This is a genomic window from Arthrobacter sp. D1-17, assembly GCF_054130535.1.
The window spans coordinates 1,425,540-1,540,882 of record NZ_CP096382.1 but is presented as its reverse complement, the minus strand read 5'-3'; the positions used below and the strand labels follow the sequence as shown (position 1 = coordinate 1,540,882).

Below are 115,343 nucleotides of genomic sequence, written 5' to 3'. Positions count from 1 at the left end.
GGACGTCCGGGAGGCGAGAATGGCGGAATAATCCGCGTCGTAGAGCACCGGACGGGCGTTGTCGCTCATGCCGCCGTCCACCGACACATAGCGCCGGGAATGCGTAACGTTTTCGCCGGCTGTTTCCGTTTCTCCCCCGGTTTCTGCGCCGCCGCCGGACGGGGCGTCAACGCGCACGGTCTTCCGCGTGCCCACCTCGTACAGGGTGAACGTGCTGCTGCCGACAATCGCCCGTCCCGGTTCGATCGAGATCCGCGGCGCGGATATGCCCAGCTCGGCGCACTGTGAACGCACGACGGCGGCCATCGCCTGCGCGATCTCGGCCGGCGGGCGGGGGGTGTCCACCGGAGTGTACGCGATGCCGTACCCGCCTCCGAGATCCAGCTCGGGAAGGCGGATGGAGTACTTCTTCTGCATCTCGGCCAGGAAGCCCAGAAGCTTCACAGCCGCGAGGGCGAAGCCGTCAGGTTCGAAGATCTGTGAGCCGATGTGGCAGTGCAGGCCCAGCAGTTCGATGCTGGCATAGCCCGTGGCGGCGGCGACAGCTTCCTCGGCGGCGGAAAGACCGGCCTGCTCGGTGGAGTCCCCGGCCATGGACAGTCCGAACTTCTGATCCTCATGGGCCGTGGCGATGAATTCATGCGTATGCGCATGGACGCCCGGCGTCAGGCGCAGCATCACCTTGGCTACATCGCCGCGCGCAGACGCAATTTTGGCCACACGCTCGAGCTCGTCCAGGCTGTCAACGACGATCCGGCCAAGCTTCATGTCGAGTGCGCGGCTGATCTCCGCGTCGGACTTGTTGTTGCCGTGCAGGCTGAGGTCAGCGCCGGCGATGCCCGCCCGGGCGGCCACCGCGAGTTCGCCGCCAGAACAGGTGTCCAAGCGCAGGCCCTCTTCGGCCACCCAGCGGGCCACGACTGTGCACAGGAAGGACTTGCCGGCGTAGTAGACGTCCACTCCCCCGCAGATGTCGGCGAAAGCCTCGTCGAAGGCGTTCTTGAAGGAGCGCGCCCGGGCCCGGAAGTCGGTCTCGCTCATGACAAACAGTGGTGTGCCGAACTGTTCCTTCAGCGTGCTGACGGGGATGCCGTCCAAGGCCAGCTCACCGCCGGAGTTTCTTGCAATGCCCACGGCCCACAGGGAATCGTGGAGCGCGTTCAGGTCCTCGGGTACGGCAAGCCATTCCGGCGCCAGCGGTGAAGCGGCTGTCATGGGAGCATCTGCGGTCATTTGGTTCACATCCGTTCCGGCGCCGATACGCCGAGCAGGTCCAGTCCGTTGGCAAGCACCTGGCTCGTGGCATCGTTGAGCCACAGGCGGGTGCGGTTGAGGTCGGTGACGGCTTCCTCGCCCAGCGGGGCGATGCGGCAGGCGTCATACCAGCGGTGGTACGCCCCGGCGATGACCTCAAGGTGGCGGGCCACCCGGTGGGGTTCCCTCAGCTCCGCTGCCTTGGCAACAATGGAGGGGTAGCTGCCCAGGTGGGACAGCAGCTCGTTCTCGGTAGCGTGGTGCAGCAGCGACGCGTCGAAGGCGCTGCGGTCCACACCGGCCGCCACGGCATTGCGTGCCGCACCGCGGGACCGGGCATGTGCGTACTGCACGTAAAACACGGGGTTTTCGTTGCTGTGCTTCTTAAGCAGCTCGGGATCCAGCGTGAGCGGGGAATCCGCCGGGAACCGCGCCAGTGAGTACCGTACGGCGTCCTTGCCAAGCCAGGAGATCAGGTCCTTGAGCTCAATGATGTTGCCGGCGCGCTTGGACAGCTTGGCGCCATTGACCGAGACGAGCTGGCCGATCAGTACCTCGATGTTGACCTCGGGATCGTCGCCGGCAGCGGCTGCGATGGCCTTGAGCCGGTGGATGTAGCCGTGGTGGTCGGCGCCGAGCAGGTAGATCTTCTCCGTGTAGCCCCGGTCCTTCTTGGACAGGTAGTAGGCAGCGTCGGCGGCGAAGTACGTGGGCTCGCCGTTCGCGCGGATCATGACGCGATCCTTGTCGTCGCCAAAATCGGTGGTCCGGAGCCAGACGGCGCCGCCGTCGTCGAACACGTGGCCCTGTTCGCGGAGGCGGGCGACAGCACTTTCGATGGCACCGGCGTCGTGCAGTTCCTGTTCGGAGAAGAAGACGTCGAAGGAAACGCCGAAGTCCGCAAGCGTATCCTTGATGTCCTTCATCTGCGCCTCGTACGCGGCAGCCCGGATGACGGGAAGCGCCGCTACATCAGTGAGCTCGCGGATGTCCGGGTGCTGGCTCAGCACCTCGTGGCCGAGGTCGCGGATGTACTCGCCCGGGTAGCCGCCTTCAGGCACGTCGCGTCCATGCAGCCGGGCCAGCACGGAGTGGGCAAACACGTTCATCTGCGAGCCGGCGTCATTGATGTAGTACTCCGCGGTGACGTCCGCGCCGGAGGCCCGCAGCACGCGCGCGATCGAATCCCCCAGTGCAGCCCACCGCGTGTGGCCGATGTGGAGCGGCCCGGTGGGGTTGGCCGACACAAATTCCATGTTGACCTTGTGGCCGGCGAGCGCCGAGTTGGTGCCGTATTCCGGCCCGGCTTCCACGATGGCTTTCGCGAGTGCACCTGCCGCGGCCGCATCCACCGTGATGTTCAGGAAGCCCGGGCCGGCAATCTCGACTCCCGCCACACCGTAAATCTCCTTCAGCCGGGCGCTGAGGATGGTGGCGAACTCCCGGGGGTTGGTACCGGCCTTCTTCGCCAGCTGCAAGGCGATATTCGTTGCCCAGTCGCCGTGCTCCCGGTTCTTAGGACGCTCGACCAGGACGGCCTCGGGGACGGCCGCCTCGGACAAGGCGATTTCGCCCGCGGCAACGGCATCTTTCAGGCAGGCGGATATGGCCAGGGAAAGTTCTTCGGGAGTCACATTCCTAGCCTACCGGGGGCCCTGCCCTGTCGCGGAATCTGAAAGAAGGCGCACGGGCCCCGACGGCGCATTCGACGTCACAGCAAAATTGTAGGGAAATTCACAGCTTGAACCTTTAATCTGTTTTAGACGTCGTCACACCCGGTAAGTGCCCGTACGAACGAAACGAGACACCCGTGAACCTTTCTCCCCGCAAAAGCCTGCTCCGTAAAAGTCTCTTCGCCGGCGTGACCGGACTTTCCCTGGCTGGAACGGTGGCTGGCTGTGCGCCCTCGGCCCAGCAGTCAGCAGCACAGGAGAACCAGCCTGCAGCGACCGGCTCAGCCTCCTCGTCTTCAGCTTCGAATCCAGGGTCCGGCGCCTACAAGGACGGCACCTACAGCGCGGACGGCAACTACAGGTCGCCCAACGGCACCGAGACCGTGGGTGTACAGCTGACGCTCAGCAACGGCACCGTCTCGGCTGTGGAGATCACCCAGCATCCGTCTAACCCGAACACCCGGAGGTTTCAGGGTGAATTCGCCGGCGGCATCGCAGCACAGGTGGTGGGCAAGAGCCTGGATGAGATCAAGGTCTCCAAGGTTGCCGGTTCATCCCTGACCAGCGGCGGCTTTAACCAGGCAGTCGAAGAGATTAAGGCGCAGGCAGCCTAGGCAGGCGCGGCATGGACACCACGGCGGACCGCCCGGCACAGCGCGGTAAGAGGAAGCCAAAGGAGGCCCCATGCCGCACCCCGGCTGGCACGACTTCCGTTTTGACGGGATAGGCACCGCGTGGGAAATCTCCACGCCCAGGCGGTTGGAAACCGCGCAGCGCCACAGCCTGCTCACCGAGGTGGAGCGGTACGACTCGGCGTGGTCGCGGTTCCGCCGCGATTCGGTGGTGAGCAGGATGTCGGAGCGCGCGGGCCAGTTCGAGCTGCCGGCCGAATCCGCGGCCCTCGCGGACCTCTACCGTGAGCTATACAGCCTCAGTGGCGGAGCCATGACACCCCTGATCGGCCGGAGCCTGGAGCAGCTCGGCTACGACGCCGGATACTCCCTCCGGCCCCGTGGCCCCGCAGCAGCGCCGCCGGCCTGGGACGATGTCCTGGTATGGAGGGGAACCTCCGCCAGCACCACAGCGCCCGTGGTGCTGGACGTGGGGGCCGCAGGCAAGGGCCAGCTCGTGGACCTGCTGGCCGACGTGCTGCACAGCCAGGGTGTCAGCGACTTCTTCATCGATGCCAGCGGTGACCTCCTGAACTATGGAGAGGATCCTGTGACGGTGGCATTGGAACATCCCTATGACCCCAGCCGGGCGATCGGAACGATCCCGCTGGGAGCAGGTGCGCTCTGTGCCTCAGCTTCGAACCGGCGGGCTTGGGGTGACGGACTGCACCACGTCCTGGACGGGACTACCGGCAGGCCGGTAACCACAGTGGTTGCGACGTGGGCTGCGGCGCACACGGCCATGGAGGCCGATGCCCTGGCCACCGCCCTGTTCGTCGTACCCGCAGAGCAGCTGGCGTCCAGCTTCCGGTTCTCCTGGCTCAAGGTTTTTTCCAACGGCAGTGCGGAATATTCCGCGGAATTCGAAGGGGCGCTGTTTAGATGAGTTCCACCACCACACAAGCGCGGATCCCGCCCGTCAGCGCGCTGGATACCTTTCTCGGACGGTTTACCATGTACCGGCTGGTGATCCTGGTCCTTGCCGCCCTCGCCGCCTACAGCCTGGTGCTCGACGTCCTGGGCTGGCTGACGTTCGGCCTTGGCAACCTGGCAGCCCACCTCGCACTGTGCCTCGGGCTGACCTACGCTTCAAACCGTGCATTCGCGGCAGTCTTTCATGTCAGGCCGCATTCCGAATCCTCACTCATTACCGGCCTCCTGCTGTACTTCCTGTTCTGGCCCCCAGAGCTCGGCCCGGTATTTGCACCGGCTGACCTCGCCGGAGTGGCCCTGGCGTGCATCCTTGCCTCCGCGTCCAAATACGTCCTGGCCTGGCGGGGCCGCCACGTCTTCAATCCGGCGGCCGCCGGAGCCTTCATCACCGGCCTGACCGGACTGAACATCGCCACATGGTGGGCCGGTATCCCCGCCATGCTGTTGCTGCTGGTTCCTGGGGTGCTGGCCGTGGTGTACCGGACCAGGAAAATGCTCATGGCCTTAGTGTTCACCGTGGTGGCCACGTCCATTGCCGCCGGCACCACGCTGCTGGAACCGGGAGCCGACTTGGGCACGGCCGTGTGGCAGCCGCTGGCGCAGAGCCCCGTGCTCTTCTTCGCCGGGTTCATGCTCACCGAACCGTTGACACTCCCGCCGCGGCGCCGGCAGCAGCTGGTGCTGGCCGCCGTCGTCGGAATCCTTTTTGCAACCCCCTTTAACTTCGGCTTTATGGCGAACTCGCCGGAGCTGGCCCTGCTGGCCGGCAACCTGCTGGCCTTCCTGGCCGGCCAGCGCGGCGGCGTGCGGCTCCGCTTCAGCCATTCGCGCAGGCTGAGCCCAACGGCCACGGAATTCGTTTTCCGGCCGCGCCGCCCCCTTCGGCATGAGCCCGGCCAGTACGTGGAGCTGGATCTGCCGCACGGGAAATCGGACGGGAAGGGCAGGCGCCGGGTGTTCAGCCTGACAAATTCCCCGGACGCGGAGCACGTGAAGATCGGAGTCGGCACCGCCGCTCCCGTCTCCGCCGCCAAACGCCAGCTCCTGGCCCTCAAACCCGGGGAGGAGCTTACGGCTACCACGGTGGCAGGTGACTTCGTCCTGCCCACAGGATCGAATGAGCCGGTTTTGCTTATCGCTGCCGGCATCGGGATCACGCCCTTCCTCGCGCACCTTTCCAGCGGGTTGGCGGACCAGCAAGACACGGTCCTGCTCTACCTGGCAAGGAACGCCGCGGAACTCGCATATGCGGATGAGCTGGAACATTCCGGCGCGCGGATCATCGCGCGGCTGGCCGACGGGTCCAGCCCGCCGGATTTCATGGAAGATGCGGCAGCCCGCTTAAAACCGGGCGCCCGTCTGGACGGCCATTCCCTGAAGCTCCTGGTCCCGGACATCGCCGGACGCACGGTGTTCATCTCCGGCTCCCCTGCCAGCGTGGGCTTGCTGAAGCGTGCTGCCCGGCAGGCTGGAGCACGGCGGATCCGGGTCGATTCGTTCGCGGGGTACTGAACCCGGATACCGTCTGGGGCACCGGGCCCGGTACTGGGCCGGTACTGGGCCGCTGATGCCAGGCAGGGGCGGACGCCGATTTTCCATTAGAGCCCACCTTCCTGCTAAGCTCTAGGACGTCCAGCCGGTAACGGCAGGATCCCTGGATGCCCTCGTAGCTCAGGGGATAGAGCGTCTGCCTCCGGAGCAGAAGGCCGTAGGTTCGAATCCTATCGAGGGCACAGAAGAACCCCGCCGTTTCAGCGAAACGGCGGGGTTTTCTGCTTGCCCTGGACGCTGCCGCGGGTTATGAGACAGTGGCCGCCGGCGAACGGACAGCGCCGCCGTGTGCCTGAGGAAGATTGTCGGCGGGCACTCGTAGGCTGATTTCCATGATCTGTTCCATCATCCCCCCGTACATGCTCAAACGACTGGCCGCACAGGACGCGCCCAGGTTCACCGCTGTCCGCAGGGCTGCAAAAGAGGCGCTGCTGCATGTGAAGACCGTGCAGGCGGCGAGGACGGCTCCTGCTCCCGAGGCGCCCCGGGGTTTGAGGCAACTGCAGCCTGCACCTGTGAACAGGTCGGTCTTCGATGCCAAGGGCGGCGAATCCCTTCCCGGCGTGCTCATACGGAAGGAAGGCGAGGCCCCAGTCGGCGACCCCGCCACCGACGAGGCCTACGACGGCCTGGGCCGCACTCACAGCCTGTACGCCGATGTCTTCGGCCGTAACTCCGTTGACGGACAGGGAATGCCCCTCAATGCCACCGTCCACTTCGGCAGACTGTATGACAACGCTTTCTGGGACGGCCAGCAGATGGTGTTCGGTGACGGTGACGGCGAGATCTTCGAACGGTTCACCCGGTCCCTCAGCGTGATCGGCCACGAACTGGCCCACGGTGTGACGCAGTATTCGGCCGGTCTGGCCTACCGGAACCAAGCCGGTGCCATCAACGAGTCGTTCTCGGATGTCTTCGGTGCCCTGGTGGAGCAGTATTACCGGAAGCAGTCCGCGGCTGAGGCCAGCTGGCTCATCGGCGAAGGTCTCTTCACTCCCCAGGTTCAAGGCTCGGCGCTCCGCTCCATGAAAGCCCCCGGAACTGCCTACGACGACGACGTGCTGGGCAAGGACCCGCAGCCTGACTCAATGGACAGCTACGTCCGTACCAGCACGGACAACGGCGGTGTCCACATCAATTCCGGCATTCCCAATCGGGCCTTCTGCCTGGCCGCCCTATCGGTCGGCGGCAATGCGTGGGAGGCACCAGGCCACATCTGGTACGAGACACTGACCGGAGGTTCCCTGCCGCCGACTGCCACTTTCAGCGTCTTCGCCAAGGCCACGGCAGCATCCGCAAAGGAACTGTTCGGGGCGGAGTCCGCAGAGCATGACGCCGTGCGCCAAGCGTGGGAAACTGTGAAGGTAAAGCTCTGACCTTCCGCCGGGGCGCGTTTTCTCCGCGCATCCGGCTGCCCAAGGACCACCGGGACCTGCCATGAAAATCACAGTTGAGCGCAGCGGCGGGCTTGCTGCGCTGACACGCACCTGGACAGTTCAGGCCACGACAGACACCGACAAGAGCCGCTGGCAGCCCATCGTGGAAGCCTGCCCGTGGGACGCTGTCTCCGACTCCCGGCGGGTGGCGGACGGACAGCCGGACCGGTTCATGTATTCCATCCGGGCGGGCCAGCACCGGGCCACCCTGCCCGAAAGAGCAGTGACCGGTCCGTGGCGCGTCCTCGTCGACAGGGCCCGGGCGGCCGCGGAGGAAGAGTCCCACGACGGCACCGGCCAGCCCTAGCTGGCAGGAGAAAGCTGGCCGCGGAATGCCCGGCGGTAGGACTGCGGGCTGGTATCCAGAACTTTCGCGAAGTGATGGCGCAGCAGCACGGGGTGGCCGAAGCCTGACTGGCGCGCGACTTCATCAATAGTCAGGTCAGTCGACTCCAGCAGCTCCTGGGCCCGCAGCACCCGCTGGGAGTTGAGCCATGCCGCCGGCGTGGCCCCCGTCTCGGCCCGGAAACGGCGGGCGAACGTTCTCGGTGACATATGCACTCTTGCGGCGAGCTCGTGGACAGGGTGCTCCTCATCCAGGCTCTGCACCATCCACTCAAGCAGGTCCTCCATGGGCTGTGAGCCGCACTCGGGCATGGGCCGGTCGATGAATTGTGCCTGGCCGCCGTCGCGGTGTGGAGGCACCACCATGTCCCGGGCTATGGCAGCTGCCACTGCCGCGCCGAACTCCACACGGACCAGATGCAGGCAGGCGTCTATGCCGGCCGCCGTACCGGCGCTGGAAATGATCCGGCCGTCCTGGACGTAAAGGACATTTTCATCCACCAGGACCTTGGGGTACTTCGCTGCCAGCTCGCCGGAGTAATGCCAATGCGTCGTGCAGCGGCGCCCGTCCAGGAGCCCTGCCCGGGCCAGCGCAAACGCGCCGGAGCAAATGGACATGACCCAGGCACCGCGCTCGTGCGCCGCCCGAAGGGCGTCAAGGACTTCCTCCGGGACGTCATCCTCCCGGCCGTAGGGCGCCATGATGACCAGGTCCGCATCGGCTGCCGCCTCCAGCCCAAGGCTTATCTTCATGCTCAGGCCTGACTTCAGGACGATGTCCCCCGGCACCGGCGCACAGACCCTGAAATCAAACTGAGGAACGCCGGTGCCGCGGTCGGACCGATCGATGCCGAACACCTCGAAAGCGGTACTGAACTCAAAGATCGAAAAGTTGGGAACCGCAATGACCGCCACTGATCTGAGCATGCATCCAGTATGGCAGAAATTTGTTCTTTATAGTCCTTTCTGCCACTTTTTTCCTTCCCGCGCCGGGAGAACCATGGAGCTATGGAAATCTTCGGAATCGCCCTTGTTGTCCTGATCCTCATCTCGGTTGCAGCCACTTTCACCGCCGTTGCCCGTGACGGGCGCGGCCACACACCCCCGGAATATTCGATCCGGGACTGGTCTGCACTCGAGCTGCCCAGCAGGAATCACACCACCCGCGCCCTCTAGGATGGGCGGCGAAAGCAAAGGACCCGGCGGAAGCCGGGTCCTTTGCTGTGGGGGTCAGCCGACGGCGATGTCGGACGGATGCAGCACCAGGGGCGTAACGTCGATTTCCATATAGGGGAACAGCGGCAGTCCCCACAGGATCTCGTGCAGACGTTCGTTGCCGGCGACATCGAAGATGCTGAAGTTGGCGTATTCGCCCACGCACCGCCAGATGTTCTGCCACTCCCCCTTGCGCTGCAGCTCCTGTGAGTAGGCCTTCGCCGCGGCAAGCAGCTCTGCCTTGGCTACCGGATCCATGTCCCGGGGGACGCTGACGTTCATGCACACTGCAAAAAGCACGGGTTTTGCTCCTTTGTTTCGTCGCCTGTTTCGTCGCCGGTGCCAGTTAGGCGCGGGCGGCGTCGAGGACGAAGTCGTACGTGACCTCGCTGCCGGAACCGTCGGTCCGCGGCGCCGGGCTCAGGACCAGCTCCGCCAGCGGGGTGACTCCGGCAGTTTCAGGAGTCAGCGGAAACAGGAAGACCAGGGGAAGTGCGCCGATCGGGAAAAGGCCGCGCCAGTCGGAACGCCGGCCGCCTCACCGAACGCGGAGCCCAGCACCATCGGCTCCAGATGGGCAAGGGCTGGCTGCATCTGGCCATGGACCGGGTGGAAGAGGCCAGGGCGGAATTGGCCGGGGCGGTCCCTACAGAGTTCGCGCACGGTTCGCAGCGCATCTCTCTCTGGGCACAGGCATGGCTGGCCAGGGCCGACTTCGCCCTTGGCTCCTGGGACGATGCGCTGCGGACCGTCCAGCCTGCCCTGGCGATGCAGGAGGAGTCGGGCATCGAACTGTTGCGGCCGCTGCTCCACTGGACCGGAGCCCAGATCCAGGCCCTTCGCGGGAACTGGCACGCGGCTGCCGACCATCTGGAACTGGGCGCTGCGTCGCACGACCTTACGGAACAGGAAAAGGCGGTGGCGGCCCTTGTTGCGTCAGGCCTGAGCAACAAGGAGGCGGCGGCTGAGCTGTACGTGTCGGTCAAGACCGTCCAGTACCACCTGACCCGGATCTACGCGAAGCTTGGCGTGACGTCCCGTTCGGGTCTCGCGGCCATCTACCCCGGCAGGTAACGACTGCCACCGGCAGTCGTGACTGCCCTGCCGCCACAGGCAGCAGCCAGAAGCAGCAGTAGACTGGATCCAGCCATGACTTTTCACATCTCCTACCCCGCCGAGCTGCCGGTATCCGAGCGCCGCGAGGACCTGATGGCCGCCATCGCTGCCAACCAGGTGACCATCATCGCCGGTGAGACCGGTTCCGGAAAGACCACGCAGATCCCTAAGATGTGTCTGGAACTGGGGCTCGGCGAGAACGGCCTGATCGGCCACACGCAGCCGCGGCGCCTGGCCGCAAGGACCGTGGCCGAACGCATCGCCTCCGAACTGGGCGTGGAGATCGGCCAGGAAGTAGGCTTCCAGGTCCGCTTCACCGGCGAAGTGAGCAAGTCCACCAAGGTCAAGCTCATGACGGACGGCATCCTGCTGGCAGAAATCCAGCGCGACAAGCTGCTCCGTAGGTACAACGCGATCATCATCGATGAGGCCCATGAACGCAGCCTCAACATCGACTTCATCCTCGGCTACCTCAAACGCATCCTGCCGCAGCGGCCGGACCTGAAGGTGATCATCACGTCCGCCACCATCGATCCCGAGCGCTTCGCGAAGCACTTTGGTGCGGAAGACGGGCCGTCTCCAATCGTTGAGGTGTCCGGCCGCACCTTCCCGGTGGAAATCCGGTACCGGCCGCTGTCCCAGCCAGCCGGCGGCGCGGCTGCCGGTGATGAAGAAGACAACTCCTCGGACGACGAACTCGAGGAAGACCGGGATCCGCTGGACGCGGTGTGCGACGCCGTCGACGAACTCGCCCAGGAGGCCCCGGGCGACATCCTCATCTTCTTCTCCGGCGAGCGGGAAATCCGCGACGCCGCCGAGGCCTTGAACGCCCGGATCCAGTCCAACCGGCGGCTGGCCGGCACCGAGGTCCTGCCGCTCTTTGCCCGGCTGAGCCTGCAGGAACAGCACCGCGTCTTCAACCCGGGCGGCAAACGGCGGATTGTGCTGGCCACCAACGTGGCCGAGACCTCCCTGACCGTGCCGGGCATCAAGTACGTCATCGACACCGGAACCGCGCGTATCTCGCGCTACTCACACCGCACGAAAGTCCAGCGGCTTCCGATCGAGCGGGTGTCCCAGGCCTCAGCCAACCAGCGTTCGGGCCGCTGCGGCCGTGTTTCCGACGGCATCGCCATCCGCCTCTACTCAGAAGAAGACTTCGAGTCCAGGCCGCTGTACACGGATCCGGAAATCCTGCGCACCAACCTTGCCGCGGTCATCCTGCAGATGACGGCCATGGGCGTGGCCCGCGGCCCCAAGGACATTGAGACCTTTCCGTTCGTGGAGCCGCCGGATTCACGGGCGATCAACGACGGCGTGGCCCTCCTCAGGGAGCTGGGCGCCTTGAGCACTCCGCAGGCCGCCAATACCGCCGGCAAGGGTGAGGGCCGCAACGGCGGCGGGCTCACTGCCGTCGGACAGAAGCTTGCCCAGCTGCCCGTGGATCCGCGGCTTGGGCGCATGATCGTGGAAGCCGGCAGGCGCGGCTGTGTCCGTGAGGTCATGATCCTGGCAGCGGCGCTAACCATCCAGGACCCGCGCGAACGCCCAACCGATAAACAGCAGCTGGCCGCGGAGAAGCACGCCCGCTTCCGGGACGAGAACTCCGACTTCACCGGCTACCTGAACCTCTGGAACTACATCCACGAGAAGCAGCAGGAGCTCTCCTCCACGCAGTTCCGCCGCCTGTGCCGGAACGAATTCATCAACTACCTGCGCGTCCGCGAGTGGCAGGACCTGTTCGCGCAGCTCCGGCAGCTGGCCCGCCCGCTGGGCATCAGTCTGGACAACAAGCGGCAGGCAGACCCCGTGGGAAACCATGAAGGCGTGCACATCAGCCTGCTCTCCGGGCTGCTGAGCCACATCGGCATCCTGGACGAGCGGAAGCGGGAATACGCCGGAGCCCGCGGGACCCGCTTCGCCATCTTCCCCGGGTCGGCCCTGTTCAAGAAGGCCCCGACGTTCGTCATGGCCGCCGAACTCGTGGAGACCAGCCGGCTTTGGGCGCGCGTGGCTGCCAGGTTCGAGCCGGCCTGGGCCGAACAGGTGGCGCCGCACCTGATCAAGCGCAGCTACAGTGAACCCCACTGGTCCAGCAAGATGGGCGCGGTCATGGCCTACGAAAAGGTCACCCTCTACGGCGTCCCGGTCATCGCCCAGCGCCGGATCAACTATGGCAAGGTCGATCCGGTCCTCGCCCGCGAAATGTTCATCCGGCATGCGCTGGTAGAGGGCGAATGGAAGACGCACCACAAGTTCTTCCACCGCAACCGTGCGCTGCTGGAGGAAGTTGAGGAGCTCGAAGCGAGGGTGCGCCGCCGCGGCCTGCTGGTGGACGATGAGACCCTTTTTGAGTTTTATGACGCCCGCGTGGGTAAGGACGTCGTCTCCGAGCGGCACTTCGACAAATGGTGGAAGGAAGCCCGGCAGCAGGAGCCGGCCCTGCTGGACTTTGACCAGTCACTGCTCCTGAGCGAAGACGCGGACTCGCTCGACGAGTCCGCGTATCCCAAGACGTGGCTGCACAAGGGTTTCGAGCTGCCGCTGACCTACGAATTCCATCCGGTGGCGCCCGGCTCGCCGCCCAACCCCTCCGACGGCGTTACCGCCGAAGTGCCGGTCCTGTTCCTGAACCAGCTTGAGGACACCCCTTTCCGCTGGCTGATTCCGGGCCAGCGGGTGGAACTTGTCACCGCGCTGATCAAGTCGCTGCCCAAACAGATCCGGAAAAACTTCGTGCCCGCACCCGACGTCGCCCGGCAGGCCGTGGCAGCGCTGGAGTCCGACTTCGACCCGGCCGAGGATGAGCTTGAGTCCTCCTTGGAACTCGTGCTGCGGCGTCTGCGCGGCCACATTATTCCACCGGGCTCCTGGAACTGGGAAGCTGTCCCGCAGCACCTGCGCATGAGCTTCAAAGTGGTGGACGGCAGGGGCAAAGTTCTGGATGAGGGCAAGGACCTCGAGGCGCTTCAGGAAAGGCTTGCTCCTGCCACCCGAAGGGCAATCGCGGAATCGCTGGGCGCGACGCCGGCCACTGCGGGGCCCCGCGCTGCCAAAAAGGGTGCAGGCTCCGCCGCCACGGCGACTCCTGAGGAGGGACGCCCCGCATCCCACGGATTCACCGAACGGTCGGGCCTGACCGAGTGGTCTTTTGGCACCGTCCAGCGTGAAGTCAGCGTTACGGTCAGGGGCCACACTGTTACCGGCTACCCGGGACTCGTGGACGAAGGAAAGTCAGTTGCGCTGCGGGTTTTCCAGACGGCGTCGGAACAGCAGGAAGCCATGCGCGGCGGCGTCATCCGCCTGCTGGCCCTCAGGGTGCCGTCCCCGGACCGCTACGTCCTGGAACACCTCAACAACACCGAGAAACTGACGTTCAGCCAGAACCCGCACGGATCAGTCTCCGCCTTGATAGCTGACTGCGCCCTTGCCGCGATCGACAAGCTCACTCCGGCGGAACTGCCGTGGGACCAGGCATCCTTCGACGCCCTTTATGAGCAGGTACGCGCGGATCTGATCGATACCGTCTTCAGCGTGACGGCAGTGGTGGAGCGCATTCTGGCCAGCACGCGGCGGATCGAGAAACAGCTGCAGGGCACTACGAGCCTTGCGCTCATCAGCGCGCTAAACGACATCAGGAGCCAGCTGGAGCAGCTGGTGTACCCGGGCTTTGTCGCCAAGACGGGCTACGCCCAGCTGAGCCAGCTGCCGCGGTACCTCGCGGCCATCGAAAAGCGCCTCGAGAAACTGCCGGGCAACGTGCAGCGGGACGCGCTCAGCATGGCGGCAGTGCAGCGGCTGGAGGATGAGTATGACGACGCCGTGTCCGCTCTCCTGCCGGGACGCCGGGCCGGTGCTGAACTCACCCAGGTGCGCTGGATGATAGAAGAGTTCAGGGTGAGCCTGTTCGCCGTCGAACTCGGAACCGCGTACAGCGTTTCCGAGAAGCGGATCCGGACTGCCCTGAACAAAGCCCTGGCAGGGTAGTCCAAGGGCCGCAGCGTACTCCAGGCCCTTGACTACCCGCTCAGCTTCAACTTTCCGGTTTCAGCTCTCCGGCACGAACTCCCCGTAACCGGCGTCGCGGAGCCCGGCGCGGAGCTTTTCCGCGTTCGCATCGAGCCTGGCCGGATCCGGGTTGTGGTCAGCCGTGGAAAAGTCGAACTCCGCCATGCTGTTGGAGGGCCACACGTGAACGTGCATGTGGTTGATCTCGTAGCCGGCCACGATAAGGCCGGCCCGCGCAGATCCGAACGTCTCCACCTGGACCGCGCCGATACGGCGGGCCACCTCCATCACCTTGGCCAGCGTCTCGGGCGAAGCATCAGTCCAGCGGTCCACCTCCTCGGTAGGAACGACGAGCGTGTGCCCGTCGGCCAACGGCCCCATGGTCAGGAACGCCGACACATCAGGCTCCCGCCAGACAAACCGGCCGGGTATCTCTCCATTGAGAATCTTGGTGAACAGCGTGCTCATGCGTCAGCCCTTTCCGACGGTGCCTGCAGTGTGGTGGTATCCAAGACAAAACGGTACTTCACATCACCTGCGACCATCCGGTCATAGGCCTCGTTGAGCTGCCCGGCTCCGACCAGTTCGATGTCCGAAACGACGCCATGCTCGGCACAAAATTCCAGCATTTCCTGGGTTTCAGCGATTCCGCCGATCAGGGAACCGGCGTAGGAAATCCGCCGCCTAATCAGCGCCCCGGGGTTGACGGGCGGCATTGCCTCGGAGGGCAGGCCCAGCTGGAAGAGTGCCCCGTCGCGGCGCAGAGTTTTGAAGTACGGATTGAGGTCATGCGGGGCAGCCACCGTATCGATGATCACGTCGATGCTGCGGTTCTCAGCGGCCATCGCCTCCCCATCCCGGGAGAGGACGACGGCGTCAGCCCCCAGTTCCAGCGCAGCTGAGACCTTCGATTCGGAGGTGGTGAAGACCTTGACCGTGGCGCCCATCGCCTTGGCCAGCTTGACGGCCATGTGGCCTAGGCCGCCGAGTCCTACGACACCCACCACGTCCCCTTCTTCGACGCCGAAATGGCGGAGCGGGGAAAAGGTGGTGATGCCGGCGCACAGCAGCGGTGCCACCGCAGCCGGGTCGAGGGTTTCCGGCACGTGCAGGACGTAGCGGCGGTCCACCACAACAGAGGACGCGTAGCCGCCCTGGGTGACGGCATCTGCGTTCCTGCGGTCCTTGGCGCCGTAGGTGCCCGTCATGCCCTGCTCGCAGTACTGCTCCAATCCCTCCAGACAGCTCCCACATTCCCGGCAGGAGTCGACGATGCAGCCGACTCCCACGAGGTCGCCCGGGGCGAAGTCATCTACATGAGCACCGACACGGCTGACCCGGCCAACGATTTCGTGACCGGGGACCAGCGGGTAGTTCTGCATGCCCCATTCCCCGCGCGTGGCATGCACGTCCGAATGGCACAGGCCGCAGAACTCGACGGAAATTTCCACGTCATCCGCCTTCGGCGCGCGACGCGCAATGGTCAACGGCACCAGACCGCTGGCGCTCGAGACGGCGCCGCGGGCGGCGGCGAGCAGTCCTTCCCCGGCCTGCCCGGGTGCCAGGTGCTGCGCTGTGTCTTGGGCTGGCGCACTGTCGTCAGCTGGCGGAATGCGGAGGGCAAGGGGCGGCGGCACGGGGCGTCCAGGAGTCATACTCCGACGCTACCTGCCGCAGACAGAACTGTGCCACCTCGACACCGCCGCCGTGGATCCGGACGGTTCGGTTCCCTACAATGCAGGGCCCTACAATGCAGGGCTCTACAGTGCAGGGCCCTACAGTGCAGGGTTCTGCAGCCCAGGGGTTAGGGTGCAGGTGCTCCATCCGGCGCAGGGCCTGTCGCGACGGGCCATGACGGGTCATTGGACCATTCTGAGAAGGACCCTGGAAAAAGGGATGCCGGGATTCCCGCTATTTCAAGTGCCGCGATCTGGTGGGCGGCTGTGACACCCGAACCGCAGTAGACCGCCGTCGGGGTTTCGGCATCCGCGCCCAAACGTGCGAAACGGCGCCGCAGCTCCTGCACGGGCAAAAAACGCCCATCGCGGTCGAGATTTTCGGTGGTGGGGGCGCTGACGGCACCGGGGATGTGGCCCGCGCGGGGGTCCACCGGTTCTATCTCGCCCCGGTAACGTTCTCCGGCACGCGCATCGAGCAGTACGCCGTGTTCTGCCCATTCGCCCGCTTCCGCCGCAGTGATGGTGCCCATGCCGTTGTCGGTGAAAACAACATCTCCAGGGGCCGCTTCCTCCGCGCCGGAGCGCAGCGGCAGCCCCGCCCGACGCCAGGCGGCCAGGCCGCCGTCGAGCAGGCAGACATTGCGGAAGCCGGCGTTCCGGAGCATCCACCAGACGCGGGCGGCAGAAGTACTGCCGGCGTCGTCATAGGCAACCACGGTGTCACCGACACAGATCCCCCAGCGGCGGGCGGCAGCCTGGAACGCGGGCAGGGCCGGCAAAGGGTGCCGGCCACGGCCCGGCTCCCCCGGAGCCGCCAGCTCCGTCGGCAAGTCAACGTACACTGCGCCCGGGACATGCGCCTCAAGGTAGTGCGCGCGGCCCTCGGGGTCGCCCAACGACCAGCGCACGTCCAGCAGCACAGTTCGCTGGCCGGACTCCATCCGGGCGTTGAGGGTGGGCACGTCCATGAGCGGATCCACTCGGTCTCCTTCGGCTGGGCTGGGACCGGCTCCTGGCGCCGGCCTTCAGACCAACTCTATCGATCGGCCGGATGCCTCTGCGGGTAGGCTAGGGCGGTGAATGGAGCAGGAAACCGTGACCGGACGTGGGCTGATGAAGCCATCCGCAAAATCGACGCGGAGAACAACAGATCGGCGGACACCCACCTGTATTCTGTACCGCTGCCCGAGCACTGGGGCGTCCAGCTGTACCTCAAGGACGAGTCCACCCACCGCTCCGGGAGCCTGAAGCACCGGCTGGCCCGGTCGCTCTTCCTGTTTGGACTGGTCAACGGCTGGATCAGGGAAGGCACCACGATTGTGGAGGCCTCCAGCGGCAGTACTGCAATTTCTGAAGCCTACTTTGCGCAGCTGCTGGGCCTGCCCTTCATCGCGGTCATGACCCGCACCACGAGCCCGGAAAAGATCGCCCTAATAGAACAGTTCGGCGGCGCCTGCCTCCTGGTGGACCACGCATCCGAGGTCTATGCGGCAGCAGCGGAGGTGGCCACCACCAGCAACGGCCACTACATGGACCAGTTCACCTATGCAGAGCGGGCAACTGACTGGCGGGGCAACAACAACATCGCCGAATCCATCTTCGGCCAGCTCGCCCAGGAGGATCACCCGATCCCCCGGTGGATCGTGGTTGGAGCGGGCACGGGCGGGACCAGCGCCACGATCGGCCGGTACCTCCGGTACCGCCGCCATAAAACCCAACTGACCGTCGTGGACCCCGAAAACTCGGCCTTCTATCCGGGCTGGCAGAGCGGCGCAGCCGGCTTCAACACCGGCCGCCCTTCCCGGATCGAGGGCATCGGACGGCCCCGCATGGAGCCTAGTTTCGTACCGTCAGTGATCGACCGCATGGTCCAGGTGCCGGACGCGGCGTCAGTTGCCGCCATGCGGCACCTGTACACTTTGGCGGGACTCCATGCAGGACCTTCCACCGGCACCAACCTGTGGGGCGTCTGGCAGTTGATCGCGGAGATGATTGCCCAAGGCCAGCGGGGAAGCGTGGTTTCGCTGATGTGCGACGGCGGCGACCGGTACGCGGGCAGCTATTACAGTGAGCCGTGGCTGGCAGCGCAGGGGCTGGATCCCCGCCGCCACGAGGACACCATCAGAGTGTTTTTCAATTCGGGCGCGTGGGAACCGTAGCTCAGAGGTCTACGGACTCCCGCGCTGCCAGGTGCTCGTACGCCGTACCGTACTTTGCGCCGAGGCGCCTGACATGGCCTTCCACCAGCTCAAGGCCGGCGCTGTTGAGCAGCGCGTCATGGATGGGGAACGCCCGGGGCGCGCGGACTCCAATGACGAAATCCACCACTTCGCTGACCTTGTTCCATGGTGCGTGCACGGGCACCAGCAGGGTTTGGACGCTGATGCCGTCCGGAATGATGAACGAGTCCCCGGGGTGGTACACGTTGCCGTCCACGAGATAGCCGATGTTGGCAACCAAGGGGATGTGCGGGTGGATCAGGGCGTGTTGCCCGCCGAAGCTTCTCACATCGAACCCGGCAGCCTCGAACGACGTTCCGGGCTCCACGGTGTGGATGCGCGACAAGGCATCGGCTGCTTCCCTGCGCATTGTGTCGGCCACTCCCAGCGGCGCGAACAGCTCCAGTTCACGGTTCTGAATAAGAGCGGACTTCACAGCCGCCACATCGACGTGGTCGTGGTGTTCGTGCGTCACCAGGACCGCCCGTGCACCGTCCAAAGCCTCGGCCGACTCCGAGAACGTTCCAGGATCAATCACAAGGGCGCCGCCGTGCTTTTCGCCGCCGTTCTTGTCGAGGCGGATGCAGGCGTGCGTGTACTTAGTCAGCTTCATCCGGCCAGCCTAGGCAAGGCGCCAATCAGTGTCCACGGCAGTTTTCACAGACGGCCGGCTGGTAATCTTGAACACTGCAAGTATCCATGAGCGAAGCGAGTCCATTCATGCCACACGGCGCCAGCGCTGACGGCAGGCCGCTGACCCCGCTGGTTGCGGCCGGCGGCAAAGAGCAACGGGTCACGAAGCAGCGGCTTGCGGTAAGTGCCGCGCTGGATGAGCTTCATGACTTCGTCAGCACGCAGGAACTGTACCGGATCCTGCAGAACCAGGGTGTCTCCGTTTCCCTGGCCACGGCCTACCGTATTCTGCAGTCCCTCGCCGATGAAGGCCTTGTGGATGTGCTGCGCAACGGCGACGGGGAAGCCGTCTACCGCCGCTGCGCCGTCACCGGCCATCACCATCATCTCCTCTGCCGCAGCTGCGGCAAGGCGGTGGAAGTCGAAGCCCCCGCCGTGGAAACGTGGGCGGCGCGGACGGCCCAGGAGCACGGTTTCACTGAGGTGGCGCACACTGTCGAGATTTACGGACTGTGCCCTGCCTGTGCGGCCCGGCAAGCCGGCACCGGGAAGTAGGCTACCTGCCGCCAGTTACTCCCCGTTGCCGGCGCCCAGCCGGCGGATGCCCTTGGCTTGGGTTGCGTCCCGGATCTCACCCACGAGCTGCTCGATGACATCTTCCAGGAACAGCACCCCGTCAGTTTGGCCGTCCGGTCCAATGACTCGAGCCAGGTGCGAGCCCGTGCGCTGCATGACGGACATGGCGTTCTCTATTTCAGCATTCCGCGGGAGATTCGCCAGCGACCGGATCCGGCTTTCGGCAATGGGATGCCCGTAGCCGGACTCTGGAATCGACAGCACATCCTTGATATGCAGGTAGCCGGCCAGCATGCCGTCGTCGTCTACCATCGGAAACCGGGAGAAACCCGTACGGCTCACCGCCTTTTCAAACTCCAGCGGTGTCGCCGAGGTTTTCAGCATGACCAGGCGCTCCAGCGGAACCATGACGTCCGCGGCGGTGTACTCAGAGAACTCGAGCGCGCCGGTGATAAGGCCGGCGTCGTCGTCTACGAGCCCGTGTCGGGTTGACTCCTGCACGATGGACTGCACTTCCTCGAGGGTGAAGGACGAATTCACTTCGTCCTTCGGCTCAATCCGCATCAGCTTGAGGATGTGGTTGGCAGACCAGTTCAGCGTGACAATCACCGGGTTCACGATGCGCGCCACGAACATGAGCGGCGGCGCCAGAACCAGGGCCGCCTTGTCAGCGACCGACACCGAGATGTTTTTAGGGACCATCTCTCCAAACGTCACATGCAAGAACGTCACGGCCATGAGCGCAATACCGAAAGCGCCAACGTCGGCAACCTCCTTGGGCACGCCGAGTGCTTCCAGCGGAACAGCAAGCAGGTGATGGATTGCCGGTTCGGCAACCAGCAGGATCAGCAGTGAGCAGACGGTGATGCCCAACTGGGCACATGCCAGCATCAGCGAGACGTTCTCCATGGCCCGCAGCGTGGTCTGGGCACGTCCGGAGCCAGCCTCAGCCAAGGGTTCAATCTGGCTGCGGCGCGCCGACATCACGGCGAACTCAGCCGCCACGAAAAAGGCGTTGCCCATCAGCAGCAGCACCAGCCACACAATTCCGGCCCAGTCACTCATGCCGCACCGCCTTCCGGGAGCCGGCATCTTCCGGCCCCACCGATCCGGCTTCCAGATTTTCCGGGCCGCCGTTCCTCTGCTTCGCCCTCGGCTTGGCGCCGTTTACCGGCTTTCCGTTTCCCGGCTTTCCGTTTCCCGGCTTTCCGTTTCCCGGCTTTCCGTTTCCGGGCTTATTGCTTCCCGTCTTGGCACTTCCGGTCTTGGCATTTCCGGCCCCAGTGGGAATGGAGCCATAAACCGCCTCCCCGCGGTCCGGCTTGTAGCAGATCCTGTCTACCCGGCGCCCGTCCATCCGGGTCACGGTCAGCGTTCCGCCCCCGACATCCACGGTGTCTCCCACCGCGGGGATGCGCCCAAGCTCACTCATGACGTAGCCGCCCACCGTTTCGTAGGCCGCCTCATCGGGAACGGTGAGGCCGGGTATCTGTTCAGAGAGTTCATCGGGCCGGAGGAGGCCAGGGAAATACCAGTCGCCGGAGGCGCTTTGCAGGAGTCCCGGGCGAACCCTGTCGTGCTCGTCGGCCACTTCTCCGACGATCTCCTCGACAAGGTCCTCCAGGGTGGCGATGCCGGCAGTTCCGCCGTACTCGTCAAGCACCACTGCCAGCTGCAGGTTGCCTTCCCTAAGCTCGGCCAGCAACGCGTCGAGGTGGATGGTTTCCGGGACGCGGAGAACATCGGTCATGATCGCCCCGGCCTCAAGGTTAGGCCGCCGCTCCCCTGGCACGGCAATCGCCTTCTTGACATGGACGAGCCCTCGGATGTCATCGGCAGAATCACCGATCACCGGAAAACGCGAATAGCCGGTGCGCCGGGCGGCGTCGAGAATGTCCGAAACGGGCTGGTCGGCGTCGATGGTCTCGACCCGGATGCGCGGAGTCATCACATCGGCAGCAGTCCTCCCCGAGAAGTTCAACGTCCGCGAGATGAAGTTTGCCGTGCCCGGATCCAGGGTGCCCATGGCGGCCGACCGCCGCACGAGGGAAGCGAGCTCCGCCGGGGTCCGTGCTCCGGATATCTCCTCTTTAGCTTCGAGGCCGAAGACGTTGAGCACCCTGTTCGAGAAGCCATTGAGAAGGATGATGGCGGGCTTGAAGATCGCCGTAAACATGAGCTGCGGACGCGCCAGCGCCCGGCCAATGCGGAAGGACAGGGCAATCGCCATGTTTTTCGGAACCAGTTCGCCGAGCAGCATCGACAGCAGCGTTGCCAGCACCATGGCGAGAATGAGCGAAACAGACTTCGCAACGGCCTCGGGAAGCCCGACGGCAGCCAGCGGCGCATGGATCAGCGCGCCGACCGATGGCTCCATCACGTAGCCGGTCAGCAGGGTTGTCATTGTGATGCCCAGCTGACAGCTGGACAACTGCGTGGACAACGACTTCAGGCATTTGAGCAGCGGGACCGCGGCTGTGTCGCCGTCGTCCACCGCGCGTTGCACTGTTGGTTGGTCAAGGGCAATCAGTGAAAACTCGACAGCTACGAAGAAACCGGTGCCGAGAATGAGCAGGAAACCTGCTCCGACAAGAAGCCACTCCATTCAGCAACCTGCCCTGAACCGCAGGAAGAAGCGGCTGGCGAGGTGGTCTCTGTTTGCTCCTGAAGAGCCCGGCGGAGGCTGGTCGGCAGCGGCTTGCGCTACCTCGCTTGAGGCCTGCGTGAAGGGAAGCGACAGACGTTGGGATCGTGCACGGGGTTTGCCGGCGCTGTGGTCAGGCTGTGCCGCGGTGCTGATTCTGCCCCGCTGACAGCCCCCAGGCCGGCACCTAGATTTACTGTCCATAAGAATTGCAGTTTACAGGAGTACCTCTGCCTCCCGCGTCAAGGCCGGGGCACAAAGCCCGGTGAGCTTGAACAGGTGCAGGGGCCCCGGCGGTTCCGCCCGCAGCTCTGGTCGGCAACTTTCACTCGGCCCGACGGTGTGCGAGGCATCCGGGCGACGGCGTGAGTCCGCCGGTTCCGAAGCACACGGAGGGTCCGGTTCTGCGCTCTTCGAACCAGATGTCTATGGGATTTTCGCCACAGTACGGCAGCTACATGATTTGGATCACCCTTATTGGCAGTTAACCCGTGAACGTCACTAGACTGGCAAAGGTCTGGGTTCATAGGACACAGAAACTGGTTCGATTGTTGTGCCGTGGCACCTTGGCGACCAGAGGGAAATCAAACTCATGGAAGAGGCGTATTTCAAGTGCCAGAGCAGCCTAGCCACCGTCTACCAGAGGAATTTGGCGGAAACGAGTGGCTCGTTGACGAACTGTACGAGCGTTACCAGCAGGACAAGAATACGGTTGATGCTAAATGGTGGCCACTGTTCGAGTCTTTTGACAGCGGCAACGGCCCATCTTCCAACGGTGCCCCGAGCACTGCAAACACGCAGGCTCACCCCCCTACGCGGGAGATGCCCCTCGTAGCTCCCCCGGCTCCTGCCAAAGCCCCCGCTTCGGCGGCCCAGGCACCGGCAGCCCCGCAGGCACCGTCGCCTGCCGTAGCTGCTCCCGCTGCCCCGGCCGAACCCGCGAAGAAGGCACCTGCAACCGTGGCCCGCGACGGAGCCAAAAAGACTGAGGCGGGCACCGGCGCCCAGCCCATCCCCGCGCAGCTCCCCAAGAATGTCAAGGCGCCCACAGCGCCCGAGGAGGATGTCGTTTCCGTCCTCCGCGGTCCGGCCAAAGCCATCGCGACCAACATGGTGACCAGCCTCGAGGTCCCCACGGCTACTTCCGTCCGTGCCATTCCGGCCAAGCTGCTGATCGACAACCGCGTCGTCATCAACTCCAACCTGGCCCGTGCACGCGGCGGCAAGGTCTCCTTCACCCACCTCATCGGTTACGCGGTCATCCGGGCGCTTTCCCAGTTCCCGTCGATGAACGTCTACTACGACGAGGTGGACGGCAAGCCGGTCGCCGTCCAGCCCGCCCACGTGAACTTCGGCATCGCCATCGATATGCCGAAGCCTGACGGCACCCGCCTGCTCATGGTGCCGAACATCAAGAAGGCCGAGACGCTCAACTTCTCGGAGTTCTGGCACACGTACGAGGACCTGATCAAGCGCGCCCGCAACGGCAAGCTGACAGCCGAGGACCACCAGGGCACCACTGTGTCCCTGACCAACCCCGGCGGCATCGGCACGGTCCACTCCGTTCCCCGCCTGTCCAAGGGCCAGGCCGCCATCATCGGCGTCGGTGCTTTGGACTACCCGGCGGAGTTCCAGGGTGCCAGCGAGAAGATCATCGCCCATAACGCCATCAGCAAGGTCCTCACCCTTACCTCCACCTACGACCACCGCGTCATCCAGGGTGCAGGCAGCGGCGAGTTCCTCAAGCTGGTGCACTCCCTCCTGCTCGGCGCGCAGAACTTCTACGACGAGATCTTCGAGTCCCTGCGCATTCCGTACGAGCCGGTGCGCTGGAGCGCTGACCTCCAGATAGATCCGTCCGACCAGATCAACAAGGTCGCACGGATCCAGCAGCTGATCCACTCCTACCGCGTCCGCGGCCACCTCATGGCGGACACTGATCCGCTGGAGTACGTGCAGCGCAAGCACCCGGACCTTGACGTCCTGACCTACGGCCTGACGCTGTGGGACCTGGACCGTGAATGGCCCACGGGCGGATTCGGCGGCAAGCCGCAGCTGAAATTCCGCGACATTCTCGGTGTACTCCGCGACGCCTACTGCCGCACCACCGGCATCGAGTACATGCACATCCAGGAGCCGGCTGAGCGCAAGTGGTTCCAGGACCAGCTGGAGCACCCGTACTCCAAGCCGAGCCGCGACGAGCAGCTGCGCATCGTCTCCAAGCTCAACGCGGCCGAGGCCTTCGAGACCTTCCTGCAGACCAAGTTCGTCGGCCAGAAGCGCTTCTCCCTGGAAGGCGGGGAATCCCTGATTCCGCTGCTGGACTCCATCATCTCCGACGCAGCCGACGACGGCCTGGACGAGGTCGCCATCGGCATGGCCCACCGCGGCCGCCTCAACGTGCTGACGAACATCGCCGGCAAGACCTACGCCCAGGTCTTCCGCGAGTTCGAAGGCACCCAGGACCCCCGCTCCGTGCAGGGCTCCGGTGACGTCAAGTACCACCTGGGCACCGAGGGCACGTTCACCTCGGACAACGGCAACGAGACCAAGGTCTACCTCGCCGCCAACCCCTCGCACCTCGAGGCTGTGGACCCCGTGCTTGAAGGCATCGTCCGCGCCAAGCAGGACCGCCTGGACCAGGGTGAGGCCTTCCCCGTGCTGCCGATCATGGTGCACGGCGACGCAGCCTTTGCCGGGCAGGGCGTCGTGGCGGAGACCCTCAACCTTTCCCAGCTTCGCGGTTACCGTACCGGCGGCACCATCCACGTCGTGGTCAACAACCAGGTGGGCTTCACCACGGCACCGTCCTCGTCACGGTCCAGCACCTACTCGACTGACGTCGCGAAGATGATTCAGGCGCCTGTGTTCCATGTGAACGGCGACGATCCCGAGGCCGTGGTCCGCGTTGGCCAGCTGGCCTACGAGTTCCGCCAAAAGTTCCACAAGGACGTCGTCATTGACATGGTCTGCTACCGGCGCCGGGGCCACAACGAGGGCGACGATCCCTCGATGACCCAGCCGCTCATGTACAACCTCATCGAAGCGAAGCGTTCGGTCCGCAAGCTTTACACCGAGTCCCTGATCGGCCGTGGTGACATCACTGAGGAAGAAGCAGAGCAGCTGCTGCGCGACTACCAGGAACGCCTGGAGCGTGTCTTCGCCGAGACGCACGCGGCGCAGACCTCGCCGATTCCGATCATTACCGCTGACTCCTCGGCAGTATCGGACCTCGAGAGGCCGCAGGCCCAGCAGTCGGACTCTGGCATTAACGCCCCCGTCTCCACGGCGATCTCCGCGGACACGCTGGCCCGCATCGGCAAAGCCCACCTGGAGATCCCGGATGGCTTCACCGTGCACGCCAAGCTCAAGCAACTGCTCGAGAAGCGTGAGCAGATGTCCCGCGAGGGCAGCATTGACTGGGGCTTCGGCGAAATCGCGGCGTTCGGCTCGCTCATCTTGGAAGGCGTACCCGTGCGCCTCGCCGGCCAGGACTCGCGCCGCGGTACTTTTGTGCAGCGCCACGCCGTGTTCCACGACCGTGCCAACGGCAACGAGTGGCTGCCTCTGGGCAACCTCTCCGACAGCCAGGCGAAGCTGTGGATCTACGACTCCCTGCTGTCCGAATACGCGGCCATGGGCTTCGAGTACGGCTACTCCGTGGAGCGTCCCGATGCCCTTGTGCTCTGGGAAGCCCAGTTCGGCGACTTCGTCAACGGCGCACAGACCATCATCGATGAGTTCATTTCCTCCGCCGAGCAGAAGTGGGGCCAGCGCTCGTCACTGGTGCTGATGCTGCCGCACGGCTACGAAGGACAGGGCCCGGACCACTCGTCCGCACGGATTGAGCGTTTCCTGCAGATGTGCGCCGAGGAAAACATGATCGTCGCCAACCCCACGACGGCCGCTTCGCACTTCCACCTGCTGCGCCGCCAGGCCTACAGCCGGCCGCGGAAGCCGCTCATCATCTTCACACCCAAGCAGCTGCTGCGCCTCAAGGCTGCCGCGTCCGCGGTGGAGGACTTCACCACGGGCGGATTCCGCCCCGTCATCGGTGAACACGAGCAGCTGCAGGCGGACGCCGTCGAACGCGTTCTGCTTGTCTCCGGGCGCCTTTACTACGACCTGCTGTCCACCCGGCAGAAGACAGGCGACAAGACGACGGCGATCATCCGCGTCGAGCAGCTTTACCCGCTGCCCGACGAGGAGATCGCAGCCGAGCTGGCGAAGTACCCGAACGCCGAAGTGGTCTGGGCGCAGGACGAACCTGCGAACCAGGGCCCGTGGCCGTACATGGGCTTGAACCTCCCGCAGGCGCTGGACCGTAAGATCCGGCTCGTGTCACGGCCGGCTTCGGCCTCCACTGCGGCAGGCTCCATGAAGCGCCACGCTGCCGAGCAGGATACGCTCCTGAAGCAGGCATTCGCGCGCAAGTAGCAGCACAGCTGCCCGGCCGGACGGTGAAATACCGCTTCCCGCCGGGCAGTTCTGTTTAATCGGCATGAGTTAATGGACAGAGCCAGGGACTCCTGGCTGCAGGATCCCAGTGGCACAACGTCTGCGGGGCTCTCCGGCAGCCAGGACACGTCGTCAATATAAGTGAAGAGGTAGTAGTGGAAGACAGGAAGCTGCGCATCGCAGCTGTTGGAGATGAACTGCTGGCCGGTCTCGGGGATCCGCGGGCACTGGGATGGTTGGGACGAGTCCTGGCCCGCACACCGCAGGACGGCATGGCAGTTGAGAGCTTCTCACTTCCCTGTCCCCAGGAAGGCACCGAGGGCCTTGCTGCCCGCTGGCAGGAGGAAGCCGGCCGCCGCTTCAGCGACCACCACGAAAACCGGCTGGTCATCGGGCTCTCGGGCCGCGACGTCGAATTCGGCCTCTCGACCGCCCGCAGCAGGCTGAACCTGGCCAACATCCTTGACTCCGCCACCCAAAAGAGGCTCGAGGTGTTTGTGGTAGGACCTCCACCAACGCTTGATCCTGCCCAGAACCGCCGGCTGGGCGAGCTGAACACCGCCTTCGCGGACGTCACCACGCGCCGCAAGCACTTCTACGTGGACACCTTCTCGCCACTGCTCAATCATGAGCAGTGGCGCCAGGACCTGGCGGCCAACGGCGGCACACCCGGCCAGGCCGGTTACGGTTTGATGGCGTGGCTGGTGCTGCACCGGGGCTGGTTCCAGTGGCTGGGAATGGACGCCCCTGAGTGATGGGTGTCCGGGGTCCCGCCCGCTTCCCCCGGTTTCGCTGCGCGTCCCCGGATGTGGGAGACTTGAGGGCAGCTCTTTCGAGTACCGATATTAAGGAGGCCAGCTATGAGCAAGCGTGCACGTAAGCGTCGTGACCGTAAGCGCGGCGGCGCTAACCACGGGAAGCGCCCCAACACCTAAGCCACGGCTTGAACCGATGCTTAAGCAAAGTGCCCCTGCGACCACTTGGTCGCGGGGGCACTTTGCTGTGGCGGGCGAATCAGGCGTCAACCGGCCGGATGTTGTGGATTCTGTCCAGGATCGCGTTCTTCAGGTTTTCGGGAGCCGACTCTGTGCAGGAGCGCTTAACGACCTTGCGGATAACGCACTCAAGGTCGTACTGCTCCGTGCATTCCGGGCACTCGTCCAGATGCTGCTTTATCTCGCTAATGTCACTGCGGGTCAATGCACCATCAAGATACTCGTAGATGCGTTGCATCCGGGCGTCGTCGCAATCGCCCAATCCCTGGCAGTCGCTCATTTCCTGTTCTCCTGTTTGTTGCCTTCTGCTGCCGTCTGGGGGTCGGCAGCTTTAAATCCCCGCTCAGCGGCGTAATCCGCCAGCATGTCCCGCAGCATTTTCCGGCCGCGGTGGAGCCGCGACATGACCGTGCCGATGGGGGTGTTCATGATGTCTGAAATTTCCTTGTACGCGAAGCCCTCGACGTCTGCGAAGTAAACAGCCAGCCGGAACTCCTCCGGTATCTCCTGCAGCGCCCGCTTGACGTCGGAATCCGGCAGGTGGTCCAGCGCCTCCGCCTCGGCCGAACGGAGTCCGCTCGACGTGTGCGATTCGGCCCGTGCGAGCTGCCAGTCCTCTATGGTGTCCGAGTTTGACTGCAGCGGCTCGCGCTGCCGCTTCCGGTAGAGGTTGATGTAAGTGTTCGTGAGGATGCGGTACAGCCAGGCCTTGAGGTTGGTCCCGGGCTTGTACTGGTGGAACGCCGAGAATGCCTTGGTGTAGGCCTCCTGCACAAGATCCTCCGCGTCCGACGGGTTGCGTGCCATGCGCATGGCAGCTGAATAGAGCTGGTCCACATACTGCATGGCGTCGCGCTCGAACCGAACCCGGCGCGCTTCCGGGCTTTCGGTGGCGACATCAATTGCCTCCGCCGGCTCCCCTGCCTGCGAGGTGCTGATGCCCTCGGTGCCGTCGCCGGCGTCCTGTTGCGAGGCCTCTAAGGCCGGATCCACGGTGCTCATTGTTTTCAAGTCTACTGTCACGACGGGAACAGCCCACGGGTTGGCAGGCGCCGGCTTTCCTGCAGCGCGACCGGATCCGGCACCATAGCCCGCGTGCGTTGACATCTCCGGCGTCACTTCAAACTGCCCCAGGGCCGCGACATCCACCGGTCCCCGTGCGTACATAGCGTCTTTTACCAACGTCAAAGCTCCATCTCCACTCCGTTTTCCGCACTGCCCCTGGTTCCGGCATTGCACCGGTTCCCGGCGCCGCCCTGGCGGGGCGTGACGGGGGGCTGCCCGAAGCGGCACGCCATGCTTGAATCAGGCGGCGGCCTGGGCCGCTGTCCCAGGGCGCTCCGGACCTGCAATGCACAACGGCGTGCGGCGGGCAAATATTCCGCAAAAGTGCAAGACTAGAACCGACTCCGCCGCAGTCACCGCGGCTCGTCCATCCAGGAGGAAATTCATGTCCTTTGTCCGTTTTCTCGCCCGGCCGATGCTGGCTTCAAGTTTCGTCCTCGCGGGCGTGGACAAGCTCAGGAATAGTGACGACACTGCGGAACAGTTGTCGCCCCTCCTGCGCCGCGCCGCCGATGCCCTTCCCTTCCAGACCAATGAGAAGGTCCTGGCCCGGGTCATCGGCGGAACCCAGGTAGGCGCCGGTATCCTTTTCGCTACCGGCAAGTTCGCCAGGCTGTCGGCCAGCCTTTTGGCTCTCATCTCAGCCCTGAATGCCTTCGTGGAGTACCGCAGCGCGGACATCAGCAGCAAGCAAGGCCGGGAAGCCCGCCGCAACCAGCTGCTCAAGAATGTCACCCTGACCGGCGGCGTACTCCTGGCCTCGGTCGACACGGCTGGCAAGCCGAGCCTGGCCTGGCGTGCCGAGCACCTGGCTGCGGACGCCCGGAAGACCGCCACACACCTGGCCACCGACGCGCGGAAGACTACCGGGAAGAAGCTGCACAAGGCCGACAAGGCAGTACGCAAGGCCGTAGACCATGCAGTGGGGGCATAAGCAGGAATGACCGGATCCATCACGGAAGCCTCAGCCGACCAGGCCGGGTCTGCTGCGCACTGGCCTGCCCCGTTCGCTGAGCAGCCCGTCGACGCGACAGTACGCGTCCCGGGTTCGAAGTCGCTGACCAACAGGTACCTCGTGCTCGCCGCGCTGGCTGACGGGCCATCCCGCCTCAGGGCACCGCTCCACTCGCGGGATTCGGCCCTGATGATCAGTGCACTGCGCCAGCTCGGCGCCGAGGTCCGGGAAGTACCCGGCGACGGAGCGTTCGGCCCCGACCTGGAAGTGGCGCCGATCCAGGCTGCCGCGGAAGCAACGGACACCGCCATCGACTGCGGCTTGGCCGGCACCGTCATGCGTTTCGTGCCGCCTCTGGCGGCGCTCCGTAACGGCGTGGCAGTGTTCGACGGCGATCCCCACGCCCGGGAGCGCCCGATGGGAACCATCATCGAGGCCCTCACTGGGCTCGGCGTCACCGTCCGCGGCGAGGACGACGGGACACCCTCCTCGCTGCCCTTCCGAGTGGAGGGCTCGGGCGAAGTCCAGGGCGGGCACCTGGTCATCGACGCAAGCGCATCATCGCAGTTTGTCTCTGCACTGCTGCTGGTGGGCGCACGCTTCACCGAAGGGCTGCATCTCGAACACGCAGGTCCCTCCGTGCCCAGCCTGGATCACATCAACATGACTGTGGCGGTCCTGCGCGGCGTCGGTGTGGACGTGGACGATTCCACCCCAAACCACTGGATTGTGAGCCCGGGACCCATCCGGGCCTTCGATGAACGGATTGAGCAGGACCTCTCCAACGCCGGCCCCTTCCTGGCGGCTGCCCTGGCCTCCGGCGGGACGGTGCGCATTCCGGACTGGCCGGAACACACTACGCAGGTGGGCGACCTCTGGCGGACTATCCTGGCGGACATGGGCGCCACCGTAACGCTCGACGGCGGCACCCTCACCGTCACAGGCGGCCCGGGGATCCAGGGGGCGGAGTTCGCTGAAACCAGCGAACTGGCACCAACAGTGGCAGCGCTCTGCGCTCTTGCCAACGGACCGTCCCGGCTCAGCGGCATCGCGCATCTTCGCGGCCACGAAACTGACCGGCTCGCAGCCCTGGTCACTGAAATCAACCGCCTCGGCGGGGATGCAGAAGAGACCGACGACGGCCTGATCATCCGCCCGGCCAAGCTCCACGGCGGCGTGGTTCACAGCTACGCGGACCACCGGATGGCCACTGCCGGGGCGATCCTGGGCCTGGCAGTCAGGGGCGTTCAGGTACAGGACATCGGCACCACCGCCAAGACCATGCCAGACTTCCCGCAGCTGTGGGCGGACATGCTGGCGCAGGGCAGTACCACAGACGCCGGCGCTACGGGGACCAGCGGTGGCACGGAAGACTGACTCCTGGGACGAATCCGACGTACGTATCCGGCCGAACAAGAAGGGGTCGCGTCCGCGCACCAAGGACCGGCCCAGCCACGACGATGCCGTGACCGGACGCATCATCACCGTTGACCGCGGCCGGTATACGGCCGTCGTCGGCGAGGACTCCGGAAACGAACGGACCGTCATCGCCGCCCGCGCCAGAGAGCTCCGCCGCTCCCCCGTTGTTGCCGGCGACTTCGTGTCCCTTGTGGGCGATGTGTCGGGAGCCCCGGACACCCTCGCCCGGCTCGTGAAGATCCAGGACCGGAAGACGCTGCTGCGCCGGAGCGCCGATGACACGGACCCGGTCGAGCGGGCAGTCGTGGCCAACGCGGACCAGCTCGTGGTGGTTGTTGCCGCGGCGAACCCCGAGCCACGCACCGGATTCATTGACCGTGCACTGGTGGCCGCTTACGACGCCGGCATCGAACCCCTCCTGCTCATCACCAAGGCGGACGTCAAAGACCCCTCGGATCTCCTGGACAACTACCGGCACCTGGATTTCCCGGTCATCATCAGCCGGACGGCCGACTCGGCGGCTTCGGGCATCGACGCCCGCTCGGACGACGGGCTGTCGGCCCGCCTCGACCTGGACGCCGTCTCGCAGATTCGGGCGCATCTGGACGGCAAGGTCACCGTCATGCTGGGACACTCGGGCGTCGGCAAGTCGACCATGGTGAACGCGCTGACCGGTGCCGAACGGGCAACCGGCGGCGTTAACGCCGTCACGGGGCGGGGCCGGCACACGTCGTCGTCCGCCCTTGCGCTGAAACTGGCGGACGCACCGCCCGGCAGCTGGATCATCGACACCCCCGGCATCCGGTCCTTCGGGCTGGCCCACGTGGATCCTGACCGAATCCTGCATTCTTTCCCCGACCTTGAGCCCGGCACTGAAAACTGCGAACGGGGCTGCAAGCACGATGCTGGTGCCGTCAACTGCGGCGTGGACGCCTGGGTCGAGGCCGGGCGGGCCGGACCGTCCGGCCCCGCCCGGCTGGCCTCCCTACGCCGGCTCCTGGGCACTGATCCGCGTGCGGAAGCACAGGAAACAAAGGAACTCGGCACCGTCGGCTGACCCTCTCCGGGTTCCGGCATGCTGACATCCCCGCCCCCGTGGTCCTTTGACGGTAGTTTGGAACCATGAGCCAACCCGCTTCGAACTACAACGATGATCTGCGCCTTGCCCATGTCCTGGCGGATTCCGTGGATGACCAAACCATGAGCCGGTTTAAGGCCCTTGACCTTCAGATCGAAACCAAGCCCGATCTGACCCCGGTCACGGACGCAGACAAAGCCGCAGAGGAGTCAATCCGCGGCCAGCTGTCCAGGTCCCGGCCGCGTGACGCCGTACTCGGCGAGGAGTTCGGCAGTTCCGGGCACGGCTCCCGGCGCTGGATTATCGACCCCATCGACGGGACCAAGAACTTCGTGCGGGGAGTGCCGGTGTGGGCCACCCTGATCGCCCTCGTTGATGAAGGTGAACCGGTAGTGGGCCTGGTCAGCGCGCCGGCACTCGGCAAACGCTGGTGGGCCGCCAAGGGCGCTGGAGCCTACATGGGCCGTTCCCTGGCAGCCGCCACCCGGCTCAGGGTTTCAAACGTCTCGAAGCTCTCGGACGCGTCGCTGTCCTACTCCAGCCTCGGCGGCTGGAAGGAGCGCGGAAACCTGGACGATTTCATCGCGCTCACCGAGGAGGTCTGGCGCACCCGTGCCTTCGGTGATTTCTGGTCCTACTGCATGGTCGCCGAAGGCTGTGTGGACATCGCGTGCGAGCCTGAACTGAATCTGTACGACATGGCCGCACTGGTTCCCATCGTCACCGAAGCCGGCGGCAGGTTCACCTCGCTGGAGGGAACCGACGGGCCCTTCGGCGGCAATGCGCTCGCCACCAACTCGATTCTTCATTCCGAAGTCCTCAGGCGCCTTAACCCGCAACTGGACGATCTGCTTTAGTTCGGCGATACAGCCACTTTTTGGAATATCACGACGGCGGATGCCCGCTCGGGTGGGCAGCCGCCGTCGCAAGTTCGGCTGATTGCGAAAAATAAGAACGCCGTAACAAACCGCTTAACATTCGCGCTGGTCTTTTTCGCCGGCCTGCCGGATGTTCTACGCTCTTTACAGGTCACGAGTGCCAGCGCAAAACCCCGGTTTGCTGGCCGGCAACCCTCCATTCGCGGTGGGGTGCCCCGGGTGACGACCAGGCCGATCCGGAACGGACACGGCAAGCGCGGATCCCCGTCACCAGGGGTCCTTTTCTTAGCGAGGTCCCATGACAACTGCAACCTTCCCTTCCACCGCCGCCGGCCTGATCAACGGTCGTTGTGCCGCTGCCGGACGGCCGCTGGCAGCAGTCACCGGCGCCGAGATCCAAGCCCCGCTGATCCAGGGCGGCCACGTGCGCTACGCCAATCTGGACTACGGAGCCTCCGCCCCGGCGCTGTCCGTGGTTTCCGCATACCTCAACGAGATCCTGCCGTTCTACGCCAGCGTGCACCGCGGTGCCGGATACGCATCGCAGATCAGCACGTCCGTGTACGAGAACGCCCGGAACATCGTCCGTGAGTTCGTCGGCGGCCGCTCCGACGACTCTGTTATCTTTACGCGCAACACTACGGATTCGCTGAATCTGCTGGCGGGCTGCCTGCCCGTGGAAGACCACCACCACACCGGCGAAGTCCTTTATCTGGACATCGAACACCATGCCAACCTGCTGCCGTGGCAGGGTGTTCCGCACCGCAGCGTCGTGGCCTCCGACTCCCTTGAGGACACCGTTGAAAGCCTGCGGGCCGAACTGCGGCACGGCCACGTCAGCCTCCTCGCCGTCACAGGTGCCTCGAACGTCACCGGGGAAATCCTTCCGATCCGCCGCCTTGCGGCGCTTGCCCACGAATTCGGCGCACGGATCGTGGTGGACGCCGCACAGCTCGCCCCGCACCGGCGTATCGACATTGCCGCTGACGACGTCGATTACCTCGCATTCTCAGGCCATAAGCTCTACGCGCCGTTCGGCTCCGGCGTACTCGTCGGACGCCCTGACTGGCTCGACGCCGGAACGCCCCACCTTGCCGGCGGCGGCGCCGTCAGCGAAGCGCGGATCGACGGCGTCAGCTGGACCACCGGTCCGGCACGCCACGAAGGCGGCTCACCCAACGTCCTGGGTGCAGCCACCCTTGCCCGCGCCACCCAAGTCATCGCTGCCCTGGACCAGGAGAGCTGGCACGCCCATGAGGCCGCCATCCGTTCCTTCCTGATGGAAGGCCTGCAGAGGATCGAGGGCGTCACGGTCCACCAGATCTTCGCCGACACCGACCCGGACGACACCATCGGCGTGGTCAACTTCTCGGTGGAAGGGTATGATGCCGGACTTGTGGCAGCCTACCTGTCCGCCGAGCACGGCGTCGGGCTGCGCGACGGCCGCTTCTGCGCCCACCCGCTGCTGAAGCGCCTCGGCTTGCCCTCAGGCTCGCTGCGGGCAAGCTTCGGCGTCGGTTCCCGGCTCGAGGATGCAGAACGCCTTCTCGCCGGCATCGAACAGCTGCGCCGCAGCGGCCTCGGCTGGGACTACGTGGTGGATTCCGGCCGCTGGGTCCCGGCCAACGACTCCCGCACCTACCCGCACTGGGCACCCAACACCCCCGGCACCGCCGGTGCGGCCCCCTGCAACCAGGATTAGCCCTCCGCGCCGGACCGCATACTTCCGCGACTGCTGCGTAGTGTGAGCTGATTGCGGTAGATTCGAAAGGTAAATTTTTCGGCCCTGCCCTAAGGAGACTGCGCGTGGCACGGGGTGGCCCCAAACTCGACCACGGGCGCCGGCAGGAACTTGGACTGAGCTTCCAGGACGGCGGCGAGCATTACCACCGTGTCCGCCCCGGTTATCCTGGTCAATCGGCCGACTGGCTCATCCCCGCCGGCGCCCGCACCGCGGCAGACATCGGAGCGGGAACCGGTAAGTACACGGCCCTGCTCGTGGAGCGCGGCCTGCGCGTCACTGCAGTGGACCCATCGGCCGATATGCTTGAGCAGCTGCGCAGCTCCTACCCTACGGTGGACACTCTGGAGGGAAAAGCTGAGGAAACGGGACTGCCCGGCTCGGCCTTCGATGTCGTCACCGTGGCGCAGGCCTGGCACTGGTGCGACCCGTTGCGGGCCAGCACCGAGATTGCCCGGATCCTGCGGCCCGGCGGCGTTCTTGGCCTGATCTGGAACCAGCTGGACACATCAGTGCCCTGGGTTCACCGGCTCTCACGCATCATGCACGCCGGCGACGTCCACAAGCCGCACTTCCGTCCGCCGCTGGGACCCGAATTCACCGGTCTGGAAAGCCACCTGACCCGGTGGGAGGACCCGGTGACCACGGCTGACATTGTCGAGCTCACCAAGTCGCGGAGCTACTATCTCAGAGCCAGCGCGACCACGCGGGCCAAGGTCACTGCAAACCTCGACTGGTATCTCCACGAACATCTGGGCCACACTGGGGGCGAGCTGCTGCACCTGCCGTACCTCACCCAGACATGGCGGGCCCTGAGGCCATCCGCGCACCGGGTAGGCTTGGATCCGTGAAGACCAGCACGCCATCCTCCTCCATCGAGGACTACGTCAAGGTCATCTACTCTTTCACGGAGTGGCAGGACAAGCCCATCACCTCCACGCAGCTCGCCCAGCGCCTTGGCGTGGCCAACTCCTCAGTCTCGGAGATGGTGCGCAAGCTCAAGGACCAGGGGCTGGTGCTGCACAAGCCGTACAGTGCCATCACGCTCACTCCTGAAGGAGTGCGCCTCGCACTTTCCATGGTCCGCAGGCACCGCCTCATCGAGACTTACCTGGTTCAAGACCTCGGCTATAGCTGGGACGAGGTGCATGATGAGGCCGAACTCCTCGAGCATGCCGTGTCCGATACCTTTATCGAGCGGATGGCAGCGAAGCTGGGCAATCCCACCCGCGATCCTCATGGGGACCCCATTCCATCCGCCGACGGCACCGTGCAGGTTCCGCTTGCGCACCGGATGAGCGAGCTGGATGACGGTCACACCGGCAGGATTACCCGGATCAGCGACGAGAACCCCGACCTGCTGCGGTACCTTGCCGCCGAGCAGATTGACCTGGACTCCGACGTCGAAATCGTGGGGCGCAGGCCCTTCGGCGGCGCACTAATGGTGCGCATCGGCCCTGCAGGGAACAGGCGCAGCTTCGACCTGGCCGACGAAGTCACGTCCGCGCTGTGGGTCCACAGCGACGCGGCTCATCCGGGCTGCCGCATGGCCAGCGCAGGATGAGCGCAGTCCGTCCGGACCACCTCCCGGGGCTGGTTCATCCCGGATGGCTGGTTCAGCCCGTATCTCTGGTTCACGCCTTGTGGCTGGTACATGCCCTATGGCTGGTTCATGCCTTATGAAAGCTCCGGCCTCATGAAGGCTGCGGAAACTGCCGCAGCAGCGGTGAAGGAGCCTGGCAGACGCACTTGGAAGGCCTGGGCAGCCGTTGCTGCGGGAGGACTGTTTGGGAGCGAACTGCGATACGGGCTCGGCGTGCTCTTTCCGGAGCAGGCAGGCAGCGTGCCATGGACAACGCTCACCATCAATGTGGCCGGAAGCTTCATCCTTGGCATGCTCACAACCGTCTGGATCGCTCGCCCGCGAACGGCCTTCTGGCTTCGGGCCGGCATTGGTCCCGGGCTGCTCGGTTCCTTCACGACGTTTTCGGCCCTGGTCGCCTCCGTCGACCAGTTGGCGCGTGGCGGATTCCACGCCGCGTGGATGTCCTACCTGTTCCTGTCAGTCCTGCTGGGACTCGGTGCGGCAGCCTTGGGGTGGAAGGCAGGCAAAGCGATCGCCGGCGAGGGGGGCACGCCGTGACCTCTCTGGTGGTTCCGCTGCTCGTGGGGCTGTTCGGCACTGTCGGGGCACTTCTGCGGTTTGCCGCAGACAGCTGGCTCGCGGGACGGCCCACGCCACGCAGCCATTGGCCGTGGGCCACCCTGACGGTCAATGCCGCAGGGTCCTTCATTATCGGACTTTCCATCGGCCTGAGCAGCACGCTCGGCGCCGAATGGCATGCCGCGCTCACGACCGGTCTCGCCGGCGGGCTCACAACCTTCAGTTCCTGGACCACCGCAACCGTGCGGCTGGTGAGCGAAGCCCGTTACGGCGCGGCGGCACTGAACATCGGCGTCAACCTGCTGGCCGGTCTCGCCGCCGCGGCAGCGGGGATCGCACTGAGCGGCGGTTGACTCCGCCAGCGGGCGCTCCCATACCCTGTTACCGTAAGGTGGACTGTGATGATAAGCAGACGTGATGCGGCTATTGCCCTCGATATACCACTGGAAATGGCACAGCGTCACGGGATTCCCAGCAGGATGACCGAGGCCGAGCTGGGCGAGATCCTGGACAATCCCCCGCAGTGGCTGCTGCAGTCCAGGGAAAACCGTACCGGGCAGAGGCCTGTCTGGGTACACCTGCGCTGTGAGGTCTGCGGTTACACCGAAGCCGCGCGGCCCAAGAAATGGTGGCCCGAGTTCACCTATGTCAGCTGCAGCCACCACAGCCCGGCCGATGTGCCTCCGCCCGCTCCGGGATTCATCCGCAGCGAATTCGACGGCGTTGGCAGCCGTTTCATCGGCATCTCGGACGTTCAGGGCTGACCAGCCGACATTCTGGACTCCCGCGGCCGGTTGCGCGGCGCGGGCATTACATTCCCGGTTGAACAGGCGTAATTTTACGTACGAGGGGCACACTCCTGCCCCTCGTACAAGGGAGTGCGCCATGCCTGACAAGTCACCACATACGCATCAGCAGAAAAAAGCGGGCAAGACCATCAAACAGAAACGCGCGGACAAAAAGGCCAAGGGGCCTCTCGAGGGCCCCGCGGACCCCGTGGCGCATCTGAAGAAGCGTCGGTAACCCACACTGCGCAACCAGGAACGGAGCCGGATTCCGGCTCCGTTTCTGGTGCCTGCCCTCTACCTTTTGCCTGGCCTACCCCAAGTCGTCCATCTCCGCGGGCACGGCCGTGAGCGCCAGCTCGCGGCCGTCCCGAAGGACCACGATGGTCATGGGAACGTCGACGGCATCGGCAAAGAGGAGCTTCTGAAGGCTTTCAGCGTTGCTCACCGGACGGGACCCCGCCCGCAGCAGTACGTCGTCCACCTTCACTCCTGCCGCCTCTGCGGGTGAACCCGCGAGGACTTCGACAACGCGCAGCCCCTCACGCTGCCCGGTGCGGATCACGGCACTGGGGCCGAGTCTGAAGGGTGTGCTGACCACGCCCAGGTAGGCGCGGCGAACCCGTCCGTCGGACAGGAGCGCCGAGATGATCCGCCGCGTGGTGCTGTTGATCGGCACAGCCAGCCCCAGCCCTGCACCTGCCACAGCTGTGTTGATTCCGACAATCCTGCTGCGGGCATCGGCCAGGGCACCGCCCGAGCTGCCCGCATTCAAGGCCGCGTCGGTCTGAATGACGTCCTCGATCACGCGCCGGTTGCGGCCGGCCCACACGGGAATGGCCCTGCCGAGGCCGCTGACCACGCCTGCCGTCACCGACCCATTGAGTCCGAGGGGGTTGCCCACCGCGATGACCAACTGTCCCACGCGGAGCGATTCGGCATCGCCAAACTCGGCGGGCGCCACATGGGGTGCGTGGCCGTGGACCACGGCCAGGTCGGACAGGGGATCAGCTCCCACCAGTTCCACATCGGTGGCGGAGCCGTCTGCAAAAACAGCCCGGCCCTTCTGCGTCCCGGCGACGACGTGGGCATTGGTCAACAGGTACCCGTCCTCGGTGAAAAGCACGGCCGAACCTGCACCGACCCGGAAACGGCCATTCCGCCGGTTGCCGGTCATTTCAATGGCTGCGACATGCGGAGTGACGGTACTCGCGACCCGCATAACGGTTTCGGAATAGGCGTCAAGGGCGTCGTCGCCCCTGTCGGGATCTGATGGCTGTGCCGGCGTCCTAGACATGGCGCGCCTCCCTTGGCGGTTCGATCTGGTGCACGTTGCGGTGCTTTATCAGGTCAACCCGCCCGGCCGCCGGCCTAGTCCCCAAAAGCCTACGCCGTTGGTGAACAGCACGGCTCCGCTCCCCTGCCGTCGCAATCGAAGACACGCTGGCTTAAACAGCAGCAGCCCGGACCTGGGTCCGGGCTGCTGCTTCAGGATTTATAACGTGGAGATGGGGGGAATTGAACCCCCGTCCGATGTCGTGTTGTCAGGGCTTCTCCGGGCGCAGTTTGCGTCGGATTTTCTCGGCCCCAGCCATGCTGCAAACAGCTGGCTGATCCGGGCCCAGTCATCTAAGAGTCCCGCTTACCCCGATGACGGGGGCAAACAGCAGTGGCTATCTAAATGACGCCAGGATCCGGGGCGATAGCAACCTCGGGCTGACGGACTGTCTTACTGCTTAGGCAGCAAGAGCGAAGTCAGTGCGCTTAGATTCGGCACTTATTGGTTTGCAGAAAGCGTTTACGAGATAATTCTGCATCCTCGGCCCGCTTCACCTGTCGCGACTAACATCGTCGAAACCGATCATCCCCATATTCTGTTACCAAACCGGCTGGAACCTGAACCCCTGCCGGACTATCAATCATAACGCATCCCCGCGTCGGAAAATTTCCTACCTGCGGTTGCGCTCCCGCATGGTGCGGAGCGCCTCACGCTTGTCCTGCTGTTCACGCAGGGTCTGGCGCTTGTCATACTCCTTTTTACCGCGGGCAATGCCGATCTCGACCTTGGCGCGTCCGTCCAGGAAGTACAGCTGCAGGGGCACCACGGTGAAGCCGGACTCCCTGATCTTGTGGGAAATCTTGATCAGCTCCTCGCGGTGCAGCAGGAGCTTACGGCGCCGCCGGGCTGCGTGATTGGTCCAGCTTCCCTGGTTGTATTCGGGGATGTGGATTCCCTCCATCCACAGCTCATCGTTGTAGAAGGTGCAGAACCCATCCACCATGGAGGCATGGCCCTCGCGGAGGGATTTCACCTCGGTGCCCATCAACGCTATCCCGGCCTCATAGGTGTCCAGGACATGGTAGTCATGCCGGGCCTTCCGGTTGGTGGCCACTACCTTACGGCCACTTTCTTTCGGCACGGTAGAACTCCTCAGATCTTGAAAACGTGCAGCCCGGGAATCTCCTGGGCACAGTCACTCCAGTCTACGGCAGGCACTCCGCTACAGGACTGCCACAGGTAAGGCCGGCCGCTAGAGCAGCCGCATCGGGTCCACCGCTTCACCGTTCAGCCACGTCTCAAAGTGGGAATGGCAGCCGGTGGAGTTGCCGGTAGTACCGGAGTAGGCAATCAGCTGCCCCTGGCTGACCTGCTGCCCGACCGACACCACGACGCTCGCGTTGTGATAGTAAATGGTGGTCAACGAGTTGCCCTGCACCACGCCATGGGAAATCTTGACGTTGTTGCCGCCGCCGTCGTCACCCCACCCGGCAGAGAAAACGGTGCCCGCGGTCGGTGCGTACACGGGCGTTCCGCAGCTTGCGCCAAAGTCGATGCCGGTGTGCATGTAGCCACCGGAGCCGTAGAAATCCACCGTTCCCGGCGGCGTTGCACGCCACCCGAAACCTGAGGTGATCGGGACGCCGTTGGAGAATGGGTGGCGGAGTCCAAACGACGACGGCGGGCCGGGTACCGGAGGCACGTACGGCTTCACAATCCGTGCCCGCGCGGCGGCCTCAGCGTCACCTCTTGCCCTGGCCTCGGCCTCGGCACGTGCACGGGCTGCCGCTGCGGCGGCCTCTGCAATGCGGCGCTGTTCGGCCAGCCAAGCCTCGCGCAGCTTACGGTCCCGCTCAACGATCTCGGCCGCCACAGCTTCCTGACGGGCCTTCACGGTCGCGAGTTTCTTCTGAATCCCGGGCTTCGCAGCTTCCAGTTGCTGGTTCAGGCGCGCCGTGTCCGCGATGAGCTTGTCCACCTTGGCCTTTTTGGCGGCTGCTTCGTCCCGCGCGGCCTTTTCCTTCGCGAGTGCCGCGTCGGCCTTGGCCTTAAGGTCCCGGATCTCAGCCTCCACGGCTTCCAGGCGGGCCTGGGAGTTCACGTTGGTGGCGTTCTGCTGGGTCAGCTTGTCCATCGCCGAGTTCTGGCTGCGCATGGCCTGGTCTGCCAGGTCAATCGTGTCGGTGAGGCTGCCGGTGTTGTTCGACCCGAAAAACAGGGTCAGGTTCGACGGCACCCCTCCCGATTTGTACGCTTGGGTGGCGATCTGGCCGATCAGCTTCTTCGTGCTGGCGATCTTCTGCTTGTCCGCGTCGAGCTGCTGGGTGATCTTCGCCTTGTTCTGTTGGGCAAGGTCGACGCGGGCGGCCAGTGCCTCCACTTCCTTCACTGCACTCGCTACCCGCCCCTGCGCCTCGAGCAGAGCCTGCTGGGCGCCGGGGAGCTGGCCACGGAACATGACGAGGTCCGCGGCCGCCTTGGAAATCTTGGCATCGACGAATTCGAGGGACTGCTGAACCCGGGACGCCTCCGCCTTCAGCGCTGCCTGCTGATCTTCGAGTTCACCGGCAAAAGCCGGAGCAGATGTACCCAGGCCGGCTGCGAGGACCACGGCCAGGGCAGCGCTGATGATCCTGAGCTGGCGCCCGGCTGGTGCGCAGGACCATGTGCGGCCGGGCTTCGCGGTCATAGGGATTCCTTCGATGGTCATGGCTTACACCCTCAAGTATCGGCGGAGAGTCAGCAGGGAAGAAGTGCCGGCCAGGACGACGCCCAGTCCAATCAGGGCCGGCGCCAGCAGCAATGTCTGGGCAGGGGAAATAAAGGCAGTGTCCGGGTATTGGTTGGACATGTACTCCCCCAGGAAGAAGTGCGCCACCGCCCAGAGCGTTCCGGAAGCCAGGGTTGCGCCAATGACCGCGGCAATCACGCCCTCGAGGATGAACGGCAGCTGGATCACCGTCTTCGAGGCGCCCACAAGCCGCATAATGCCCGTCTCGCGCCGGCGGCTGAAGGCCGAGAGCCTGATGGTGGTCGCGATGAGCAGGATGGCACAGACCGTCATGACGCCAGCGATGATCACCGCAACGAGCGACGCCGCGTTCATGACGGAAAAGAGCCGCTCCAGCACCTGGCGCTGGTCAATCACCGTTTCCACTCCCGGCTGGGAGGAGAAGGTCTCACTGATGATCTGGTATTTTTCCGGGTCCTTCATATTAATGCGGAAGGACGCGGGAAGCTGGTCCGGCGTCACTGAGTCCACAATCGGTGAATTCGAGAACTGTTCCTTGAAGTGCTTGTAGGCATCTTCCTTGGACTCGAACTGGAAATCGTTGATGTATTGGGACACGGCCGGTGATTCCAGAAGCGTCCGCAAATTATCTTGCTGCTCAGGCGTCGCGGACCCCGAAGCGCAACCGGCCGCCGTCGAGCCTTCACCGCAGAGGAAGATGGCCACCTGGACCTTGTCATACCAGTAGCCCTTCATCTGGTTGATCTGCAGCTGGAGCATTCCGGCCGCGCCAACGAAGGTGAGGGAGACGAAGGTGACGAGAATGACCGAGACCACCATGGACAGGTTCCGCCGGAGCCCGCTGCCGATTTCACCGAGGATGAACTGGAGCCTCACAGCCGGCCCTCCTCGGCGGCGGCGCCTTCGGCGCGCCCGCTTGCGTCCCGGAGCCTGCGGGACTGGCCCACCACCGGAATCATGGACGTGTACAGGGCGCGGGCTTCGTCGCGGATGACCCTTCCGTTCTTCAGTTCCACAACGCGCTTACGCATCTCGTTGACGATGTCGTCGTCGTGAGTGGCCATGACCACGGTGGTGCCGTTCTGGTTGATCTTGTCCAGGACGCCCATAATGCCCATGGAGGTGGTGGGGTCGAGGTTTCCCGTAGGTTCGTCCGCAAGCAGGATTCCGGGCCGGTTGACCACGGCGCGGGCGATGGCCACGCGCTGCTGTTCACCGCCCGAGAGCTCATGCGGCATCCGCTTCTCTTTGCCTTCCAGACCGACCGTCTTCAGCACTTCAGGGACAGTGTCCCGGATGACGCTGCGGCTTTTGCCGATCACCTGCATAGCAAAGGCCACATTCGCGAAAACGTTCTTTTGCGGCAGCAAACGGAAATCCTGGAACACGACGCCGATACCGCGGCGCAGCCTCGGCACGCGCCAGCTTGAAATCTTGGCGACGTTCTGTCCGGCAACGTAGACCGATCCGGACGTCGCACGGTCCTCCTTGAGCACCAGGCGCAGGAATGTGGACTTGCCGGACCCTGACGCGCCCACGAGGAAGGCGAATTCACCACGGTCTATTTCAAGGGTGACAGAGTCCAGCGCGGGCCGGGTCGTCTGGTCGTAGACCTTAGTGACATTTTCGAAACGGATCATGATCCTAGGAACCCTGCAGTAAGGGACGTGTGGCCCGGCCTGCAACCGGGGCGGGGGCTTTCGCTTGGGGGAAGTAGAGCTCCGGCTTCTCGACTATACCTATGGGGAAAGGCACTTCCCGGTGAGTGCCAAGGGCGTGTCGCCGAGGAGAATCCGGATGCGAATCTGCCAGCAGGCGGGGCAGTTGGGCAGTTGGCCCACATTCCTCCGGCTGCGCGGCCGGGCGACCGGCAAGCGTGCCGCCCGGCTGGGCAGCCGGTAGGCCTGCGCCCGGCCGAAACCTATTTCGCGGCGTTGCGGTTGTCCGTTCGCCACCGGATACCGGCCTCGATGAAATCATCGATGGCACCGTCAAACACAGCAGACGTGTTCCCGACTTCGTGTTCGGTCCGGAGATCCTTCACCATTTGGTACGGGTTCAGGACGTAGGAGCGCATCTGGTCTCCCCAGGAGGCTTTGACGTCGCCGGCCAGCGCCTTCTTTTCGGCGTCCTCTTGCTCCTTCTTGAGGAGCAGGAGGCGGGACTGGAGCACGCGCATCGCGGCGGCGCGGTTCTGCAGCTGCGACTTTTCGTTCTGCATGGACACCACAGTGCCGGTGGGGATATGAGTCAGCCGGACGGCGGAGTCCGTTGTATTGACGGACTGTCCGCCGGGACCTGAGGAACGGAAAACGTCGACGCGTATCTCGTTGTCAGGGATGTCGATGGAGTCGGTCTGCTCAATGAGCGGTATGACCTCCACGGCGGCGAAGGATGTCTGCCGGCGGCCCTGGTTGTCGAAGGGGCTGATGCGGACGAGTCGGTGAGTTCCGGCCTCGACGCTCAGGGTGCCGAAGGCGTACGGCGCTTTGACTTCGAACGTGGCCGATTTGAGCCCGGCTTCCTCGGCGTAGGACGTGTCCATGACTGTCGTGGGATAGCCATGTCGTTCGGCCCAGCGCAAGTACATCCGCATGAGCATCTCGGCAAAATCCGCAGCATCCACGCCGCCTGCGCCCGCCCGGATGGTCACCACAGCCTCGCGCTCGTCATACTCTCCGGAAAGGAGTGTGACGATTTCAAGCTCTTCCAGAGCTTTGCGAATCGACTCGAGCTCTGCTGCAGCTTCACCCATGGAGTCGGCGTCATCCTCGTCCTGGCCGAGTTCGACCAACACCTCAAGGTCGTCGATCCGGGAAGCGAGCTTGTTGAGCCTCTCCAGCTCGGACTGGCGATGGGAGAGGCGGGAGGTGATGACCTGCGCGGCCGCGGGATCGTCCCACAGGTTCGGTTCCCCGGCGCGCTCGCTCAGTTCTGCGATCTCTTCCTTCAACTCCTCGACGTTCGAGACGTTCTCGATGGAAGTGTAAGTGGCGCGCAGTGCGCGAATCTCTGCAGGAAAATCAATCTGAGCCATGGTTATTTAAGCCTACGCTATCCGCCTCCTCCGGCAGGACGATGATCGCAGGCCTGCCAGGCCTGACAGGCAGGGCGGACTCACCGCGCCAGCCTTGGTTCACCGAGTCAGCCTGGTTCACGTTAGTCAGCCTGGTTCGCGTTAGTCAGCCTTGACTCATCGCGTCAGCCTGGAACGCGCTGTCGAGACCGCCTCTACCTGTATGCCACCCGGCACGAGGAAGTTCACCACGGGAGGGTGGACAGCAGCACTGAGAACCACGACGGCGGTAGAACCGTCGGGCGTGCCTGTTGCCGGGGCGACGGTCAGGGCATCAAAGCGGCCAAACGCACCGTTCCTTGCAAGGTAGTCGCTGGCGACGTTCCTGATGCGGTCCCCGTTCAGAACAGCGGAGGGCGTTCCGCCTGCAGTTTCCACCTGGCCGAGGGTGTAGCTTCCTGCCGCCGCAACGGAGGCGCCATCAGCCAGTGAGAGGAGTTTCTTGTGCTCTATGTACAGGGTGGAGGCGCCCATCATCACTGTGCCCACCAAAAGCGCCAGCATGACGAAGCCGATGATGAGCACGGTCATCTGCCCGTCCTCGCTTCCACCGGCGCATCGTCGCGGGTGTTGCTTTGGCAGGTCTTGTGGTGCGGGGGTTTTCAACGGAACCTGCCTACGATCTGGGTAGCGGTGCCGCTGAGATGGCTGGCGTTCAGCCGGAACGCGTCGCTGAACGGCACGAAGGGCAGTGGCACGCTCAGATGTACCGTGACGGTGACTGCTGACCCTGCGGCCATGCAGTCCCCGCGGTCGCAGCTGATCTCCACGCGGGCGTCGTGGGCAGGGTGTCCGTAGTCGGCGATCGCCAGCACCGCGGCCTGCTCGGCTGCCTCCCGTCCCGATGCTTCATCCGATTGGGCCACAAAAACCTTGGCAGCCTGATCCGCTGCACCCACCACCGCAAATGAGCCGCCTTGGATCTGGCCGACGGTGATGACGAAGTAGACCACAGGCACCATGAGGAGCAGCCCCAGGAAGGTGAACTCGACCACCGCGCTCCCCCGCTGCCCCCGATCATCAGCCCTGAATCCGTGTACCGTATTGCACCCGGCACTGCACCGGCCGGTACTACACAGCCCGACGCAACCCCACGCCTGGCGGAGACGCCTCACGAACGTTCGCCCGGCAAGGCCCGCCCGCCCAAAGAGTTCACTTGTTGATTGCCGCATGCCCTTTCACTTCCAGTAGGTCGCGCGGGCCGATCAGACCCACCACCGGCATCGGCGCCCTGACCGTCACTTCGAGGGTCCGAAGCCCTCGAAACGTGACTTCGCGCGTCTCGATGTCTCGCGCGAAGCCTGCATTGAGGGCAGTGCCGATGAGTTCTTCCGTCCGCTGCCGCGCGTCAGCTGCACTGCGGTCCGCCAGCGTCCCGTATCGCGCACCTGAAGCCGCAGCGTCGATCAGCGTGTTCCGGACGTGCAACACGAGCGCAAGCTGGATGATGGCCAGGAAGAACATCGTCAGCAGCGCGCCCACGAGGACAAAATCAACAACTGCGGAGCCACGCTCACGCTCCAGGCAGTGCGGGGCAACCGGGATCATTGCCTACTTTCCGACCGTGTCCATCGCTTGGTTGAACATGGCTTCCAGGGCAGGTCCGGCAAGTGCCAGCAGCGCGGCGACGAGCACCGCGGACATGAGTGTGATCATGACCCAGCCGGGCACGTCTCCCCTTTCTGCATGCTCAGGGTTGGTACGTCCCCGGCTCCGCAACAGCCGGATGGAGGCGGCTGCCACCCCGAGGCTGCTGCCCAGAGCGGCCATGAGCGCGATTCCGTGCCGGATCATGTTTGTCATTGACTTCCCGTTTCTTTGAGTTGGCAATTGCTGGGTGGAGAGGCTGTTGAGTACGTCGAGCGGCTCAGGAGTCGAGCCGCTCAGGAGCAGACCACGGAATTACATATTCAGGCTCAGGGCGGCCAAACCTGGGAACACGGCAAAGACGACGGTCAACGGCAGCACTCCAAAAACGAGCGGAACCATCATGGCAATCTCTTTCTTTCCGGCTGATTCCATCAGGTCCCGTTTTGCTGTGTCCCTCACGTCCTGCGCCTGGGCCCGCAACACGTCAGCCAGCGGAGTTCCCCGCTCCACTGCCACGATGATCCCGTCAACGAACCGGATGAGCGGTCCGAGGTCCGTGCGGGAGGAAAACTCCTGCAGAGCCTCCACAAGGGGCTTGCCTGCCCGCGTTTCGGCAAGCACCTTCCCGAATTCCTTGGAGAGCTCTCCGCGGGCACTTCGGCAAACCCTGTCCAGAGCACCCGTAGCACTCTCACCGGCGCCCACTGCCAGGGCCATTAGCTCGGCGAGACTCGGAAACTCGGCCATCATCCTGGATTCCCTCTTCCTGATCTCCTGTCCGAGCCAGTAATCGCGGAAGAGGAACCCTCCTACTGCGCTTCCGGCCATCGCCACAACAGCCAGTACCGGGCTAAACCTTCCGGCCATAGCACCGAAGGCAATCATGCCGACGGCCACCAGAAAACCGCCGGTTGCCCAGAGCAGCTGTTCGGCACGGAAGTGCACAGGTGATTTGCTGATGCCGGCCTGCGCCAGTCGCCGGACCAGGGCGGAGGAACCTAGGTTAAACCGGCTGAGTTTGTCTATGCCGTCTTTGATCAGCGGGCGGACTATGCGCTCCAAAGGCCCGAAAGGCGTGAGGTTTTGCTCGGCCGGCCTCAGCAGCCTGGACTCCAGGTTTTGGGCCTTGAGCTGCGGCTCGATCCGTTCCACGAAACTGAGGGGGCGCATGAATGGAAGGCGGACGAGCAGCAGCCATAGACCCGCGCCCAAAAGCAAACCGCACAGGATGGAGGCCGCCGGTACCGTCATCATCGAAGGACTCGCTCCTCATCGGGAAGGGCACCAATCCGCAACATGATGGAGTAGCAGACCAGGGAGACCACCAAGCCTCCGAGCAGGACTGCCGCCCCCATGGGCGTGTTGTATGCCGCAACGGCTTCAGGGCGGCTTGCGAGCAGCGCGATGACGATCCATGGGGCCGCAACGGCAAGGCGGGCAGCATTGACCGTCCAGGACTGCCGGGCTTCAAGCTCACTCCTGGTCCTGGCACTTTCACGGAGGAATTCGGCCAGGGTTCCCAGCAGTTTGCCAAGGTCGGAGCCGCCCACTTCCCTCGTCAGTCTCAACGCCTCGATGATGCGGTCAGCGACCGGGTCGGCAAGCCGTTGCTTGAGTTTGTTCAGTGAGGCATCGAACTGGCCTCCCGCACGATAATCCGAGCCGAAGTCCCGGAAAACGGGGCGCAGCTCCTCTGGTCCCTTATCACCCAACTGGATGAGCGCCTCGGGCAGCGAAAGGCCGGCTCTGATGGCAGATCTGAGATGGTCCACCACGTCCGGCCAGAGCCGACGCATCATGGCAGTCCGCCGCCGGGCTCGCCACTTCACCGCAACGACGGGCAACCATGCTCCGAACAGCCCGAAGCACAAAGAGATCGGCCATGACATGCTGACGGCGAAGAAGACCAGCGTCACGAACAGCCCGAGCCCCAAGCAGCTGCCGATAAGACCGGCGCCGGTGACCCGCTCGACCCCGGCGGCCAGGAGCAGATCCTGCAACCGGCTGGTTCTGGGCGGACGCCTGGCTGTTTCCGGCTGCACCCAGGTGGACCACCAAATAAGAAAGAGCCCTGCACCAGCCAGCACTCCCAGCAGCGGGGCCGTCACGGTGCCTCCAGCAGAGCCGCAACATCGAAGCCTGCTGCGGCAAACTTTTCAGCCGACGGCATGGAACTGAGTTTGGGCTGCAGCTGGCCACCGACCAAGGTGAAGACCATGGAAGACTCGATGATGCCGTTCTCCACCCGTTTGCCCAGGGACAGGATTTCGGTGACCTGCCTGCGCCCGCTTATCTGACGGCTGCAGTGCACCACGAGATCGATGCACGAAGCCACGGTCGGCACAACGAAGGCACTGGATATGTTGTCTCCGGCGAGCAGCGGCAGGGTGCAGATCTTGGTTACGGCGTCACGGGCTGAATTTGCATGGACGGTACACATCCCGGGAAGGCCCGAATTAAGTGCGATGAGCATGTCGAGACTCTCCGCTTCGCGCACTTCTCCCACCACCAGGCGATCCGGGCGCATCCGGAGCGCCTCCTTGACGAGCCTGCGCAGCGGGATTTCTCCTTCACCTTCAAGGTTGGGCTGGCGGCACTGAAGTCCCACCACGTCGCGCAGTGGGAACTGAAGTTCAAAAATTTCCTCGACCGTGATGACCCGCTCACGGCTGCCGATGCTGGCAGCCAGGCAGTTCAGCATGGTGGTCTTCCCAGCCTGCGTGGCACCCGAGACCAGGATGTTCAGCCCGCTGGCCACAGCCGCGCCGAGGAACCGTGCGGACTGCGGCGTTAGGGTGCCCAGCTCGACCAGGTGCTCCAAACGGCTCGCCTTGACCACGAACTTGCGGATGTTGATGGCCCAGTGCCGCCTGGTGACATCGGGTATGACGACGTGGAGCCGGGAACCGTCCGGGAGGGCAGCGTCAACGAAAGGCGATGACATGTCCAAGCGCCTGCCGGAGCTTTTGAGCATGCGCTCCACAAGATCCCGCACCTGCTGGTCCGTGAGGCTGAGGGACGTCAGCTCGGATTCGCCGTTCCGGGCTACATAGACCTCTGTCGGTGCGTTCAGCCAAATTTCCTCAATGCTGGGATCATCCAGCAAAGGCTGCAACGGCCCGAAGCCGGCGACAGCGTCGAAGACAAATCTCCGCGCCGAGTCAAGAGGCCCAAGCGGCGGAAGCGGGCCCATGAGGGCCCGCTCGTCGTAGTCGCTTACTGCAGCGTCCACCAGCCGCCGGACCTCAACGGTCTGCCGCAAGGGGTCCAGACCGCGTCTGCGGATCAGTTCCCGGACCTCATCTTCGACTATCCGTACGGCATCCATGTGCTCCCCCAGGTGACTGCCGCCCCCAGCGGAGGCAGTCCACTTGGGTTAAAGCTATGGGATGGCGTGCCGTGGGGAAAGCAAAACCGGCAAAGTTGTGGATAAGCTCCGGCAAGAACGCCGCGGGTTACTCCTGCCCGGCGTAGCCGAATGGATTGGAGCTTTGCCAGCGCCAGTGGTCCTCGCACATCTGGGCGAGGTCACGGCGGGCAGACCAGCCCAGGTCGGCCAAGGCAGCGGAGGCATCGGCGTAGCTGACGGCTGCGTCTCCGGGACGGCGGGGCGCGAATTCGTAGGGGATGGGGTGGCCGGCTGCGGCGCTAAAGGCCTCAATGACCTCCAGAACTGACGAGCCCCGGCCGGTGCCCAGGTTCCAGCGGAAGGCGCCGGTCTTCGTTTCCAGGTAACGGAGAGCGGCGAGGTGGCCTGCCGCGAGGTCCATCACGTGGATGTAGTCCCGCACGCCCGTGCCGTCCGGCGTCGGGTAGTCGTTGCCGAACACCATGACCTTCTCCCGGCGGCCCACGGCCACCTGTGCCACAAACGGCAGCAGATTGTTGGGGATGCCCCGGGGGTCTTCCCCTATGCGGCCGGACTCGTGCGCGCCCACCGGGTTGAAATAGCGAAGCAGTGCCACGCTCCAGCGGGGGTCCGCGGTGCTGAGGTCCGAGAGGATGTCCTCAACCTGTTCCTTGGTCCGGCCGTACGGGTTGGTGGCGTCGAGCGGCGACTTCTCGATGAGTGGAACGTGTTCGGAAGCGCCGTACACCGTGGCGGATGAGCTGAACACCAGCCGGCGGACACCGGCCTTTTCCATGCTTTCCAGGAGGTTGAGAGTGCCTACGACGTTGTTCTTGTAGTACCACAGCGGCTTTTCGACCGACTCCCCCACGGCCTTCAGGCCGGCGAAGTGAATGACGGCGTTGAAACCGCCTTCCGCGAAAACTCTGTCGACGGCGGCCGCATCAAGCAGATCACCCTCGCGGAATTCAACCGGTTTGCCTGTCAGTTCCTCCACTCGGCGGACGGCTTCGACGCTGGAATTCATCAGATTGTCGAGCACCACCACCTCATGCCCGTCCTCGAGGAGACAAAGTGCGGTGTGCGATCCGATGTAGCCGGCGCCGCCGGTGACCAAAACCTTCATGGCCTCAAGTCTATGGCCGCGCTCGCTTCGCCCTGAAATTTCGAAGACCGCGAGGGTGGGGAGCAATGCCTTACCCAATGCAACACGCCTATCAACAGCATCATTGGCATCATGAGTAACAAAAGTGGTACAGTTGGCGCGCTAAGACCTACCCTTTGCGGCATTGATCGCCCTGTTCAGAACGGACGGTCGATGTCGCAACCCCTGATGGCGCATCAGACCAGACGCCAGAACCCCGGATTGGACAGATGAAACCAACAAAAGCTGCACGGCGAAGGGCCATCGGCGCCTTGGAAACCGGCGTGCTGGCACTTGCTGTTCTGACGGGGCTTGCGGCCGCACCGGCATTCGCTGTCGAACCAACACCGACGCCGACGGCGTCCGCCCCACCTGCCGCCACGGCGCTGCCTGCTGGCTCCGATTCCGACGGAATCGACAGCGCGGCGGACAAGGCAGCCATGCGGACTGCGGTCGGAGAGCACGGCGCCGAGATGGGCCAAGGAAGTCCGCAGAAGAGCGGGCCTGCGGCAGTTGCAGCGACAGAAGCGTCCTGGATTCCGTCATCCGGTGTGCCGGGGCAGGACGTCAGCAGTTACCAGGGAACAGTCGCCTGGCAGCAGCAATGGAACATGGGATCTCGGTTTGCCTACATCAAAGCCACCGAAGGAAACTACTACACCAACGGGGCGTTCTCGGCCCAGTACAAGGGTTCTCGCGACGCGGGCATGATCCGCGGTGCGTACCACTTCGCGATTCCCAATGCATCGTCCGGAGCCGACCAAGCCCGCTTCTTCGTGGCGAATGGCGGCGGATGGACGAGTGACGGGGTGACCCTTCCCCCCGTTCTGGACTTCGAATTCAATCCCTACGCCGGCCGGACAATCAACGGCTTCTACCATGGCAACACCTGCTACGACAAAACCCCGCAACAGCTCGCGTCATGGGTCCGGGATTTCGGCAACACGATGTTGAGCCTCACGGGCAGGCTGCCCGTCATCTACACCAATACCAGTTGGTGGAAGCAATGCACGGCCGATGCCCCGGGCTTCGGCGACTACCCGCTCTGGATTGCTTCCTACCCCTCAAGCCCGACAAACAGTCCCGGCCCCATCCCCTCAAGCTGGAGCACCTACAGCCTGTGGCAGTACAGCGACAGCGGCCCGTTTGCCGGGGATTCCAACGTCTGGAACGGCACCTACGCCCAGCTGCAGGCCTTTGCCCGCAGCAAAGCCAATTCCGGCGGTGCGATCGAACGAAAGTGGCTGGAGCTGGGCGGCGCCTCCGGCAGCCTCGGCGCCGCAATCTCCAAGGCAGACATCTGCACCCTTGTGGGCGGCGGCTGTTACAGGGCATATGCCGGCGGCAACATTTATTGGACCGCCGCGACGGGCGCGCACCCGGTCACCGGCAGCTACTGGGAGGCCTGGGGCGAGGCACGTTGGCAGAGCGGGATCGGCTACCCCATCAGCGACGTCACCTGCCCCCATGGTTCAGCAACATCATCCACGTGCCATCAGAGATTCCAGGGCGGTATCGTCTACGCCACGCCAGGCGTAGGGACGTTCGCCGTCACCAGCAGGTATATGTCCGCTTGGAAGGCGGCCGGTTGGCAGCAGGGCATCGGCTACCCGACCGCCACCGCCACGTGCGGTCTGTACGGCGGCGGCTGCTACCAGCCTTTCCAAAAAGCCAACGTCTACTACTCGGCAGGGAATGGCGCCCACGCCGTGACGCCGTCGTACTGGCAGGCCTGGAAAGAAGCTGGCTGGCAGCAGGGGCTCGGCTATCCCACCGGCCCTGCCACATGCGGATTGTACGGCGGCGGCTGTTATCAGGCCTTCCAGAAAGCGAACGTGTACTTCTCCACCGGCACCGGCGCACACGCGGTCTTTGCACCGTACTTCGCCTCCTGGCGGGCGGCAGGGTGGCAGGTCGGCGTCGGTTATCCGACAGGACCGGCAAAATGCGGCCTCTACGGTGGCGGCTGCTACCAGCCCTTCGAGCGGGCAAACAGCTACTACACCGCTGCGACGGGCGCCAACATGGTCGGGGAGCCCTACTGGTCCGCATGGCGGAAGGCCGGTTGGCAAACGGGAGGACTCGGGTACCCCCTGGCCGCGGCGGTCGAATATAACGGCTACCGGAATGTGCCGTTCCAGGGAGGCTCCATGACCTATTCTCCAACCGGAGTCACCGTCAGCCGCAACTGACAGTCCCGCGGAGGCTATCTATCCATCGGTCCGGCCTCGCACGGGCCGAAAGCCGCTGCCTATTTCTGCAGTAGTGCCGCGTCCCTGTCCTGAGGCAGGAGACGGTGCTTGAGCCATTTCCCAACCTTGTAGAGTGGCGCTCCACCACAAGGTAGTAGGCGTGGGCGATGACAAGCCAAAGAGCCATAGGTGTGCCGACACGTGGAGCCTCTGCATGGTTGGAGCTGCCATGGCGTACAGCATGCCGATGATCCAAGCAAGGAATTCGTACGATCCGTGGCTCATGCAGCCACCGGGGACGGCGATGGCGAACAGGAGAAGAGCAGCCGCGCAGGAAGAGACCCACGGGTGACCCCTTTTCTTGAGTACAGCACTGGTGATCAAATACCCGGACAGAACAAATAAGATCACCACAGCAAGGGCGATGCCGCCCTGCCCGCCTTACGGCCCGTGTCTACCGCGGAGGGCTAACTATCTTCACGCTGCGGGTGCCACTCATGATGATGCTTGCCGTGCCGGCCTGCCCGCCTTACGGCCCGTGTCTACCGCGGAGGGCTAACTGTCTCCAGGCTCTGGGTGCCACTCACGATGACGTTGACCCATCTGCTTTCTCCTCCGTTGGTGCCATAGTGCCAGTCCGGCGGCAGCCGCCACGGCCAGCACGCCGGCCGTGATGAGCCCGGTAATGATGTCACGGGGCAGCATCAAAAGCACCACGACATAGCCTGTGGCGGCCAGGCAGCACAGTGCGTAGGTGCGCATCGGCCATCCGCCTGCCGCCCTCCGTCGTGCTATCAGAAAGTAGACACCGCCCAAGAGCAAAAAGGAGCCGGCTGACGTCGCAGCCATGAGCACCAGGTTCCCGATGGAGGCCGGCCAGAGGGCGGCCAGGGCTGAAACGACCAGCACCGACGGCGTCACGACCGCCAGAATCCACGTCATCCTGTCGGCAAACAGCAGCGAGGAGGCGTTCAGGTACAGCAGGTACCCAAGGGCAATCAGGGGCATGATCTGGGCCACGGGAATGAGATCCTCCCGGCCCACGGCCATGACATGCGTAACAACGTTCGCTCCGCCACTCGCCACGATGACGATCGCAAGCCCGGCGAAACTGGCGGTTTTCATCACTGAACGCATGCGCTCAGGCCGTTCACCCGGCTTGGCCGACATGATCGCCGGGACCCAGGCGTTGTTCAAAGCCCCCAGCAAAGTCACCGTGCCCAGGACAAAGATCTGCACCTTGCCGTAGTCACCGGAGACGCCTTCGGCCGCCACTGCTGCCAGCAGGAAGGCCGCCCCCTGGGTCAGCAGCATCATGGACCCAGTGTGTGGCAGGACTGGAAGGCCGATGAGCAGCGCCTCTTTGGCGGCGCCGGGAACCGAGAACGGCGGCGCTGGCGGTGCCACAAACAGTGACGCGACGGCTGTCAAGAAGACTGCTGCCCCGAAGCCGACCATGAACACGCTTGCGGAAGCACCCACCAGAAGCATCGCAATCAGGCCCACGCCGTAGGCGGCCACGGATGAACCGAGGCTTAGCAGGACAAATGCCACCGGACGTCCCTGGGCACGCAACAGCGCTTGGGCGGCCAGTACCGTGGCCAGCAGGCCCATGGTCAGGAGTGCAACCGTGAAGCTGAATGAACCGTCGCTGCCGCGCGCCACACCCCAGTAGCCGGCGGCCGCCAGGACGCCTACCACCGCGCCGACCAGGCTAAGGAATCCGCTGATTGAGCGTGCTTTGGCTGCGCCGTTGTGGTCGAACCACGTCTTGGTGATCGCCAGCGGAAGCCCTGCGGCTCCTAGCACCACACCGACTTGGATGACCGAGACGGCCAGGAAGAGTTCCTGCCACTCGGCATCGTCGTTGAGCACACGGAGGGCGAACGGCTGAACCAGGAAGATGCCCAGCCCCTGCATAAGCGCACCGGCGAGATACAGGACGGAGTTCCTGCCAGTTCTTTCCATGGCGCTGCTGTTCCCGGGCTCGGCAACATCTGCCCGCCCGGCGCTACTCACCGCTGAGTTTGAGCCACTCGTGGACCCGTTCGATCACGCGGGACTGGTCGTCTTCCGTGAGATCGGTGGAGCACGGCAGCGAAAGACCCCGGGCGAAGAGGTCCTCGCCGGTGGCACCGTCGAGGGTCAGTTCGTGGCTCAGCGGCGGCTGCATATGCAGCGGACGCCACAGGGAGCGTGATTCGATGTTCACTTCCGCCAGGAAGTCCTGCAGTTCGTCCCTGGCCCCGGCGCCCCGCGATGCAGGAACGAGCACCGAGTACAGCCAGTAGGTCGATTCCTGCCCGGCAAGGCGGGGCGGGGTCTCGATCTCGGTGCCTTCAAAGGCATCCGCGTAGCGTGCGGCGATTTCACGTTTCTTCGCGACAAACCCGTCCAACCGTTCCAGCTGAGCCACTCCGAGAGCCGCAGCGATATTGGTCAGCCTGTAGTTGAAGCCGATTTCGTCATGCAGGTAGCCGCGGTCCGGAAGTCTTGCCTGCGTGGACAGGTGCTTCGCCTTCGCTGCCAGTTCGGGATCGTCGGTGGTGAACATGCCGCCACCGCCGGTTGTCATGATCTTGTTTCCGTTGAACGAGAAGGCACCCATGTGCCCGACAGTACCGACGTGCCGGCCTTCCAGCGGCCCCTCGGTCCACATGGCGCCGAGAGCCTCGGCGGCATCCTCGATCAGGATGATGCCGTATTCATCGGCAAGTTTCCGCGCTGCATGGGCGTCCGCGGGCTGACCCAGGATGTGTACGATCTCGATGGCCTTGGGCAGCTTCTCCCCCACCGCCGCCCTGCGCTCGATCTCCCGGCGCAGGCTTTCAACGTCCATGCACCAGGACTCGGCCAGCGAGTCCACCAGCAGCAGTTCGGCGAACTGGTAGGACGCCGCATTGGAACTTGCCATGAAGGTAAAGTCCGACACGGCAACCATGTCCCCCGGCTGAACGTCGGCCAGGCGCATCGCAATGTGCAGCGCCGCGGTTCCAGACGCGCATGCGACGGCGTGCTTGGCGCCGACATAATCAGCAAACTTCTGTTCGAATTCGGAGACGAACTGTCCCACGGAAGAGACAAACCCGCTCGCGACGGCTTCGTTCACGAGTTCGGCTTCACGCTCACCGATGTTGGGTACAGCTAGCGGGATACGGCTCGCCACAATTGACCTTTCTGGCAAAACTATCGGGAATATCGCGCGGCAGCGGAAAGGTCCACGCCGCGGGCCTTGATCCATTCGGCGGATTCGCGCAGACCCTCTTCGAGGCTGACCTGCGGCGCCCAGCCCAGTTCGGCCAGCGCCTGCGACGGGTCCGAAAGAAGGTGCATGACTTCGCTGGCTTCCGGGCGGACACGCTCGTCCTGGGTGATGATTTCCGCCGTCGAGCCCGTGACCTTGCGTGCCATGTCAACAAGTTCCCCGATGGAGACGTCGTAGCCGGTGCCGAGCTGGATGACCTGCCCCGCCAACGGGATGTCCGCACTGGCTGCCTTCACGAATCCCTCAGCTGTGTCTGTGACATAAGTGAAGTCACGGCGGGGGGTCAGCGAGCCGAGGTGGATCTTGTCGGCGCCGGCCACCATCTGCTGCAGCACTGTGGGGATGACCGCACGCGCAGACTGTCGGGGACCGTAGGTGTTGAACGGGCGCAGCACCACAACGGGAGTCTCGAAGGAGCTCGCCCATGCCTCGCACAGCTTGTCGGCGGCGATTTTCGTCGCGCTGTACGGGGACTGGCCCCGGAGCTCGTTTTCAATCGTGATCGGCACGGTCTTGGGGGTGCCGTAGACCTCGGACGTAGAGGTGTTTACCAGCCTCGGCACGTTGTGGCGGCGCACGCCCTCGAGGACATTCAGGGTTCCGACGACGTTCGTTTCCACATACGAGCGGGGCGCCTCGTAGGAGTAGGGAATCGCGATGAGGGCCGCGAGGTGGAGGACAACGTCGGACCCGGCAACCAGGTCAGAAACGTACTCGGCGTCACGGATGTCGCCGAGGCGCAGGTCCACCGAGTCACGCTCTTCGGGACGAAGGTCATCCAGCCATCCATACGAACCGTTGGAGTTGTAAACACAAAGGGCACGGACGTTGGCTCCCTGGGCGATCAGCCGCTGGGTGACATGGCTTCCGATGAAGCCGTCCGCACCCGTAACAACCACGGTCTTGCCCGTAAGGTTCTGCTGATTCAAGGTGATCACTGGCCTTTCGCTGTTGCTAGGTCTTTGGGGGTTCCGACGTCGATCCAGTCGGATTCGATCGGCCATGCGGCCACTGTCTTGGACTGCTCAATGCAGGCCTGGACGAGGTCCGGCATGGAAAAAGGTTCAAGGTATGGCACCAGCGGGAGCGCCTCCGGCGACACGGCGTAAATCCCCGTGCTGATTTCGAATTCAATGCTCGGTTTCTCGACCACAGCGGAGATGGAGCGGTTCTCGCCAATGTCAAGGACGCCAAAGGGCACCTGGTGGACATAGGGCCGGGCAGCAACTGTCACGCTGGCGTTCTTCGAAGCGTGGAAAGCGAGCAGCTCCGCAGCCGAGTAGCGCACCATGAGGTCCGCGTTGGTGACCAGCACCGGCTCGGTGATGTCGGGCCGTTCGTGGTAGAGCAGCCCCAGGGCACCGGCGGTGTTGAGGGGCTTGGCCGGGTCCTCGTGCAGATACTTGATCGTGCAGCCCAGCCGGGAGCCGTCGCCGAGGTGGTCCATGATTTTTTCCGCCAGGTACGCCACGGAGACATAGATGTTCGTGACGCCGGATTCCACCAGCCCCAGGATGATCCACTCGATGATGGTCCGGTCCGCGACGGTCATCAGCGGCTTCGGGGTGTCCTTGGTCAGCGCGCCAAGGCGCGTGCCCTTGCCACCGGCCATGATGACGGCGATATTACTCAGGGACGTCCGCCCCACAATGTCGTTCAGCGTGTGCAGTCCAACGAGCTTGCCGGAGTCGTCAACGACCGGAACTTCGCTGATACGCAGGCTGCGCATCAGGTCCAGCACCGAGGCGCGCGTTGCATCCGGCCCAACGACATGCGGTGCCCGGTTGGCGTACTCGTGAACGAGTCCGTCGAGTTCGGCCCCCTTCAGCAGGCCGCGGCGGATGTCGCCGTCGGTCAGCACTCCCTGGAGCTTGCCCGCCTCGTCGGTGACGAGTGCGATCGCGGACGCACCGCGGTCGATAGTCTCCAGCGCCTGCCTAACGGTGGCGTCCTGCCCGATGCAGACGTTGCCGAGGGGCCCGTCAATACTCATACGTGTCATTCTCCAGAGCCGATGTCAATGAAGGCCTTGGTCAGCGGCGTCCGTCCGCTGCCAACCACCACGCGTTCGATCCGTTCTGACGAATGCGAGTCCCCGTACGGATTGACCACCTGACGGGACAATTCCTGGAACTCCGCGCTCAAAGCCTTTTCAATACTAGCGTGGATCCCCGGGCGCTCGTCGCGGCAGTGAATGACGTTGGCGCCGCATTCGCGGCCCTTTTGCCGATTCCCGACGTTGACGACCGGCACCGAAAAGGTCGCAGCCTCAAGAATGCCTGAGGAGGAATTGCCCACCAGGGCATCGATGGTGGCCATGACGCGGGGATAGAGCGGCCCCAGGCTCTCGCGGACAATCGCGGTGCCGGCGGCGGAAATGTCCTCCAGTTCGGCGACGATTTCGTTGCGTCCGGCGTCAAAGCCCGGATATGTCAGGATCACCGTGCCCGCCGCGGCGATGGCTTCGTCGAAGACCTGCCGCGCCAAGGAACCGGCGTTCCCGGACATTTCGGCCGTGGGTGGGTGGTACGTGACCATCAGCAGCGGTCGGACCAGGGGCCGGCCAAACTCTGCGCGGAACTCTTCCTCGGTCAGGGGATCCGGCTTCCTGAAGCGGTCGAGCCCCGGGGCGCCTGTCTGGTGAATCCGATCTGGCGATTCGCCAAGCTGGGCCACGCGACGCGCGGCCCCCGCCGTGCTCACGCAGTGCTGGTCCGCCAGTTTAGTCACCGCGTGGCGGACGCGCTCATCGAGCGCCCCTTCCGTGACTTCCCCGCCATGGAGATGGACCAGCCTCACGCCGGAGATGACAACTGCCGGCACCACGTACAGGAGTTCCCACCGGTCGCCAAGAACAACGACGGCGTCCGGCCGGTTCTGCTGCAGCAGTTCAGCAATGCTCGCGGACAGTTCCGGACCCAGCGCGAGCTGGCCCAGCGCGGACGCGTCGTCCAGGTGGAGCCCCAGGTCATGGTGCACGAAGGCACCATCCTGCAGGCCTGCTTCCCGGAGCCGGCCCGCTGCTGTCCCGGCCGGGAACCCCACGGCCGTTGCCACGTGCAACTCCACGTCGGGATTTTCGGCCAGCTGAACAAGGACCGGGGCGAGTGGGAAGAGATCCGCCCGCGTCCCTACGAACCCCAGCACCCGCATGTCAGGCCAGATCCTCTGCGGTCATCGGCATTCCAGCCTTGACGTCACGGCCTGCGGAGCGGCCCACGACCTGGGCAGAAGGACGGAGCCCCCCCTCCGGACGGAGGATGGCGACATCCGCCTCTGTGATCACAGCGCCGGCCGCGATGTCCCGTACGGCGTGGAACGAGCGCCGCACCAGTCCGGCGTTGGCTTCCTCGCTGGGCATTCTGCGCTTGTTGCCGTCGCCAAGCGCCCGGTAGATGTCACGGACGGAGCGCACATAGTCCTCGAACTCGGCCCGCTCGAGTGAGGCGGAGTGATCTGGACCGTTGCGCGTCTTGTCAGTGGTGATGTGCTTTTCCAGCAGCGTCGAGCCCAGAGCCGTCGCAGCGATGGCCGTAAGTGAGCCCGGCGTGTGGTCCGACCAGCCGACCTCGACGCCGAATTCCTTCCGCATCGCGGGAATGGCGAGCAGGTTGGCCTCGTCCAAGGGCGCGGGGTAGGCAGAGACGCAGTGCAGCAGGACGGTCGCGGGCGCCTTCGCTGTCGCCTCGAGCGCCGCGGCGATCTCCTCCCTGGTCCCCATTCCCGTGGAGACGATCATCGGAATGCCAAATTCCGCAATGGCGGCGAGATAGGGAGTATTCGTCAGCTCTCCTGAACCGATCTTCAGCCCCGGAACGCCGATGTCCGCAAGCATCCGCGCGCTGTCGTAGTCGAAGGGTGTGGAGAGGAACGTGATTCCCCGCTCGGAGCAGTGGTCCCGCAGCTCAACCCAGGCAGTCTCTGGCAGCGTCAGGCGCCTCAGCATCTCGGACTGGGACTCCGCGAACCCGGCCTTCTTTTGGTAGGGCGTGGTATCTGCAGCTTCCGTGACAAGGGATTCAGGCTTGAACGTCTGGAACTTCACCGCGTTGGCACCCGTGTCGGCAGCCATGTCGATCAGTTCATGGGCAACTGCCACGTCACCGTCGTGGTTTACGCCGGCCTCGGCAATGATGAAGACTTCCTCGTCGGGGCCGATGCGGTGCGCACCGAACGTCACATGCTGGGCTTTGGATTCGATGGTCACAGGGTTGCGCCTTTCTTGGATGTCAGTTCCCGGGCCGGAACACCGATGTATGTTGCTCCCCCGGCGAGATCACGCGTCACGACGGCGCCCGCACCGATGACAGACAGTCCTCCCACAGTGCAGCCGGGAAGGACACGGGCGCCTGATCCAACAAATACTCTATTGCCCACGAACGAGGCCCCCAAAAGGACTGAACCGGGGGCCAGGTGCGTCCCGGATCCCACGCCGGCCTCGTGTTCGACAATTGCCCCGGTGTTGACAATGACGGCGGAGCCGATATCCGCCAACGGGCCCACGTGGGCGTGCTCACAGACCTGCGAAAGAGCCCCGAGGCGGGCGGTCGGATCAACGGTGGCACTTGCCGCGATCAGCGGAACGGTGAGATGAACCAGCTCCGAAGAAGCGATGACCGATTCCGCGACACGGTTCCGTACGCCGTTGTCCCCTATGCCGACAGCGATCGACAGGGACTTTTCGGCGGCGAACCTCAGCGCCTCGTCGTCGTCGAAAAACAGGGTCGGGGTGCGGCCGTCGGGCGCCGCGAACGGGCTGAGGCTCCGCTCCGGTGCTGCGGAGTCGCTGGCCGCTCCAGCCAGCCCGGCGTCAGAAACGGCGGCCACATAGTCTCCGCGGCCGTTCACGATCGAGGCAAGGCTGCGTGCGTGCCCGGAGGCCCCGAGGATCAGCCAGGCGCCCACGCCTAGAGCCGGCCCGACTCTTTGAGCCTGACGGCCTCGACGGCTACCGCCGGCGTGAGCTTCGGCAGCGGGGACGGCAGGTGCTTGAGCGGATGCCGGAGGAAATGGATCGGGGACAGGCTCGCTTCGCCGCTGTGGGCACCTTCGGGGCGTTTCCGCAACCCGAGGACAGCTTGGGCCTTTTCCAGGGGGCCGCTGGCCCAGTAATCCCAGAACGCGCCGAAGGAGGGGCTGTTCCAGCCGAGCAGGCTTTTCAGTTCCTCCGGCGACTTCATGTCCTGCACACCGAGTTCCAGGTCCGCTATGCGTTTGAGCTCAGCGTTGTCCGGTGATGGCTCATAAAATTCGGGCCACAGCTCACGCATCCGAAGGCCCGGATCGGTTTCTGCGTTCTGGCCGAGCTGGAAGTCCGGCCCGTAGATCTCCACGTCAGCGCCGGCCACCGAGGCATAGAGCAATGCTGTAGACATGCGGTTTGACACGACCTTCCGTGCAGACCCCACCATTCCCAAAATTCTTCCTAAGAACCGCGGATCACGCCTCTCTCCGGCGCTGATGATCTCGTGCCCGGCGTCAGTCCAGGCGCGGTAAATCTCTGGATGTTCGAGATCTTCAATGTGTAGACAGACAGCGGACGGCCCCTCCCTGCGGAGTACTTCCCGGGCGAATCCGCCATGGTCACCGCTCACTTTTACTAGCGCGGTGCCATGGACCGGAAGAACGATGGTGCCTGCAGTGCGTTCCGGCAGGGCATCCGCCGCACGGGCGGCGTTGAGGAGGTAGAGGAAAGGCGCCCCCACGGCAGTCACCATGCTCGACCCGTCAGGAAAGCGGTTTTCTGGAGCATCCACGTCAAACCCGCGGGAAGCTGAAGTCCATATCAGTCTCTTCCGGTTGGCGCCGCGGTCATTAAAGTCGGCAAACTGCGCCAGTACCGGGGATTTCACGGTCCATCCGTGTTGCAGCAGTCCAGGAATATGGCGGATTTTTGACAATCCGCAATGGTTGGCCAAGACCGAAGAATGACCGTAGTAGTGATTTTGGATGTCCATACGGAGTCGCGGCACCTCAGAGAAGAGTCGGGCAGATGATGTTCACATATTACGTGCAGCTCGAGCGTGGCAGGCGGTGGAGCACCATCAAGCCGTCAGCGCCACTCTTGACCGCCATCCCCGAAATCCGTTAGCCGGTAGGATGAAAAACGATCTAGACAGTACAGCAGGCTGTCCCATAGAACGACCTAGGTTAGAGACACCATGAATCCAGATTCCGTACGCCCTCGTGTTCTAGCGGTCGTTCCCGCACGCGGTGGCTCCAAAGGCCTACCCGGTAAGAATATCCGCCCCCTCATGGGTAAGCCCTTGCTGGCCCATGCCGTTGCGTTGGCCGAACAACTGGGCGACAACGTCAGGTGCATCGTTTCTACTGACGATGAACATATTGCCGAAGTCGCCCGCGAAGCGGGTGCCGACGTTCCTTTTATCCGGCCTGCCGAACTGGCTTCGGATCTTGCCTCGTCCAGTGCCGTGCTCCGTCATGCATTGAACATGGCAGAGAGCATCTACTCTGAGGTCTTTGACATGGTCCTGCTCCTTGAGCCGACCAGCCCGACCCGAACGCAGGACAAGGTTCAGGAGGCCATAGATCAATTGTCCAGCAACCCTGAACTGGACGGCGTCATCGCGGTTTCGGAGCCATTCTTTAACCCTCTGTGGGTAGGCGTCCGGCCCAGCACTGAAGGACCAGCTCTGGAGCGTTACTTCAAGGAAGGCGCTGGGATAGTCCGCCGACAGGACCTTCCCCCGTACCTGCGAATCAACGGCAATTTTTACGTGTGGCGTTCCGACTTTATCCGCAAACTGCAGCACAGCTGGTTCGATGAGGGCGTACATGGGTACGTTCAGATCCCTGAACTGCATGCCTTCAGCATCGACGACGAACACGAGTTTCATTTGGTGGAAGCGGTCGTCGCCGCCGGCCTGGCACCCTTGCCCGGGGCTGCGGCAGATACTGGGGATAGCCCAGCCTAGATGCCCCACATTGGCGGCTCTCGACGCAGGTGCTCAACGCCGCTCAGATTTTTCAGTTGAGCGGCGAACCTGGTCCGCCAGCCGGGCTAGCGCGAAGCAACAGTCCGGATGCGGCGGATCAGGCCCGGCGGCAGGTAGTACATCATGTACAGCGCCGCACGGAACGCTGTGTTGCGGACCAGCTGGCTGCCCGCAGACTTCCCCAGCAACCGGGCGAGGTTCTTACGCCCGGCATAAACCGTCTTGACGTAGGACGCACGGGGATGAACACCCCGGCTGGTTTGGTTGGGGTGGATGCGGTACTCGACGACGTCGGCGTCGAGTACCGCCAGGCGTCCCCGCAGGGCGAGCCGGAGCCAGAGGTCATAATCTTCCATCTGCCTCATCGGGTTATATCCGCCTACCGCCCGATAGTCAGCGGCACGGAACATGATCGCCGACTGGACGAGCACGTTCTGCTCCAGCAGTTTTCCACGGACGTCAGCGCCCGATGCGTGTCCGAAGGCTCCGATTCGAGCGCCTTCCTCATCAATCCACGGCGCCTGGCCGGTGACCGCCACTGTCTCAGGATGCTCACGCAGATACGCCACCTGTCGGGCAAAACGGCCGGGCAGTGCGACGTCGTCGGAGTCCAGCCGGGCAATGAACTCGCCCCGCGCGTGCTTGCATGCCTCGCGCAGGGCATGCCCCACGCCTTGGGAATTTGTACCGCGTACCAGCCGCACACGAGAGTCGGCGGCCCATTCCTTGCCCGGGGGCAGCTCCACCCCGTCCAGGTAGAGGATGAGTTCGAAGCTGGCGCCCTCCTGGTCCAAAACCGACGTAACAGCCAGGTCCAGCCATCTGTGCATGCTGTTGGTCGGAATGATCAGCGAGACATCCACGGTGTGTTCTGCCGGTCCTGCGGCCATCCTATTTGCCGCCCGTTTCCCAGACTCTCGGAGTCTCGTCGATGGCGATCCGCCGCGACAGCTTGGTCAGCGAAATCTCGGTCTGGCGGAACCGCTGGTACGTGGTGGCCATGAAGATCAGCAACCACACCACCACGCCGTACAGCACAAGGTCGGTGCCACGGCCGATCCCGAACCAGCCCGCAACCGTGGTCAGCAGCTGCGGAAAGAAAATGGACAGGGCTGCTACGAAAGTGAAGACCATCAGCATGAGCCGGCGAATCGCCAGATGCCTTGCGTTGGACCCGCCCCGCATGAGGATCATCGCCACGAGGACGACGGCGAGGACCAGGATGACCTGGATGACAATTAGCATTTATTACCTCAAAAACAGTTCCGCGAGAATGTTGACCGAGTTCAGCAGGGACTGGCCCTTGGCCTTCGAATAATCCGTGTAGATGATCTCCACGGGGTGTTCCACATAGCGCGGCTTCAACGTGGCCAGCCGGTTCACCAGTTCCGACGCATGGGCCATGCGGTTCTGCGTCAGGTTGATGTTACGGGCAACGTACGGATTGAAAGCCCGCAGCCCGTTGTGGGCGTCGGTCAGGTCCAGGCCGGTGGACAGTTTGGATTGCAGCGCGGCCGTTTTGAGCACGATTCGCTTCATGGGCGACAGCTTCGTCCGGTTATCCAGGAACCGGGAGCCGAGTACGATGTCGGCCTCATCATTAAGGACGCGGCTCGCCATCTCGAACGCGTCAGAGACTTTGTGCTGCCCGTCGGCATCGAAAGTCACAATGCACCCGAGCTCCGGATCCTGCAGCGCGTACTCGATGCCGGTCTGGAGCGCGGCCCCCTGGCCAAGGTTGATGGGGTGCTGCACCACCACGGCACCGGCCTCCCGGGCGATCTGCGCCGAATTGTCCGAGCTCCCATCATCAACGCACACTACGTACGGAAAAACTGGCAGGAGACCTCGGATTACATCGGCGACAACGGTGCCTTCGTTGTACATAGGAATGACAATCCACGTTCGATTCACTGGAATAGTCTCCCACATTGAACGCAGGGGCCGGGGACGGCACTGATCGCGAGGGCTGCTTACAGTAGTGTTGACCACTGGCCTTATTTCCCTGAAACCGTCGAGGAGCCACCATGCCCTGGGTGACGTTCGTGCCCATACTACTGCTTGCCGCGGTGATTTTCCTGGGACCTGGACTATTGGTCATGCGTGCGGCAGGGGTAAGGGGACTTCCACTGTTCGCGGTCTCCGGCCCGACGACGGTCACTGTCGCCGGCGCCGTTGCCGTTGCAGCTCCGTACGCCGGCATCCGTTACGGGATCATCCCCGTCGCTGCTTGTGCATTGATCCTCACTGTTGCGGCTCTCGTGCTGCGCTACGTCCTGGCCATGCGCGGCCTTGTATTCGGAGCCCAGCCCCGTAAGTCGTTCAGCAAGAGCGCGGAGAACAATGCCGCCACGGAGCCGGCTCTTACGCCAGCACAGGAGTGGGTTAGGCGCGGTGCAATCATTGCCGCCTTCGCCATTCCCGCGGTCATCATCACGGTGCGGTTTGCGGGGATCATCGGCGCACCAGGCAACATCTCCCAAACCTACGACAACATATTTCACCTTAATGCGGTCGGCTATATCTTGATCACCGGATCGGGCTCGTCCCTGACGCTGGGAAACCTGACCGAAGCCTCTGCGGCGTTTTACCCCGCTGCATGGCATGACCTGATCGCACTCGTCGCCTCAACTGCGTCAGTCTCAGTCCCGGAAGCCATCAGCGCTGGCAATATCGTCATTGCCGCGATCATGTGGCCACTCGGAATGATGTACCTGATCAGCCGGATCTCCAGTGGACACGTCCTGCCCATGCTGCTGACGGGGGCTCTGGCCGCGGGCTTCAGCTCCTTTCCGTACCTCATGATTGACTTCGGGGTTCTGTACCCCAACCTGTTGGCGATCGCCATCATGCCCGTTGCACTGGCACTGACCATTGACCTTCTGGGCCTCAACCCAACCAAGCGGCGGATCGTGCCAGTGCTCTGCCAAGGGGCTCTCATCCTGCCCGGCTTGGCCCTGGCCCATCCGAGTTTCGTCGTGGCCCTGTTTGGACTGGCCCTCCCGCTGCTGCTGACGAAGCTCGTCCGCCTCGTCGTCGGCTTCAGGCGTAGTGAGGCCACTGGCCGGCAGCTGGTCGGCTTTGCCGTCCTGACAGCCGTATTCATTCCGTTGGTCTTCATCGTGTGGGACATGGCCAGCCAGAGCCTCACGTCTTCACGGTGGAAGCCCTATCAGACCGTTTCCCAGGCCATCGGTGAGGTTCTCGGCGCCGGCCCCCAGGGAAGGCATGTTTCCCTGGTGATGTTCGTGATGCTCGTCGCCGGACTTGTCGCCTCCATCGCCCGGCGAAAGCTCGTATGGGCGCTCGGCATGGCCTTTGTTGCTGCCGGGCTTTTCATCGTGGCGTCCGCGCTTCCTCCGAGCGAGACCAGGCACTTCCTGACCGGAGTCTGGTACAACGACTCACACCGCCTCGCCGCGATGCTGCCCGTCGTCCTGCTGCCCCTGGCCGTGCTGGGTGGCGAAAGCATTCTCCGCGGAACTGCCGCGGCGGCCACGAGGCACCGGGTAGGTGAGACGGCCAGCAGGATACTGCGCCTTCCCCGCGCCGCCGCCCTTGACAAGATCGCGCCCGCTGCCGTTCTGCTCGTGGGAGTTTTCGCCATCGCCGTCGGTGCGCAGTTCGGTACCGTTGGAAAAGAACAGGTCCTGGCCTCAGCCAACTACAGCACAGGCCCGCATGCCCCATTGGTCTCCACTGACGAGCGGGCACTCCTGGACCGCCTGCCCAGCCACGTTCCGGCCGAAGCCAGCGTCTACGGCGACCCTTGGACCGGGGCGTCCCTTACCCAGGGACTGTCGCTGCGCCGCTCTGTCTCTCCGCACATCGTTGGTCGCCGCACACCGGAAGAACTTGTCATCATGAGCAAGATCGACGAGGCAGGGGTCGATCCTGTGGTCTGCCCGGCGGTGAAGTCACTGGACGTGCAGTACGCTCTCATCTTCGACGACAAGGAGGTCCACGGCGGAGCCCATCCCAACACCGCCATGGACAAGGCGGACACCGCACCCGGACTGAAGCTCGTTGATCAGGAAGGACCGGCCAGACTTTATCAGGTGACCGGTTGCGGCCCGTTGAGCAACCAGTAGGCCGTCCTTGCCTCAGGCGCAGCTGGCATCCTCACGGGTCGTGGGATGCCAGCGCTCAAGTGAGGGGTGGGAGGATGCCCGCCCTTATGCGCGCAGAGTGGCCACCGCTTGTTCGATCGGACCGTCAAACGTAACGTTGCCGCGGTCGAGCAGGATCCCCCGGTCACAAATCCGGGACACGAGATCCAAATCATGGCTCACCACGACCAAGGTTTTCCCTTCCGCGGCGAGCTCCTGGATCTTCGCGATGCACTTTTTCTGGAAGGGCTCATCGCCGACCGCCAGGATTTCGTCCACCAGGAACACCTCGGGATCCGTATGGACGGCCACTGAAAATGCGAGCCGCAGGTACATACCCGACGAGTAGAACTTCACTTCGGTGTCAATGAACTTGCCGATTTCGGCAAATTCGACAATGGAGTCGAAGCGCTCCTTAATCTGTTCCTCGGTCATGCCAAGGATGGCCCCGTTGAGGTAGACGTTGTCCCGGCCTGACAGGTCATGGTGGAACCCCGCACCGACCTCAATCAAACCCGCAACCCGGCCGCGCGTCCGCACGGTCCCGTTGTCCGGCACCATGACACCTGAGATGTGTTTCAGCAGCGTCGACTTGCCGGAACCATTGAAACCCAGGAGGGCCACGGCCTCCCCCTGGCCGATTTCCAGTGAGACGTCATGCAGCGCATGGAACTTCTCCGAAAGATCACCTTTGCGCCCCTTGGCCAGCCAGACGATGGCTTCCTTGATGGACCTGGTGTGGCGCAGGACGAACTGCTTGTTGATGTTCTTGACTTCGATGGCGGTGGCCACGTTATAGCTCCTGTGCAAAACGGCCCTCAAGCCGGCGGAATGTCAGCTGCCCGACCAACAGGATGCCAGCCGACACAAGCAGCGCCACTGGCAGCCAGACAGACAGCAGGTTCGGGGGCAGCGGCGCGCTGCCGTCCGTCGTCGGAAGCCAAAACGCGTAGTGGAATGATTCCACGCCTACCGTAATGGGATTGAACTGGTAGACCGTGAACCAGAAGTCCCCCAGCTTGTCCGCAACCATCGTCCAGGCGTACATCACAGGCGAAGCCCAGGTTGCCACCATAAGGAGCATGTCGACAAAGTTTTCCGAGTCGCGGAAGTAGACGTTGACTGCACCAAACAGCAGGCCGAGGCCTGTTGCGAGCAGGCCGACAATCGCGAAGCCGCCCACTGCGGCGGCCAGTTGCAGGAATGAGGGATGCCATCCTGCGTAGAGGCATGCGCCGACGAGGATGACGAGCTGCGGAAAGAAATGCACGGCAGAGACCCATACCGAGGCGACCGGGAACAGCTCCCGCGGGAGATAGATCTTCTTGATGAGCCCACCGTTGTTCACGATAGAGCGGGAAGCGTTCCCCAGTGCCTCGTTAAAAAAGTTGATCAGCACGATTCCGGAGAACAGGTATATCGCATAGTTGGGAAGGCCGCCCGGGTTCCTGGGACTGTTCTCGAGTCCCAGGAACACGCCGAGGGCAATGTAAAACACGATGAACTGCACACCGGGCTTCACATAGGACCAGAGCAGCCCAAGCACCGAACCCCGGTACCTGACCTTCAGTTCTTTGCGGACCAGAAGCTTCAGCAAAAACCTCGTGCGAAAAACCTCAGCGAGCCCGCCGCCGACACCGGGCCGGGCCAACTCCGTGCTAACGCTCATCTACGCGTTCACTATGTGCGTCAAAGGTCTTCTTCCACGTGTCGATCGACGTGATCTCAGGCAGCGCAGCCTTGTACTCAGCACTGAGCTTTTTCCAATCCTTCAGCAGCAGTGAGTGCAGGCGCGCACTCTCGGCGAGCATGGAGCGGAGCTGCTTCGGGTCACGCTTGTACCATGCGGAGCCAGTGCCTTCCGCGTTCGTGACGACTGCGGAATCGTACTGGGACATGCGCCACCAGCGGTTGTCCTGGTGAGCCACATTTGCCTGGGGACGGACCCTGCTCGACGGCGAAACGGGCTGTACCAGCTGGCGCAGTACGGTCTTCATAGCGATGGGGATCAAGCCCAGTTTGTTCGGCTCGCGGACGCCGTGCCCGTGTTTCGGAGGCTTGTCCAGCTTCGCGGCCGGGAAGGTATCCGGATCAGTCGCGATCACCGAGTCCGGGTAGTGTTTCATCATGTCCCGGATTTCAGGCAACTTTTTAGCCAATTGCCCGTGAAGCTGCCCGGGTCCCCGCAGGAGGTCCCGCAGCGCCATGTTGCGCCCTCGTGCGGTGGCGTACTGCATGGATACCAAGTGCTTGATGTCTGCGTAGTGCGACTCGCGTACGATCCGGCCTCCGAACTCGTAGGGGCTGTGGATCAGCGCAGCAATGAACCTGTTGCGGGCGTGGAAGTATGCCTGCCACCCCACGAGATCGTCCTTGTCGATCCAGGAAACATGCCAGACCGCCGCGCCAGGCATGGAAACGGTCGGATAGCCATGTTCCTTGGCCCGGAGAGAGTATTCAGCGTCGTCCCATTTGATGAACACCGGAAGCGCAAGGCCGATTTCACGGATAATCCGCGTGGGTATCAGCGACATCCACCAGCCGTTGAAATCCACATCGGCCCGGCGGTGGAGCCAGCTGGTCTGACGCAGGTTCGTGGACTGGAAGTCGTGGCCCAGCAGCATGTCCTCACGGGACTGTTCCCAGAGAAAGCGCCAGGGGTTCACAACCTCACCGAAGGTATGCAGCACCGTGCGGTTGTACAGGTCAAACATGTGTCCGCCAACGATGGTCGGGGTCTTGCACAGGTCAGCGAAGGTAAGCATCCTTGAGATGCTCTCGGGCTCTACGACGACGTCGTCGTCCATTAGCAGCACATAGTCGCTGCCGTTCTCAACTGCCTCGTACATGCCGCGTGCAAATCCGCCGGAACCGCCCAGATTGTCCTGGTTGATGATCCTCAGCTTGCCGTCCAGCGCCGCAGCCACTTCGGCGAAGCCGTCGGCATCGGACACTTTATGAGTCCCCTGGTCGACAACCACGAGCTCCTTGATGTGCTTTAGGGCATCCGGGTTCTCGGACAGCAGCTTGAGGTTGTTGATGCAGAATTCGGTCTTGTTGAGGGTGGTGATCTGCAGCGTCACGCTGCCCTGCTGGCTGCCGCCGTCTTCCGTCAGCCACTCAGCCTTCCGGAGCACGAGGGGCTCGGACCCGGCCACGAGGTCGAACCAGTACCAGCCGCCATCGCCAAACGGGGCGAGGGTCAGGTCAAAGGTGCTGACCGCGCCGCCGTCGACGTTCCGGGAATCAACGCGCTGAAGCGCACCGCGGGCATTCGACTTGTAGACGATAACAGAGCCGGAACCCGCAGTGGAAACCGACAGCCGGACACTCTTGACGGTCGTCCACCGGCGCCAGTAGCTGGCGGCGAACGCGTTGAAGTAGCTGCCGAACGAGACACGCTCTCCAGGACGGACCGACGTCGAATGACGCGTCAGGAAGTCCTCCACGTGCGCTTCCTTACTCGGAGCGCTGACGGTCTGGGCCGTCGTCCTGCTGTTGGCCTCAACGTTCGACGTCGGCAACTGAACACCTGTTGCCGTTCCGGTGTCAAGGTACAGGGGCACGGTGTCCATCTGGCTTTGGCTCGGTAGAATGACCCGCTGCAGGACCCGCCAGGCTTGGCCTTCCTGGCTCACCTGGGAGGCCTCCGTCTTGGTAGCTGTGCTCATGCGTCCACGCCTCCGCTTTCAAGTTTTGCTCCGCTTTCAAAGTGCGGACGGATCTTGTTGTCGAACATCGTCAGGGCCGATCCGATGGCCATGTGCATGTCCAGGTACTTGTAGGTGCCGAGGCGTCCGCCGAACAGGACATCCTTCTCAGCCGCTGCCAGGTCCCGGTACTTCAGCAGCCGCTCCCGGTCCGCCGGGGTGTTGATGGGGTAATAGGGCTCATCGCCCTTCTCTGCTGCCCGGGAGAACTCCCGCATGATGACGGTCTTTTCACTCTGATAGTCCCGCTCCGGGTGGAAATGGCGCGGCTCGATGATGCGGGTGAAGGCGACGTCCTCGTCGTTGTAGTTGACCACAGAGGTCCCCTGGAAGTCGCCGACCTCAAGGACTTCCTCCTCGAAGTCGATGGTCCGCCAGGACAAGTCTCCTTCTGCGAAGTCGAAATACCGGTCCACGGGCCCTGTGTAGATGACCGGAATGTTTCCGACAACCTTGTCCTTGCTGTACTCGTGGGAGTCGTCGAAAAAGTCGGTGTTCAGCCGGACCTCGATGTTCGGATGCTCCGCCATTTTCTCGATCCATGCGGTGTACCCGTTGGTCGGAAGGCCTTCATACTTGTCGTTGAAGTACCGGTTGTCGTAGTTGTAGCGGACCGGCAGCCGGGAAATGATGCCGGCCGGCAGATCCTTGGGGTCTGTCTGCCACTGCTTCCCGGTGTAGTGCTTGATAAACGCCTCGTAGAGCGGCCGCCCGATGAGCTGGATGCCCTTGTCGTTCAGGTTCTGGGGATCCGTCCCCGCGAGTTCGCCGGCCTGTTCCTGGATAAGGGCCTTTGCCTCCCCGGGGCTCAGGTTAGCGCGGAAGAACTGGTTGATCGTGGCTAGGTTGATGGGCAGCGAATAGACCTCGCCCTTATGGACGCCGTAAACCTTGTGGACGTAGTTCGTGAAGGTTGTGAAGCGGTTCACATATTCCCAGACCCGCTCGTTGGAGGTGTGGAAGAGGTGCGCACCGTAGCGGTGGACCTCGATTCCGGTCTGATCTTCTTTTTCGCTGTAGGCGTTTCCGCCGATGTGGTGGCGGCGGTCGAGGACGACGACCTTCAAGCCCAGCTCAGTGGCGGCCTGTTCTGCGATTGTCAGGCCAAAAAAGCCTGATCCTACGATGACGAGGTCAGCAGTCACTAAATCTCCTGGTTCGAATTCGGGCAGGCCAATGTTGTGCATTGCCTGCTGCACTAGCCTACCTGAGTCTGGTCAACCGGCCGTTGCGGGCGGTCTCCGGGCCGCTTTTCCACATAGGACCATCCAGTCGGAGCCCGCTGGAGTCGCTGGAATTAGCCTTGTGCCTGAGCAGTCCGCACGAATGGAGGTTGGCAGTGGATCTGCACTTCACCTTGGTTCGCGGCCCGGGCGCGGGACGTGACGAAGCTCCGCTGGAGCTTACGGCGAGCGCTGCCGGGAATGCTTTGGGAAGCGAACTGGAGCAGGAGCTTTCCCGGACGTTCGGAACACGTCGGCTCAGCGTGGGCGGCTTGCCGCTCTCCGCCCTTGTCATTGGACGGCCGCCCCTTGTCACCGGGGCCGTCATCGTCGACGGTGGCGGCGGGATCCGGGAAAGACAGCCCCGCAGGTCGGGGCAGGACATTCCCGCAGCCCTGTTGCTGGCTGTGCACAGCGGCCCGGCCGCGGGAAGCCTGCTTCCGCTGCGCCGCGGCAGCTATCGGATCGGACGGACCGCAGCGGATCTGACCATCCCCGATCCCGATTTGTCCCGGCAGCACGCCAGAATCGATGTGACCGATAGCGCCCTGAACATCCGGGATCTTGGCAGCGCCAACGGCATCGAAGTGGACGGTAAGCGCGTCCGGAGCGCCGCTATCTCTACGGACTCAATGATCAGCTGCGGACGTTCCACACTATCCATTGTTGTGGCGGGCCCGCCGGGGTCCCGGACCTCTTGCATGGGCGCCGCCGGGGTGTCGGTTGCCGAACCGCTGAGCGTGCCGAGGCCGCCCGGACAGGAGAACAGGGGAATGCTGTTTCTCAGCGCGCTGTTGCCTGTTGCCCTCGGCGTCGCGCTGGCTCTGCTGACGGGAATGTGGATGTTTCTGGCTTTCACGGCGGTGTCGGCAGTGACACTCGTGGTGCCGATCGTCTCGGGCCGACGGTCCCGGCGGAGACTGCGGTCGGCAGTCGTTGCTGCGGCAGCAGCAGATAAGGAACGACGACGGCGGTCCGCTCCGTCGCCGGCCGAGCTGGTGCTGGACTCACCCGGCATGGCCGTCGCGGCCGAGGCCACCCCTGACGTTTCGGGCGTTTGGCTGCGGCTGGGGCTTGCTGAGCAGCCCGCAAACGTCCGCCTCGAGCCGCCGGATCCTGCCTTCCAGCCGCCTGGGCTGGGGGCGGTTCCGTTCCTGCTGGACCCGCGGGCGGGGGTGGTGTCTGTGCGGGGGCCGGAGTCAGAGACCTCGGGCCTCATGCATTTACTTCTCATGCAGTTGACGGGGTATCCGTCGGCCCAAGGAACCCGGATCGCAGTCTGCGGACCCGTGAACTCTCTGCCTCTGGCCGCCCGGTATCTTCCGAACGTCACACTGCACGGCCGCATGGAGGACATGGTGGATGATCTGGCGGGCGATCCGGCCGGGGGCGGAATTCCCAGTGTCCTCGTGTTGATCACTTCCGGGGAGACGAACCTGTCACTGGAGCGCTTGTGCGAGGTGGCACGCCAGTCTGGCTGGCGCGTCTTCAGGTTCCTGCCGCCCGGTGCAGGGCCGGCTGCCTGGGACCCGTCGGATGCCGATATTGAGCTCGCCGGCAGCTACGCCGTACTCCGTTCCATGGGTTCCACCCACCAGTTCGTGGCAGACCTTGTGCCTGCGGACGTCTTCGCGCACTACTGCCGGAGGGCTAAGCAGGATACGGGGGTGCCGGTGCGGGGCCGATCGGTTCCCGCCTCGTGTATGCTCTCTGACGTTCTCGATCTGTCAACCGAAGCGACAGCGCTGCGCTGGTCAGTCGGACGCGTGGCCCCCGGCCTGGCTATCCCGGTGGGTCAAGGAGGAGACGGTCCGCGCATCCTGGACCTCGAAGCGGACGGCCCTCACCTGCTTGTCGCCGGGACCACAGGTTCCGGAAAGTCCGAGCTCCTGCGCACCCTGTCCGTTGGCTTGGCCCTCAGCTATCCCCCGGACCGGATGAATATCCTGTTCGTCGACTTCAAGGGCGGATCAGGGCTGGGTCCTTTGACGGCGCTCCCCCATTGCGTGGGTATAGTGACCGACCTTACGAGGAGTGAACTTGACCGCACCATGGCGTCACTGCGGGCGGAAGTCCGGCGCCGGGAGCAACTCCTCGCGGCGGCCGAGGCTCCCGACCTGACGGCATACCGGCTGGCGGGAAGGCAGGATGCACCTTCCCTGCCGCAGCTGGTCGTGATCATTGACGAGTTCCGGATGTTGGTGGACGACGCGCCGAAATCGTTGAACGAACTCATGAGAATCGCCACCGTTGGACGCTCGCTGGGACTTCACCTCGTCATGGCCACCCAGCGACCGCAAGGAGCAATCAACGCGGACATCCGCGCGAACGTCACCACCAGCATCGCGCTCCGGGTTCAGTCAGCCCACGAATCAGCTGACATCATCGGCACCACGGCGGCCGCCACAATCGCTGTGGAAACACCAGGCCGGGCGTTCCTCATGCGGGGAAACCAAGAACCTGCAGAGTTCCAGTCTGCCGCTCTCTCTACCGGAGGCATTCCTGGACGTACCCATAGCGGCGTTGTGGTCTGCCGGACCGTAGACGCCTTGTCGGCTCGCCCGCCCCGGTCAGCGGAGAAGGCATTCCCGGCTCCCCCGCCTACACCTGCCGCCGCTGCCGCGCCCCTGGTCGAGGCGTTGAACTCGTTATGGCAGGAATGCGGCACGGGCCCCGTCCGGCGCCCCGTCGCTCCGCCCTTGCCAACCACTCCGACCTACCCCCGGCCGCCCGCCGGGTCCGCCGCGGCCCGGTTTGCTGCGGATGGGCTTACACCGGATGGGCCTGCAGGCGACCTCCTTCCGGCCGAGGCACCGGACCGGGCAACCGGCAGCCCCGTGGTTGAGCTCGGCTGGCTGGATCTTCCTCACCAGCAAGAGGTTACCCCGCTCTCATGGCAACCTATTTATGACGGTCATCTCGCATTCATCGGCGGCACCTCCGGTGATGCTGTTAGCGCCATGTCGCTGGTTCTCGACCAACTGGCCGTCGATCCCGTGGACTCCCACCTGTATGTCCTCGATGCGGACGGCTCTTTCGCTCGGATGCAGGCCTCATCCCGCACGGGCGCCGTTACCGGCCTTCACGACCTGCGCCGTGGCGTCAGGGTGTTGGAGCGGCTCTGCGGTGAGATGTCCCGCCGCTTAAGCGATACCGGGACGCTGCACCATGTTCCTTTGGTCCTCGCGATTTCGGGGTGGGGATCCTGGCTCTCCGCCATGCGGTCAGGGCCGCTGATGTGGGGCGAAGACCTGGTTCAGGACATCATGCGGAACGGGCGCCGTGCGGGCATTACTGCCATCCTGTCCGGCGAGCGGGACCTGGCAGTGTCGCGGTTCCTGTCCGATATTCCCAACCGGGTGTACTTTCCCCGTGGGGCCAGCGTTGAAAGCCGCTTTGCGTGGCCGAAGATGCCTGAGGTTCTCAACGTGCGCGGCAGGGGTGTCGCCTTCGGGTCCATTGCCGGAGGAGGACCCGCTGTCTGCCAGTTCCATGCCAGTGACGGTCAGCCGGGCCCGGATGCACAACGCCGTATCCTCACCCGGCCCTTTAAGGTAGAGGCCTTGCCGCGCCGCCTGCCGGTGGAGGACATGCTCGGGCTGATGCGGCGAAAATGCAACGTGCGTCCACCTGGGGCGGGGCAGGCAGCGAACGGTGTAGCCCAACCCGTCGCTGGAACCCGTTGCCTCTGGGTAGGCGTTGGTGGGGATGATCTTTCACCTGTCGCGCTGCGCCTTCCCCCGGCGGGCGCCGTGGCCGTTTTGGGCGCTCCCGGATCGGGGAAAACGTCACTGCTGGCTGCCCTGCGCGTTCTGAATGCCCACCTCCGGACGTGGCTGCAGCCAGGTCCGGGGCTGGACCCTGACGACTACTGGACCGAAATCCATAAAGAGGCGGCCGCGGGTCGCCTCGGCAGGGACTCATTCCTGCTTATTGACGACGCGGAGCGCCTGGCCTTCTCCACACATCAGAAACTGCTGGAAATGAATTCCCTTGGTTGCCCGGTGGTCCTGTGCGCCAACTATGGCCAGTCACTGCTGCAGCGGGCGCCCATCGCCATGGCCGCCCGCAATGGAGGCACCGGGATACTCATAGCTCCCCGGAGCCACATGGATGGAGACCTCTTCGGAGCGCGGTTCGAGCTGGAACCCAATCCGCCTCCGGGACGGGCAGTTCTCCTCGCTGATGGCAGGGCAACTCCGGTTCAGCTTCCAGTCGCCACCGCCGGGACCCCAGACGCTTGATCCATGCGCGATCAATCGCCCCTGGTCATCCGCGCGACTGCCGCTCACAGTGCCGGAGGTGCGCCTGCCGCTCGGGACGCGAACTGGATAACGCGCTTATCGAACAGCAGCACAATGCCGACGGCGGCAGGAATCAGCATTGCCAGTCCGGCCACAGGGTATCCGCCAGTGAGCGTGGGGAACGCGATTGTGAGCACGAACAGCTGCGCCACCAGGGCACCTGCTCGCGGCCAGCGGAATCCCCGGTAGAGGAACGCGGCCACCGCATACAGCCAGGAGGCAAAGGCCAGAAGCAGAGCGAGGGTAAAGACTGCGCCCCAGAACGAGAGCACAGGCGCGCCGGCTACGAGTTGGAACCCGTACCAGGCAGCAGCCGCAAGCAAAGCCGTCGCTTCGGCGCCCACGATGGCCGAAAGAACGGTGACCGGGCGGGGACGGGCTTCAGGGGACGGGGATGCCTGCGGGTCGCGCCCAGGTCCGGAAGCACCGTCGTCTTCCGGGCCGGGAGTCGGGTCGGAGGGGGTGGCTGGGGGTCTTGACACAATGGCACCCTACCCGAGATAGTCAACACACGGCGGGGGCAGTTGTCCGGTGTGATGCATCGCTCACGTTTCAAGGGCATTTCGTGGACCACTACCCCTTGTTTACACAGCGTTAACATGAAACGCTTGATCCAGATGACCAAGGGGGCCCTCAGGGCCCCTTTCCTATGTAGGCCCTAGTGAATATTTTCACAAGTGTCCAGACTTACCAGGAATGGAGTAACTGATCAGCATGGATTGGCGTAACCGCGCAGCGTGCCTCGATAAGGACCCGGAGCTTTTCTTTCCGGTGGGAAACACCGGCCCTGCTCTTCTGCAGATCGAAGAGGCGAAGAGCGTCTGCCGCCGCTGCCCCGTCGTTGACACCTGCCTCCAGTGGGCCCTCGAGTCGGGCCAGGATGCCGGCGTCTGGGGCGGCATGAGCGAAGACGAACGCCGGGCCCTGAAGCGCCGCGCAGCACGGGCGCGCCGCGCTTCCTAGCGCCACGCATTCTGGCGCACACCTGTTTCGCTAGCGACGGCAAAGGCCGCGGACCCAGGGTCCGCGGCCTTTGGCATGCCCGGTACTTGACGCAGGGCGCGCCCTGCGCGTCACCCCGGTCCGCGGGCTCAGCTCAGTGGTCCGCGAGGCTCAGCACGATCTGGACAGCAGTCCCCCCGCCCTCCCGTGGCTTCCATTGGATGGTTCCGCCGAGTTCGCTGGTTACCAAGGTCCGCACGATCTGCAGTCCAAGGCCCTCCACATGGGGCGTCTCCGGCAGGCCCACCCCGTCATCTGCCACCGTCACCGTCAGCAGTTCCTCGCCGTCATCGCCTTCAGACCTGTCAGCCAGCAGCCAGACAGTTCCGGTCCGCCCCTCAAGTCCGTGTTCAACGGCATTGGTCACCAGCTCATTGATTACCAGCGCAAGCGGCGTGGCGAAATCGCTCGGCAGGTCCCCGAACATGCCCGACCTCTGGGTCCGAACCTGCTGGGACGGTGACGCAACCTCCGCGGACAAGCGGAACTGCCGTCCAATGAGCTCATCAAAATCAACGCTCTGGGTGAGTCCCTGAGAGAGCGTCTCATGGACCAGGGCGATGGTCGCAACGCGGCGCATGGCCTGTTCCAGTCCCTGTTTGGCTTCGTCACTGACCATGCGGCGGGACTGCATCCGCAGCAACGCAGCAACGGTCTGAAGGTTGTTCTTGACGCGGTGATGGATCTCGCGGATGGTGGCGTCCTTGGTGACGAGCTCCATCTCACGCCGGCGCAGTTCAGAGACGTCGCGGCACAGCACGAGGGCCCCGAACCGCTGCTGCTCGTCTCGAAGGGGAATAGCACGCAGGGACAGGCTCACTCCCCTGGATTCGATCTCGCTGCGCCACGGCATCCGCCCCGTGACAACCAGCGGCAGGGTTTCATCCACCATGCGGCGGTCCTTGAGCAGCCCCGCTGTTACTTCTGCCAGGGATCGCCCCTCCAGGGATTCGCCGTCGCCCAGACGTCGGAAGGCCGACACGCCGTTAGGGCTGGCGTACTGGACGATTCCGTCCGCGTCGAGCCGGATGAGTCCGTCGCCCACACGCGGGGCGCCGCGGCGTGAACCGGTGGGGGACGCGAAGTCGGGCCACAGACCCAGTGTGCCCATGCGCAGGAGATCGTAGGCACACTGGCGGTACGTCAGCTCCAGGCGCGACGGCATGCGGGAACTGGACAGGTCCATGTGTGAGGTGACCACTGCGAGGGTGCGCCCGTTTCTGACCATCGGAACGGCCTCCACCCGCAGCGCCATATCACTGCTCCAGTTAGTCTCGCTGGATCGTTCGATGGTGCGGCTTGCCCACGCTTTGTCGACGAGGGGCTGCAGGTCTGAGCGGATGCCCTCCCCGACGAAGTCGGCGTGAAACACGGTGTGCGTCGTGGAGGGCCGGACGTGGGCCAGGGCCACATAACCGTACTCCGGGTGCGGAAACCACAGCGCCAGGTCGGCGAACGCGAGGTCAGCCACCATCTGCCAGTCGCCTACCAGGAGGTGCAGCCATTCCGCATCCCCCGGCCCGAAATCAGCGTGCTCCCTGATGGGGTCCGTAAAGATTGCCACTGCACCTCCAGATAACGACGCCGGGACGGAATGTCCTAGCGTCGGACGATTGACCTCAAGAGCCTCAATGCTACCGACAGCGAGGCCATGTCGTCGGCCTCGAGTGCGTTGACCTCGTCGAACATGCTCTTGGCGCGGCCCAGCTGCTCGGCGTTAAGAGCCTCCCACGCCTTCAGTCGTTCCTCTGCCTGCAGCCCGGCGGCTGTCGAATCTAGTACCGCCGTCGTAATGTCCGACACCGTGGAGTAAAGGTCATCGCGCAGGGCTGCCCGGGCGAGCGCCTGCCACCTGTCCTTGCGGGGCAGGGCGCTGATCCGCTCCAGCAGGGAATCGGCGTGGAAGCGGTTGAACACGGTGTAGAAGACGTGCGCAATCTCCTCCACGGGCTCCTTGCGCGCGCGGGCAATCTTCGCAATGTCCAGCAGCACGAAGCTCTCAAAGAGCTCCGCCCAGCGATGGGCCAGATCTTCGGGCAGCTCCCAGGACCGCGCTTTTTCGAGCCAGGCAGCCACCCGCGCCCTGTCCTCGCCGCGGAGGTAATCCAGGAGCCGGGCCCTCATCGGGTCCATGAGCGGTTTGAACTCGGCGACAATGTCGGCAATGGGCCGGGAAGCACGGCCTTGTCCCAGAAGCCACCGCACTGCCCGGTCGAGCAGCCGCCGGATGTCCAGGTGCACTGTGCTCCAGTGTTCAGTGGGGAACGACGCCGGAAGGTCATTGAGCTCGGAGACCATGATCTCCAGCTCGTACACCTCGCGCAGGGCAACGAAGGCCTTGGCTACGGCCACTTCACTTGCCGACGTTTCCTCCATGGTCCGGAAAGCGAACGTGATGCCGCCCATGTTGATCATGTCGTTGGCGATGACCGTTGCAATGATCTCGCGCCGCAGCGGATGGGTGTCCAGCTCAGCGTCGAACCGCTCCCGCAACTGCTGGGGGAAATACTCCCTGAGGGTCCGCCGGAACCAAGGGTCGTCAGCGAGATCGCTGTCCCGCAGTGCCGTGGCGAGCTCGATCTTGGCATAGGCGGCGAGGACGGAAAGTTCTGGGGATGTCAGCCCCTGTCCCTGCTCAAGACGTTCACGCAGGACCTGGTTTGACGGAAGCGCCTCCAGATCGCGGTCCAGGTCTGCCGTCTTTTCCAGCCAGTCCATCAGCCGTTCGTAGCTGGGACTCCATTCAGCCACCCGCTGGCGGTCGTTGAGCAGGAGGATATTTTGGTCGATGTTGTCTTCCAGCACCAGCCGGGCGACTTCGTCGGTCATCGACGCGAGGAACTCCGGGCGCTCGGCGGGATCAAGTTTCCCTGCCGCGACCATCCGGTCCACGAAGATCTTGATGTTGACCTCGTGGTCCGAGCAGTCAACACCCGCTGAGTTGTCGATGGCGTCGGTGTTGAGGATGACGCCCTGCAGGGCCGCCTCGATGCGGCCGCGCTGGGTCATGCCCAGGTTGCCGCCCTCGCCCACCACTTTCACACGCAGGTCCCGGCCGTCGACACGGATGGCGTCGTTCGCCTTGTCTCCGACCATGGCGTGCGTCTCCGTGCTGGCCTTTACGTACGTGCCGATGCCGCCGTTGTAGAGCAGGTCTGCAGGAGCAAGCAGGATGGCGCGGAGCAGTTCGGGCGGGCTGAGCTGCGTAATTTCCTGGGACAGCCCGAGAGCCGCACGCACCTGCGGGGATACGGGAACCGACTTGGCCTGGCGCGGATAAACCCCGCCTCCTGCACTGATGAGCGACTTGTCGTAGTCATCCCAGGAGGATCTGGGGAGCTGGAACAGCCGCTGGCGCTCCTTAAAGGAGGTCGACTCATCGGGGTTGGGATCCAGGAAAATGTGCCGGTGATCAAAGGCGGCGACGAGCCGGATGTGCTTGGACAAGAGCATGCCGTTACCGAAGACATCGCCGGACATGTCCCCGACGCCGACTACCGTGAACGGCTCGGACTGGGTGTCGAGGTCCAATTCACTGAAGTGACGCTTGACGGATTCCCACGCACCCCTTGCCGTGATCCCCATGGCCTTGTGGTCGTAGCCCACAGAACCGCCGGATGCGAAGGCATCCCCTAGCCAGAAGCCGTATTCTGCCGCGAGCCCGTTCGCTACGTCCGAGAATGTCGCGGTGCCTTTGTCGGCTGCCACCACAAGGTAAGCGTCGTCGTCGTCGTGCCTTACAACGTTGTCCGGCACAACGAGCCGTTCGCCGTCAGGGCCGGTCACGAGATTGTCCGTGACGTCGAGCAGTCCCCGGATGAATGTCTTGTAGCTTTCGACGCCTTCGGTCATCCATGCTGCCCTGTCCGTGGCGGCGTCGGGCAGCCGTTTCGCGAAGAAGCCGCCCTTGGCGCCAGTGGGAACGATGACGGCATTCTTGACTGTTTGGGCCTTGACCAGTCCCAGGATCTCGGTGCGGAAGTCTTCCCGGCGGTCTGACCACCGCAGACCGCCCCTGGCCACCTTGCCGAACCTGAGGTGCACTCCCTCAACCCGCGGAGAGTAGACCCATATTTCAAACATGGGCCTCGGGAAGGGCAGGCCGTTGATGAGTGCGGGGTTCAGCTTGAAGCTGACGTAGGGCTTCTCCTGGTAGAAGTTGGTGCGCAGCGTCGATTGGATCAGGTTGCCGAAGGTTCTCAGGATCCTGTCTGCGTCAAGGGTTGCCACACCTTCGATGGCTGCCGCCAGTTCCGCCTGCACCTTTTCCTGGCGCTCGGTCCGTTCCAGCTCGGTCATGTCGGGGTCGAACCGCGCCTCGAACAGTGCGCTGAGCCCCTTAGTGACGGAGGGGTTGGCCAGCAGGGTGTCTGCGATGAACTCGAACGAATTCGTATTCCCCATCTGGCGCATGTACTTCGCATAGGCGCGGAGTACGACAATCCGGCGCCAGTCCATACCTTCCCGAAGAACCAGCCGGTCGAAGCTGTCGGATTCGACGGCGCCTGAAACTGCCGCGCCGAACGCGTCTGCCAACAGTTGGCCGGTGGACAGCGGGTCCACGCCTGCGGGATATTTCAGGCCAAGGTCGTATAGGAAGAAGTCACGGTTGTCCGCCGTTTCGATTTCAAACGGCCGCTCGTCCAGCACTTCGAGCCCCAGATTGTGGAAGTAGGGAAGGATCTGGCTCAGGCTCTTGGGCTCCAGCATGTAGAGCTTGACGCGGGCATCCTCTTCGAGCGTTGCCCCCGCACCCTCGGGAAGATAAACGTGGACACCGGGACGTTCCTGCTTGGCTCCTTCACTCCGCTCGGCTGCGGCGCCATACGTTTCAAACCGCTCGATGTCCTCCAAGGCATCTTCAACCTCATAGTCCACACGGTAGCTGGCGGGAAATGCCTCAGCCCAAATATCGGCGAGCTCCTTGGAGCCGTCCCCGTTGCTTCGGTCGCGCAGGACTTCGCTGATCCCTTCTCCCCAGGACCGGGTCGCGCGGACAAGTCGCTTTTCCAGGTCCACGGTGTTGACGTTGCTCACGTCGGCACCCTTCGGCAGCCGGATCCGGAAGAAGAGGCGGGCCAGCGCCGATTCCGTCATCCGCGCCTCATAGTCGATGGACTCGGCCCGGAAGGTCTCGCGGAGTTCCTGCTCGATGCGCAGCCGGACATTGGTGGTGTATCGATCACGCGGCAGGTACACGACGGCGGACATGAACCGCCCGTAGATGTCCGGCCGCAGAAACAGCCGTGTGCGCCGGCGCTCCTGGAGCCTTTGAATACCGGTTGCCGTGGCGGCCAGGTCGGCGACCTCGATCTGGAAAAGCTCGTCGCGCGGGTACGTTTCGAGAATGCCGAGCAGGTCCTTGCCCGAATGGGAGTCCGGGGGGAATCCGGCGCCCCGCAAAACAGCATCCACCTTCTCCCGGACAATGGGGATGTTCCGGACTGAACCTGTGTAGGCACTGGTTGCAAACAGGCCGATGAACCGCTGTTCACCGTTGACGTTGCCTTCCGCATCGAAGCTTTTAACACCGATGTAATCGAAATAGGCCGGCCGGTGGACGGTGGAGCGCGAGTTGGCTTTGGTGATGACCAGGGCTTTCTTCTCCCGGGCCTTGCGCCGGCCGGCGTCCGTCAGGTGCTGCACCTGGGCCGTGTCGCGCTGGGTGCGGAGCAGCCCGAGTCCGCTGCCCTCCCGCAGCTCGAGGACGTCTTCCCCTGCCTCGTTGACGAGGTCATATTCGCGGTAGCCGAGGAAGGTGAAGTTCCCTTCATCCAGCCACCGCAGCAGGTCCTGCGCCTGGCGCAGCTCAGCGATCTGGGAGGAGTTGGGAATTTTGTCGAGGTTCTCGGCGATCTGGCGGGCCTTGCTGCGCATTTTCGGCCAGTCTTCGACGGCGGCCCTGACGTCGCCGAGCACCCGCTCCAGACCTTCGACCAGGCGCCTCTTCATCACTTCACTGCTCCGGCCAAATTCGACCGCGATCCACGATTCCATGTGGGTGCTGTTGTCACCTTGCGCGATGAGGTGAGACAGGCTGGGCAGCGCGGCGGTGTCACCGCTGGAGATCCCGACGCTCGCCGGAACCCTGTCGACCTTCACGAGCTCATGGGTATTGCGGTTGCGCGTGACCACAAACATGGGGTGCAGCACGAGGTGAATAGCGAAGTTTTGCCGCACGATCTCAGCGTTGACGGAATCCACAAGGAAGGGCATATCGTCCGTCACGATGTACACCACGCTCTGGTCTGCTTCATCAACAATCGAGATTTTCGCAGTTCCGGGCTGCCTGTTCGCCGCCACCTGCCGATGCGTCTCGGCCCGGAGCTCCAAAAGCTCCCGGGGATATGCTCGCGCGTCCTCTTCAGCAAGGTGCTCGTAGTAGTCCGCGAAGAAGCCCCCTTCGGCTCCTGCAGAACGGGACTTATTCTCCACGCTGGACCCTGACGACATGAACAAACGCCTCCATCACACAAGTTCGCGGCCGCACCGTTGCGGCCTTAAACGTGAGCCTATCGGCTTATTCGGCGCTTTGCTGTGGGGGTAAGGACAGAAGAACGGCGATTTTGCTGGTCACATGCACAAACCAAATTCGCTATACCGGCTCGGAGCCGCGAATCCGGGGCAGCTTCGAGCAAGAGGCTGCCCGAGAGCAGAGCGGCATCGGCTGCCGCCGCGTCGGCTGGCAGGAACGCCGTGATGGCTGTCGCTGGCCCATAGCGTTCCCATGCCTCACGAAGCTGCCGTTCAGGTGAGCGTCCCACTGCGGAAGAGCGTACTTTGTTCAGAACGATCTCCGCCTTGACGCCGGGCACGGCCGCATCCAGTTCCGCCAGCCCGCGGACCAGCCGGGGAACACCGATGGAGTCCGCGGATCCCACTGCGAAAACTTTGTCAGCCAACTCCAAACTCCTGAGCGTGGCCGCGTTTCGCCTCGGCGCCATCGTGTCGAAGCTGAGCTCCTCGTCAGACTCCAGACAGAATCCGGTATCCACAACAACCACCTCGGCCACTTCCTTGGCCCGCTCCAACACGAGCGCGAGAGCGGAGGCCCGCAGCTCCGTCCAGCGGTCTGACCGGGTAATTCCGGTGAGAACGTGGAGGGTTCCTGCCTTCAGTGTTACGGGCACCGCTACCCGAAGCAGTGACGCGCTGTCCAGGAGACCTTGGTCGGCCAGCCTGCAGGCCTGCGCAAGGCCGGCCGCCTCGTCCAGGAGCCCCAGAACCGCGCCGACGCTTGCCCCGTAGCTGTCGGCGTCCACGAGGAGGACACACTTACCGTCAGCAGCCAGTTCACCCGCCATATTCACGGCCATCAGCGTCCGGCCCGGCGAGCCGGCAGGACCCCACACCGCAATAATCTTTCCCCTCCCGGCGGACTCCCGCGCCTCGTCTGGCTCCGCGGGGGCTGGCCGCAGGGCGGCACCAGTCTCCGCAAAACCATGGTCGCGCAGGCCGGAGGTGGTAGACCTGTGTCCGGAGAACCGCGCCACCGTTTCGGAGATGCGCTCTGCCAATTCCGACGATTCCACGGTGGAGATGACGGCGGACACGCCGATTCCCTGGAGGCGGGAAGATTCCTCGGCGTTGTCCGTCAGGGCAACAAGTGCCACCCCGACGGCTCCCAGCCTGTCGACAAGCGAGGCTGTCAACTCCTCACTTCCTGCTGCCACGACGGCCGCCCGGGCGAGTCCGCTTTGACAGGCGGCCAGCAGCTCGGCCAGTTCAGCGCAGCGCCGCACCACCGTGACGGGCCCGTGGAGCCTTTCCAGGCCGCCGACCAGGTCGTCCTGCGCCTCGCCTACGGTGACTACAGGGATGGTCACTTGGCCGCACCCCCGGGGCTCCAAACGACGGAGATCTTGGCTTCATTCGCCTGGGCGCCGAGGAGCGAGGGCATCTGCTCGTCACTGACAAGGACCATAAGCACAGTCGACTTGGCTGAGCCGAGACCTGTTGAACCCGGCGAAACCTGGGCGATCTCCGCGGCCGGGAGCATGAGCTTGGGAGGCGCGAAACCGTTCCGCGCGTCCGGCATTGAAACCCATACGTCCACCCGCGTGCCGGCCACGGCCTGCTCAGGCAATGCTTCCTGCACGGAGATCGCCACTGGCTTCCGGTCAAGCGCGTCAACGCTTCCCAGACTTTCCCGTGCCAAAAGCTGGTCCTTTCCGATCCGCTGGACTGCCACCACACCGTCCGGCATGCCCGATTCGGCGGTAATGTACCGGTGCTCCACATCCCCCAGCCGGACCTTGACGCGGCTGACATTGTCCGGGGTGAGCTTCTCCCCCACTGCAATCGCTTCGCGCGCGGCAAAAACCTCCGTTGTCTTGTCCGCGCTGCCGACAAGGGAAATGACTCCGACAACCGATACGAGCACCAATAGCATGCCGACCAGGAGCCGGGGATCCTTCCATGAGGGCTTCTTGAGGCGGGCTCCCGTGGCCGCGGCGCTGGCACTCATGCGTACTTGCTCCCCCTTGACGCTCAGGCGCCGTCATGCGCCGGTCAAGATCATTGTTACGGCATGCGGAGCCAATGGGAAAGACACAGGAGCAAAGAACATCAAAGTGTGGATAACGGCATCATTCGGGAACTGTGATGGCAGAATTGGACTATGCCCCGTTTCCTGACCCTTGCGGACGTAGCCGAACAGCTGCAGATCAACTCTCCCGCGGCGTATGCGCTTGTGCGCAGCGGGGAACTCAAGGCTATCCAGGTAGGTGGCCGCGGCCAGTGGCGCGTCGAAGAAAAGATGCTCGAACAGTACATTGAAGAGCGCTACGCCGAGGCCAGCAGGATGATTGAGGAAGCAAAATCCAAGTCGGGGTTGCCCGGGGCGCCAACCGGCTAGATTTCCCCTGAATGCATAGAGCGCAGCGCGCGTAATGCGCCGAAGGGTACCGTTGCGACGTCGAGGATGCCGGATGCCCGGCGGGCCTCCCCGGGCGGCGTCACGGCGAGGTCGACAAAATCGCGCCCTACCCTGTCGATGACCCCGGGGAGCCTCTGTTCACCTGACTCCCCTTTGGCCAGGATCACCGTCAACGGCGCCCTGTCGCGGGCGAGTCCCCGCAGCGCGCTTGCCAGCCCAACTCTGCTCCGCGCGGTCGAAGGCTCACTCACGGCAATACGGCCGATTCCGCTGTAATGCGACACAGCGGCGAACGGAACCAGCACCTGGTGGGCAGCTCCATCGACTACCAGGCTTTCCGCGCCCACATGGCTGAGAGTACCGGTGAAGGTTGAACCCGACACGAGATGTACGCCAACTGCCCCGCCCAACGAGCCCCTTAGCCGGTCGGACAATCTGACGAGCGCCACATCAGCGCGCGACCGTTCGGACACCTCGGATTCAAAGGCCAAGGTTTCCGCTTCCGCCAGTTGCGCTTCCATGTCTTCAAACAGGGCGTTCCATCGCATGGCGTCAGCGTAGGCACCACTGATGCTGAGGTCAATCAAAATCAACAACGGACCTCTATGGACAAAACGTATCTGACTACGGGAAAGTAGCTCAAAAGAAGCTAAATGCATCAAACAGCACCAAACGCGATCAAGGGATCGAGAAAGATGGGCCGTCATGCATGTCACCGGTTCCCGGCAGCTCAGTACGGATGCAGCGATGGCATTCCTCATTCTCGGCCTTGGTTGTTTTCTCACCCTGGCCGGCACAGGTCTCGTGGAGCGCTGGCAGCGTTCAGCCCTGAAGAGACAGTCGTTGTCCTTCGAGGATCTTTTGGGCGGGGTAGCAGTAGCAGCTGGCCTGCTCATCGTGCTGTGGTGGGTGTTATCCTTCACAGCCGCCTTGGTTGCGGCGATGTTCGAGAGTGCGGGCAGGCGACGCGCCGCTGCTGTAACCGGCCACTTCAGCCCCGCGTTCATGCGGCGTCTGGCCCTCGCCATCCTGGGTGTCCAGCTGATCGGCGCCCCGCTGGCCCATGCGGACAACCAACCCGCACCGGCCGAGTCCAGGAATGGCTCTGTTGCCATAACCGCTGCCTGGACCCCAATCGAAACGATGTCCGGGCCCGAGCCGCCGCGGCAGCCAATCAGGGACGGAAACCCTGACACGGCAAGACCTACCGCATCTACGGTGCAGCAGCTGCCGGGAGTATCAGGCCTGCAGCCGCAGTGGCAACCTTCACCGCCCGCCGCAGCCCCCGGACCTGTAGTGTCCGTGCCGCCCAGGGCCGCCCGGGAACACCAGGCGGGCCAAGAATTGGTCGTCAGGTCCGGCGACAGCCTGTGGACGATAGCAGCCAGGCATCTTGGTCCTGAGGCGTCCGATGTCGACATCGCCCTGGAATGGCCCCGCTGGTTCGAAAACAACAGGGCGGTCATCGGCAGCGATCCCGACACTCTCCTTCCCGGCCAGATCCTCAAGGCTCCCTGAGGCTGCCGACAGCTCCCCTCCCACTCGCGTTTGCAACCCCCCGGGCACCGAGGCAATTCCGAAACTCTCCATAACCGCGCTCCACCCGACCAGAGGATCGAATTATGACCGCAGCAATCTCAATCCAGAGGGCGGGCGGCACAGCGCACCAACCCGCCACGCCGATACCGGGCGGTGATGGTGGAGCTAAACACGACGAGCTCCGGGAAGTCTGCACCATCACCCGCTCCACCGTCCAGGCGGCAATTGAAGTCCTCGCCGGAACCAGACCGGTCAATCAACTGGCGCGGCGGCTGGACCAGAAGTGCCTCACAGCCCTGCAGCATCGCGCCTTTTTGACACGACGGGAAGCAGTTCGTGCACCCAGGAAGCTCGGAGGGCTTCACCGGAACCCAGCGGTTCGGTCGGTGCGCGCATGCGAAGTGACACCCGACATCTATGAGGCCAGCGCTGTCGTGATCGACGAGCTGCGGGCGCGTGCCGTCGCCCTGCGGCTGGAACGAAGCAAACAGATCTGGCGGGTCACTGCCTTGGAAATCGGATGAGCAGCAGATCGGGCGGGTCACTGCCTTGGACATCCGATGAGCAGCGGAGCTGCCAAGATCAACGAAGGACCCGGGCGATCCGCCCGGGTCCTTCACCAGGTCCTGTCAGTCCAGTGTCCTGCCAGGGACCCTCGTCCTGTCTGCCAAGGGTCCGCCTTAGCGCTTCTTTTTACCGTCCCGGCGGTTCTGGTCCCGGCGGCTCTGCGTCGCCGCCTTGGCAGGGTTTCCTGACCGTCCCGCTGCCCGGCCCTCAACACGGGTCTGCGTACCGCCGCCTTCTGCCGGGGCGGTGTACTGCAGTTGCGCGGGCTTTTCCGGCGCTTCCAGCCCGGCGGCACGGATCTGCGGCTCGTGATGCTCGGTGTGGCCGCCGTCGGCGTCAGCCACCACGACATCCTCCGCGGGGGTCACCTCCACCTCGAGGTTGAACAGGAACCCGACGCTCTCCTCGCGGATTGCCTCCATCATGGCCTGGAACAGGATGAAGCCCTCACGCTGGTATTCGACCAGCGGATCGCGCTGCGCCATCGCCCGAAGGCCGATGCCCTCCTTGAGATAGTCCATCTCGTACAGGTGCTCCTGCCACTTCCGGCCGATGACGGAAAGGACCACGCGCCGCTCCAACTCGCGCATGCTCTCAGAGCCAATAGCTTCCTCGCGGGCCTGGTACACCAGCCTGGCGTCGGAAAGGATCTCCTCCTTGAGGAACTCGACCGTGATGCGCGACTTTCCACCCGCTTCGTCGATCACGTCGTGCGGTGTGACCGTGACGGGGTAGAGCGTCTTAAGATTCGTCCAGAGCTGGTCGAAGTCCCAGTCGTCGCCGTTGCCTTCAGCAGTCGCTTCGTCGATGAAGGCGTTGATGGTGTCTTCGAGGAAGAACTGCACCTTTTCATGCAGGTCATCGCCCTCCAGAATCCGGCGGCGGTCACCGTAGATGGCTTCACGCTGACGGTTGAGGACGTCGTCGTACTTCAGGACGTTTTTGCGCTGCTCGGCGTTGCGGCCTTCCACCTGGCCCTGGGCCGAGGCAATGGCGCGGGAGACGAGCTTGGATTCCAGTGCCACGTCATCGGGCACAGAGCTGTTCATCAGACGCTCGGCCGCTCCGGAGTTGAACAACCGCATGAGGTCGTCAGTAAGCGAAAGGTAGAATCGGGATTCGCCAGGGTCGCCCTGGCGCCCCGAGCGGCCGCGCAGCTGGTTGTCGATACGGCGGGACTCGTGCCGTTCAGTGCCAAGCACGTAGAGCCCGCCCAGGTTCAATACTTCCTCGTGCTCTTCCTTGACTGCCTGCTTCGCGGCGGCCAGGGCCTGCGGCCATGCGGCCTCGTATTCCTCGGAGTTCTCCTCCGGATCCAGCCCCCGCTTGGCGAGTTCGGCAATGGCCGTGAATTCCGCGTTGCCCCCGAGCATGATGTCGGTGCCGCGGCCGGCCATGTTCGTGGCGACGGTGACAGCGCCCTTGCGGCCGGCCTGGGCTACGATGGCAGCCTCCCGCGCGTGGTTCTTGGCATTCAGCACCTCGTGCCTGATGCCTTCCTTGGCCAGCAGCCGCGAAAGGTACTCGCTCTTCTCCACGCTGGTGGTGCCGACCAGGATGGGCTGGCCTTCCTCGTGGCGCTCGGCGATGTCCTTCACCACAGCGTCGAATTTGACCACCTCGTTCTTGTAGACGAGGTCGGGCCGGTCGATGCGCTGCATGTCCCGGTTCGTCGGGATGGCCACCACGCCGAGCTTGTAGGTGCTCATGAATTCGGCAGCTTCGGTCTCCGCCGTTCCGGTCATGCCCGACAGCTTGTCGTACATGCGGAAGTAGTTCTGCAGCGTTACGGTGGCAAGCGTCTGGTTTTCGGCCTTGATCTCGACGCCCTCCTTGGCTTCGATGGCCTGGTGCATGCCCTCGTTGTAGCGGCGGCCGGCCAGAATACGGCCGGTGTGCTCGTCGACGATGAGGACCTCGCCGTCGAGGATCACGTAGTCCTTGTCGCGCTTGAACAGTTCCTTTGCCTTGATGGCGTTGTTGAGGAAGCCGATCAGCGGGGTGTTCGCGGACTCATAGAGATTTTGGATCCCGAGGTAGTCCTCGACCTTTTCAATGCCGCTTTCCAGGACGCCGACCGTGCGCTTCTTCTCGTCGACCTCATAGTCCTTTTCCGGCTGCAGCCGCAGCACCACCTTGGCGAATTCGCTGTACCACCTGTTGGTGTCGCCCTGGGCGGGTCCCGAAATGATCAGCGGGGTGCGCGCCTCGTCAATCAGGATGGAGTCTACTTCGTCAACGATCGCGAAGTGGTGACCCCGCTGGACCAGCTCCGACTTGTCCCACGCCATGTTGTCGCGCAGGTAATCGAAGCCGAACTCGTTGTTGGTGCCGTAGGTGATGTCGGCTGCGTACTGTTGGCGCCGCGCTGCCGGGTCCTGGTTGGCAAGGATGCAGCCGCTGGTGAGTCCGAGGAAGCGGTATACGCGGCCCATGAGCTCGGACTGGTATTCGGCCAGATAGTCGTTGACCGTGACAACGTGCACGCCTTTACCGGCCAAAGCGTTCAGGTAGGCAGGAGCGGTGGCTACCAGCGTCTTTCCTTCACCGGTCTTCATTTCAGCAATGTTGCCCAAGTGGAGGGCGGCCCCGCCCATGAGCTGGACATCGAAGTGGCGCAGCCCGAGAGTGCGGGAAGAAGCCTCGCGGACAGCGGCGAACGCCTCGGGCAGGAGGTCCTCGAGTTTTTCGCCGTCCAGGTGGCGTTGCCGCAGGCGGTCCGTCTCCTCGCGCAGCTCAGCATCGGTAAACGTCTTAAAAGAGTCTTCAAGGGCATTGATGGAATCGGCATAGTTCCGCAGTTGCTTCAGGGTTTTTTTGTCACCCGTGCGGAGAAGTTTTTCGATTAGTGATGCCACGTAAAGTTGCTCCCAGTCTCATGCTGCCGAAATTCTGGCGTGTTCAGTCTACGGGAGAGACGCAAAGCACGTAGCCCTGTTCCCTCAGAGCGGATACGGCCCTCCTGCACCCCGGATGGCTGCCCGCACATCCGCGGCAAGGTCCCCTGTCGGGGACACCACCACCTCGTCCAACTCCAGCCAGCGGGCCATCAGCTGCAGCTCGGCGGCGAGTTCGACGGCGGTGTCCGCAGGAGCGCCCGGCTCACCGAAGCACGCCTTCGCCAAGAGCTTTCTTGCAGCACGGTCAGCCTTCAGGTCGACCCTCGCCACGAGGCGGTCCCGCAACAGGAAAGGCAAGACATAGTAGCCGAAACGGCGCCTGGATGCCGGGGTGTAAATCTCGATCCTGTAATGGAACCCGAAAAGCTCTTCCAGCCTCCGGCGTTCGAAAACAAGGGAATCAAACGGGCTGAGCAGGGCTCTGCCTGTTGCCGTCCTGGGCAGCCGGGCATCGACGTGCCGGAACAATTTCCGGTCCCAGCCCCGGACGGAGACCGGCTCGAGCCGCCGGCTGTCCACCAGATTCTGCACGGACACTGCGGCAGCCTTCACCGGTGTTCGGAAGTAGTCGGCAAAACATCGCACCGTACCGATACCGTGGGCCCGGGCGGCCGCTTCGATGAGCCGGTCCATGGCCGCCTTGGGCTCCGGCTTCCCGGTCAGGGCGGGGGCCGGCAGCACATCCTTGACCAGGGCATACCTGCGTTCGAACTGGTCCGTCCGGGACGCGCACGAGACGGCGCCTTCTTCAAACAGGTGTTCCAGGACGCGCTTTACTGCATTCCAGTTCCAGCCCCAGCTGACGTTTTTTCGGTCTTCCACGTGTCCGACGACGGCTGTCAGCTCGGCGGCCGTCAGCGGCTTCCCTGGGGCCAGGGCGCCAAGTATCTGACAGGTGACGTCGGCGCGCAGGGCGGGGTCCATGGCCGAGGCTCCCACCCAGGCCCGTTTCTGCCACGCGACCAGGTCCTGGAAATGCTCGGGGCGGATGAAGCTTGCTTCGTGGGCCCAGTACTCCAGCATCCGCCGGGGATGACGGCCAGCCATCTGGTGCAGAATGCCGCGGTCGTAGTTCCCAAGACGCGAGAAGAAAGGCAGGAAGTGGCTCCTTGCCAGGACGTTGACCGAGTCGATCTGGACCAGCTGGATTCGGGCAAAGGTTCGGCCCACCGTCCGTGAAGTAACGGGTCCGGTGGGCCGTCCTTTGTCCAGTCCCTGGGCTGCCAAGGCGATGCGCCGGGCCTGTGACAGGCTCAGCGTTGTGCCCATATCAGCCCTTTCGTTGTAAGGGCTCCATCCTAGGCGGTCGCGGCCGCATCATTGGAGCGGTAGGCGAGAATTTTCTCCTCGTAGGTGTTCTCACCGGGCTCACAGTAGTGGTCCAGGGTGATGACGCCGTACGTCCAGCCCCGGCGCCGGTACACAACAGAGGGCGCGTTCGTGTCCTTGTCCACGAAAAGATAGAAGTCGTGCCCGATAAGTTCCATATTGTCCACGGCGTCGTCCAAGGAGAGGGAGGTGGCCGGGAAGACTTTGCGGCGGATGAGGACCGGAGAATCCCCGGCAGGAATGTCATTGTCGACGTCGTACGGCGACTTTTCAGCTTCTTCCGGAGCAGGCTGGGTGTGGTTGCTCGCTTCTACGTAGATCGGCTGGTTGGAGCTCGCGGGCTCCAGGGTTGCGGTTGCCTCGCGGACTGCCTTGGGCGTATGCCGGCCATGATGAACCTTCTTCCGGTCCTTGGCCCTGCGGAGCCGCTCGAGGAGCTTGTTGTAGGCGAGGTCGAACGCTGCGAACTTGTCTGCGGCACTTGCTTCGGCACGGATCACGGGGCCTCGCCCCAAGACTGTCACTTCCACTGTGAGCTGGTCACCGGTCTGCCGTGCATTTGTTTCCTTCGAAACCTTTGCGTCGACCCTCTGGACCTTATCCCCGAGCGATTCGATCTTCGAGATCTTCTCGCCGGCGTATTCGCGGAATCGGTCCGAGACCGTCAGATTTCGTCCGCTGATCATGAACTCCATGGTGCCCTCCAAATGACTTCGGTGACACGACGGCGGCACTTCCGGGGACGATCTGAGACAGTCGAGCCCCTTTCCGAGCCGCTATCGAAAGGTACAACTGATCTTGGTACCCATATCCGACGTTAGTTCATAGCAACGAGTTATTCATCCTTTCGCAGTTTATTTTTTTCTATGTCCCAGGTAGCCGGCCTACGCCCGTGGGCCGGTCTCAGCAGGCGTGGCGTCCGGTGCACGGGTGGCAGCCAAAACGACGGCACCGCGCACGACTGCCCCTGCCTCCTGCAGTGCCCGGGCAGCCTCGGCGACGGTCGAACCAGTGGTGAGAACGTCGTCGACAATGATGCAGGGACGCCCCGCAAGCCCTGCCGCGCCTGCTCTCCGGGCTGCCCGCATGGAACCGCGGACCCTTCGCACCCGATCCCCCCGGCCCAGACCCTTCTGGCCGCCTGGAAGGCCGCCTCCAGCCGATGCGGGAACCCGGACCCTGCGCAGCACGTCCTGGCACTTCATGCCGCCGAGCATGCCGTCCCGGCGGAGTCGGGTCAGCAGGAGGTGCACCGGACTGAACCCCCGTTTCCGGTAGGCGCCGCCGCTGGTGGGCACCGGCACGAGCCAGATGTCGGGGCCGGCGCCGGCAGCCGCAAGCACGGCTTTTCCCAGCGCCTTCGCCAGCACGGCGCACAGCGGGCCCTGGCCGTGCCGTTTGAAGGAAAGGATCGACTGCGCAAGCTCCTCGCGGTAGATTCCTGCAGCCACCACGGGAAGCAGGACGGAGCCGTCAGTGCCCATCAAAGCCGGAGCGGCTGACTCCGCACGGAAGGGCCGCCGGGTCAGGAGCCGGACCTGGCGCTCACAGCCGGCACAAAGGGCCTGGTCCTCCTTGCCGCAGCAAACGCAGTCAACAGGTACCGCCAGTGCCATGACCTCGGTCAGCGCATCAATGAGCGCATCGGCCGCCCGCAGCCATGAGCGCCCATGTTCACGGCGGTGTTTCGCGGCCCTCAACGGCTGGGGATGCAGATCCGGGTCCGCGGCTGCAGCCTGGACAGGCGGTTCCCCAACGGCTTCCGAACGCGGTGAGTTCACGCAGCAAGCATCCCCCCAGGGCATGGCCGGGAAAAGAGCAACCAGGCGTATGTGGAGAAACCAGGGTCAACGGGAGAAACAGGACCCTGAATAGAACCCGGTCAGCCGGGGAAGGATGGATCCGTGGGTCCTTTGAGCTGCGGCGACCAGCCATTGCCCAGCCTCTGAAAGATGCCGTCCGCCGACTGCGCATAGATTTCCTCAGGACCGTTGCCCGCGCTGAGTGCTACCAGGCCCGGCCAGGGGGCCAGCTTCTGGGGTTGCGTCGAGGCCAGCGAGATCAGCTCCGGAGCGACACTGGCGGACGCGGCACCCCTCATGACTGCAACAGTCGTGTCGTTGACCCAGACACCCTGGTCGGGGCTGCCGCTGGCCCGCAGGGAGATGGGAGCCGTCAGCTCCTTCGGCGTGCCGTCAGCACCTCGGATGATCCCGGCCACCTGAACCCTCGTCGATCCGTTCTGTTCGGAAATGACCAGGGCCCTGACACCCTCGCGGGAAATCCGGAAATCCTTAACCGTGCGCCCGGCCAGCCACGACGGCGTCAGCGTCACCGCGGGGACGGTGGCGCCCGGCGCTATACCGGTGGGACGAAAGGCGGAAACCTCGGTGACTCCCTGCGCTCCGGGCCCCGCCGTCCACACCCAGTCATGCAGGCTGAAGGACGGGTGGGTCAGTGAGCTCCTGGTTATCAGTGCACGCGGAGGCTGTCCGGGAACCAGGGAATAGAGCGTGCCCCGGCCGGCCCCTAAAAAGGCCACCGACTGCGATACCGGTGACTCGGCAGGCGCGCGGGGCTTCAGGCCCGCAACGGACTGCATGTCCGGCAGCGGCGAAACCCTGTTGTTCTCGTACCGCACGAGCTCGTTCTTGTGCACGGCGATCTGGCGAGCCGGAACATTCCTGTTCTGGACCGGCGGCAGCACAGATCCGTTGTCCTCAACACGCACCAGATCCTGGTTGGCTCTCAGCTCCACGTTAATAACGTCGGGCTGGCTCCGGAACGTGAGAACCAGCTGGGTCTGCATCCGAAGCCGGTCCTCGGTGGACGCCTCGGTGAGTTCCTTCGCGGACAGATCCACCTGGGCTGCTCCCGAGACGACGGGCACGGACTCCCGCGCCAGCTTCATCCCGGACGGGAAGGCACTGACCACAGCCCCCTTGAGATACGGGGCCGGCCCCGCCAACAAGGCGCTCGTCATTGACTTCACGGTCTTCTTCTTGATGAACCAGCGAACATCGGGCACGGCATACGTGAACGTTGGATCGTAGAAGTAGATCGGATAGGCCCCGTATATGACCTTGAACGTTTCTTCCGGAATGGCGGTGCCGTCAGGGAGCTTGGAGATCCGCCATTCCCCGTCGACCTGGACCAGGGTGACGGGGATGCTCTCCTTGGTTCCTTCCGGCATCTGGGTGGCCACGCCGTCGGCATCCACAGAATAGGCGACGTCGAGTTCGTAAGTGAAGACACCCTCGACGCCGGTCTTCACCACGCGTTCGGAACGGAAGACCAGGGTCCGCTGATCAGGCTTCCAGGCGACGGATGAAGCCTGGGTGAGGTATTGGCGCGCCACGGCATAGTCATCCTCGTAACCGCTTCCCGCCAGATAGAAGTCCTCGATGACCGCTTCCGGACTGGCTCCGGTACGTGGAGCCACCGGGAAGAACACGGGCGCGTTGGGGTTCCCTGCGCTCTCGTCAGTGCTCTTCCCCACCGGTCCCGACCGGGGGATCTGTGCGCAGGAAGCGACCAACAAAAGCACGACGGCGACGATCGCCACCGCGACGGCACGCGGGTTCGCGCGCCTCATGGCCTGTCCCCCGTCGCCGCTGTTTGCTGCGCAGCCCCGGTTTCCTGTGCAGCACCGGGAACCGCATTGCCGCCCGGAACGACGCTGCCACCAGGCCCTGCGCTGTCACCTGACTCTGCTTCGTCAGCAGGCAACGTACTGTCGCCCAACACAACCACCCTGTGTTCGCGGCCGCGCGGTAAGCCAACATCCCCGGGTTCGAGCTGGAGCGGCGACTTCGTGATGGTGCCGCCCTGCTTGAGCGGCAGGGTGAGACGGAAGTTCGAGCCCTCGCCCCTGTTGCCCCATGCCTGCAGCCAGCCGTTGTGCAGCTTGGTGTCCTCCGTGGCGATCGACAATCCGAGGCCACTGCCTCCTGTGGTTCTTGCGCGGGCCGGATCAGCGCGCCAGAAGCGGTCAAAGACCCGTGCGGCTTCAGCCGGGGTCATGCCGATGCCGTGGTCCCGGACGGTGACGGCGACGGCCGTTTCATTGGACGCCACCGAGATGTTGACCGGTTTTCCTTCCCCGTGCTCCAAAGCGTTGAGCACGAGATTTCTGAGGATCCGGTCAATACGGCGGGAGTCCACCTCCACCACGATGCTTCCCTCGCGGGCATTGAGCGTGACTGGCGAGCCGTATTCTTCGGCTACCGGTGCCGCACCCTCCATGACATGCGTTATCAGCTGCACAATGTCCGTGGGCTCAGCGTCCAGCATGGCGACGCCGGCGTCGAACCGGGAGATCTCAAGAAGGTCCGCCAACAAGGACTGGAACCGCTCAACCTGGTTGTACAGCAGCTCTGCCGACCTCTTATTGATGGGGTCGAAATCTTCACGGGCGTCGTACAGCACTTCCGCTGCCATGCGGACCGTGGTCAGCGGCGTGCGGAGCTCATGGGAGACATCGGAGACAAAGCGCTGCTGCATCTGCGACAGCGTGGCGAGCTGGGTGATCTGCTCCTGAAGGCTTGCCGCCATGTGGTTAAAGGACGCCCCCAGGCGTGCTACTTCGTCCTCGCCCTTGACAACCATCCGCTCCTGCAGCTGCCCGGCGGCGAGCTTCTCTGATACAACGGCCGCATGACTGACTGGGCTCACGACGTTGCGGGTGACGTACCAGGCAATGCCGCCGATCATGATGATCAGCGCAGCGCCGCCCGCCCAGAGGACGTTTTGGATCTCGTCCAGGGTTTGCTGCGCCGTGTTCAGGTCGTAGATCAGGTAGAGCTCGTAGACCGTGCCGTTGAACGTCACCTTGTTTCCCACGGCGATCCCGGGACGATCCTCAGTGCCCACGGGGAATTCCATGGATGCCCAGAACTGCTCCTTGCCGGAATCCTGGACAGCGGAACGGAGCTCCTTCGGGATGACACTGATGGTCAGCTGGTCAGACGCCCGTGACTCAACCCATCGGTTCCGCGGCTTGGTCTGTTCCGGCATCGCCTCAAAGACGTAACGGCGCTGGATCACCGACCCCCTGCCCTCGACCGCATTCAGCGTGTCATAAACCAGAGTGATAACACTGGACTGGTCAGTGACCTGGGCGCCGTCAAAGGTGTCCTGCACCTGCTTAACATGGAACCTGGTTTCGGACTCGGCCTGGGTCAGCCGTTCGTGGAAGAGGTTGTTGGCGATCTGGTTGGACAGGTACGCCCCGACGATCGCAAACGAACTCATCGACAGCAGCAGAGTTGTCAGGACCGTCCGGAACTGCAGGGAACGCCGCCACCTGCGCTGGAGGGAGTACAGCAAGTACCGGATGCCGGGAAAGACCTTGTTGAGGCCAGTACGCACAAGCCGCAGGACGCGCAGCGAAACGATCAGGCCGCGGCGGCGCCAGATCCGCGCTTGGTGCGCCACTGCCGATAAAACAGAAGCCATGGCGTCGGTGTGTCCAGGCACGGGTCGCACACCGGATCCGGACTGGCTGCCGGTCGTACGCTGGTGGCCGGAACTGTGCTGTCCGCCTGAAGCCTGTTCCTTACCTGAGGCCTGCTCCATGCCGGTACCCGGCCCCAGGACTGACCCACGCTGCGTGTTCGAGCCATCCCGGGCGTCCACGTCCTGCCGGGCGTCCAGCTCGCGCTGCGCGTCCGGGGTCTCCCCCGTTTCCGGGGCAGCGGTCACAGGCCCTTGGGGGACCTCAGGAGGGTTCTGGCCCTGATGCTCAGGAACCTGCTTTATAACCGACACCACGAACCGTCAATACTACTTCCGGGGCTTCCGGATCACGTTCAATCTTCGACCTCAGACGCTGGACATGGACGTTGACCAGCCGGGTGTCTGCTGCGTGGCGGTAACCCCAGACCTGCTCCAGCAGCAATTCGCGGGTAAACACCTGCCACGGTTTACGCGCCAGGGCGACGAGCAGGTCGAACTCGAGCGGGGTCAGGGAGATCCGCTCGTTGCCACGGTTCACGGCATGGCCGGCGACATCGATGGTGATGTCTGCAATGCGCAGCGTCTCTGGCGCCTTCTGGTCGCCCGGGCGGAGCCTGGCCCGTACGCGGGCGACCAGTTCGGCGGGTTTGAAGGGTTTGGGCACATAGTCATCGGCGCCGGATTCAAGGCCACGGACAACGTCGGACGTGTCTGACTTTGCGGTCAGCATGACGATGGGCACATCGGACTCCGAGCGGATCTGCCGGCATACCTCGATGCCGTCGGTCCCTGGCAGCATCAGGTCCAGCAGGACGAGGTCCGGCTTCGATGAACGAAAGACGTCCAAGGCTTGCCCGCCGTCTGCACAAAAGACTGGTTCAAAACCGTCGTTGCGCAGGACAATGCCGATCATCTCCGCGAGCGCCTCGTCATCGTCAACTACCAGAATGCGTGCCTTCATAGTTATATATTCCCTTATTGCTGTTGCTTTGTCTTATTGACGCATTCCCGGCATGGCGGCGCCGGGCTCCTCACAAACTATTCTTTGCGCTCTGCGAGCAGCCCGGCGTCCTGCAGGCATCCCGTTAGGATCACCTTGAAAGCCAGTCCATGAGGAGGATTTCGATGACCGTGCCGATTTACAAACTGGCAATGGGTGAAGAGTTCAGCCGGCTGCAGCCGGAATTGCAGGACTACTTCTCGCTCGTGCCGGGTTCCGGCCACTACGGCGTTGGGGAAGGTACCTTCGATGTAGTGGGCTGCCGGCAATACTGGCTGCGCCCGCTGCTCCGGCTGACGGCCGGAGAGCAGGCTTTTTTCCCCGAGTACGGCGAAGGCGTGCCCTTCCGCATTGAAAACCATGCGCATCTGGACCCGTTCGGGCGCTCCAGCCTCACCGCCCGGCGGGAGATTTTCTTCCCGGGTTCTACGCGGATCTTCCAGGACACCACCAGCGTTGCGGAGGCTGCCCCCGCAACGGCTGCCCCGGAGGATGCCGGGGCGGAGGAAGCCGCCGCGAACCCATCGGCAAGGGCCTCGCCCGCCGGGGCCAACAGCAAGGCACGGCTCGTGGACTATGTGGGCATATACCGCCGCCTCGTTACGGATCTGCACCTCAGTGCAACACCGGAAGGCAGGCTGCGTGGAGTCTCCGAAGCGTCACGGCTCTTCCTGGGGCCGCTGCGGCTGCCCCTGCCGGGGGCGCTCGACGCCAAGGCCTACGCTGAACAGTGGTGGGACGCAGCGGATGGGGACCGGGGCCGCCACCGGATCCAGGTAAAAGTGATCCAGCCGCAGATCGGCCTGGTGCTGGTGTACGCGGGGAGCTTCGACTATCACCTGGAACCGTACCCGGACGGCCGTTCGACGCCGGGATTTCTTCCGCCGTATGCGGCGCCCCGCAGCTGGGAGCGGCGCAGCTGAGGCAGCACCGGTCCGCTCCCCGGGGGGAATGCAACGTCCCGAGGAGAGGCCGGGGCCTCAGCCCAGTGCCAGCTGGTTGAGGGCGTCGGCGGAGTGGGTCAGCCGTGCCAAAACAGCTGTAGCGTCCGAGGGCGTAAGCCCTTCCAGACCTCCAGCGGGGGTAAGCCGAAGCTCCTGGAGTGCTGCTGCCGGCAATCCGAGCTGCCGCCAGGGACGCCATACAGCCTCGGCAACCGCACGGGCTTTGGCCCGCTCCCCCATCAGATCAGCCGGCTGTTCCACCGCCAAAGCGCCCGCCCAAAGCCGCTTGCCGCTTTCTACGGCCTCAGCCAGTTGCTCCCACTGGCGCGAGGTGAGGGCCTTCAGGGGAACGGCAATGCCGTCGGCCCCGGCGGCGATAATCCGATCAAAGGGCGCTTCGATCTCAGGCACGGAAATGATAATCTCGGCCGCGCCGGCTGCCCGCAGGGCGTCGATGACCACGTGCCAGTGGTCCGTCACTTCCTGGCCCGGGACTGAGCGCAGTGTCCGGTATCCGCTGGACGTGGGGATGGTGCCGGCCAGCACAGAGGATATATCCGGTTCATCGAGCTGCACCACGAGGTCGGAGCCTGGTACAGCACCCGCCACGCGGGCGAGGTACTCACCGACGCCGGCAGCGAGGGAGGCGGCGATGTCGCGCCGGGCTCCGTAGTCGATGAGGGCCCGCTCGCCGTTGTGCAAGTGGAGGCCCGCGGCCAGGCTCAGGGGGCCGCGCAGCTGGATCTTGAATTGGGGAGCGCGGTTTTCTTCTGCGCCAGCAACGTCGGCCAGCACATTGATGTCCGTGGAGAGCGCGGACCTGGCCCGGAGGAGGTCGCGGCCCGGGCGGTCCACGATGCGCCAGCCGTGAGGCTGGACATCGACGGCCATCTCGACGAGCAAGGAGGCCGTCCGCCCGATGGCGTCCGACCCCACTCCCCGGGCGGGCAGTTCCGCCAGGAATGGCAGGTGGGGTCTGCCAAGTTCACCCCGGATGATGCGGGCCGCTTCAAGCGGATCCTGCCCTGGCCACGGTCCCAGCGCGGTGGCCGTTACCTCCCCCTGCTGGGGCATGTGTGCGGCAACCACGGCTTAAGCGTTGAGTGCCGCGGACGTGCCCGGAGCAGGAGAGGTTGGCCCGCTGCCCCGGTCTGCGGAACCACTGCCTTGCCCCGCCGTGCCACTGCCCTCACCCGACGGGCCCCGACCGGCCGCATTGTGGTCCTCGGCGATGGCCTCATGGTGGCGGATCACTTCGCCGATGATGAAGTTCAGGAACTTCTCCGCGAAGGCGGGGTCGAGCTGGGCGTCTTCAGCGAGGCGCCGCAGCCGCGCGATCTGAGCCGTTTCGCGCCCGGGGTCCCCTGCGGGAAGGCGGTGCGCTGCCTTCAGGAAACCAACTTTCTGCGTCGCTTTGAACCGTTCCGCGAGGAGATAAACAAGGGTCGCATCGATATTGTCGATGCTCGACCGGATCGACAACAGTTCCGCCATCACTGCAGGATCCACGTGTCCTGCAAGCGAACTCGCCGCGGGATCGTAGGCGTCGGTGTCAGGCAGATCATGGTTTAGCTCGGTCATGAGTCCAGTCTATGGGCACTGCCGGAAACTCCCCGGCTGTTAAGGGGCCCTGTACCGCGTAGGGGGCCGGTGTCGCGAACGTCCCGGAGCGAATAACGAGGAGCGAATAACGAGGAGCGAATAAGAAGGGGCGAATAACGAGGGGCGCATAATGGGGGCGATTTAGACGGACAATTGAAATGTCCTGCAGCCCATCGATGACGGAGGTTCGACATGAGGATCGCGGTTCTTGGTACCGGCGTGGCGGGCAGGACCCTTTCGGGAAAACTGGTGGCAATAGGGCACAGCGTCAGCATGGGGTCGCGGAGCGCCACCAATGAGACAGCTACACAGTGGGCAGCCGAGGCTGGACCGCTGGCCAAAGCAGCCACGTTTGCGGATGCAGCGGCCGAGGGCGAAGTGGTCATCAACGCGACGCCGGGCGCCGTGTCCCTCAAGGTACTTGCCGCAGCGGGCACCAGGAACCTGCATGGCAAGGTGCTGATCGACGTGGCCAATCCGTTGGACCACTCGGCTGGCTTCCCGCCGCCGCTCTCCATAGCTAATACAGACAGCCTGGCGGAAACGATCCAGCGGGCATTCCCCACTGCAAGGGTGGTGAAAGCACTGAACACCATGCGCGCAGATGTGATGGTGGCCCCGGGCCACCTCGCCGGCGGCGACCACGACGTCTTCCTGGCCGGTGATGAAACCGAGGCCAAGGACGTGGTGCGGGGGCTGCTGGCTGAGTTCGGCTGGCGGCCGGAGCACATCAGGGACCTGGGCGGGCTGGATGCGGCACGGGGAATGGAGATGTGGCTACCGCTGTGGCTGCGGATCTTCATGAGCCAGAGCACCAACAAGGCATTCAACATCAAAGTGGTCTCTGCATAGCGCGGTCAGCGCGGCAGCAGGTCAACGGGCCACGCGGGCAGCCGTCGAACGGGAAGCGACCGAGAGTACGGGAGTGACCTAGAGCTCAGCGCGCTGCAACGAACGCGCGGCGTCGATGGTCGCCTGGCCGAGTACCCGCGAACCCTGGTACAGCACAACTGTCTGGCCGGGAGCAACACCACGCAGCGGGTCCGTCAGCGTCACCACAAGCAGCTCGCGCTCGGTGCCGCTGTCATCGGCAACGCGCTCCACCCTTGCCGTGGCAGGGACGGGGTCGCCATGCGCGCGCACCTGGGCATGGCAGTCGAAGTCCTCGCCCGTGGCGACCTCGGCAATGGGCACCCCTGCCCAGGAAACCTTGATGCCGCGGATCTCATCAATGGCGAGCAGCGCTTCCGGACCCACCACAACCTTGTTCTCCTTGGGTCGGATCTCGAGCACGAACCGGGGCTTTCCGTCGGCTGCCGGCCGGCCGAGCTTCAGTCCGCGGCGCTGCCCCACGGTAAAGGCGTTTGCCCCAGGGTGCTCCCCAACCTTGGATCCGGTTTCGTCCACGATGTCACCCGTGGTCATCTCGATCTTTTCGGCGAGCCAGCCGGCGGTGTCACCATCCGGGATGAAGCAGATGTCGTGGCTATCCGGCTTGTTCGCCACGGAAAGCCCGCGCCGCTCGGCTTCGGCCCGGACCTCGGCCTTTGAGGGAGTATCCGCCAACGGGAACATCGAGTGCTTGAGCTGTTCGTGGGTCAGCACGCCGAGGACGTAGCTCTGATCCTTTGCCCAATCCGCGGCTCGGTGGAGCTGGCGGTTGCCGTCAGCGTCCTCGATCACCTTTGCGTAATGCCCGGTGCAGACGGCGTCGAATCCGAGGGCGATGGCCTTTTCCAGCAGGGCGGCGAACTTGATGCGCTCGTTGCAGCGCATGCAGGGGTTCGGAGTGCGGCCGGCGGCGTATTCGTCAATGAAGTCCTGGACCACATCTTCCTTGAACCGCTCTGAGAAGTCCCACACGTAGTAAGGGATGCCGAGAACATCGCAGGCGCGCCAGGCGTCACGGGAATCCTCGATGGTGCAGCAGCCTCGGCTTCCCGTGCGGAGGGTGCCCGGCATCCGTGACAGCGCCAGGTGGACCCCGACGACGTCGTGCCCGGCCTCGACGGCACGGGCGGCTGCAACGGCTGAATCAACTCCGCCGCTCATGGCTGCTAGAACTCGCATGTGTGCTTTCTGTGGACTGGTGGCGGGCCTGCCGGCCGGCGGCCCCGAAGAATTGCAGGAGCAGCGTGTCGGACGTGAACTTGCACTGCTCGCCCCACTATTGTATCGCCGGCCGCAATCTGGCCTAAATCGTCAGCCTGCGGCAGGACCGCGGCGCCCCGTGGTACCGGCCGTCTGGATCGAGGATTCGTGGCCCGCCATTCCGGCCTGGCGCGCACGGGTGTACGCCTCGGGCAGGGCCGCCAGGAGAGCGTCCACGTCCGCCTCCGTTGATGGATGGCCAAGCGTAAACCGCTGGGCCCCGCGCGCGGTCTCTTCATCCAGGCCCATTGCCAGCAGGACATGGGAGGGGCGCGGAACGCCGGCCGTGCAGGCGGAGCCGGTGGAGGACTCCACGCCGGCAAGATCAAGGAGGAAAAGCAGCGAGTCGCCTTCGCAACCCGGAAAGGTGAAGTGTGCGTTGCCCGGCAGCCTGCCGGCTCCGGGCGCCCCGCGGAGAACCGCCGAGGGAACGGCGTTTCGGACGCCGTCGATCAGCCGGTCCCGCAGGGCCTCGATCCTGGCAGCCTCTGAGGGAAGGTTCTTCGCCGCACTGTCGGCGGCGACGGCAAAAGCCGCGATCGACGCGGTATCCAGGGTTCCTGACCGCACGTCCCGCTCCTGGCCGCCGCCATGCTGGACCGGCGTGAGCTTGACGGCTCGTCCCAGGATGAGCGCCCCTACACCCACCGGGCCGCCGATCTTGTGGCCGGAGATGGACATGGCGTCCAGCCCGGTCGCCCTGAAATCCACGGGAATGGACCCGAAAGCCTGCACGGCGTCCGAGTGAACGGGCACCCCGGCGCGGTGTGCAATGTCCACGATGCGCTGGACCGGCTGTATTGTTCCGACTTCGTTGTTGGCCCACATGACGGTCACGAGGGCGACCGATCCGGGGTCGCGGAGGATTTCGGCCTCGAAGGCCTCAACATCCAGGACACCCTCGGAATCCACCGGCAGCCACGAGACGTCGGCGCCTTCGTGGCGTTCCAGCCACTCCACGGTGTCCAGGACGGCATGATGTTCGACGGCGGAGCACAGTATCCGCCGCCGGCTCGGGTTCTCGCTGACCCGGGACCAGTACAGGCCCTTGACGGCGAGGTTGTCGGCTTCGGTTCCCCCTGAGGTAAAGATCACTTCCGACGGATGGGCCCCGGCGGCCGCGGCAATGATTTCCCGCGCGTCCTCAACGGCACGCCTTGCGCGACGGCCAGCGCCGTGCAGGGATGACGGGTTGCCTGTCCGCACCAGTTCGCGGGTCAGCGCGGCCAAAGCCTCGGCGGCAATGGGTGTGGTGGCGGCGTGGTCCAGGTATGCAGGCACGCTCTCATTCTAGCTGCGGCAAATATTGCTGCAGCCCGGCTTTGTGGCGCCCGCCTGCTTCCTGGTTGGGGCCCTCTGATCCAGATACGGGCGGGCGGCCCAGCATCACGGATCCTGCTTCAGCTGCGGGCTACGGTACATTCGAGCGGTGAAAGCGCCCCTCTGCCTCGTCTTTGCCACGCTGTTCTGGTCGGGAAACTTTGTCGTAGGGCAGGCGGCTGTCGAGTCCATTACACCGCTTGAGCTCACATTTTGGCGCTGGACCTTTGCCGCGCTACCGCTGCTTCTCCTGGCACAGCTGGCGGAGAAGCCGGACTGGCGCGCGGTACTGCGGCGCTGGCCCTCCCTGCTGCTCCTTAGCGCCCTAGGCATGAGCACCTACACCCTGTTGCTCTACACCGCACTCGGGCACACCTCAGCCCTGAATGCCTCCCTGATCACGGCGGCCAATCCGGCCCTGATCGTAGTGATGGCCCTGTTCCTGCCTGGAGACAGGCCGGGACCGGCGGCCTGGTTTGGCATCGCGCTGGGCCTGTTCGGTGTGCTGCTGGTGCTGACCGCCGGCGATCTGCAACAGATTGCAGGGCTTTCCTTCAACCTCGGCGAACTGCTGATGCTCGGCGCGATTGTCGTCTGGGCCTTCTACACGATCATCGCCAGACGGCAGGGGCTGCCTCCAATTGCGGCCACCGCGGTCCAGGTTTCCATGGCAAGCCTGACCCTTGCGCCCGCTGCCCTGGCCGCGGGCGCCGCGCTCCCCGATAATGCCGGAGCAGGCTGGTCGCTGGCATACATCGTCATCTTCCCGTCACTCGGCGCATACCTGCTGTGGAACCTGGCCCTCAGGAGCACAAGCCCCGCCACTGCGGGAAACTATCTCAACCTGATGGTGGTCTTCACGGCGGCCATAAGCCTGCTCCTCGGGATGCCGGTGACCGTGCCGCAGGTGCTCGGCGGAATCCTCGTGATCTCCGGCGTGCTGCTCACCGGCCTCCGAAGGCGTTCGACCCAGCCTGTGGCTGCCTGATCCTGGCGCAGCGAGGCCTGTGGAACGCGACTCTCCCGGCGGCACCATCGTAAGCCAGCGGGCAACATCGGCCCTGGCTGCTCCAAGTGAGCGTGCGGAAGGGCACGCCAGTGTAACGAAGACGGACCAACCGGTCCGGCCTAAGACCCTGGCCAGCACAGCAGCTTTGCCTTCGGGTAGCGCCGCCCGCTCGAGGACGCGCACCTCAACGGTAGGCCCCGGTTTCCCCTGCTCCCCACCCCAGCGACCAAAGCTTCCGGGAACCGTGGACACAGTCACGGACGTTGTCAGGCTAGCCCGTGTTCCGGCCGATATGCTAGGCAGACCGGGCCGCGTGTGCCACTGGCAGAATCAACCGAAGGACCGTGCTTGACCGAGGGCAACAGCTCCCATTACGAAGTGCTCCGCGTCCCCGTGACCGCCACGGACAAAGAGATCAAGGTGGCCTACCGCAGGGCAGCACGGGTCTCACACCCCGATCACGGCGGCGATGCCGCCGCGTTCCGGCTGGTGACTCTTGCCTATGAGACACTGATAGATCCGGGCCGCAGGGCCGCCTACGACCGTTCCTACGCAGCGGGTCCCCGTCGCCGGCAGAGGGAAGGTGGGGACGAAGCGCATTTTGATGCACCTCCGGCCGGAAGCCACGCCTCCGCGACGATCCATCGCCCAGGCACTCCGCGGGACACTTCCGGCGATGCCCCTGTCTACGTGCCGCCCTTCGATGTTCCGGGCACAGTTCCCCTGATCCCCTTCGAGATCGCCAACCGCCAGATCCACGGCGTGCCCCGGAAGCGTGGAATTTTTGGTGCAGAAGCCAGGATTCAGCGGGAGATGCGCACCGTCCAGCTCATCACCCGTCAGGTACTGCCCGCCATTCCGGCAGCCCGCCTCATCAACGGACTGCAGTCCCCCGCGGACAACAGCCACATCGACCACGCCCTGTTGTCGGGTTACCGCCTGGCGCTGATCGGCTCCATGCTGCTGCCGAAGGGGGCCTATGCCTGGGACGGCACAACCCTGAGGCACGGCAACCGGTCTATCGCCCCGCCGCAGCTGGGCCGCGTTGTCTGGGCCATGCAGGACATTTTTCCCGAGCTGAATGTGACCGGATGGACCGTTGTGCACAGCCCGGACGGCAACCTTCACGAACCCGTGATAGACCGCCACCGCCGCTCCCAGGGCTCCCCGGATGTGGTGCAGGTGGTCAATGCGGCGGGGCTGGCCAAGGGCCTCAAACAGTTCCTCTCTTCAGGACCCGCCCCGAATACAGTCAACGTCACCGTGCTGGCCCGGCTGCTCAGGGGGATGCACTGAGCTGAGGACACCCGGCACTAGGATGGAACGGTGTTCCGCATCCTTTTCCACACGCCTGAGATCCCCGGCAATACCGGCAACGCAATCCGCCTCGCAGCCATCACCGGCGCCGAGCTGCACCTCGTTGAGCCCTTGGGCTTCGATTTCTCTGATGCCAAGCTGCGCCGCGCGGGACTGGACTATCATGACCTCGCGGTAGTGACCGTCCATCCCGACCTCGACTCCGCCTGGCTGGCGCTGCAGCCGGAACGGGTCTTTGCGTTCACCTCGGATGGGGAGGTGTCGTATGTGGACATTGCCTACGAGCCCGGTGACGTCCTGCTGTTCGGGCCAGAGTCCGTGGGCCTGCCAGAACATGTAAAGCACGATCCCCATGTCACGTCGCGGGTCCGGCTGCCGATGCTGCCCTCGCTGCGGTCACTGAACCTTGCCAATGCCGCTTCCATCGCCGTGTACGAGGCGTGGCGCCAGCAGGGATTTGCCGGAGCCCGGCTGTAGCATCTGCCGAGCCGCACCCATCCGCCGCGCCGCCTGCACCGAATCACTTTCGAGGACATTCCCGCGGACAAGGAGCGGCAGGTGAAGACACTACATCCGGGCAGGACGCCATCCCGTTTTGCCCGCCATGGTGCTGCCGGCTTCCGGCAGGGTGCTGAGGGATTGCCGTCGGGCGACCTATGCTTGACAGTAATGGAAACTCCCAACGCGCCGAACTTCGACACCCCCGCGCCGCCGGGCACTGCCGTCGACCTTAACCGCCAGCTCGCGGGACTGCTGGAGCGCGTCGCGGGCGGTGATCAGCCGGCCTTCGCTGAGTTCTATCAGCTCACGTCCAGGCGGGTTTACGGGATGGCGCGCCGGGTCCTCATCGACCCGGAGCTTAGCGAAGACACTACACAGGAGGTATTCCTGCAGGTCTGGCAGAGCGCTGCCAAATTCGACGCGGCGAGCGGAAGCCCGTTGGCTTGGCTCATGACCATCTCGCACCGCCGTGCAGTGGACAAAGTGCGCTCGTCGCAGTCATCCAGTGACCGCGAGGCCAGGTACGGCGCCGGCAGCCAGGAGGTCGATCACGATTCGGTAGCCGCCGAGGTGGACAACCGGCTCGAAGCTGAAGCCGTGGTGCGGTGCCTGGGCACGCTGACGGAAACCCAGCAGGAATCCGTGCGGCTGGCTTACTACGGCGGGCTCACGTACCGGGAAGTGGCCGAAAAGCTCAACGCTGCCATACCGACCATCAAGTCCCGCATTCGAGATGGACTGATTCGACTGAAGAACTGCCTGGGGGTGAGTTGAAATGAACGAAACGAATGAATCACATGGCCGTCAACTGCCGCGGGCCTTCGCTGCGGACATTTCCACTGACCTGACCGCAGGCCGCGTGGTTGAGCTTGCCGAAATCTACGCACTGGACGCCGTGACCGGCGAAGAGCGGGATGCGATCGAAGAGTACATTAGGGCAGCTCCTGAGGCCGAGCGCGAAGCGTTCCATGAGCGCGTCCGCCAGGCCCGGGAAACCCTGGCCATGACCTTCACTGCAGAAGAGGAGCCTCCGGCGGATCTGTTTGACCGCATAGCCGCGCAGCTTCCGGGGACTCCGGACACAGGCCGTGTGGAGGCACAGGCGCAGCCACAGGCAGTGGATGAGCTTGCCGCTGCGCGGGGACGCCGGGATTTCCGCCGGCGCACCGGCGGCATGAGGAACTGGATTATCGGAGTGGCCGCTGCTGCATTTATCGCACTCGGCGGCGTCGGTGTAGGCGCCTATATCGCAAACCAGAATGATCCGCTAAGGCAGGTCCTCGAAGCGCAGGATGTGCGCCAGGCCACCGTCGAGGTCAGCGGTGGCGGCACAGCGACGCTCACCATCGCGCCGTCGAAGGACGCCTTGGTGGTCCGGATGAAGGATGTCCCCGCTCCTCCCCCGGGCAAGGTGTACCAGATGTGGCTCATCCCCAAGGACGGTTCCACTCCCGTTTCCCAGGGCCTGATGGACGAGGAGGCGCTGTCCAAGCCGGCCGTCGTCAAGGGCATCGGTTCTGCTGCCGCCCTCGGCATCACTGTGGAGCCGGCCGGCGGTTCCCAAGCGCCGTCCCTTCCCACCGTCGCCTCCGCACCACTTAACACATAACGCCCCTTAACACCTGATGCGGCAGCCCGGAGGGCGCCGCCGAAGGGCAGACAGCAAGAAGCCGCGCAGTATGCAAATACTGCGCGGCTTCTTGCTTAGCTGCACTACGGAACCGAGACCGCGTAGCCGAGAACCTGAGTGCAGCCGAAAACCTAAAAACCGGCGATGGTGCCCGGGCCGTTGATGGCCACAACGTGAAAGGCTTCGGCACTGCGGCCCTCCGGAAGGCCTGCCCGCCTGGCATTGAGATGCATGCCCTTGCGGACCGTCGTCTCCATTGCTGCGGCATCGGGGTGCTGGCTGACGTGGACATGGATCGCTTCCAGCTTGCTTTCCACGTGCGGCGTCACGTCAACAAAATGGTTCTCCCGTTCCTCCGGCCCGGCAAACATCCACAGCCACGGCACCTTGTAGGCGTCCAGCCCCGATTCCGCGAGCTCCGGATAGGCGAACGGGTTCTCGGCGGCGGGGTAGATGGCCCGCGTCACGGCCTCCCCCACGGCCAGGTGGTCCGGATGGCTCTTCTGGATGCGGTCCCAGTTCCGTTCCGGATGCATGGAAAGCACGACGTCGGGGCGGACCTCGCGGATCAGCTTCACCACGCCCAGCATCACCAGGTGGTTCGGCTCGAGAAAGCCGTCCCGCTCGTGAAGGTAGTGGATATCGGTGACGCCGACGAGTGAAGCGGCGCGCTCCTGCTCCGCGGACCGGAGAGCGATAATTTCCGCCCGGTGGGCGGGATCAAAGCCCCCCGCATCGCCGTCGGTCATGATGCAGTAGGTGACCTCAACACCTGCTGCTGTCCAGGCCGCCACCGTGCCGGCGGCGCCAAAGTCGATGTCGTCGGGATGGGCCGCAAAACAGAGCACCCGCTCGACCCGGTGCTTCTCCGGGTCGAACGGGCTCTGCGGCGGAACTTGTGCAGACAAGGATCAGCCCTTGCGCTTCTTGATTTCTTCGGTCGCCTGGGGCAGCACCTTGAAAAGGTCGCCGACAATGCCGAAGTCCGCGATTTCGAAGACCGGCGATTCGGGGTCCTTGTTGACGGCCACGATGACCTTGGCCGTCTGCATGCCTGCCTTCTGCTGAATGGCTCCGGAGATACCTGCAGAAATGTAGAGCTGGGGCGAGACGGTCTTGCCGGTCTGTCCGACCTGGGCGTCGTGACTGATCCAGCCGGCGTCCGTTGCTGCCCTAGAAGCTCCCACCGCGGCGCCGAGGGCGTCCGCGAGCTCCTCCACCGGGGTGAAATCCCCGTCCAGTCCGCGGCCTCCTGCCACGACGATCCGGGCATCGGTCAGATCCGGGCGTCCGCTGGCAACCTTCTGCTCACGGGCGGTGATCCGGGCTGCCGTGGCGGCAGCGTCGGCTGGGACATCCACGGTCACGGTTTCGGGTGTGGCGGGTGCCGCTGCAGGCTGCGGCTCGACCGTGTTGGCCTTGACGTTCAGCACGCTGACCGGGGTGTTCGCCTTGCACGCGGATGTGTAGGAACCGGCCAGCACCGACTTATGGGCGGTGCCGTCGGCGTCGACTGAGACGACGTCCGTGATGACGCCTGCGCTCAGGCGGATCCCGAGCCGCGCGGCGATTTCCTTGCCCTCCGGCGAGTTTTCGAGCAGAACCGTCGTGGCGCCGGACTTGTCCACCACCGCAGCGACGAATGCAGCTTTGGCAGCAACCAGGTAGTCGTCCAGGTCCTGCACGGACGGACGGAAGACCGCGGAGGCGCCGTAAGCGCCCAAGGTGGCGGCGACGTCGTCGTTCAGTTCGCCGTTAACGGCGACGGCAGTCTCGCCGAAGGTACGGGCGGTGGTCAGCAGTTCCAAGCTGCTCTTCTTGAGGACCTGGCCCGGGTTGTCAATGAATACAAGTGCGTTTGCCATGTGTTGTGATCCCTCTTAGAGCAGCTTCTGTGCGGCCAGGAAGTCCACCAGCTTGATGCCGGCGTCGCCTTCGTCCGTGATGATGGTGCCGGCGGTGCGCGGCGGGCGTTCCTCCGCCGACACCACCGTGGTCCAAGACCCGGCGTGCCCCACCTGGGACGGGTCAACGCCGATCTCTGACAGCGAGAGCGTGGTAATGCTTTTGCGCTTGGCGGCGATGATGCCCTTGAAGTTTGGATACCGCGGTTCGTTGATCTGGTCCGTCACGGACACCACCGCGGGCAGGGACGCTTCAACGGTTTCGGAATGGGTGTCCGCGTCGCGGCGTGCGACGATCCGCCCGCCGTCGACCTCCAGAGACGATGCGAAGGTCACCTGGGGAAGGCCCAGGCGCTCCGCGAGCTGGGCCGGCACCAGGGATGTTTCGCCATCCGTGGACGCCATGCCGGTAAGGACCAGGTCAACGGGGCTGTCAGCGCCCAGGTGCCGGATGGCGGCCGCGAGCGCGAGGGACGTAGCGGCGGCGTCGGAGCCGGCGAGCGCATCATCCGTCAGGTGGACACCCTCGGTGGCGCCGATCTGCAGGGACTTCTTGACGGCATTGACCGCCCCGGCCGGTCCCATGCTAAGGGCGATCACTTTGTTGCCCGCCTTGCTCCCGCCGCGCGCCTCGATCAGCTGCAGCGCAGCCTCCAGGGCGTATTCATCCAGCTCGGACAGGATGCTCTCGCCGCGGTCCGTCGTGTGGTCCTCGCCAGTGAGGTGCCGGTCGAACTGGGCGTCCGGCACATGCTTGACCAGGACGATGATCTTCAATGTCTCTTCCACTGTATTTACAGCAGCCTTCCATGCTTGTGGATAGCCAGCCGGGTGAGGTCATGGCTGCGGAACGCCCGGGATACGGGTAGCTCCTAGCTAACCATATAGAGGCGCGACGGCGCCGTCCCGTGTTAACGCCTGTGTCAGAACGGCACAGTTAACGTCTGTGTCAGAACCGCACGATGACGGCGGGACCCGGCCTTCCGGTGAGTCCCGCCGTCGGCCCTGCTTTCCGGCTGCGGCCGCCTACTGTTCGGCTGCGGCCGCCTATTGTTCGGCTGCGGCGCCGAGGGTCACGTCAAGTTGCTGTTCGCGGCCATTCCGCTGAATCGTGATCTTCACCGATGCGCCGGCCGGCTGCTCCCGGACCGCCGCGGTCAGCTGGTTCGGATCGCTGATGGCGAGGTCATTGAAGCGTGTGACAACGTCACCGACCCTGATGCCCGCCTTTGCTGCTGCGGAGTTGGGTTCCACTGTGGCGACATCCGCACCGATGGAGAACCCTGAGGACGAGTCTTTGGAGGTCTTCTCCTTGACGCTGACGCCGAGCTGGCCGTGGGTTGCCTTGCCGTTGTCGATGATTTCCTGGGCGACGCGCTTGGCGTGGTTGATCGGGATGCTGAAGCCGACCCCGATGTTGCCCGTCCCGGCCGCGGCTGAACCGCCGCCGGCTGAAGCGATGGCGACATTGACGCCGATGATCTCGCCCTTGCTGTTGACCAGTGCACCACCCGAGTTGCCCGGGTTGATCGCCGCGTCAGTCTGGATGACGTTGATCGAAATGGAGCCCTTGTTCGCCGAGCTCTGGCCCTGTCCCTGGCCGGGAGGAGCAAACTCGAAGCCCTGGTCGCCGCCTTGGGACTTGTCCCCGCCTTCCTTGGGGGCTGCGGAGGAGGCGACGCTGATTGTCCGGTTGAGGGTGGAGACAATGCCGTCCGTTACCGTGCCGTTCAGGCCGAGGGGCGAGCCGATCGCCACGGCCGTATCGCCCACGTTCAGCTTGCCCGAATCTCCAAGGGTTGCAGGAGTGAGGCCGGACGGGTTGTCCACCTTGATGACGGCGAGGTCGGACAGCGGATCCGTTCCGACGACTTTCGCTGACAGCACCCGGCCCTCGTTAGTACGGATCTCTATGTCCGGGTTGGCGACGGTCCCGTCCAGCGTCACTACGTGGGTGTTGGTCAGGATGTGCCCCTGTTCGTCGAGGATCACGCCAGAACCCGTGCCGCCCTCGCCGCCCTTCGTGGCCTTGATGGTGACCACGCTGGGAGAGGCCTTGGTTGCCGCCGCCGTGATGACGTTGACGTCGTCCTTGTTGTTCACGATGACGGTTCCGGGCTGGCTCCCCGTGCTCACGGCCGGCGCGGTGCCGTCGAAGAGGTTGCCGGCCCCCACTGTTGCCACACTGCCGCCGACGAGGCCGGCGGCAAGGATGCTGGCCACCAGGGTGCCCACGCCGAAGGTCGCTTTGCGCTTCGGCGCGTTCGCACGGTTGTCCGCGAACGGGGAAGGTGCGGCATGCTGTCCGTGCCCCGGCAGCTCGCCGTGTCCGTGCTGCTGACCATGGTCATCGGCATGCCGCGGTGCGTGCGGCACAGAGGCGAACTGCTGCGTGGCAGGCCCGGAGTGCTGCCCATAAAACGGGGCATGCTGGGGGTACTCCGGCCGCGGACCGTTCGAGAGCGGGGAGTAACCACTGTTGCCCGGCGTATTTTCTACACCGTCGGGGGTGCTTGCTGCCGCGTCGGGGGTGCTTTCTGCTCCGTCCGAGGCGTGCAGCCGCATGGTGGGATTTTCTTCGCCGTGCACGGGGTGTGCGTCCTGCGCGTCCTGGCGCTCACTGTGGTTGGCCAGCCCCTCTTGTGGCTGGCTTTCCCCCGCTCGGAGACCCTCCGGACGCCCCGGCCGAGCCGAAGCCGAAGGATCGGCGGGCCGTCCTGCAGGGTCTCGGTTCTCGGGAGCTGTGCCCGGTACTGGGTTCTCGGTCATTGGACTTCCTTTCATCCTCGTCTCTATTAACTATGAACGATGCAACTGAAACTGGGGCGAACGTTTGCTGAGAGGTCCCTGAATGGCGGCGAGCGCTTTCGCTGGTGGCATATTCCCCGCCGTGGACTGACCCCTTGGTGCACCATAGAATCAAGAAGAATTGCCACAGCGACCTGCGGCTTTACACCCGGCGTGGGGGCGCTGCTGCGTTCTGAGACGGCTGTTTCATCCTGAACCAGCCGCGGGCGTGCTGAAGGGTTGCCATGCGGTCAATGTTGAAACGTGTACTCGCCGTGATCGGCCTTGCTGGAATGCTGGCGGTTCCCGCCGCAACAGCCTGGGCCGAAAGCCCTGTCACACTGGATCCTGTCACTAAAATCGTTGATACCGCCGGAGTGCTCGGCGGCAAGAAAGCCGACGTCGAAGCGGCTATTAAGAAGCTCGGCACCGAACACGCAATGACGCTGCACGTGGTCTATGTGAAGAAGTTCGAGAACCCGTCGGACGGAACTGCCTGGACTGCTCAAGTCGCAGCCAAGGCGAATTTGCGCTCAAACGCCATGGTGCTGGCCGTTGCCACAGACCCAACCAGCAGGCAATATCAGCTGAGCAAGCCCAGGGGCAGCAAAATCACCGACGCGCAGCGTGACACCATCATCAAGAGCGCAGTCGACCCCCAGCTCCGCAATGGTGACTACGCTCAGGCCGCCATTGACACAGCCGCAGCTATCGGCGACGCCGCAGGGGGCGGCAGCGGAACAGTTCCCTCCGGTGACGGAGCGGGCACGGCCGTCCTGGTGGGTGCAGGAGTCGTAGCCGCCGGAGCCGGAACGTACCTCTACCTCCGCAGCAGGCGGAAGAAGGCAAGCCTGGCTTCCAGCGCCAGCTACGGCCCGCAGGGCGGCGAGGCTGATCCCTTGGCCGCGCTGAGCGTCGAAGAACTCCGCCGGAAGAGCGGATCGCTGCTCATCGAGGCTGACGACGCCATCAAGTCCAGCGAGCAGGAACTCGGCTTCGCTGAGGCGCAGTACGGTGAGGCCGCAGTCGGCAATTTCACGAAGGCACTTGAAGAGGCCAAAGCCCA

Annotated in this window: 101 protein-coding genes, 1 tRNA gene, 1 other RNA gene and 1 riboswitch (2 of these 104 cut by a window edge); of the genes, 40 read left to right on the top strand and 63 right to left on the bottom strand. The window is 64.1% G+C overall.

Going from position 1 to position 115,343, the window contains the following annotated elements; translation table 11 throughout:
- Positions 1-1,233: the 5' portion of a diaminopimelate decarboxylase family protein gene (locus tag M1E01_RS07180; protein ID WP_457974374.1), read on the bottom strand. 264 nt of this gene lie to the left of the window's left edge; 1,233 of the gene's 1,497 nt are visible here — the first part of the coding sequence; the start codon lies at positions 1,231-1,233; the stop codon falls past the left edge of the window.
- 5 nt (positions 1,234-1,238) lie between these two features.
- Positions 1,239-2,888 carry an arginine--tRNA ligase gene (argS, locus tag M1E01_RS07175; protein WP_457974373.1) on the bottom strand — a complete coding sequence of 550 codons (1,650 nt, stop codon included), beginning with the start codon at positions 2,886-2,888 and terminating at the stop codon, positions 1,239-1,241.
- A gap of 176 nt (positions 2,889-3,064) precedes the next feature.
- Here argS and M1E01_RS07170 point away from each other — a divergent pair, with 176 nt between their 5' ends.
- From M1E01_RS07170 to M1E01_RS07145, 6 genes are all read left to right on the top strand, one after another.
- Positions 3,065-3,541 (top strand): FMN-binding protein, encoded by a 477-nt coding sequence (locus M1E01_RS07170; RefSeq protein WP_457974372.1) that lies wholly within the window; start codon positions 3,065-3,067, stop codon positions 3,539-3,541.
- Positions 3,542-3,611: 70 nt separating this feature from the next.
- Positions 3,612-4,484: an FAD:protein FMN transferase gene (locus M1E01_RS07165; protein WP_457974371.1), complete on the top strand. Its 873-nt coding sequence runs from the start codon at positions 3,612-3,614 to the stop codon at positions 4,482-4,484.
- Positions 4,481-6,043 carry a ferredoxin--NADP reductase gene (locus M1E01_RS07160; protein WP_457974370.1) on the top strand — a complete coding sequence of 521 codons (1,563 nt, stop codon included), beginning with the start codon at positions 4,481-4,483 and terminating at the stop codon, positions 6,041-6,043. The genes M1E01_RS07165 and M1E01_RS07160 overlap by 4 nt, the downstream gene beginning before the upstream one ends.
- Before the next feature lie 148 nt (positions 6,044-6,191).
- Positions 6,192-6,264: transfer RNA gene (locus tag M1E01_RS07155), tRNA-Arg, on the top strand.
- Between the two features lie 150 nt (positions 6,265-6,414).
- Entirely contained in the window at positions 6,415-7,458 is a 1,044-nt protein-coding gene (locus M1E01_RS07150) for a M4 family metallopeptidase (RefSeq protein WP_457974369.1), read from the top strand.
- A 61-nt stretch (positions 7,459-7,519) separates the two neighbouring features.
- Positions 7,520-7,825, top strand: coding sequence for a protealysin inhibitor emfourin (locus M1E01_RS07145; protein ID WP_457974368.1), 306 nt, complete (start codon positions 7,520-7,522; stop codon positions 7,823-7,825).
- Here the strand turns inward: M1E01_RS07145 and M1E01_RS07140 are convergent.
- Positions 7,822-8,790, bottom strand: coding sequence for a helix-turn-helix domain-containing protein (locus M1E01_RS07140; RefSeq protein ID WP_457974367.1), 969 nt, complete (start codon positions 8,788-8,790; stop codon positions 7,822-7,824). The genes M1E01_RS07145 and M1E01_RS07140 overlap by 4 nt on opposite strands.
- A gap of 81 nt (positions 8,791-8,871) precedes the next feature.
- Here M1E01_RS07140 and M1E01_RS07135 point away from each other — a divergent pair, with 81 nt between their 5' ends.
- Positions 8,872-9,039: a hypothetical protein gene (locus M1E01_RS07135; protein ID WP_457974366.1), complete on the top strand. Its 168-nt coding sequence runs from the start codon at positions 8,872-8,874 to the stop codon at positions 9,037-9,039.
- Positions 9,040-9,093: 54 nt separating this feature from the next.
- Here M1E01_RS07135 and M1E01_RS07130 read toward each other — a convergent pair whose 3' ends face one another.
- On the bottom strand, positions 9,094-9,378 hold the full coding sequence (locus tag M1E01_RS07130; protein WP_457974365.1) for a muconolactone Delta-isomerase family protein: 285 nt from the start codon (positions 9,376-9,378) through the stop codon (positions 9,094-9,096).
- A 192-nt stretch (positions 9,379-9,570) separates the two neighbouring features.
- On the opposite strand from M1E01_RS07130, the gene M1E01_RS07125 reads away from it, so the two are divergent.
- Positions 9,571-10,152 (top strand): response regulator transcription factor, encoded by a 582-nt coding sequence (locus M1E01_RS07125; RefSeq protein ID WP_457974364.1) that lies wholly within the window; start codon positions 9,571-9,573, stop codon positions 10,150-10,152.
- Between the two features lie 75 nt (positions 10,153-10,227).
- Positions 10,228-14,181 carry an ATP-dependent RNA helicase HrpA gene (gene hrpA / locus M1E01_RS07120; protein ID WP_457974363.1) on the top strand — a complete coding sequence of 1,318 codons (3,954 nt, stop codon included), beginning with the start codon at positions 10,228-10,230 and terminating at the stop codon, positions 14,179-14,181.
- A 60-nt stretch (positions 14,182-14,241) separates the two neighbouring features.
- Here the strand turns inward: hrpA and M1E01_RS07115 are convergent, their stop codons facing one another.
- The 3 genes from M1E01_RS07115 to M1E01_RS07105 form a co-directional block, all read right to left on the bottom strand.
- Positions 14,242-14,670, bottom strand: a complete 429-nt coding sequence (locus M1E01_RS07115; protein WP_457974362.1) for an HIT family protein — start codon at positions 14,668-14,670, stop codon at positions 14,242-14,244.
- Positions 14,667-15,857 carry an NAD(P)-dependent alcohol dehydrogenase gene (locus M1E01_RS07110; protein ID WP_457974361.1) on the bottom strand — a complete coding sequence of 397 codons (1,191 nt, stop codon included), beginning with the start codon at positions 15,855-15,857 and terminating at the stop codon, positions 14,667-14,669. The genes M1E01_RS07115 and M1E01_RS07110 overlap by 4 nt, the downstream gene beginning before the upstream one ends.
- A gap of 149 nt (positions 15,858-16,006) precedes the next feature.
- Positions 16,007-16,861, bottom strand: a complete 855-nt coding sequence (locus M1E01_RS07105) for a sulfurtransferase (protein WP_457974359.1) — start codon at positions 16,859-16,861, stop codon at positions 16,007-16,009.
- Between the two features lie 96 nt (positions 16,862-16,957).
- Between M1E01_RS07105 and M1E01_RS07100 the strand changes: the two genes are divergently transcribed.
- Positions 16,958-18,040 carry a PLP-dependent cysteine synthase family protein gene (locus tag M1E01_RS07100; RefSeq protein ID WP_457974358.1) on the top strand — a complete coding sequence of 361 codons (1,083 nt, stop codon included), beginning with the start codon at positions 16,958-16,960 and terminating at the stop codon, positions 18,038-18,040.
- A gap of 1 nt (position 18,041) precedes the next feature.
- Here M1E01_RS07100 and M1E01_RS07095 read toward each other — a convergent pair whose 3' ends face one another.
- Positions 18,042-18,713, bottom strand: a complete 672-nt coding sequence (locus tag M1E01_RS07095) for an MBL fold metallo-hydrolase (RefSeq protein ID WP_457974357.1) — start codon at positions 18,711-18,713, stop codon at positions 18,042-18,044.
- Positions 18,714-18,820: 107 nt separating this feature from the next.
- Here M1E01_RS07095 and M1E01_RS07090 point away from each other — a divergent pair, with 107 nt between their 5' ends.
- Positions 18,821-19,288 (top strand): Fur family transcriptional regulator, encoded by a 468-nt coding sequence (locus M1E01_RS07090; protein WP_457974893.1) that lies wholly within the window; start codon positions 18,821-18,823, stop codon positions 19,286-19,288.
- Between the two features lie 15 nt (positions 19,289-19,303).
- Here the strand turns inward: M1E01_RS07090 and M1E01_RS07085 are convergent, their stop codons facing one another.
- Together M1E01_RS07085 and M1E01_RS07080 are read right to left on the bottom strand one after the other, a co-directional pair.
- A complete protein-coding gene (locus M1E01_RS07085; protein WP_457974356.1) occupies positions 19,304-20,374 on the bottom strand; it encodes a hemolysin family protein in 1,071 nt (356 codons plus the stop codon).
- A complete protein-coding gene (locus M1E01_RS07080; protein ID WP_457974355.1) occupies positions 20,367-21,914 on the bottom strand; it encodes a hemolysin family protein in 1,548 nt (515 codons plus the stop codon). The genes M1E01_RS07085 and M1E01_RS07080 overlap by 8 nt, the downstream gene beginning before the upstream one ends.
- Positions 21,915-22,565: 651 nt before the next feature.
- Between M1E01_RS07080 and M1E01_RS07075 the strand changes: the two genes are divergently transcribed.
- The 3 genes from M1E01_RS07075 (at position 22,566) to M1E01_RS07065 (ending at position 27,346) form a co-directional block, all read left to right on the top strand.
- Positions 22,566-26,390 carry a multifunctional oxoglutarate decarboxylase/oxoglutarate dehydrogenase thiamine pyrophosphate-binding subunit/dihydrolipoyllysine-residue succinyltransferase subunit gene (locus tag M1E01_RS07075; protein WP_457974354.1) on the top strand — a complete coding sequence of 1,275 codons (3,825 nt, stop codon included), beginning with the start codon at positions 22,566-22,568 and terminating at the stop codon, positions 26,388-26,390.
- A 176-nt stretch (positions 26,391-26,566) separates the two neighbouring features.
- Positions 26,567-27,166 carry a GDSL-type esterase/lipase family protein gene (locus M1E01_RS07070; protein ID WP_457974353.1) on the top strand — a complete coding sequence of 200 codons (600 nt, stop codon included), beginning with the start codon at positions 26,567-26,569 and terminating at the stop codon, positions 27,164-27,166.
- Positions 27,167-27,271: 105 nt separating this feature from the next.
- Complete coding sequence (locus M1E01_RS07065; protein ID WP_369299106.1) at positions 27,272-27,346, top strand: 50S ribosomal protein bL37; 75 nt, start codon at positions 27,272-27,274, stop codon at positions 27,344-27,346.
- 79 nt (positions 27,347-27,425) lie between these two features.
- Here the strand turns inward: M1E01_RS07065 and rsrA are convergent, their stop codons facing one another.
- Together rsrA and M1E01_RS07055 are read right to left on the bottom strand one after the other, a co-directional pair.
- Complete coding sequence (gene rsrA, locus M1E01_RS07060; RefSeq protein ID WP_457974352.1) at positions 27,426-27,686, bottom strand: mycothiol system anti-sigma-R factor; 261 nt, start codon at positions 27,684-27,686, stop codon at positions 27,426-27,428.
- Positions 27,683-28,408, bottom strand: a complete 726-nt coding sequence (locus M1E01_RS07055; RefSeq protein WP_457974351.1) for a sigma-70 family RNA polymerase sigma factor — start codon at positions 28,406-28,408, stop codon at positions 27,683-27,685. Before M1E01_RS07055 ends, rsrA begins: the two co-directional genes overlap by 4 nt.
- Before the next feature lie 448 nt (positions 28,409-28,856).
- On the opposite strand from M1E01_RS07055, the gene M1E01_RS07050 reads away from it, so the two are divergent.
- From M1E01_RS07050 to M1E01_RS07005, 10 genes are all read left to right on the top strand, one after another.
- Positions 28,857-29,405: a DoxX family protein gene (locus M1E01_RS07050; RefSeq protein WP_457974350.1), complete on the top strand. Its 549-nt coding sequence runs from the start codon at positions 28,857-28,859 to the stop codon at positions 29,403-29,405.
- Positions 29,406-29,411: 6 nt separating this feature from the next.
- A complete protein-coding gene (gene aroA, locus M1E01_RS07045) occupies positions 29,412-30,803 on the top strand; it encodes a 3-phosphoshikimate 1-carboxyvinyltransferase (RefSeq protein ID WP_457974349.1) in 1,392 nt (463 codons plus the stop codon).
- Entirely contained in the window at positions 30,787-31,902 is a 1,116-nt protein-coding gene (rsgA, locus tag M1E01_RS07040) for a ribosome small subunit-dependent GTPase A (protein WP_457974348.1), read from the top strand. Before aroA ends, rsgA begins: the two co-directional genes overlap by 17 nt.
- A 65-nt stretch (positions 31,903-31,967) precedes the next feature.
- On the top strand, positions 31,968-32,780 hold the full coding sequence (hisN, locus tag M1E01_RS07035; protein ID WP_457974347.1) for a histidinol-phosphatase: 813 nt from the start codon (positions 31,968-31,970) through the stop codon (positions 32,778-32,780).
- A gap of 170 nt (positions 32,781-32,950) precedes the next feature.
- Positions 32,951-33,064: riboswitch (SAM riboswitch) on the top strand.
- Between the two features lie 35 nt (positions 33,065-33,099).
- Positions 33,100-34,503 carry an aminotransferase class V-fold PLP-dependent enzyme gene (locus M1E01_RS07030; RefSeq protein ID WP_457974346.1) on the top strand — a complete coding sequence of 468 codons (1,404 nt, stop codon included), beginning with the start codon at positions 33,100-33,102 and terminating at the stop codon, positions 34,501-34,503.
- Between the two features lie 104 nt (positions 34,504-34,607).
- Entirely contained in the window at positions 34,608-35,393 is a 786-nt protein-coding gene (locus M1E01_RS07025; protein ID WP_457974345.1) for a class I SAM-dependent methyltransferase, read from the top strand.
- Entirely contained in the window at positions 35,390-36,106 is a 717-nt protein-coding gene (locus M1E01_RS07020; RefSeq protein ID WP_457974344.1) for a metal-dependent transcriptional regulator, read from the top strand. Before M1E01_RS07025 ends, M1E01_RS07020 begins: the two co-directional genes overlap by 4 nt.
- A 132-nt stretch (positions 36,107-36,238) precedes the next feature.
- Positions 36,239-36,685: a fluoride efflux transporter FluC gene (locus M1E01_RS07015; RefSeq protein WP_457974892.1), complete on the top strand. Its 447-nt coding sequence runs from the start codon at positions 36,239-36,241 to the stop codon at positions 36,683-36,685.
- Positions 36,686-36,690: 5 nt separating this feature from the next.
- Positions 36,691-37,059: a fluoride efflux transporter FluC gene (locus M1E01_RS07010; protein ID WP_457974891.1), complete on the top strand. Its 369-nt coding sequence runs from the start codon at positions 36,691-36,693 to the stop codon at positions 37,057-37,059.
- Positions 37,060-37,107: 48 nt separating this feature from the next.
- Positions 37,108-37,470, top strand: coding sequence for a hypothetical protein (locus tag M1E01_RS07005; RefSeq protein ID WP_457974343.1), 363 nt, complete (start codon positions 37,108-37,110; stop codon positions 37,468-37,470).
- A gap of 334 nt (positions 37,471-37,804) precedes the next feature.
- Here the strand turns inward: M1E01_RS07005 and M1E01_RS07000 are convergent, their stop codons facing one another.
- The 15 genes from M1E01_RS07000 to galE form a co-directional block, all read right to left on the bottom strand.
- Complete coding sequence (locus tag M1E01_RS07000; protein ID WP_457974342.1) at positions 37,805-38,788, bottom strand: S1C family serine protease; 984 nt, start codon at positions 38,786-38,788, stop codon at positions 37,805-37,807.
- 203 nt (positions 38,789-38,991) lie between these two features.
- Positions 38,992-39,360: a transfer-messenger RNA gene (gene ssrA, locus M1E01_RS06995) on the bottom strand.
- 80 nt (positions 39,361-39,440) lie between these two features.
- Positions 39,441-39,911, bottom strand: coding sequence for an SsrA-binding protein SmpB (gene smpB / locus M1E01_RS06990; RefSeq protein WP_457974341.1), 471 nt, complete (start codon positions 39,909-39,911; stop codon positions 39,441-39,443).
- Positions 39,912-40,022: 111 nt separating this feature from the next.
- The gene (locus M1E01_RS06985; RefSeq protein ID WP_457974340.1) at positions 40,023-41,480 is read right to left on the bottom strand and encodes a peptidoglycan DD-metalloendopeptidase family protein; all 1,458 of its coding nucleotides are present in this window, start codon (positions 41,478-41,480) and stop codon (positions 40,023-40,025) included.
- A gap of 3 nt (positions 41,481-41,483) precedes the next feature.
- Positions 41,484-42,398, bottom strand: a complete 915-nt coding sequence (gene ftsX, locus M1E01_RS06980; protein ID WP_457974339.1) for a permease-like cell division protein FtsX — start codon at positions 42,396-42,398, stop codon at positions 41,484-41,486.
- On the bottom strand, positions 42,395-43,162 hold the full coding sequence (ftsE, locus tag M1E01_RS06975; protein WP_457974338.1) for a cell division ATP-binding protein FtsE: 768 nt from the start codon (positions 43,160-43,162) through the stop codon (positions 42,395-42,397). Before ftsE ends, ftsX begins: the two co-directional genes overlap by 4 nt.
- A 281-nt stretch (positions 43,163-43,443) precedes the next feature.
- Positions 43,444-44,559 (bottom strand): peptide chain release factor 2, encoded by a 1,116-nt coding sequence (gene prfB / locus M1E01_RS06970; RefSeq protein WP_457974337.1) that lies wholly within the window; start codon positions 44,557-44,559, stop codon positions 43,444-43,446.
- Positions 44,560-44,715: 156 nt separating this feature from the next.
- Positions 44,716-45,129: a pilus assembly protein TadG-related protein gene (locus M1E01_RS06965; RefSeq protein WP_457974336.1), complete on the bottom strand. Its 414-nt coding sequence runs from the start codon at positions 45,127-45,129 to the stop codon at positions 44,716-44,718.
- A gap of 71 nt (positions 45,130-45,200) precedes the next feature.
- On the bottom strand, positions 45,201-45,593 hold the full coding sequence (locus M1E01_RS06960; RefSeq protein WP_457974335.1) for a hypothetical protein: 393 nt from the start codon (positions 45,591-45,593) through the stop codon (positions 45,201-45,203).
- A 157-nt stretch (positions 45,594-45,750) separates the two neighbouring features.
- Positions 45,751-46,146 carry a TadE family protein gene (locus M1E01_RS06955; protein WP_457974334.1) on the bottom strand — a complete coding sequence of 132 codons (396 nt, stop codon included), beginning with the start codon at positions 46,144-46,146 and terminating at the stop codon, positions 45,751-45,753.
- Between the two features lie 3 nt (positions 46,147-46,149).
- Positions 46,150-46,401, bottom strand: a complete 252-nt coding sequence (locus tag M1E01_RS06950) for a hypothetical protein (protein WP_457974333.1) — start codon at positions 46,399-46,401, stop codon at positions 46,150-46,152.
- Between the two features lie 99 nt (positions 46,402-46,500).
- Complete coding sequence (locus tag M1E01_RS06945; protein ID WP_457974332.1) at positions 46,501-47,442, bottom strand: type II secretion system F family protein; 942 nt, start codon at positions 47,440-47,442, stop codon at positions 46,501-46,503.
- Positions 47,439-48,296 carry a type II secretion system F family protein gene (locus M1E01_RS06940; protein ID WP_457974331.1) on the bottom strand — a complete coding sequence of 286 codons (858 nt, stop codon included), beginning with the start codon at positions 48,294-48,296 and terminating at the stop codon, positions 47,439-47,441. Before M1E01_RS06940 ends, M1E01_RS06945 begins: the two co-directional genes overlap by 4 nt.
- A complete protein-coding gene (locus M1E01_RS06935; RefSeq protein WP_457974330.1) occupies positions 48,293-49,516 on the bottom strand; it encodes a CpaF family protein in 1,224 nt (407 codons plus the stop codon). Before M1E01_RS06935 ends, M1E01_RS06940 begins: the two co-directional genes overlap by 4 nt.
- 127 nt (positions 49,517-49,643) lie before the next feature.
- Positions 49,644-50,663 (bottom strand): UDP-glucose 4-epimerase GalE, encoded by a 1,020-nt coding sequence (gene galE / locus M1E01_RS06930; RefSeq protein ID WP_457974329.1) that lies wholly within the window; start codon positions 50,661-50,663, stop codon positions 49,644-49,646.
- Between the two features lie 248 nt (positions 50,664-50,911).
- On the opposite strand from galE, the gene M1E01_RS06925 reads away from it, so the two are divergent.
- Complete coding sequence (locus M1E01_RS06925; RefSeq protein WP_457974328.1) at positions 50,912-52,873, top strand: GH25 family lysozyme; 1,962 nt, start codon at positions 50,912-50,914, stop codon at positions 52,871-52,873.
- 555 nt (positions 52,874-53,428) lie between these two features.
- Here the strand turns inward: M1E01_RS06925 and M1E01_RS06920 are convergent.
- Genes M1E01_RS06920 through M1E01_RS06885 form a run of 8 tightly spaced genes read right to left on the bottom strand, consistent with a single transcriptional unit; the run spans position 53,429 to position 61,990 of the window.
- A complete protein-coding gene (locus M1E01_RS06920; RefSeq protein WP_457974327.1) occupies positions 53,429-54,841 on the bottom strand; it encodes a lipopolysaccharide biosynthesis protein in 1,413 nt (470 codons plus the stop codon).
- Between the two features lie 43 nt (positions 54,842-54,884).
- Entirely contained in the window at positions 54,885-56,039 is a 1,155-nt protein-coding gene (locus M1E01_RS06915) for an aminotransferase class I/II-fold pyridoxal phosphate-dependent enzyme (RefSeq protein ID WP_457974326.1), read from the bottom strand.
- Between the two features lie 20 nt (positions 56,040-56,059).
- Entirely contained in the window at positions 56,060-57,076 is a 1,017-nt protein-coding gene (locus M1E01_RS06910) for an SDR family NAD(P)-dependent oxidoreductase (protein WP_457974325.1), read from the bottom strand.
- Complete coding sequence (locus M1E01_RS06905) at positions 57,073-58,131, bottom strand: sugar phosphate nucleotidyltransferase (protein WP_457974324.1); 1,059 nt, start codon at positions 58,129-58,131, stop codon at positions 57,073-57,075. Before M1E01_RS06905 ends, M1E01_RS06910 begins: the two co-directional genes overlap by 4 nt.
- A 5-nt stretch (positions 58,132-58,136) precedes the next feature.
- The gene (neuC, locus tag M1E01_RS06900) at positions 58,137-59,291 is read right to left on the bottom strand and encodes a UDP-N-acetylglucosamine 2-epimerase (protein ID WP_457974323.1); all 1,155 of its coding nucleotides are present in this window, start codon (positions 59,289-59,291) and stop codon (positions 58,137-58,139) included.
- Position 59,292: 1 nt separating this feature from the next.
- The gene (locus M1E01_RS06895; RefSeq protein WP_457974322.1) at positions 59,293-60,345 is read right to left on the bottom strand and encodes an N-acetylneuraminate synthase family protein; all 1,053 of its coding nucleotides are present in this window, start codon (positions 60,343-60,345) and stop codon (positions 59,293-59,295) included.
- A complete protein-coding gene (locus tag M1E01_RS06890; protein ID WP_457974321.1) occupies positions 60,342-61,043 on the bottom strand; it encodes a transferase in 702 nt (233 codons plus the stop codon). Before M1E01_RS06890 ends, M1E01_RS06895 begins: the two co-directional genes overlap by 4 nt.
- Positions 61,044-61,045: 2 nt before the next feature.
- On the bottom strand, positions 61,046-61,990 hold the full coding sequence (locus M1E01_RS06885) for a hypothetical protein (RefSeq protein ID WP_457974320.1): 945 nt from the start codon (positions 61,988-61,990) through the stop codon (positions 61,046-61,048).
- A 309-nt stretch (positions 61,991-62,299) separates the two neighbouring features.
- Between M1E01_RS06885 and M1E01_RS06880 the strand changes: the two genes are divergently transcribed.
- The gene (locus tag M1E01_RS06880) at positions 62,300-63,073 is read left to right on the top strand and encodes an acylneuraminate cytidylyltransferase family protein (protein WP_457974319.1); all 774 of its coding nucleotides are present in this window, start codon (positions 62,300-62,302) and stop codon (positions 63,071-63,073) included.
- 86 nt (positions 63,074-63,159) lie between these two features.
- Here the strand turns inward: M1E01_RS06880 and M1E01_RS06875 are convergent, their stop codons facing one another.
- From M1E01_RS06875 to M1E01_RS06865, 3 genes are read right to left on the bottom strand one after another with little or no spacing between them, the layout of a single operon-like run.
- Entirely contained in the window at positions 63,160-63,984 is an 825-nt protein-coding gene (locus tag M1E01_RS06875; RefSeq protein ID WP_457974318.1) for a glycosyltransferase, read from the bottom strand.
- 1 nt (position 63,985) lies between these two features.
- Entirely contained in the window at positions 63,986-64,339 is a 354-nt protein-coding gene (locus tag M1E01_RS06870) for a DUF2304 family protein (RefSeq protein WP_457974317.1), read from the bottom strand.
- A 3-nt stretch (positions 64,340-64,342) separates the two neighbouring features.
- Positions 64,343-65,026 carry a glycosyltransferase family 2 protein gene (locus M1E01_RS06865; protein WP_457974316.1) on the bottom strand — a complete coding sequence of 228 codons (684 nt, stop codon included), beginning with the start codon at positions 65,024-65,026 and terminating at the stop codon, positions 64,343-64,345.
- Between the two features lie 95 nt (positions 65,027-65,121).
- Here M1E01_RS06865 and M1E01_RS06860 point away from each other — a divergent pair, with 95 nt between their 5' ends.
- Entirely contained in the window at positions 65,122-67,185 is a 2,064-nt protein-coding gene (locus tag M1E01_RS06860) for a DUF6541 family protein (protein ID WP_457974315.1), read from the top strand.
- Positions 67,186-67,269: 84 nt separating this feature from the next.
- Here the strand turns inward: M1E01_RS06860 and M1E01_RS06855 are convergent, their stop codons facing one another.
- From M1E01_RS06855 to glf, 4 genes are read right to left on the bottom strand one after another with little or no spacing between them, the layout of a single operon-like run.
- A complete protein-coding gene (locus M1E01_RS06855; RefSeq protein WP_457974314.1) occupies positions 67,270-67,995 on the bottom strand; it encodes an ABC transporter ATP-binding protein in 726 nt (241 codons plus the stop codon).
- 1 nt (position 67,996) lies between these two features.
- Positions 67,997-68,872 carry an ABC transporter permease gene (locus M1E01_RS06850; RefSeq protein WP_457974313.1) on the bottom strand — a complete coding sequence of 292 codons (876 nt, stop codon included), beginning with the start codon at positions 68,870-68,872 and terminating at the stop codon, positions 67,997-67,999.
- Complete coding sequence (locus M1E01_RS06845; protein WP_457974312.1) at positions 68,862-70,874, bottom strand: glycosyltransferase; 2,013 nt, start codon at positions 70,872-70,874, stop codon at positions 68,862-68,864. The genes M1E01_RS06850 and M1E01_RS06845 overlap by 11 nt, the downstream gene beginning before the upstream one ends.
- The gene (glf, locus tag M1E01_RS06840) at positions 70,871-72,058 is read right to left on the bottom strand and encodes a UDP-galactopyranose mutase (RefSeq protein ID WP_457974311.1); all 1,188 of its coding nucleotides are present in this window, start codon (positions 72,056-72,058) and stop codon (positions 70,871-70,873) included. Before glf ends, M1E01_RS06845 begins: the two co-directional genes overlap by 4 nt.
- 194 nt (positions 72,059-72,252) lie before the next feature.
- Here glf and M1E01_RS06835 point away from each other — a divergent pair, with 194 nt between their 5' ends.
- Complete coding sequence (locus M1E01_RS06835) at positions 72,253-76,380, top strand: FtsK/SpoIIIE domain-containing protein (protein ID WP_457974310.1); 4,128 nt, start codon at positions 72,253-72,255, stop codon at positions 76,378-76,380.
- A 44-nt stretch (positions 76,381-76,424) separates the two neighbouring features.
- On the opposite strand, the gene M1E01_RS06830 is transcribed toward M1E01_RS06835, so the two are convergent.
- A complete protein-coding gene (locus M1E01_RS06830; RefSeq protein ID WP_457974890.1) occupies positions 76,425-76,787 on the bottom strand; it encodes a hypothetical protein in 363 nt (120 codons plus the stop codon).
- Between the two features lie 367 nt (positions 76,788-77,154).
- Here M1E01_RS06830 and M1E01_RS06825 point away from each other — a divergent pair, with 367 nt between their 5' ends.
- Positions 77,155-77,403, top strand: coding sequence for a WhiB family transcriptional regulator (locus tag M1E01_RS06825; protein WP_003804966.1), 249 nt, complete (start codon positions 77,155-77,157; stop codon positions 77,401-77,403).
- Positions 77,404-77,536: 133 nt separating this feature from the next.
- Here the strand turns inward: M1E01_RS06825 and M1E01_RS06820 are convergent, their stop codons facing one another.
- Genes M1E01_RS06820 through M1E01_RS06805 form a run of 4 tightly spaced genes read right to left on the bottom strand, consistent with a single transcriptional unit; the run spans position 77,537 to position 85,909 of the window.
- Positions 77,537-79,006, bottom strand: a complete 1,470-nt coding sequence (locus tag M1E01_RS06820; protein WP_457974309.1) for a sensor histidine kinase — start codon at positions 79,004-79,006, stop codon at positions 77,537-77,539.
- A 35-nt stretch (positions 79,007-79,041) separates the two neighbouring features.
- A complete protein-coding gene (locus M1E01_RS06815; RefSeq protein WP_457974308.1) occupies positions 79,042-83,895 on the bottom strand; it encodes an NAD-glutamate dehydrogenase in 4,854 nt (1,617 codons plus the stop codon).
- A 59-nt stretch (positions 83,896-83,954) separates the two neighbouring features.
- Positions 83,955-85,268: an AAA family ATPase gene (locus M1E01_RS06810; RefSeq protein ID WP_457974307.1), complete on the bottom strand. Its 1,314-nt coding sequence runs from the start codon at positions 85,266-85,268 to the stop codon at positions 83,955-83,957.
- A complete protein-coding gene (locus tag M1E01_RS06805) occupies positions 85,265-85,909 on the bottom strand; it encodes a hypothetical protein (protein ID WP_457974306.1) in 645 nt (214 codons plus the stop codon). Before M1E01_RS06805 ends, M1E01_RS06810 begins: the two co-directional genes overlap by 4 nt.
- 153 nt (positions 85,910-86,062) lie before the next feature.
- On the opposite strand from M1E01_RS06805, the gene M1E01_RS06800 reads away from it, so the two are divergent.
- Complete coding sequence (locus M1E01_RS06800) at positions 86,063-86,299, top strand: helix-turn-helix domain-containing protein (RefSeq protein ID WP_457974305.1); 237 nt, start codon at positions 86,063-86,065, stop codon at positions 86,297-86,299.
- Here M1E01_RS06800 and M1E01_RS06795 read toward each other — a convergent pair.
- Positions 86,296-86,868, bottom strand: a complete 573-nt coding sequence (locus tag M1E01_RS06795; RefSeq protein WP_457974304.1) for a hypothetical protein — start codon at positions 86,866-86,868, stop codon at positions 86,296-86,298. The genes M1E01_RS06800 and M1E01_RS06795 overlap by 4 nt on opposite strands.
- Positions 86,869-87,067: 199 nt before the next feature.
- Between M1E01_RS06795 and M1E01_RS06790 the strand changes: the two genes are divergently transcribed.
- A complete protein-coding gene (locus M1E01_RS06790) occupies positions 87,068-87,838 on the top strand; it encodes a LysM peptidoglycan-binding domain-containing protein (RefSeq protein ID WP_457974303.1) in 771 nt (256 codons plus the stop codon).
- Between the two features lie 104 nt (positions 87,839-87,942).
- Positions 87,943-88,383: an Rv3235 family protein gene (locus M1E01_RS06785; protein ID WP_457974302.1), complete on the top strand. Its 441-nt coding sequence runs from the start codon at positions 87,943-87,945 to the stop codon at positions 88,381-88,383.
- 156 nt (positions 88,384-88,539) lie between these two features.
- On the opposite strand, the gene secA is transcribed toward M1E01_RS06785, so the two are convergent.
- The 7 genes from secA to mtrA all read right to left on the bottom strand — a co-directional run bounded on the left by secA (position 88,540) and on the right by mtrA (position 99,073).
- Positions 88,540-91,284, bottom strand: a complete 2,745-nt coding sequence (secA, locus tag M1E01_RS06780; protein ID WP_457974301.1) for a preprotein translocase subunit SecA — start codon at positions 91,282-91,284, stop codon at positions 88,540-88,542.
- Between the two features lie 84 nt (positions 91,285-91,368).
- Entirely contained in the window at positions 91,369-92,595 is a 1,227-nt protein-coding gene (locus M1E01_RS06775; RefSeq protein ID WP_457974300.1) for a winged helix-turn-helix domain-containing protein, read from the bottom strand.
- 29 nt (positions 92,596-92,624) lie between these two features.
- Entirely contained in the window at positions 92,625-93,350 is a 726-nt protein-coding gene (gene hpf, locus M1E01_RS06770; protein WP_457974299.1) for a ribosome hibernation-promoting factor, HPF/YfiA family, read from the bottom strand.
- A 189-nt stretch (positions 93,351-93,539) separates the two neighbouring features.
- Positions 93,540-94,436 (bottom strand): ComF family protein, encoded by an 897-nt coding sequence (locus M1E01_RS06765; RefSeq protein WP_457974298.1) that lies wholly within the window; start codon positions 94,434-94,436, stop codon positions 93,540-93,542.
- A gap of 101 nt (positions 94,437-94,537) precedes the next feature.
- A complete protein-coding gene (locus tag M1E01_RS06760) occupies positions 94,538-96,250 on the bottom strand; it encodes an LpqB family beta-propeller domain-containing protein (RefSeq protein WP_457974297.1) in 1,713 nt (570 codons plus the stop codon).
- Positions 96,247-98,112, bottom strand: coding sequence for an MtrAB system histidine kinase MtrB (gene mtrB / locus M1E01_RS06755; protein WP_457974889.1), 1,866 nt, complete (start codon positions 98,110-98,112; stop codon positions 96,247-96,249). The genes M1E01_RS06760 and mtrB overlap by 4 nt, the downstream gene beginning before the upstream one ends.
- A 286-nt stretch (positions 98,113-98,398) precedes the next feature.
- Positions 98,399-99,073: an MtrAB system response regulator MtrA gene (mtrA, locus tag M1E01_RS06750; protein ID WP_400478792.1), complete on the bottom strand. Its 675-nt coding sequence runs from the start codon at positions 99,071-99,073 to the stop codon at positions 98,399-98,401.
- 164 nt (positions 99,074-99,237) lie between these two features.
- Between mtrA and M1E01_RS06745 the strand changes: the two genes are divergently transcribed.
- Entirely contained in the window at positions 99,238-100,035 is a 798-nt protein-coding gene (locus M1E01_RS06745) for a DUF4166 domain-containing protein (protein ID WP_457974296.1), read from the top strand.
- 57 nt (positions 100,036-100,092) lie between these two features.
- On the opposite strand, the gene M1E01_RS06740 is transcribed toward M1E01_RS06745, so the two are convergent.
- Together M1E01_RS06740 and M1E01_RS06735 are read right to left on the bottom strand one after the other, a co-directional pair.
- On the bottom strand, positions 100,093-101,130 hold the full coding sequence (locus M1E01_RS06740) for a hypothetical protein (protein WP_457974888.1): 1,038 nt from the start codon (positions 101,128-101,130) through the stop codon (positions 100,093-100,095).
- Positions 101,131-101,148: 18 nt separating this feature from the next.
- Positions 101,149-101,637: a chorismate mutase gene (locus tag M1E01_RS06735; RefSeq protein ID WP_457974295.1), complete on the bottom strand. Its 489-nt coding sequence runs from the start codon at positions 101,635-101,637 to the stop codon at positions 101,149-101,151.
- A gap of 213 nt (positions 101,638-101,850) precedes the next feature.
- Here M1E01_RS06735 and M1E01_RS06730 point away from each other — a divergent pair, with 213 nt between their 5' ends.
- Positions 101,851-102,510, top strand: a complete 660-nt coding sequence (locus M1E01_RS06730) for an NADPH-dependent F420 reductase (RefSeq protein ID WP_457974294.1) — start codon at positions 101,851-101,853, stop codon at positions 102,508-102,510.
- 78 nt (positions 102,511-102,588) lie between these two features.
- On the opposite strand, the gene mnmA is transcribed toward M1E01_RS06730, so the two are convergent.
- Both mnmA and M1E01_RS06720 read right to left on the bottom strand, forming a co-directional pair.
- Complete coding sequence (gene mnmA, locus M1E01_RS06725; RefSeq protein WP_457974887.1) at positions 102,589-103,710, bottom strand: tRNA 2-thiouridine(34) synthase MnmA; 1,122 nt, start codon at positions 103,708-103,710, stop codon at positions 102,589-102,591.
- Between the two features lie 150 nt (positions 103,711-103,860).
- Entirely contained in the window at positions 103,861-105,090 is a 1,230-nt protein-coding gene (locus M1E01_RS06720; protein WP_457974293.1) for a cysteine desulfurase family protein, read from the bottom strand.
- A 148-nt stretch (positions 105,091-105,238) separates the two neighbouring features.
- On the opposite strand from M1E01_RS06720, the gene M1E01_RS06715 reads away from it, so the two are divergent.
- From M1E01_RS06715 to M1E01_RS06695, 5 genes are all read left to right on the top strand, one after another.
- Positions 105,239-106,117: a DMT family transporter gene (locus M1E01_RS06715; RefSeq protein ID WP_457974292.1), complete on the top strand. Its 879-nt coding sequence runs from the start codon at positions 105,239-105,241 to the stop codon at positions 106,115-106,117.
- A gap of 369 nt (positions 106,118-106,486) precedes the next feature.
- Positions 106,487-107,434 carry a J domain-containing protein gene (locus M1E01_RS06710; RefSeq protein WP_457974291.1) on the top strand — a complete coding sequence of 316 codons (948 nt, stop codon included), beginning with the start codon at positions 106,487-106,489 and terminating at the stop codon, positions 107,432-107,434.
- Between the two features lie 30 nt (positions 107,435-107,464).
- Positions 107,465-107,932, top strand: coding sequence for a tRNA (cytidine(34)-2'-O)-methyltransferase (locus M1E01_RS06705; protein ID WP_457974290.1), 468 nt, complete (start codon positions 107,465-107,467; stop codon positions 107,930-107,932).
- Between the two features lie 192 nt (positions 107,933-108,124).
- A complete protein-coding gene (locus M1E01_RS06700) occupies positions 108,125-108,730 on the top strand; it encodes a sigma-70 family RNA polymerase sigma factor (protein WP_457974289.1) in 606 nt (201 codons plus the stop codon).
- 1 nt (position 108,731) lies between these two features.
- Entirely contained in the window at positions 108,732-109,565 is an 834-nt protein-coding gene (locus tag M1E01_RS06695) for an anti-sigma factor (RefSeq protein WP_457974288.1), read from the top strand.
- A 152-nt stretch (positions 109,566-109,717) separates the two neighbouring features.
- Here M1E01_RS06695 and M1E01_RS06690 read toward each other — a convergent pair whose 3' ends face one another.
- The 4 genes from M1E01_RS06690 to M1E01_RS06675 form a co-directional block, all read right to left on the bottom strand.
- Positions 109,718-110,494, bottom strand: a complete 777-nt coding sequence (locus tag M1E01_RS06690) for a PIG-L deacetylase family protein (RefSeq protein WP_457974287.1) — start codon at positions 110,492-110,494, stop codon at positions 109,718-109,720.
- 3 nt (positions 110,495-110,497) lie between these two features.
- Positions 110,498-111,451, bottom strand: a complete 954-nt coding sequence (locus tag M1E01_RS06685; protein WP_457974286.1) for an electron transfer flavoprotein subunit alpha/FixB family protein — start codon at positions 111,449-111,451, stop codon at positions 110,498-110,500.
- A gap of 15 nt (positions 111,452-111,466) precedes the next feature.
- A complete protein-coding gene (locus tag M1E01_RS06680) occupies positions 111,467-112,267 on the bottom strand; it encodes an electron transfer flavoprotein subunit beta/FixA family protein (RefSeq protein ID WP_457974886.1) in 801 nt (266 codons plus the stop codon).
- 270 nt (positions 112,268-112,537) lie between these two features.
- A complete protein-coding gene (locus M1E01_RS06675; RefSeq protein ID WP_457974285.1) occupies positions 112,538-114,259 on the bottom strand; it encodes a S1C family serine protease in 1,722 nt (573 codons plus the stop codon).
- A 263-nt stretch (positions 114,260-114,522) separates the two neighbouring features.
- Here M1E01_RS06675 and M1E01_RS06670 point away from each other — a divergent pair, with 263 nt between their 5' ends.
- Positions 114,523-115,343 carry the 5' end (the start) of a TPM domain-containing protein gene (locus M1E01_RS06670; RefSeq protein WP_457974284.1) on the top strand. The gene runs 1,252 nt beyond the window's last position, so 821 of the gene's 2,073 nt are visible here — the first part of the coding sequence; its start codon is at positions 114,523-114,525; its stop codon lies beyond the right edge, outside the window.

Bases quoted from the DNA above. Each gene is read 5' to 3' on its own strand.
- M1E01_RS06695 (WP_457974288.1), top strand. From the start codon at position 108,732: ATGAACGAAACGAATGAATCACATGGCCGTCAACTGCCGCGGGCCTTC.
- M1E01_RS07145 (WP_457974368.1), top strand. From the start codon at position 7,520: ATGAAAATCACAGTTGAGCGCAGCGGCGGGCTTGCTGCGCTGACACGC.
- M1E01_RS06985 (WP_457974340.1), bottom strand. From the start codon at position 41,480: ATGACCATCGAAGGAATCCCTATGACCGCGAAGCCCGGCCGCACATGG.
- M1E01_RS06785 (WP_457974302.1), top strand. From the start codon at position 87,943: ATGACCGCAGCAATCTCAATCCAGAGGGCGGGCGGCACAGCGCACCAA.
- M1E01_RS06675 (WP_457974285.1), bottom strand. From the start codon at position 114,259: ATGACCGAGAACCCAGTACCGGGCACAGCTCCCGAGAACCGAGACCCT.
- M1E01_RS06945 (WP_457974332.1), bottom strand. From the start codon at position 47,442: ATGATGACGGTACCGGCGGCCTCCATCCTGTGCGGTTTGCTTTTGGGC.
- M1E01_RS06870 (WP_457974317.1), bottom strand. From the start codon at position 64,339: ATGCTAATTGTCATCCAGGTCATCCTGGTCCTCGCCGTCGTCCTCGTG.
- M1E01_RS07085 (WP_457974356.1), bottom strand. From the start codon at position 20,374: ATGAGTGACTGGGCCGGAATTGTGTGGCTGGTGCTGCTGCTGATGGGC.
- rsrA (WP_457974352.1), bottom strand. From the start codon at position 27,686: ATGAGCGACTGCCAGGGATTGGGCGATTGCGACGACGCCCGGATGCAA.
- M1E01_RS07080 (WP_457974355.1), bottom strand. From the start codon at position 21,914: ATGGAGTGGCTTCTTGTCGGAGCAGGTTTCCTGCTCATTCTCGGCACC.
- M1E01_RS06805 (WP_457974306.1), bottom strand. From the start codon at position 85,909: ATGAGTGCCAGCGCCGCGGCCACGGGAGCCCGCCTCAAGAAGCCCTCA.
- M1E01_RS07050 (WP_457974350.1), top strand. From the start codon at position 28,857: ATGTCCTTTGTCCGTTTTCTCGCCCGGCCGATGCTGGCTTCAAGTTTC.
- M1E01_RS06685 (WP_457974286.1), bottom strand. From the start codon at position 111,451: ATGGCAAACGCACTTGTATTCATTGACAACCCGGGCCAGGTCCTCAAG.
- M1E01_RS07000 (WP_457974342.1), bottom strand. From the start codon at position 38,788: ATGTCTAGGACGCCGGCACAGCCATCAGATCCCGACAGGGGCGACGAC.
- M1E01_RS06730 (WP_457974294.1), top strand. From the start codon at position 101,851: ATGAGGATCGCGGTTCTTGGTACCGGCGTGGCGGGCAGGACCCTTTCG.
- prfB (WP_457974337.1), bottom strand. From the start codon at position 44,559: ATGGCTCAGATTGATTTTCCTGCAGAGATTCGCGCACTGCGCGCCACT.
- mnmA (WP_457974887.1), bottom strand. From the start codon at position 103,710: ATGAGCGGCGGAGTTGATTCAGCCGTTGCAGCCGCCCGTGCCGTCGAG.
- M1E01_RS06735 (WP_457974295.1), bottom strand. From the start codon at position 101,637: ATGACCGAGCTAAACCATGATCTGCCTGACACCGACGCCTACGATCCC.
- M1E01_RS07030 (WP_457974346.1), top strand. From the start codon at position 33,100: ATGACAACTGCAACCTTCCCTTCCACCGCCGCCGGCCTGATCAACGGT.
- M1E01_RS06740 (WP_457974888.1), bottom strand. From the start codon at position 101,130: ATGCCCCAGCAGGGGGAGGTAACGGCCACCGCGCTGGGACCGTGGCCA.
- M1E01_RS07150 (WP_457974369.1), top strand. From the start codon at position 6,415: ATGATCTGTTCCATCATCCCCCCGTACATGCTCAAACGACTGGCCGCA.
- M1E01_RS06775 (WP_457974300.1), bottom strand. From the start codon at position 92,595: ATGGGCACAACGCTGAGCCTGTCACAGGCCCGGCGCATCGCCTTGGCA.
- M1E01_RS06800 (WP_457974305.1), top strand. From the start codon at position 86,063: ATGCCCCGTTTCCTGACCCTTGCGGACGTAGCCGAACAGCTGCAGATC.
- M1E01_RS06795 (WP_457974304.1), bottom strand. From the start codon at position 86,868: ATGCGATGGAACGCCCTGTTTGAAGACATGGAAGCGCAACTGGCGGAA.
- M1E01_RS06955 (WP_457974334.1), bottom strand. From the start codon at position 46,146: ATGATCCCGGTTGCCCCGCACTGCCTGGAGCGTGAGCGTGGCTCCGCA.
- M1E01_RS06865 (WP_457974316.1), bottom strand. From the start codon at position 65,026: ATGTGGGAGACTATTCCAGTGAATCGAACGTGGATTGTCATTCCTATG.
- M1E01_RS07015 (WP_457974892.1), top strand. From the start codon at position 36,239: ATGAAGGCTGCGGAAACTGCCGCAGCAGCGGTGAAGGAGCCTGGCAGA.
- M1E01_RS06905 (WP_457974324.1), bottom strand. From the start codon at position 58,131: ATGAGTATTGACGGGCCCCTCGGCAACGTCTGCATCGGGCAGGACGCC.
- ftsE (WP_457974338.1), bottom strand. From the start codon at position 43,162: ATGATCCGTTTCGAAAATGTCACTAAGGTCTACGACCAGACGACCCGG.
- M1E01_RS06850 (WP_457974313.1), bottom strand. From the start codon at position 68,872: ATGAGCGTTAGCACGGAGTTGGCCCGGCCCGGTGTCGGCGGCGGGCTC.
- M1E01_RS07135 (WP_457974366.1), top strand. From the start codon at position 8,872: ATGGAAATCTTCGGAATCGCCCTTGTTGTCCTGATCCTCATCTCGGTT.
- M1E01_RS07095 (WP_457974357.1), bottom strand. From the start codon at position 18,713: ATGAAGCTGACTAAGTACACGCACGCCTGCATCCGCCTCGACAAGAAC.
- M1E01_RS06965 (WP_457974336.1), bottom strand. From the start codon at position 45,129: ATGACCGTGCTCATCATCGGCTTCGTCATGCTGGCGCTTTTGGTGGGC.
- M1E01_RS06815 (WP_457974308.1), bottom strand. From the start codon at position 83,895: ATGTCGTCAGGGTCCAGCGTGGAGAATAAGTCCCGTTCTGCAGGAGCC.
- mtrB (WP_457974889.1), bottom strand. From the start codon at position 98,112: ATGGCTTCTGTTTTATCGGCAGTGGCGCACCAAGCGCGGATCTGGCGC.
- M1E01_RS06825 (WP_003804966.1), top strand. From the start codon at position 77,155: ATGGATTGGCGTAACCGCGCAGCGTGCCTCGATAAGGACCCGGAGCTT.
- galE (WP_457974329.1), bottom strand. From the start codon at position 50,663: ATGAAGGTTTTGGTCACCGGCGGCGCCGGCTACATCGGATCGCACACC.
- M1E01_RS07110 (WP_457974361.1), bottom strand. From the start codon at position 15,857: ATGACTCCTGGACGCCCCGTGCCGCCGCCCCTTGCCCTCCGCATTCCG.
- M1E01_RS06880 (WP_457974319.1), top strand. From the start codon at position 62,300: ATGAATCCAGATTCCGTACGCCCTCGTGTTCTAGCGGTCGTTCCCGCA.
- neuC (WP_457974323.1), bottom strand. From the start codon at position 59,291: ATGCGGGTGCTGGGGTTCGTAGGGACGCGGGCGGATCTCTTCCCACTC.
- M1E01_RS06845 (WP_457974312.1), bottom strand. From the start codon at position 70,874: ATGAGCACAGCTACCAAGACGGAGGCCTCCCAGGTGAGCCAGGAAGGC.
- M1E01_RS06760 (WP_457974297.1), bottom strand. From the start codon at position 96,250: ATGAGGCGCGCGAACCCGCGTGCCGTCGCGGTGGCGATCGTCGCCGTC.
- hpf (WP_457974299.1), bottom strand. From the start codon at position 93,350: ATGGAGTTCATGATCAGCGGACGAAATCTGACGGTCTCGGACCGATTC.
- M1E01_RS06920 (WP_457974327.1), bottom strand. From the start codon at position 54,841: ATGGAAAGAACTGGCAGGAACTCCGTCCTGTATCTCGCCGGTGCGCTT.
- M1E01_RS06745 (WP_457974296.1), top strand. From the start codon at position 99,238: ATGACCGTGCCGATTTACAAACTGGCAATGGGTGAAGAGTTCAGCCGG.
- mtrA (WP_400478792.1), bottom strand. From the start codon at position 99,073: ATGAAGGCACGCATTCTGGTAGTTGACGATGACGAGGCGCTCGCGGAG.
- hisN (WP_457974347.1), top strand. From the start codon at position 31,968: ATGAGCCAACCCGCTTCGAACTACAACGATGATCTGCGCCTTGCCCAT.
- aroA (WP_457974349.1), top strand. From the start codon at position 29,412: ATGACCGGATCCATCACGGAAGCCTCAGCCGACCAGGCCGGGTCTGCT.
- M1E01_RS07090 (WP_457974893.1), top strand. From the start codon at position 18,821: ATGCCACACGGCGCCAGCGCTGACGGCAGGCCGCTGACCCCGCTGGTT.
- M1E01_RS07160 (WP_457974370.1), top strand. From the start codon at position 4,481: ATGAGTTCCACCACCACACAAGCGCGGATCCCGCCCGTCAGCGCGCTG.
- M1E01_RS06790 (WP_457974303.1), top strand. From the start codon at position 87,068: ATGGCATTCCTCATTCTCGGCCTTGGTTGTTTTCTCACCCTGGCCGGC.
- hrpA (WP_457974363.1), top strand. From the start codon at position 10,228: ATGACTTTTCACATCTCCTACCCCGCCGAGCTGCCGGTATCCGAGCGC.
- M1E01_RS06875 (WP_457974318.1), bottom strand. From the start codon at position 63,984: ATGGCCGCAGGACCGGCAGAACACACCGTGGATGTCTCGCTGATCATT.
- M1E01_RS07165 (WP_457974371.1), top strand. From the start codon at position 3,612: ATGCCGCACCCCGGCTGGCACGACTTCCGTTTTGACGGGATAGGCACC.
- M1E01_RS06860 (WP_457974315.1), top strand. From the start codon at position 65,122: ATGCCCTGGGTGACGTTCGTGCCCATACTACTGCTTGCCGCGGTGATT.
- M1E01_RS07005 (WP_457974343.1), top strand. From the start codon at position 37,108: ATGATAAGCAGACGTGATGCGGCTATTGCCCTCGATATACCACTGGAA.
- M1E01_RS06950 (WP_457974333.1), bottom strand. From the start codon at position 46,401: ATGACAAACATGATCCGGCACGGAATCGCGCTCATGGCCGCTCTGGGC.
- M1E01_RS06935 (WP_457974330.1), bottom strand. From the start codon at position 49,516: ATGGATGCCGTACGGATAGTCGAAGATGAGGTCCGGGAACTGATCCGC.
- M1E01_RS07140 (WP_457974367.1), bottom strand. From the start codon at position 8,790: ATGCTCAGATCAGTGGCGGTCATTGCGGTTCCCAACTTTTCGATCTTT.
- M1E01_RS06925 (WP_457974328.1), top strand. From the start codon at position 50,912: ATGAAACCAACAAAAGCTGCACGGCGAAGGGCCATCGGCGCCTTGGAA.
- M1E01_RS07055 (WP_457974351.1), bottom strand. From the start codon at position 28,408: ATGAGCACCGTGGATCCGGCCTTAGAGGCCTCGCAACAGGACGCCGGC.
- M1E01_RS07115 (WP_457974362.1), bottom strand. From the start codon at position 14,670: ATGAGCACGCTGTTCACCAAGATTCTCAATGGAGAGATACCCGGCCGG.
- M1E01_RS06700 (WP_457974289.1), top strand. From the start codon at position 108,125: ATGGAAACTCCCAACGCGCCGAACTTCGACACCCCCGCGCCGCCGGGC.